88 protein-coding genes, 2 tRNA genes and 11 pseudogenes are annotated in these 95,531 nt (G+C 43.3%); 61 read left to right on the top strand and 40 right to left on the bottom strand.

The window, feature by feature from the left end; translation table 11 throughout:
• The coding region (locus AAC853_RS17285) for an amino acid permease (RefSeq protein ID WP_340615270.1) at positions 1–766 on the top strand (766 nt) is incomplete at its 5' end.
• A gap of 64 nt (positions 767–830) precedes the next feature.
• Here the strand turns inward: AAC853_RS17285 and pta are convergent.
• Both pta and ackA read right to left on the bottom strand, forming a co-directional pair.
• A complete protein-coding gene (pta, locus tag AAC853_RS17280) occupies positions 831–2,975 on the bottom strand; it encodes a phosphate acetyltransferase (protein WP_340615269.1) in 2,145 nt (714 codons plus the stop codon).
• Between the two features lie 101 nt (positions 2,976–3,076).
• Entirely contained in the window at positions 3,077–4,279 is a 1,203-nt protein-coding gene (gene ackA, locus AAC853_RS17275; protein WP_340615268.1) for an acetate kinase, read from the bottom strand.
• A gap of 263 nt (positions 4,280–4,542) precedes the next feature.
• Here ackA and yfbV point away from each other — a divergent pair, with 263 nt between their 5' ends.
• From yfbV to AAC853_RS17260, 3 genes are all read left to right on the top strand, one after another.
• Complete coding sequence (yfbV, locus tag AAC853_RS17270) at positions 4,543–4,998, top strand: terminus macrodomain insulation protein YfbV (RefSeq protein ID WP_338885544.1); 456 nt, start codon at positions 4,543–4,545, stop codon at positions 4,996–4,998.
• A gap of 136 nt (positions 4,999–5,134) precedes the next feature.
• A complete protein-coding gene (locus tag AAC853_RS17265) occupies positions 5,135–5,794 on the top strand; it encodes a sugar phosphatase (protein WP_338804915.1) in 660 nt (219 codons plus the stop codon).
• Between the two features lie 176 nt (positions 5,795–5,970).
• Complete coding sequence (locus AAC853_RS17260) at positions 5,971–7,800, top strand: SLC13 family permease (RefSeq protein WP_338885053.1); 1,830 nt, start codon at positions 5,971–5,973, stop codon at positions 7,798–7,800.
• A gap of 158 nt (positions 7,801–7,958) precedes the next feature.
• Here AAC853_RS17260 and yfbR read toward each other — a convergent pair whose 3' ends face one another.
• Positions 7,959–8,540 carry a 5'-deoxynucleotidase gene (gene yfbR, locus AAC853_RS17255; protein ID WP_338885054.1) on the bottom strand — a complete coding sequence of 194 codons (582 nt, stop codon included), beginning with the start codon at positions 8,538–8,540 and terminating at the stop codon, positions 7,959–7,961.
• Positions 8,541–8,768: 228 nt separating this feature from the next.
• Positions 8,769–9,983, bottom strand: a complete 1,215-nt coding sequence (locus AAC853_RS17250; RefSeq protein WP_338885055.1) for a pyridoxal phosphate-dependent aminotransferase — start codon at positions 9,981–9,983, stop codon at positions 8,769–8,771.
• Between the two features lie 802 nt (positions 9,984–10,785).
• Between AAC853_RS17250 and hexA the strand changes: the two genes are divergently transcribed.
• The 14 genes and pseudogenes from hexA (at position 10,786) to nuoN (ending at position 27,452) form a co-directional block, all read left to right on the top strand.
• On the top strand, positions 10,786–11,778 hold the full coding sequence (hexA, locus tag AAC853_RS17245) for a transcriptional regulator HexA (protein WP_338885056.1): 993 nt from the start codon (positions 10,786–10,788) through the stop codon (positions 11,776–11,778).
• Between the two features lie 708 nt (positions 11,779–12,486).
• A complete protein-coding gene (locus AAC853_RS17240) occupies positions 12,487–12,951 on the top strand; it encodes an NADH-quinone oxidoreductase subunit A (protein WP_047769421.1) in 465 nt (154 codons plus the stop codon).
• A 15-nt stretch (positions 12,952–12,966) separates the two neighbouring features.
• On the top strand, positions 12,967–13,641 hold the full coding sequence (locus tag AAC853_RS17235) for a NuoB/complex I 20 kDa subunit family protein (protein WP_047769419.1): 675 nt from the start codon (positions 12,967–12,969) through the stop codon (positions 13,639–13,641).
• Positions 13,642–13,716: 75 nt separating this feature from the next.
• Positions 13,717–15,515: pseudogene (gene nuoC, locus AAC853_RS17230) on the top strand (NADH-quinone oxidoreductase subunit C/D).
• Between the two features lie 2 nt (positions 15,516–15,517).
• Complete coding sequence (gene nuoE / locus AAC853_RS17225; protein WP_338885058.1) at positions 15,518–16,063, top strand: NADH-quinone oxidoreductase subunit NuoE; 546 nt, start codon at positions 15,518–15,520, stop codon at positions 16,061–16,063.
• A complete protein-coding gene (gene nuoF / locus AAC853_RS17220) occupies positions 16,060–17,424 on the top strand; it encodes an NADH-quinone oxidoreductase subunit NuoF (protein ID WP_340615267.1) in 1,365 nt (454 codons plus the stop codon). Before nuoE ends, nuoF begins: the two co-directional genes overlap by 4 nt.
• A 61-nt stretch (positions 17,425–17,485) precedes the next feature.
• Positions 17,486–20,209, top strand: coding sequence for an NADH-quinone oxidoreductase subunit NuoG (gene nuoG / locus AAC853_RS17215; RefSeq protein WP_340615266.1), 2,724 nt, complete (start codon positions 17,486–17,488; stop codon positions 20,207–20,209).
• Complete coding sequence (nuoH, locus tag AAC853_RS17210; protein WP_189759297.1) at positions 20,209–21,186, top strand: NADH-quinone oxidoreductase subunit NuoH; 978 nt, start codon at positions 20,209–20,211, stop codon at positions 21,184–21,186. The genes nuoG and nuoH overlap by 1 nt, the downstream gene beginning before the upstream one ends.
• A 16-nt stretch (positions 21,187–21,202) precedes the next feature.
• Complete coding sequence (nuoI, locus tag AAC853_RS17205) at positions 21,203–21,745, top strand: NADH-quinone oxidoreductase subunit NuoI (RefSeq protein WP_189759296.1); 543 nt, start codon at positions 21,203–21,205, stop codon at positions 21,743–21,745.
• Positions 21,746–21,757: 12 nt separating this feature from the next.
• Positions 21,758–22,288 carry an NADH-quinone oxidoreductase subunit J gene (nuoJ, locus tag AAC853_RS17200; RefSeq protein WP_189759295.1) on the top strand — a complete coding sequence of 177 codons (531 nt, stop codon included), beginning with the start codon at positions 21,758–21,760 and terminating at the stop codon, positions 22,286–22,288.
• Complete coding sequence (gene nuoK, locus AAC853_RS17195) at positions 22,288–22,590, top strand: NADH-quinone oxidoreductase subunit NuoK (protein WP_189759294.1); 303 nt, start codon at positions 22,288–22,290, stop codon at positions 22,588–22,590. Before nuoJ ends, nuoK begins: the two co-directional genes overlap by 1 nt.
• Positions 22,587–24,448, top strand: a pseudogene (gene nuoL / locus AAC853_RS17190) (NADH-quinone oxidoreductase subunit L). Before nuoK ends, nuoL begins: the two are co-directional and overlap by 4 nt.
• Before the next feature lie 19 nt (positions 24,449–24,467).
• Positions 24,468–25,988: an NADH-quinone oxidoreductase subunit M gene (gene nuoM, locus AAC853_RS17185; RefSeq protein ID WP_189759292.1), complete on the top strand. Its 1,521-nt coding sequence runs from the start codon at positions 24,468–24,470 to the stop codon at positions 25,986–25,988.
• A 6-nt stretch (positions 25,989–25,994) separates the two neighbouring features.
• Complete coding sequence (gene nuoN, locus AAC853_RS17180) at positions 25,995–27,452, top strand: NADH-quinone oxidoreductase subunit NuoN (RefSeq protein ID WP_340615265.1); 1,458 nt, start codon at positions 25,995–25,997, stop codon at positions 27,450–27,452.
• 236 nt (positions 27,453–27,688) lie between these two features.
• On the opposite strand, the gene AAC853_RS17175 is transcribed toward nuoN, so the two are convergent.
• From AAC853_RS17175 to AAC853_RS17165, 3 genes are read right to left on the bottom strand one after another with little or no spacing between them, the layout of a single operon-like run.
• Positions 27,689–28,120 carry a DUF6691 family protein gene (locus AAC853_RS17175; RefSeq protein ID WP_340615264.1) on the bottom strand — a complete coding sequence of 144 codons (432 nt, stop codon included), beginning with the start codon at positions 28,118–28,120 and terminating at the stop codon, positions 27,689–27,691.
• 8 nt (positions 28,121–28,128) lie between these two features.
• Positions 28,129–28,560, bottom strand: coding sequence for a YeeE/YedE family protein (locus AAC853_RS17170; RefSeq protein ID WP_340615263.1), 432 nt, complete (start codon positions 28,558–28,560; stop codon positions 28,129–28,131).
• A gap of 1 nt (position 28,561) precedes the next feature.
• A complete protein-coding gene (locus AAC853_RS17165) occupies positions 28,562–28,891 on the bottom strand; it encodes a metalloregulator ArsR/SmtB family transcription factor (RefSeq protein ID WP_338885063.1) in 330 nt (109 codons plus the stop codon).
• Positions 28,892–29,504: 613 nt separating this feature from the next.
• Here AAC853_RS17165 and AAC853_RS17160 point away from each other — a divergent pair.
• Entirely contained in the window at positions 29,505–30,254 is a 750-nt protein-coding gene (locus AAC853_RS17160; protein WP_340615262.1) for an SDR family NAD(P)-dependent oxidoreductase, read from the top strand.
• A 233-nt stretch (positions 30,255–30,487) separates the two neighbouring features.
• Here the strand turns inward: AAC853_RS17160 and AAC853_RS17155 are convergent, their stop codons facing one another.
• From AAC853_RS17155 to pgaA, 8 genes are all read right to left on the bottom strand, one after another.
• Positions 30,488–31,411, bottom strand: coding sequence for an EAL domain-containing protein (locus AAC853_RS17155; RefSeq protein ID WP_340615261.1), 924 nt, complete (start codon positions 31,409–31,411; stop codon positions 30,488–30,490).
• A gap of 388 nt (positions 31,412–31,799) precedes the next feature.
• Positions 31,800–32,285 carry an outer membrane lipoprotein YfiB gene (gene yfiB / locus AAC853_RS17150; RefSeq protein WP_340615260.1) on the bottom strand — a complete coding sequence of 162 codons (486 nt, stop codon included), beginning with the start codon at positions 32,283–32,285 and terminating at the stop codon, positions 31,800–31,802.
• The gene (gene dgcN / locus AAC853_RS17145) at positions 32,282–33,544 is read right to left on the bottom strand and encodes a diguanylate cyclase DgcN/YfiN (RefSeq protein WP_340615259.1); all 1,263 of its coding nucleotides are present in this window, start codon (positions 33,542–33,544) and stop codon (positions 32,282–32,284) included. Before dgcN ends, yfiB begins: the two co-directional genes overlap by 4 nt.
• 5 nt (positions 33,545–33,549) lie before the next feature.
• Positions 33,550–34,032, bottom strand: a complete 483-nt coding sequence (yfiR, locus tag AAC853_RS17140; protein WP_340615258.1) for a regulatory sequestration protein YfiR — start codon at positions 34,030–34,032, stop codon at positions 33,550–33,552.
• 368 nt (positions 34,033–34,400) lie between these two features.
• Positions 34,401–34,823 (bottom strand): poly-beta-1,6-N-acetyl-D-glucosamine biosynthesis protein PgaD, encoded by a 423-nt coding sequence (gene pgaD, locus AAC853_RS17135; protein ID WP_338885069.1) that lies wholly within the window; start codon positions 34,821–34,823, stop codon positions 34,401–34,403.
• Positions 34,820–36,151 carry a poly-beta-1,6-N-acetyl-D-glucosamine synthase gene (pgaC, locus tag AAC853_RS17130; RefSeq protein ID WP_340615257.1) on the bottom strand — a complete coding sequence of 444 codons (1,332 nt, stop codon included), beginning with the start codon at positions 36,149–36,151 and terminating at the stop codon, positions 34,820–34,822. The genes pgaD and pgaC overlap by 4 nt, the downstream gene beginning before the upstream one ends.
• Positions 36,144–38,180, bottom strand: a complete 2,037-nt coding sequence (gene pgaB, locus AAC853_RS17125; protein WP_340615256.1) for a poly-beta-1,6-N-acetyl-D-glucosamine N-deacetylase PgaB — start codon at positions 38,178–38,180, stop codon at positions 36,144–36,146. The genes pgaC and pgaB overlap by 8 nt, the downstream gene beginning before the upstream one ends.
• A 10-nt stretch (positions 38,181–38,190) precedes the next feature.
• Entirely contained in the window at positions 38,191–40,674 is a 2,484-nt protein-coding gene (gene pgaA, locus AAC853_RS17120; protein WP_340615255.1) for a poly-beta-1,6 N-acetyl-D-glucosamine export porin PgaA, read from the bottom strand.
• A gap of 879 nt (positions 40,675–41,553) precedes the next feature.
• Here pgaA and menD point away from each other — a divergent pair.
• The 6 genes from menD to AAC853_RS17090 all read left to right on the top strand — a co-directional run bounded on the left by menD (position 41,554) and on the right by AAC853_RS17090 (position 47,959).
• The gene (menD, locus tag AAC853_RS17115; RefSeq protein ID WP_338885073.1) at positions 41,554–43,227 is read left to right on the top strand and encodes a 2-succinyl-5-enolpyruvyl-6-hydroxy-3-cyclohexene-1-carboxylic-acid synthase; all 1,674 of its coding nucleotides are present in this window, start codon (positions 41,554–41,556) and stop codon (positions 43,225–43,227) included.
• Positions 43,188–43,994 (top strand): 2-succinyl-6-hydroxy-2,4-cyclohexadiene-1-carboxylate synthase, encoded by an 807-nt coding sequence (menH, locus tag AAC853_RS17110; protein WP_340615254.1) that lies wholly within the window; start codon positions 43,188–43,190, stop codon positions 43,992–43,994. The genes menD and menH overlap by 40 nt, the downstream gene beginning before the upstream one ends.
• Positions 43,995–44,006: 12 nt before the next feature.
• Positions 44,007–44,864, top strand: a complete 858-nt coding sequence (gene menB, locus AAC853_RS17105) for a 1,4-dihydroxy-2-naphthoyl-CoA synthase (RefSeq protein WP_338885075.1) — start codon at positions 44,007–44,009, stop codon at positions 44,862–44,864.
• 16 nt (positions 44,865–44,880) lie between these two features.
• Positions 44,881–45,861 carry an o-succinylbenzoate synthase gene (gene menC / locus AAC853_RS17100; RefSeq protein ID WP_340615271.1) on the top strand — a complete coding sequence of 327 codons (981 nt, stop codon included), beginning with the start codon at positions 44,881–44,883 and terminating at the stop codon, positions 45,859–45,861.
• Positions 45,852–47,291, top strand: coding sequence for an o-succinylbenzoate--CoA ligase (menE, locus tag AAC853_RS17095; protein ID WP_340615253.1), 1,440 nt, complete (start codon positions 45,852–45,854; stop codon positions 47,289–47,291). Before menC ends, menE begins: the two co-directional genes overlap by 10 nt.
• Positions 47,292–47,416: 125 nt before the next feature.
• Positions 47,417–47,959 (top strand): YfaZ family outer membrane protein, encoded by a 543-nt coding sequence (locus AAC853_RS17090; protein WP_340615252.1) that lies wholly within the window; start codon positions 47,417–47,419, stop codon positions 47,957–47,959.
• Positions 47,960–48,024: 65 nt separating this feature from the next.
• Here the strand turns inward: AAC853_RS17090 and tyrP are convergent, their stop codons facing one another.
• Complete coding sequence (tyrP, locus tag AAC853_RS17085) at positions 48,025–49,230, bottom strand: tyrosine transporter TyrP (RefSeq protein ID WP_338885078.1); 1,206 nt, start codon at positions 49,228–49,230, stop codon at positions 48,025–48,027.
• A 452-nt stretch (positions 49,231–49,682) separates the two neighbouring features.
• Between tyrP and AAC853_RS17080 the strand changes: the two genes are divergently transcribed.
• Entirely contained in the window at positions 49,683–50,780 is a 1,098-nt protein-coding gene (locus tag AAC853_RS17080) for an acyltransferase family protein (RefSeq protein WP_340615251.1), read from the top strand.
• Between the two features lie 179 nt (positions 50,781–50,959).
• On the opposite strand, the gene AAC853_RS17075 is transcribed toward AAC853_RS17080, so the two are convergent.
• Both AAC853_RS17075 and AAC853_RS17070 read right to left on the bottom strand, forming a co-directional pair.
• Positions 50,960–51,035, bottom strand: a tRNA-Thr gene (locus tag AAC853_RS17075).
• 6 nt (positions 51,036–51,041) lie between these two features.
• Positions 51,042–51,129 (bottom strand) — tRNA-Ser (locus AAC853_RS17070).
• A 212-nt stretch (positions 51,130–51,341) separates the two neighbouring features.
• Here AAC853_RS17070 and rcsD point away from each other — a divergent pair.
• On the top strand, positions 51,342–54,083 hold the full coding sequence (gene rcsD, locus AAC853_RS17065) for a phosphotransferase RcsD (protein ID WP_340615250.1): 2,742 nt from the start codon (positions 51,342–51,344) through the stop codon (positions 54,081–54,083).
• Between the two features lies 1 nt (position 54,084).
• Positions 54,085–54,735 carry a response regulator transcription factor RcsB gene (rcsB, locus tag AAC853_RS17060; RefSeq protein ID WP_338885081.1) on the top strand — a complete coding sequence of 217 codons (651 nt, stop codon included), beginning with the start codon at positions 54,085–54,087 and terminating at the stop codon, positions 54,733–54,735.
• Between the two features lie 87 nt (positions 54,736–54,822).
• On the opposite strand, the pseudogene rcsC reads toward rcsB, so the two are convergent.
• Together rcsC and gyrA are read right to left on the bottom strand one after the other, a co-directional pair.
• Positions 54,823–57,647 (bottom strand): annotated as a pseudogene (rcsC, locus tag AAC853_RS17055) (two-component system sensor histidine kinase RcsC).
• Positions 57,648–57,881: 234 nt separating this feature from the next.
• Positions 57,882–60,500, bottom strand: a complete 2,619-nt coding sequence (gene gyrA / locus AAC853_RS17050) for a DNA topoisomerase (ATP-hydrolyzing) subunit A (protein ID WP_340615249.1) — start codon at positions 60,498–60,500, stop codon at positions 57,882–57,884.
• Between the two features lie 208 nt (positions 60,501–60,708).
• Here gyrA and ubiG point away from each other — a divergent pair, with 208 nt between their 5' ends.
• From ubiG to AAC853_RS17025, 5 genes are all read left to right on the top strand, one after another.
• Positions 60,709–61,443: a bifunctional 2-polyprenyl-6-hydroxyphenol methylase/3-demethylubiquinol 3-O-methyltransferase UbiG gene (gene ubiG / locus AAC853_RS17045; RefSeq protein ID WP_189758196.1), complete on the top strand. Its 735-nt coding sequence runs from the start codon at positions 60,709–60,711 to the stop codon at positions 61,441–61,443.
• A gap of 428 nt (positions 61,444–61,871) precedes the next feature.
• On the top strand, positions 61,872–64,163 hold the full coding sequence (nrdA, locus tag AAC853_RS17040; RefSeq protein WP_273570366.1) for a class 1a ribonucleoside-diphosphate reductase subunit alpha: 2,292 nt from the start codon (positions 61,872–61,874) through the stop codon (positions 64,161–64,163).
• Positions 64,164–64,175: 12 nt separating this feature from the next.
• Entirely contained in the window at positions 64,176–65,306 is a 1,131-nt protein-coding gene (gene nrdB / locus AAC853_RS17035) for a class Ia ribonucleoside-diphosphate reductase subunit beta (protein WP_189758198.1), read from the top strand.
• Between the two features lies 1 nt (position 65,307).
• Positions 65,308–65,574: a class I ribonucleotide reductase maintenance protein YfaE gene (gene yfaE, locus AAC853_RS17030; protein ID WP_273570365.1), complete on the top strand. Its 267-nt coding sequence runs from the start codon at positions 65,308–65,310 to the stop codon at positions 65,572–65,574.
• A gap of 185 nt (positions 65,575–65,759) precedes the next feature.
• Entirely contained in the window at positions 65,760–66,533 is a 774-nt protein-coding gene (locus tag AAC853_RS17025; protein WP_340615248.1) for an N-acetylmuramoyl-L-alanine amidase, read from the top strand.
• 147 nt (positions 66,534–66,680) lie between these two features.
• Here AAC853_RS17025 and AAC853_RS17940 read toward each other — a convergent pair whose 3' ends face one another.
• Positions 66,681–67,031 carry a DUF6693 family protein gene (locus AAC853_RS17940; protein WP_422824238.1) on the bottom strand — a complete coding sequence of 117 codons (351 nt, stop codon included), beginning with the start codon at positions 67,029–67,031 and terminating at the stop codon, positions 66,681–66,683.
• A gap of 731 nt (positions 67,032–67,762) precedes the next feature.
• Between AAC853_RS17940 and AAC853_RS17020 the strand changes: the two genes are divergently transcribed.
• Positions 67,763–68,197: a lysozyme gene (locus AAC853_RS17020; protein ID WP_340615247.1), complete on the top strand. Its 435-nt coding sequence runs from the start codon at positions 67,763–67,765 to the stop codon at positions 68,195–68,197.
• Positions 68,198–68,418: 221 nt separating this feature from the next.
• On the opposite strand, the gene AAC853_RS17015 is transcribed toward AAC853_RS17020, so the two are convergent.
• The gene (locus tag AAC853_RS17015) at positions 68,419–68,814 is read right to left on the bottom strand and encodes a VOC family protein (RefSeq protein WP_340615246.1); all 396 of its coding nucleotides are present in this window, start codon (positions 68,812–68,814) and stop codon (positions 68,419–68,421) included.
• A 251-nt stretch (positions 68,815–69,065) separates the two neighbouring features.
• Complete coding sequence (locus tag AAC853_RS17010) at positions 69,066–69,659, bottom strand: lytic polysaccharide monooxygenase (RefSeq protein WP_338885088.1); 594 nt, start codon at positions 69,657–69,659, stop codon at positions 69,066–69,068.
• A 431-nt stretch (positions 69,660–70,090) separates the two neighbouring features.
• Between AAC853_RS17010 and aac(3) the strand changes: the two genes are divergently transcribed.
• The 6 genes and pseudogenes from aac(3) to AAC853_RS16980 all read left to right on the top strand — a co-directional run bounded on the left by aac(3) (position 70,091) and on the right by AAC853_RS16980 (position 72,973).
• Positions 70,091–70,912, top strand: coding sequence for an aminoglycoside 3-N-acetyltransferase (aac(3), locus tag AAC853_RS17005; protein ID WP_340615245.1), 822 nt, complete (start codon positions 70,091–70,093; stop codon positions 70,910–70,912).
• A 157-nt stretch (positions 70,913–71,069) separates the two neighbouring features.
• A pseudogene (locus AAC853_RS17000) lies at positions 71,070–71,291 on the top strand (Gp138 family membrane-puncturing spike protein); the annotation flags it as partial.
• Positions 71,292–71,352: 61 nt separating this feature from the next.
• On the top strand, positions 71,353–71,631 hold the full coding sequence (locus AAC853_RS16995) for a hypothetical protein (protein WP_340615244.1): 279 nt from the start codon (positions 71,353–71,355) through the stop codon (positions 71,629–71,631).
• Positions 71,624–72,031: a hypothetical protein gene (locus AAC853_RS16990; protein WP_340615243.1), complete on the top strand. Its 408-nt coding sequence runs from the start codon at positions 71,624–71,626 to the stop codon at positions 72,029–72,031. The genes AAC853_RS16995 and AAC853_RS16990 overlap by 8 nt, the downstream gene beginning before the upstream one ends.
• Positions 72,032–72,116: 85 nt before the next feature.
• Entirely contained in the window at positions 72,117–72,323 is a 207-nt protein-coding gene (locus AAC853_RS16985; protein ID WP_340615242.1) for a hypothetical protein, read from the top strand.
• Positions 72,320–72,973: pseudogene (locus AAC853_RS16980) on the top strand (DUF2612 domain-containing protein). The gene AAC853_RS16985 and the pseudogene AAC853_RS16980 overlap by 4 nt, the downstream one beginning before the upstream one ends.
• A gap of 131 nt (positions 72,974–73,104) precedes the next feature.
• On the opposite strand, the pseudogene AAC853_RS16975 reads toward AAC853_RS16980, so the two are convergent.
• Together AAC853_RS16975 and AAC853_RS16970 are read right to left on the bottom strand one after the other, a co-directional pair.
• Positions 73,105–73,647: pseudogene (locus AAC853_RS16975) on the bottom strand (IS982 family transposase); the annotation flags it as partial.
• 115 nt (positions 73,648–73,762) lie between these two features.
• Positions 73,763–74,725, bottom strand: coding sequence for an IS110 family RNA-guided transposase (locus tag AAC853_RS16970; protein ID WP_340614230.1), 963 nt, complete (start codon positions 74,723–74,725; stop codon positions 73,763–73,765).
• A 322-nt stretch (positions 74,726–75,047) separates the two neighbouring features.
• On the opposite strand from AAC853_RS16970, the pseudogene AAC853_RS16965 reads away from it, so the two are divergent.
• Positions 75,048–75,550 (top strand): annotated as a pseudogene (locus tag AAC853_RS16965) (YmfQ family protein).
• Positions 75,551–75,600: 50 nt separating this feature from the next.
• Positions 75,601–75,730 (top strand): annotated as a pseudogene (locus AAC853_RS17935) (pyocin knob domain-containing protein); the annotation flags it as partial.
• Positions 75,731–76,094: 364 nt separating this feature from the next.
• Here AAC853_RS17935 and AAC853_RS17930 read toward each other — a convergent pair.
• From AAC853_RS17930 to AAC853_RS16905, 12 genes and pseudogenes are all read right to left on the bottom strand, one after another.
• Positions 76,095–76,304: pseudogene (locus tag AAC853_RS17930) on the bottom strand (tail fiber protein); the annotation flags it as partial.
• A 934-nt stretch (positions 76,305–77,238) separates the two neighbouring features.
• Positions 77,239–78,418 (bottom strand): annotated as a pseudogene (locus AAC853_RS16955) (tyrosine-type recombinase/integrase).
• 1 nt (position 78,419) lies between these two features.
• Positions 78,420–78,656 carry a hypothetical protein gene (locus AAC853_RS16950; RefSeq protein WP_340615239.1) on the bottom strand — a complete coding sequence of 79 codons (237 nt, stop codon included), beginning with the start codon at positions 78,654–78,656 and terminating at the stop codon, positions 78,420–78,422.
• 232 nt (positions 78,657–78,888) lie between these two features.
• The gene (locus AAC853_RS16945) at positions 78,889–79,080 is read right to left on the bottom strand and encodes a hypothetical protein (RefSeq protein ID WP_340615238.1); all 192 of its coding nucleotides are present in this window, start codon (positions 79,078–79,080) and stop codon (positions 78,889–78,891) included.
• The gene (locus AAC853_RS16940; protein ID WP_340615237.1) at positions 79,073–79,663 is read right to left on the bottom strand and encodes an HNH endonuclease signature motif containing protein; all 591 of its coding nucleotides are present in this window, start codon (positions 79,661–79,663) and stop codon (positions 79,073–79,075) included. Before AAC853_RS16940 ends, AAC853_RS16945 begins: the two co-directional genes overlap by 8 nt.
• On the bottom strand, positions 79,663–79,890 hold the full coding sequence (locus tag AAC853_RS16935) for a hypothetical protein (protein WP_273571043.1): 228 nt from the start codon (positions 79,888–79,890) through the stop codon (positions 79,663–79,665). The genes AAC853_RS16940 and AAC853_RS16935 overlap by 1 nt, the downstream gene beginning before the upstream one ends.
• A 10-nt stretch (positions 79,891–79,900) precedes the next feature.
• Positions 79,901–80,080 (bottom strand): hypothetical protein, encoded by a 180-nt coding sequence (locus tag AAC853_RS16930; protein ID WP_273571042.1) that lies wholly within the window; start codon positions 80,078–80,080, stop codon positions 79,901–79,903.
• A gap of 43 nt (positions 80,081–80,123) precedes the next feature.
• Positions 80,124–80,618, bottom strand: a complete 495-nt coding sequence (locus tag AAC853_RS16925) for a siphovirus Gp157 family protein (RefSeq protein WP_340615236.1) — start codon at positions 80,616–80,618, stop codon at positions 80,124–80,126.
• Positions 80,615–82,423, bottom strand: a complete 1,809-nt coding sequence (locus AAC853_RS16920) for a hypothetical protein (protein ID WP_340615235.1) — start codon at positions 82,421–82,423, stop codon at positions 80,615–80,617. Before AAC853_RS16920 ends, AAC853_RS16925 begins: the two co-directional genes overlap by 4 nt.
• A 15-nt stretch (positions 82,424–82,438) precedes the next feature.
• The gene (locus AAC853_RS16915; protein WP_340615234.1) at positions 82,439–82,687 is read right to left on the bottom strand and encodes a hypothetical protein; all 249 of its coding nucleotides are present in this window, start codon (positions 82,685–82,687) and stop codon (positions 82,439–82,441) included.
• A gap of 13 nt (positions 82,688–82,700) precedes the next feature.
• The gene (locus AAC853_RS16910) at positions 82,701–83,033 is read right to left on the bottom strand and encodes a hypothetical protein (protein WP_340615180.1); all 333 of its coding nucleotides are present in this window, start codon (positions 83,031–83,033) and stop codon (positions 82,701–82,703) included.
• Between the two features lie 827 nt (positions 83,034–83,860).
• Complete coding sequence (locus AAC853_RS16905; protein WP_340615233.1) at positions 83,861–84,265, bottom strand: helix-turn-helix domain-containing protein; 405 nt, start codon at positions 84,263–84,265, stop codon at positions 83,861–83,863.
• A gap of 107 nt (positions 84,266–84,372) precedes the next feature.
• Between AAC853_RS16905 and AAC853_RS16900 the strand changes: the two genes are divergently transcribed.
• From AAC853_RS16900 to tnpA, 17 genes and pseudogenes are all read left to right on the top strand, one after another.
• Positions 84,373–84,594 carry a transcriptional regulator gene (locus AAC853_RS16900; protein WP_338885359.1) on the top strand — a complete coding sequence of 74 codons (222 nt, stop codon included), beginning with the start codon at positions 84,373–84,375 and terminating at the stop codon, positions 84,592–84,594.
• Positions 84,595–84,655: 61 nt separating this feature from the next.
• Complete coding sequence (locus AAC853_RS16895; protein ID WP_340615232.1) at positions 84,656–85,111, top strand: toxin YdaT family protein; 456 nt, start codon at positions 84,656–84,658, stop codon at positions 85,109–85,111.
• A gap of 19 nt (positions 85,112–85,130) precedes the next feature.
• A complete protein-coding gene (locus AAC853_RS16890) occupies positions 85,131–85,340 on the top strand; it encodes a hypothetical protein (RefSeq protein ID WP_338885290.1) in 210 nt (69 codons plus the stop codon).
• A 10-nt stretch (positions 85,341–85,350) separates the two neighbouring features.
• Positions 85,351–85,635 carry a hypothetical protein gene (locus AAC853_RS16885; RefSeq protein WP_074018647.1) on the top strand — a complete coding sequence of 95 codons (285 nt, stop codon included), beginning with the start codon at positions 85,351–85,353 and terminating at the stop codon, positions 85,633–85,635.
• Complete coding sequence (locus AAC853_RS16880; RefSeq protein WP_340615231.1) at positions 85,635–86,792, top strand: conserved phage C-terminal domain-containing protein; 1,158 nt, start codon at positions 85,635–85,637, stop codon at positions 86,790–86,792. Before AAC853_RS16885 ends, AAC853_RS16880 begins: the two co-directional genes overlap by 1 nt.
• A 51-nt stretch (positions 86,793–86,843) precedes the next feature.
• Complete coding sequence (locus AAC853_RS16875) at positions 86,844–87,281, top strand: hypothetical protein (RefSeq protein ID WP_340615230.1); 438 nt, start codon at positions 86,844–86,846, stop codon at positions 87,279–87,281.
• Positions 87,278–87,514, top strand: a complete 237-nt coding sequence (locus tag AAC853_RS16870) for a hypothetical protein (RefSeq protein WP_340615229.1) — start codon at positions 87,278–87,280, stop codon at positions 87,512–87,514. Before AAC853_RS16875 ends, AAC853_RS16870 begins: the two co-directional genes overlap by 4 nt.
• Positions 87,515–87,530: 16 nt before the next feature.
• Positions 87,531–88,328 carry a phage antirepressor KilAC domain-containing protein gene (locus AAC853_RS16865; RefSeq protein WP_340615228.1) on the top strand — a complete coding sequence of 266 codons (798 nt, stop codon included), beginning with the start codon at positions 87,531–87,533 and terminating at the stop codon, positions 88,326–88,328.
• A 14-nt stretch (positions 88,329–88,342) separates the two neighbouring features.
• A complete protein-coding gene (locus AAC853_RS16860; RefSeq protein ID WP_273571030.1) occupies positions 88,343–88,522 on the top strand; it encodes a hypothetical protein in 180 nt (59 codons plus the stop codon).
• Positions 88,523–88,524: 2 nt separating this feature from the next.
• Positions 88,525–88,770 carry a hypothetical protein gene (locus AAC853_RS16855; RefSeq protein ID WP_340615227.1) on the top strand — a complete coding sequence of 82 codons (246 nt, stop codon included), beginning with the start codon at positions 88,525–88,527 and terminating at the stop codon, positions 88,768–88,770.
• Positions 88,763–89,101, top strand: a complete 339-nt coding sequence (locus AAC853_RS16850; RefSeq protein WP_340615226.1) for a hypothetical protein — start codon at positions 88,763–88,765, stop codon at positions 89,099–89,101. The genes AAC853_RS16855 and AAC853_RS16850 overlap by 8 nt, the downstream gene beginning before the upstream one ends.
• Positions 89,102–89,201: 100 nt before the next feature.
• Positions 89,202–89,831: a hypothetical protein gene (locus AAC853_RS16845; protein WP_340615225.1), complete on the top strand. Its 630-nt coding sequence runs from the start codon at positions 89,202–89,204 to the stop codon at positions 89,829–89,831.
• Entirely contained in the window at positions 89,818–90,921 is a 1,104-nt protein-coding gene (locus AAC853_RS16840) for a helix-turn-helix domain-containing protein (protein WP_340615224.1), read from the top strand. Before AAC853_RS16845 ends, AAC853_RS16840 begins: the two co-directional genes overlap by 14 nt.
• Before the next feature lie 75 nt (positions 90,922–90,996).
• Entirely contained in the window at positions 90,997–91,590 is a 594-nt protein-coding gene (locus AAC853_RS16835) for a DUF1367 family protein (protein ID WP_340615223.1), read from the top strand.
• A gap of 16 nt (positions 91,591–91,606) precedes the next feature.
• Positions 91,607–91,906: a Ref family recombination enhancement nuclease gene (locus AAC853_RS16830; RefSeq protein WP_340615222.1), complete on the top strand. Its 300-nt coding sequence runs from the start codon at positions 91,607–91,609 to the stop codon at positions 91,904–91,906.
• Positions 91,907–91,940: 34 nt separating this feature from the next.
• Positions 91,941–92,543, top strand: coding sequence for a DUF1133 family protein (locus AAC853_RS16825; RefSeq protein ID WP_340615221.1), 603 nt, complete (start codon positions 91,941–91,943; stop codon positions 92,541–92,543).
• A 255-nt stretch (positions 92,544–92,798) separates the two neighbouring features.
• A pseudogene (gene tnpA / locus AAC853_RS16820) lies at positions 92,799–93,276 on the top strand (IS200/IS605 family transposase).
• A gap of 117 nt (positions 93,277–93,393) precedes the next feature.
• Here tnpA and AAC853_RS16815 read toward each other — a convergent pair.
• The 3 genes from AAC853_RS16815 to AAC853_RS16805 form a co-directional block, all read right to left on the bottom strand.
• Entirely contained in the window at positions 93,394–93,783 is a 390-nt protein-coding gene (locus tag AAC853_RS16815; RefSeq protein WP_340615220.1) for a hypothetical protein, read from the bottom strand.
• Positions 93,784–94,171: 388 nt separating this feature from the next.
• Complete coding sequence (locus AAC853_RS16810) at positions 94,172–94,609, bottom strand: type II toxin-antitoxin system HicB family antitoxin (protein WP_340615219.1); 438 nt, start codon at positions 94,607–94,609, stop codon at positions 94,172–94,174.
• Between the two features lie 23 nt (positions 94,610–94,632).
• Positions 94,633–94,815 carry a type II toxin-antitoxin system HicA family toxin gene (locus tag AAC853_RS16805; protein ID WP_099126171.1) on the bottom strand — a complete coding sequence of 61 codons (183 nt, stop codon included), beginning with the start codon at positions 94,813–94,815 and terminating at the stop codon, positions 94,633–94,635.
• 119 nt (positions 94,816–94,934) lie between these two features.
• Between AAC853_RS16805 and AAC853_RS16800 the strand changes: the two genes are divergently transcribed.
• Together AAC853_RS16800 and AAC853_RS16795 are read left to right on the top strand one after the other, a co-directional pair.
• Positions 94,935–95,255, top strand: a complete 321-nt coding sequence (locus tag AAC853_RS16800) for a phage holin, lambda family (RefSeq protein ID WP_422824237.1) — start codon at positions 94,935–94,937, stop codon at positions 95,253–95,255.
• Positions 95,255–95,531 (top strand): structural protein (locus AAC853_RS16795; protein ID WP_340615218.1); only part of this gene is annotated, 277 nt, incomplete at its 3' end. The genes AAC853_RS16800 and AAC853_RS16795, both read left to right, overlap by 1 nt.

The raw sequence follows: 95,531 nt of genomic DNA, 5'->3' as shown, positions 1-95,531 counted from the left end.
GCCATTTTCTCTTACCGGTATTGAACTGGTTGGCACCGTGACAGCTGAAACCAAAGAGCCAGAGAAAATCTTACCCAAAGCGATCAACAGTATTCCGATCAGGATCATTATCTTTTACGTGCTTTCCATGATGTGCATTATTGCTGTTACCTCATGGCCACAGATTTCACCGGAAGTAAGTCCCTTTGTGACGTTGTTTGCATTAGCAGGGTTGCCAGCAGCAGCAGCGGTGATTAATTTTGTTGCCCTGACTTCGGCGATGTCCTCGGCCAACAGTGGGTTATATGCCTGTACTCGTATGCTTTATGGTTTGTCCACGGAAAAGCTGGCGCACAGCAAATTTGGGCGACTTTCAATCAACAGTGCCGTTCCTATATTTAGCTTGATATTTTCGGTGCTTTGCATGGCAAGTGGCGTATTCTTGCTATTTATTATCCCCAATGTCATGAAATTATTTACTATTGTTACGACTGTGGCCGCCATTATGGTGATTTATAGCTGGTGCATGATACTGATTGCTTATCTGGCTTACCGCAAGAAACGTCCTGACCTGCATAAAAAATCTATCTATAAAATGCCAATGGGCATTCCTATGACATGGTGTACCTTGCTATTTTTTGTCTTTACGGTGGTGATCATGGTGTTTGATTATGACACCCGTATTGCACTATATGGTACGCCGGTGTGGTTTGTGATATTGGAAATTTTGTGGCGTCTGCGGAAAAATCGTGAACGGCAGGGCATTCAGGATGAAATGGTAAATTAGGCGTTATGAGAAATAGCCCCACGCTAACAGCATAGGGCTATGCCATGTTTATGCAGCCAAAAAATTATGCATTTTCTTGCTGGGTTGCCTGAATGGCAGTCAGTGCAACAGTGTAAACGATATCATCAACCAGTGCGCCACGGGACAGGTCGTTAACGGGTTTACGCATACCTTGCAGCATTGGTCCGATAGAAACCAGATCTGCTGAACGTTGTACCGCTTTGTAAGTGGTATTACCGGTGTTCAGATCCGGGAAGATGAACACGGTGGCCTGGCCTGCAACCGGCGAGTTTGGCGCCTTGGATTTCGCTACATCTGCCATGATAGCCGCGTCGTACTGCAATGGGCCGTCGATGATCAGATCTGGGCGTTTTCCCTGTGCCAAACGGGTGGCTTCACGCACTTTTTCAACGTCGCTGCCTGCACCAGAGTTACCGGTGGAGTAAGAGATCATCGCAACGCGAGGCTCAATACCAAATGCTTTCGCAGAATCCGCCGATTGGATTGCAATTTCGGACAGTTGTTCTGCGGTCGGATCTGGGTTAATCGCACAGTCTCCGTAAACCAGCACTTGTTCTGGCAGCAACATAAAGAAGACCGAAGAAACCAGAGAGCTGTTTGGTGCCGTTTTAATTAACTGCAATGGCGGGCGGATGGTGTTCGCTGTGGTATGTACTGCACCGGAAACCAGACCATCAACTTCGTTTTGTTCCAGCATCATGGTGCCCAGAACGACGTTGTCTTCCAGTTGTTCGCGGGCAACAACTTCGGTCATGCCTTTGTTCTTGCGCAGTTCAACCAGACGTGGTACATAGCGTTCACGTACGGATGCAGGGTTAACAAGTTCAATACCTGCGCCCAGTTCAACGCCTTGAGCCGCTGCTACACGACGAATTTCTTCTGGATCGCCCAGCAGGATACATTCTGCAATGCCACGCTCAGCACAGATAGCCGCTGCTTTGACGGTACGTGGTTCGTCGCCTTCCGGCAGAACGATACGCTTGCCAGCTTGACGAGCCAGTTCGGTTAACTGGTAACGGAATGCAGGTGGAGACAGCAGGTTTGGACGCTCTGATGCAGCTGCCAGAGAATCGATCCACTCGCTGCTGATGTGTTGTGCAACGTAGTTTTGTACTTTTTCGATGCGCTCATGGTCATCGGCCGGCACTTCCAGACTGAAACTTTGCAGGTTCAGTGAAGTCTGCCATGTGTTGGTCTTCACAGTGAAAACGGGCAGGCCGGTGTTGAATGCACGTTCGCACAGTTCACGGATAGAATCGTCAATTGAGTAACCACCGGTCAGCAATACGGCACCAATTTCAACACCATTCATGGCTGCCAGACATGCCGTGATCAGTACGTCAGGGCGGTCCGCCGAAGTCACCAGCAGAGAACCCGGGCGGAAGTATTCCAGCATATTAGGAATACTGCGAGCACAGAAAGTCACGGACTTGATGCGACGGCTTTCGATAGCACCTTCATTGATAATGCTAGCTTTCAGGTGCTTAGCCATATCAATTGCACGGGTAGCGATCAGGTCAAAACTCCACGGGATACAACCGAGAATAGGCAGTGGGCTGTTTTTGAAGATAGTTTTTGGATCGACGTTGGTGATCGTCGCTTTGGTTGATTCGTCAAAGATCTCGGATAAATCAGGGCGAGTACGGCCTTGGTCATCAACAGGGGCATTCAGTTTATTGACGATAACACCGATAATGTTTTGGTTCTTGCTGCCACCGTATTCAGCCCGGCTCAGTTCAATTCTTTCTTTCAGTTGCTCTGGAGTATTGGTACCCAGGGCTGTCACGAACACGATTTCAGCGTTCAGTGTCTTGGCGATTTCATAGTTCAGGGACTGAGCAAACGGATGCTTGCGAGTCGGAACCAAACCTTCGAGCAGAACCACTTCCGCATCTTTGGTGTTTTCGTGGTAACGCGCCACGATCTCTTCCATTAATACGTCTTTTTTGTTAGTACTTAACAGTGACTCCACATACGCCATATCCAGAGGTTCAGCAGCATGGATGCTGGAGTGTGAACGGATAATGGAAGTGATTTGATCCTGAGAACCAGTGTGACGTGGTTGTGCGATAGGTTTAAAAACGCTCAGGCGAACGCCTTTTTGCTCCATAGAGCGAATAACACCTAGGCTGACACTGGTTAAACCAACGCTAGTGTCAGTAGGGATTAACATAATTGTACGGGACACGGAAACCTCTTTAACGGTTGCTCGTCAGTCAATAAATGTGACTCAGTTCGATATCTTCGTGAAAACCGCCAGCATTGCTGGCGGTTATAAAATCATGCTGATTATGCGGTCAGACGTGCTGAATCCTGAGCAATAACCAATTCTTCATTGGTTGGAATAACCAGAGCTGGGCGGCTATTATCTGTCGTGATAACGCCTGATTTGCCGAAGCGAGCAGCAAGGTTACGCTCATGATCATATTCAAAGCCCAGCAGAGCCACTTTCTTCATGGTCAGTTCACGAACCAGGGCGGAATTTTCACCAATGCCACCAGTGAAAATAATGGCGTCCAGACGGCCTTCCATCAATGCGCTGTATGCGCCGATGTATTTAGCCAGACGGTGGCAGTAAACATCCATAGCCCGTTTAGCGTCAGCTTTAGTTTCGTAGTTGTCTTCTACATAACGGCAATCGCTGGTGACTTCGGTCAAACCTAAGAAACCAGACTCTTTAGTCAGCAGGGTGTTGATCTGAGCAATGCCCATACCCATTGCATCGTGCAGATGGAATACGATAGCGGGATCGATATCACCACTGCGGGTTCCCATGACCAGGCCTTCCAGTGGAGTCAGGCCCATGGAAGTATCAACACACTGACCGTTGACAATGGCAGAAACAGAACCACCGTTGCCCAGGTGGCAAGTGATGACATTCAGTTCTTCAACGGGTTTGTTCAGCATCTTGGCTGCTTCACGGGAAACATAGAAATGGCTGGTACCATGTGCACCATAACGACGGATGCCATGCTCTTTGTACAGGTTGTAAGGCAGTGCGTACAGGTATGCTTCTTCAGGCATAGTCTGGTGGAATGCGGTGTCAAATACGGCAATGTTTTTCTCAAGCAGATGAGGGAAGGCTTTTTTCGCTTCAGCAATACCGATCAGGTGAGCCGGGTTGTGCAGAGGGGCGAATGGAATAGCCGCTTCAATGCCTGCGATAACTTCATCGGTGATAACCACGGAAGAAGTGAACTCCTCACCACCATGAACAATGCGGTGACCGATGGCTGAGATTTGTGCAGAAAGTTCTGGCTTTTCAGCTAGGATAGTATTAACAATGAAGTTCAGTGCTTCGCTGTGTGCTGCGCCGGCACCTAAAGCAGCTTCGTTTTTCGCGCCATCCATTTTCCATTTAATACGGGCTTCTGGCAGGCCAAAGCACTCTGCTAAACCAGAAAGATATTCTTCACCATTGGCAGGATCGATGATAGCGAATTTCAGGGAGGAGCTACCGCAATTAAGAACCAGTACCAGCTTACTTGACATGGAAATACCTATTATCTTGTTGTGATCTAATCTTAAATAAGAATAATGTTAAAAATAAAACAATTTATTAACAAACCGAACCCAATTGTTGCGAAAAAGGGCAAAATTCCTGTTTTGCTACTGCAACAACATAAAAGTCTGTGTAGGATACCGTTTGCTAGCAATAAAGACAAAATATACTTAATAGCATTAATACTACAAAAAAGATTTTATCTTTTGTAGAGATTTTTTAAAAACTATACCTTTAATTGATTGAGGTCATGATGAACACGACACCGCCTGTTAGCCAAGGTTGGTTCAAGCGTATGCAATTAGGACAGCAATATTTGAAAACCTGGCCACTGGAGAAGCAACTTGCGCCTGTTTTTCCTGAAAATCGTGTAATTAAGGCGACTCGCTTTGGTATTCGGTTTATGCCGCCATTGGCCATTTTCACTTTGACATGGCAAATCGCGCTGGGTGGTCAATTGGGGCCATCGGTAGCAACAGCACTGTTTGCCTGTAGTTTGCCGTTGCAGGGATTATGGTGGTTGGGAAAACGTGCGGCGACGCCATTACCGGAAAAATTATTGCATTGGTTTTATGACATTCGGGAAAAATTTGCCCAGGCCGGCATTGCAATGGCACCAGTAGAAAATGTCCCGACCTACTTTTCATTGGCTGAATTGCTTAAACGGGCTTTTAAGCAATTAGACGATGCTTTTCTTGATGATATTTAATCCCAGGTGTTATACCAATCAACTTCAAGATGCGTCTCCCCACGAAGAGGGGGAGATAGAAGACGCATCTTGAAAGGCGATTGGTATAGGGAATAAGTATCTGATTAACACATAATGACATTTGAAGGAGTCGGGTTTGGTTTTGAAATGTAGAGGTTTTTTATTCGATTTGGATGGTACGCTAATTGATTCATTGCCTGCGGTTGAGCGAGCATGGATTCAATTTGCCGATAAGATGGGTATCGATAGGGATGAAGTTCTGAACTATGTTCATGGCACGCCGGCGATATTATCGCTCCGGCATTTTATGCCAGATGCGAGTGAAGAAGAGATCGCCGATACTTTCAAATGGATTGAAAAAATTGAAACAGAAGATACGGAAGGCATTACAGCTTTGCCTGGTGCCATCGCCTTGATTGATAAGTTGAATGCACTGGATATTCCGTGGGCCATTGTGACATCAGGAACGGTTCCTCTCGCTTCTGCACGTCATAAAGTGGCGGAATTACCGGAACCTGCTCATTGGGTGACGGCCGAGTCGGTAACAAATGGAAAACCAAACCCTGAACCCTATTTATTGGGGGCTAAAAAGCTGGGATTATTGCCGGAGGAGTGTGTCGTGTTTGAAGATGCTGCTGCGGGAATAAATGCTGGCTTGGATGCGGGTTGTCAGGTTGTTGTTGTCCACGATTCACCGGATATTCCACGCCGCAATGAGATTCATTTGACGATTAATAATCTGGAAGATATTGAGATTGTCAAATCTGGCAGTTACGTATCGATTTATACCGATTGACGCATCCCAAATCAGAAGGTTCCTTGATCATAACGAGGGATTTTCTCTAAGAAACATGGTCTACTGACTTTGTTAACGTATGTACCTGTAGGCTTTTGATATATAGCCAATCTGCTAATTGGCAGATTGGTCGTGCGGATAGTCATATTTGAAAGGTATCGTTGATAGAGGCCAAATTGAGTAGCGAACTGTTGTGGGTATTAACCCTGCTATTGATAGCCATTGTGCTTTTCACCACCAATAAAGTCAGAATGGATGTTGTGGCTTTATTGCTGATCATCGCATTTGTCTTGAGTGGCACACTGACGTTAAGTGAAGCCACTGTCGGTTTTAGTGATCCCAATGTGTTGTTGATTGCCGCCCTATTTGTCATTGGCGAAGGGTTGGTGAGAACTGGGGTTGCTTATCAGATGGGAGACTGGTTGGTCCGTGTCGCGGGTAACAATGAAACCAAGATGTTGGTTTGGTTAATGTTATCTGTTGCCGGATTGGGGGCTTTCATGAGTTCTACGGGAGTCGTGGCAATATTTATACCTGTTGTCCTGAGCGTGGCTGCCAGAATGAAAACCTCTCCGGGGCGATTGATGATGCCATTAGGATTTGCCGGTTTGATCAGCGGCATGATGACCTTGGTCGCAACGCCACCTAATATGGTCGTCAATAGTGAGCTGGTGCGCGAAGGTCTGCGGGGTTTTAATTTCTTCTCCATTACACCGATCGGCATATTAGTGTTGATGGCGGGCGTAATTTACATGCTCGTTGCTCGTCGTTGGCTAGGGGGAATAAACCATCAGACAGCGGACGAGCGTTATCATCGAACATTTCGTGGTTTGATACGCGATTATAAATTGTCGGGCCGTGCTCGCCGTCTGACTATCCGTCCAGGTTCACCTTTGGTTGGGCACACATTGGATGAATTAGGGCTGCGCGCCCGTTATGGTGCCAATGTTATTGGTATTGAACGTTGGCGTAAATTCCGTCGAGTGATGGTGGCTGCCACTGGGGATATGGAATTGCAGAGGCAGGATGTCTTGCTGGTGGATATGTCGGATAGTGATATTGATTTGCGGGAGTTTTGCCGTGAGCAGCAGCTAGAACCGATGGTATTGCGTGGGGAATATTTTTCCGATCACTCGCGTAATGTGGGTATGGCTGAGGTTTCGGTGCTCCCTGAATCTGAACTTTTGGGGCAATCATTACGTGATATGAAATTTCGTACACGCTATGGTCTCAATGTAGTGGGGATACGTCGCGGGGGAAAAGCGTTAGAAGGGAAGTTAGTGGATGAACCTGTGTTGCTTGGTGATACCCTGCTGTTGATTGGCGATTGGAAATTGATCCACGCGTTAAAAACAAAAACGCCGGATTTTATTGTACTAAATCTGCCTGTTGAGGTGGAAAGCGCGGCTCCTGCTGCCTCACAAGCTCCCCATGCCTTATTCTGCCTTGCCCTGATGGTTGCTATGATGCTGACCAATGAAATTCCCAATTTTATTGCCGCGTTAATCGCCTGCCTGTTAATGGGGAAGTTCCGCTGTATTGATATGGAAAGTGCTTATCGTTCCATTCACTGGCCAAGCATTATTTTGATTGTTGGTATGATGCCTTTTGCGCTGGCATTGCAGAAGACGGGAGGCATTGATCTCATTGTCAAGGGATTGATGGATATCGCAGGTAATATGGGGCCACGGGTGATGTTGGTGTGCCTGTTTGTGCTTTGCGCCATGATAGGATTGTTTATTTCCAACACGGCGACGGCTGTGCTAATGGCTCCGATTGCGATTGCGGCGGCGAATGAGATGGCTGTTTCTCCTTTGCCCTTTGCGATGATTATTGGTGTGGCGGCTTCGGCAGCATTTATGACACCCGTTTCATCTCCTGTTAATACATTAGTACTGGGGCCGGGGGGATATCAGTTTGCCGATTTCGTGAAACTTGGCGTACCTTTTACGTTAATTGTGATGGGGATTAGTGTCGCGGTGATCCCAATACTTTTCCCATTCTAATATTTTTATCAGGCAGCTCCGTATGAAAGGGAGCTGCGTTATGATTATAGTTTAATATTATTGAATAATTTTATAAAAAATAGTTACAAATCTTAATGATTATAACCGGATAATTGCGATCAGATATCAGTAATCGAATAGCTGTAGTAGTGCATTATCTATAAGCTGATTTCATCGAGCGAGAGATTGAAACTCGGTACAAATACATCCATAAAATACGCCATTTCTTCACTACGACGTTCTGCCAGTGTCTTATCCAATCGATTTTTAGCTTGATTGAATTCAGTATTGCCTGCTGAGAGTTCTTCCAGGCATTTCAAGTAAGCGCATAATGCATCAGCTTGCTTGATAATACTGATTTCTTCTTCACTATGGTGATGCTCATCCAGGATGGTGCGAAAATCATCCTGTAATTCAGTCGGCAACATAGCCAATAATTTTTGTTGGGCTATTTTTTCTATTTTCTTATATTCATGGGCAATTTGGGGATTGTAGTACTTAATGGGTGTTGGCAAATCACCGGTAATGACTTCGCTGGCATCGTGATACATTGCCAACAGGGCGATCCGTTCAGGATTGACATTGCCGTTAAATTTACGGTTTTTGATGATTGCCAAAGCGTGAGCGACAAAAGCAACCTGTAAACTGTGCTCTGAAACATTTTCTGTACGCACATTTCGCATAAGAGGCCAACGGCTAATTAATTTTAGGCGGGATAATTGGGCGAAAAAATGACTCATAATTTCCTCTGGTAGCCGATTAATTTGTAGCAAAATTGTAGCGGAATAACATGATTAATTGTGAGCGGGGTATCGATAACTTGAAAAATGGCGGGAATATTTACGTGCGGAAAATTCATTTATGGAAAAAATAGCGGTAAGTAAGAAACAAATATTTACCTCAGCGAAGAGCCATCCCATTAATTTATTAATATTTAATGGGATTGGCCTTAATGACAAAGATTATGGTTATTGGCGATAGTTACCGATAAACCGGGCAAATTTTTCAATTGCCATTTGTAAGTCAGTGACATGTGGCAATGTAACAATGCGGAAATGGTCAGGATCTGGCCAGTTAAATGCGGTGCCTTGAACCAGTAAGACTTTTTCCTGTAGTAAGAGATCGAGTACCATTTTTTGGTCATCGTAAACATTGAAACGTTTGGTGTCTATTTTCGGGAACATATAGAGGGCACCCATCGGTTTCACACAGGAAACTCCAGGGATCTGGTTAATCAGTTCCCATGCATGGTTGCGTTGTTCATAGAGCCTGCCACCTGGGAAAATAAATTCACTGATGCTTTGATAACCACCTAATGCTGTTTGGATTGCGTGTTGCATTGGCACATTGGCACAAAGGCGCATTGATGCCAGCATTTCTAATCCTTCAATATAATCCTTAGCCTGTTTTTTAGGGCCGTTGAGGACCATCCAGCCTTGACGGAAACCAGCAACGCGATAGGTTTTGGACAGCCCATTAAAAGTTATAGTAAAGAGATCAGGCGCTAATGCTGCAATGGAGTGGTGCTGGGCATCATCGTACAGGATCTTGTCATAGATTTCGTCAGCAAAGATAATTAGATTATGTTGGCGGGCGATTTCTACGATTTCCAGCAACAACTCTTTGCTATATACCGCGCCGGTTGGGTTATTCGGGTTGATAATAACGATACCACGGGTACGTGGGGTAATTTTACGGCGTATGTCATCTAAGTCAGGAAACCAACCTTGTTGCTCATCACATAGGTAGTGGACGGCATTGCCGCTGGAAAGTGATACTGCCGCAGTCCAAAGAGGATAATCAGGCGCAGGAACCAACATTTCGTCCCCGGTATTCAACAGAGCCTGCATGGATTGAACGATAAGTTCAGAAACACCATTCCCAATAAAGATATCTTCAACGGTAACATCCAGCATATTTCTGGCCTGATAATGCTGCATGATTGCCTTACGTGCTGAATACAACCCTTTTGAATCAGAGTAACCCTGGGCTGTTGGCAGATTTCGGATAACATCGACTAAAATTTCATCAGGCGCTTCAAATCCGAATGGTGCCGGATTACCAATGTTTAATTTCAGTATCTTATTACCTTCTTCTTCGAGTCGCTTGGCTTCTTTGAGGGTATTCCCTCGAATGTCATAGCAGACATTATCTAATTTACTGGATTTATTAATGGAAAACATAGGGTGCCTTGACCTCTTTGGCAAAATGGATACTACCCGGCATAAAAAGTGTGATGATCAATGTACTCTTCTCAATCTGTATTTTGAAGAGGCTTTGATATCTTTGGTTAAAATGGTTGTTTTAAGAATAAATGAACAAGGTTGCTCTCTGAATTATTGCCTTTTGTTGGCGTATTGTTTTGAATGTATTTGATAAATTGGAATTTAATTTTGCATAATGGCGGGTTTTTAGTTGGCAGGAGAGGCAGGAGATGAGATTTTGACGAGGTTTTTGGGTTCATTTGTCGTTTTTTTCAGGGATCCCAAATTGTCAATAAAAGTAAGAAGATTTGTATAATGTATTCTTATAATTTATCTTTACCGACCTAAAGTTAATTTAGGTTTTTATCACATATACTTTGACAATTTTTTTGAGTTTTTACCCATGATATTTTCAGGACTATTCAATAAGAAGGTTAATTTATTAAAAATGCTAATACTATCTGATAATGTTAAGTGTTCCTAATTCAGATTAGGTTATTCTTTGAAGCAAGTCAGAAAAAGGGTATTTGTACTGGAAATTGGCGATTATGTGATGTAAATAGGATTTTATCTCTGACTTATTTTGGGATTGCATAAATTTTGTTAAGAAAGGAGAAAATAAACCTCATGATGATTTAATTAGTAAAAAAATGCAGTAAACCTTTGCCCTATTTAATAGAGTAGAGTAATGTCACAATCGGTATTATTTTATTTGATACTGCTGAAGTAAAAACACCAGGTTAGTTAGTAATTAAAATCAAAAAAAAGTGATGAATAAACAATGATAAATGCAAATCGTCAGATAATAAACCTCGATCTCGATCTGCTAAGAACTTTTGTTGCTGTTGCTGACTTAAATACTTTTGCAGCAGCAGCGGCAGCTGTTTCTAGAACGCAGTCAGCTGTGAGTCAGCAAATGCAGCGGTTGGAACACCTCGTGGGGAGAGAGTTGTTTGCTCGTCACGGTCGCAATAAGCTTCTGACCGAACATGGGCTTCAACTTCTTGGTTATGCACGCCAAATTCTGCGTGCCAATGACGATGCAACAGCATCGTTAACCTACAATGATGCAGACGGTGAATTGAGAATAGGTGTATCAGACGACGCTGTTGATACACTGCTTCCTTTCTTATTGAACCGTATTGCCTCTGTCTATCCACGTGTGGCTGTTGATGTACGCATTAAGCGCGCTCAGTTTATCGAAAGCATGTTGGATAACCATGAGATTGATTTGGCCGTCACCACAGCGAAAATCAACCATCATCCTAAAACGCTCTTACGTTCTTCACCTGTTTTATGGCATTGTGCACCTGATTTCCAATTGCAGACAAATGAGCCTGTGCCGTTGGTTGTGATGGATGAAACTAATCCTTTTCGCCAGATAGCTCAGGAAACGCTGGATATGGCAGGCATTTCATGGCGTATTGCGTATGAAGCTGCCTCCTTGTCCGCCGTTCGTGCAGCGGTGAATGCGGAAGTTGGTATTACTGCTCGCCCTCTGGAAATGCAGAATGCGGATCTGAGAATTTTAGGTGAAATTGAAGGATTACCACGTCTGCCGGAAATCCAATTCTTCTTATATCGTAATAGTAACGAACAGAACGAATCTGTTTTGACTGTTTTTGATGCAATAGAAAATAAGAAAACACCTTATACTGTAACAACTGTTGAATCTGATGAATCCGATGAGATGGATGAATCTATCGACGTTATTGAACCCATCAAATCAACTGAAACAGTTGATGAAAATTACGTTGAAAATATAGACGAATAAGTATTATGTGTTTTATAGGCTAATATTTCCATTTTATTTATGGAAGTATTAGCCTGTTGTTAATTACTTATTAATAATCCTCCCAAGTTTTCATTTCCATTTCTGATATTTCTAATAAGAAATATACTCTACTAATTTTCCTATACCTTTCGAATTTTAGTTAAAAGAATGTTGCTTTGTTAACAAATTTCATTTTTCTAACTTGATAAAATAAAACCGTTTTCAGAAATAGTTCGCTTATCACACTTTAATCGTGCTTTTTAGAAACAATTTATTAAGAGTTGAATAAATTACATTCAAGTATTGAATGTTTTTCAATGAAACTGTGCACTTGATCATAAAAATACCCCAATCAGTGCAGTGGAAAGACAGGTTTTTCCTGCGATAATGATGTAGTAAAGTCGAGTTATCGGTTAAACTAGTCATGTTGAAGGATGCTTTTTTGTACGACTGACACGTTTTAGCGATATCGCAGCACAATCCGTTAATTAATGGTTTGTGATTTGTAAATAAATGTGCAGATGTTTTTGCCGTTAGGGCAAATTTTGTTGAGAGGAATAAAAACCAAGACGATTCAAGCTATAAGATACATTGATTAGCGTTGTTTCAGATTTGGTTGTTATCCCTTCCCGTGAATCGATGTGGTGCAACACTGCCGGCAAAAAGAGCAGACACTTTGACACCACTTTTGATGAGTAAGCAACGAGTATGTCTACATCCACTGGAATTTTAGCCCATCACTGGGCATTCGCGGTTTTTCTAATAGGTGCTCTTGGTTTGTGCGCATTCATGCTATTGGGTGGGTACTTCATGGGGGGCAGGGCGAAAGCCAGGGCAAAACACGTCCCTTATGAATCAGGTATCGATTCTGTTGGCAGTGCACGTTTGCGTCTGTCGGCGAAGTTTTATCTGGTTGCCATGTTCTTTGTTATCTTCGACATTGAAGTCCTTTACCTGTATGCATGGGCCGTCTCAATCAAAGAGAGCGGTTGGCTAGGCTTTGCCGAAGCAAGCATTTTCATTTTGGTGTTATTGGCAGGTTTGGTTTATCTGGCGCGTATTGGGGCATTGGATTGGACACCAGCGCGTTCAAAACGTCAGGTTAGTAAACCGAGTGCTGATACTTATATCAACACTACTGGCAATCATACCAACAACAGTCACATGCAGTAATAGCGAGGCATAAAGATGGATTATACGCTCACCCGCATAGATCCTAACGGTGAGAATGACCGTTATCCCCTGCAAAAACAGGAAACTGTCAGCGACCCCTTGGAGCAACATGTTCACCGAAGTGTCTATATGGGGAAACTGGAACATGCTCTGCATAATATGGTGAATTGGGGACGGAAAAACTCCCTGTGGCCTTATAACTTCGGGCTTTCTTGCTGCTACGTGGAAATGGTGACGTCATTTACCGCTGTCCACGATGTTGCACGTTTTGGTGCCGAAGTATTGCGAGCATCTCCCCGTCAGGCTGATTTCATGGTGATTTCCGGGACCTGTTTCGTCAAAATGGCACCCGTCATTCAACGCCTGTACGACCAATTACTGGAGCCGAAATGGGTTATCTCAATGGGAGCCTGCGCAAATTCTGGTGGTATGTACGACATTTACTCCGTAGTTCAAGGGGTTGATAAATTTATCCCTGTCGATGTTTATATTCCTGGCTGCCCTCCTCGCCCTGAAGCCTATATGCAGGCTCTGCTGCTGTTGCAAGAGTCCATAGGTAAAGAACGACGCCCACTGTCATGGGTGGTTGGCGATCAAGGGGTTTACCGCGCCAATATGCAATCAGAAAGAGAAAGGAAACGCGGTGAACGTATTGCAGTGAAAAATCTGCGTACGCCAGACGAAATTTAAGGCTTTTAGCCATATAGCGTAACCAGAGCAATGTGTTGCGATCACAAAAACCCTGATCAAGCGTTGTGGTGAAGAATGATGACAGATCAGATAGCGCAAGAAAGCGCCCGGCCTGCTTGGGCAACACGAGATCATCTTGATGATCCAGTTGTCAGCGAGCTTAATCGTCAATTTGGCCCGGATGCCTTTACCATCCAGCCGACCCGCACGGGTATGCCAGTTGTTTGGGTCAAGCGGGAACAGTTCCTGAAGGTAATAACGTTCCTGAAAAAATTGCCCAAACCTTATGTTATGTTGTTTGACTTGCATGGTGTCGATGAGCGTCAGCGTCTCACCGAGAAGGCTTGCCGGCAGCTGACTTTTCGGTGTTTTATCATCTCCTTTCTATTGAGCGTAATCGCGACATCATGCTGAAAGTCGCGCTCGCTGAACAAGACCTGAATATTCCGACTATCACGTCAATTTTTCCAAATGCCAACTGGTATGAACGTGAAACGTGGGAAATGTTTGGCATCACCTTCAATGGCCATCCCAATTTGCGTCGTATCTTGATGCCTCCGACATGGGAAGGTCACCCGTTGCGCAAGGAATATTCTGCCCGCGCCACGGAATTTGATCCTTTCGTCTTGACTAAGCAGAAAGAAGATCTGGAAATGGAAGCGCTGACTTTCAAACCCGAAGAATGGGGTATGAAGCGCGGTACAGATAATGAAGACTTCATGTTCCTTAATCTCGGTCCTAACCATCCTTCTGCCCACGGTGCATTCCGCATTATTCTGCAACTTGACGGCGAAGAAATCGTCGATTGTGTTCCTGATATCGGCTACCACCATCGGGGTGCCGAAAAAATGGGGGAACGTCAGTCATGGCACAGCTATATCCCTTATACCGATCGCATCGAATATTTGGGAGGATGCGTTAACGAAATGCCGTATGTGCTGGCGGTTGAAAAGCTGGCCGGTATTGAAGTTCCCGATCGGGTGAAAACAATTCGTGTCATGTTGTCCGAACTGTTCCGCATTAATAGCCATCTGCTTTATATCAGTACATTTATCCAGGACGTTGGTGCGATGACGCCCGTCTTCTTTGCCTTTACTGACCGACAGAAAGTTTACGATGTCGTCGAGGCGATTACGGGATTCCGTATGCATCCGGCATGGTTCCGCATCGGTGGTGTTGCGCATGATTTACCGCGTGGTTGGGACAAACTCTTACGTGAATTGCTGGACTGGCTACCGAAACGTTTGGATTCCTATGTCAAAGCCGCGTTGAAAAACAGTGTCCTGAAAGGGCGCTCTGTTGGGGTTGCGGCCTACAATGCCAAACAGGCTTTGGACTGGGGGGTTACCGGTGCAGGGCTGCGTGCCACTGGCATTGGTTTTGATGTACGTAAATGGCGCCCTTATTCTGGCTATGAAAATTTCGATTTTGAAGTACCAACAGGCTACAACGGTGATTGCTATGACCGGGTAATGCTGAAAGTGGAAGAAATCCGTCAGAGTATACGCATCCTTGAGCAGTGCCTGAAAAATATGCCGGAAGGACCATTCAAGGCTGATCATCCACTGACCACTCCGCCACCGAGAGAACGGACTTTGCAGCACATCGAAACCATGATTAACCACTTCCTACAAGTGTCATGGGGGCCGGTCATGCCTGCCAATGAATCATTCCAGATGATCGAAGCGACTAAAGGTATCAACAGTTATTACTTGACCAGCGATGGTAGCACCATGAGCTACCGTACCCGTATCCGTACACCAAGTTTTGCTCATTTGCAGCAAATTCCATCGGTGATCCGCGGTAGTCTGGTTTCTGACCTTATCGTCTATCTGGGCAGTATCGATTTTGTTATGTCTGATGTGGATCGCTAACGATGCAAAGTGAATTTAACGTAAACAAGCAAGCACGCCTTGATGTAGTTAACGTAACGGACGCTCAGACCCCGGATGAGTTTGTATTGAGTGCTGACGAACGTAATGCCATTGAGCAGGAAAAACACCACTACGAAGATCCGCGCGCTGCGTCAATCGAAGCACTGAAAATTGTGCAAAAAAAGCGTGGTTGGGTGCCGGATGGTGCCATTTATGCCATTGCTGAGGTATTAGGTATTCCGGCCAGTGACGTGGAAGGGGTGGCGACGTTTTACAGCCAGATTTACCGGCAACCAGTGGGGCGTCACATTATTCGTTACTGTGACAGTGTCGTATGTCACATCACGGGCTACCAGGGTGTTCAGGCAGCGATAGAATCGTGTCTGAACATTCGTCCGGGGCAAACCACGGCTGATGGACGTTTCACACTGTTACCAACCTGCTGCCTGGGTAACTGTGACAAGGGACCCACGATGATGATTGATGAGGACACCCACAGTTACGTAAAACCCGAAGAAATTGAAAAATTACTGGAGCAATATCCATGACAACGCATTCAGGAGTGAAAGAAATTATCCGCACAGCGGAAACTCATCCCCTGACATGGCGGTTGCGTGATGACCAACAACCTGTCTGGCTGGATGAATACCGAAGCCGAAATGGTTATAAAGGAGCCGAAAAAGCACTGAAGGGCATGGCTCCTGATGAAATTACCGCACTGGTTAAAGATGCTGGCTTAAAAGGTCGTGGCGGTGCAGGCTTCTCAACCGGCTTGAAATGGAGCCTGATGCCAAAAGACGAAAGCATGAATATCCGCTATTTATTGTGTAATGCGGATGAGATGGAGCCGGGTACTTATAAAGATCGCCTATTGATGGAGCAATTGCCTCATCTGTTGGTGGAAGGCATGTTAATCAGTGCCTTTGCATTGAAAGCCTATCGCGGTTACATCTTCCTGCGTGGTGAATATGTCGAAGCGGCTGTCCATTTACGCAAAGCCATAGAGGAAGCCAAAGCAGCTGGATTGCTTGGCAAAAACATTTTGGGCAGTGGTTTTGATTTTGAACTGTTTGTTCATACTGGCGCGGGGCGTTATATCTGTGGTGAAGAAACCGCTTTGATTAACTCCCTTGAAGGGCGCCGGGCAAACCCACGTTCAAAACCGCCATTTCCTGCGACGGCTGGTGTATGGGGTAAACCTACCTGCGTCAACAATGTCGAAACATTGTGTAACGTTCCTGCCATTCTTGAACATGGGAAAGAGTGGTATATCGGTTTGAGTGCCGGCAAAAGTAAAGATGCCGGTACTAAACTCATGGGCTTTTCTGGCCGAGTCAAAAATCCAGGTCTTTGGGAATTACCTTTTGGCACAACTGCCCGTGAAATTCTTGAAGATTATGCGGGCGGAATGCGTGATGGCTTGAAATTCAAGGCATGGCAACCCGGAGGGGCAGGAACTGATTTTCTGACCGCGGACCATTTAGATTTGCCGATGGATTTTGAGCATATCGCTAAAGCGGGTAGTCGATTGGGAACCGCACTGGCAATGGCGGTGGATCATGAGATCAATATGGTTTCCCTGACTCGCAATCTTGAAGAATTCTTCGCACGTGAATCTTGTGGTTGGTGCACACCATGCCGTGATGGCTTGCCGTGGAGTGTCAAAATCCTCCGGGCCATTGAGAGTGGCAAAGGCCAGCCAGGTGATATTGAAACTTTAGAACAACTCTGTCGTTTCCTTGGCCCAGGCAAAACGTTTTGCGCCCATGCACCAGGTGCTGTGGAACCTTTGCAGAGTGCCATCAAGTATTTCCGTGAAGAGTTTGAAGCGGGAATTGTCACCAAAGATTATGGCAATACCAATCTGATTGCGGGTATTCAACCAAACCTGCTCAACCAGCGTTGGTAACAAACAGTGCTAATTTTTGATTAACGCCTGCCACGGCAGGCCATTGGGAAGCATGCTGACTATGGCTACGATACATGTAGACGGCAAAGAATATGATGTAAACGGGGCTGATAACCTGTTACAAGCCTGCCTCTCATTGGGGCTTGATATACCTTATTTTTGCTGGCATCCAGCGCTGGGAAGCGTTGGCGCTTGCCGCCAGTGTGCGGTGAAGCAATATCAAAATGCGGAAGATACACGCGGTCGTTTGGTGATGTCTTGCATGACACCAGCGTCAGATGGCACGTATATCTCTATTGATGATGAAGAAGCTAAACAGTTCCGTGCCAGTGTTGTGGAATGGTTAATGACCAACCATCCCCACGACTGTCCAGTTTGTGAGGAAGGGGGTAACTGTCATTTACAGGATATGACAGTGATGACGGGGCATTCATTCCGAAAATACCGTTTTACCAAACGTACTCACAAAAATCAGGAATTGGGGCCATTCATTGCTCATGAAATGAACCGTTGCATCGCCTGTTACCGCTGTGTCCGTTACTACAAAGATTATGCGGATGGAACGGATTTTGGTGTTTATGGTGCCCATGACAACGTCTATTTTGGTCGTCCTGAAAGTGGCACATTGGAAAGTGAATTTTCCGGTAACCTGGTTGAAATTTGCCCAACCGGGGTATTTACCGACAAAACACATTCAGAACGCTACAACCGTAAATGGGACATGCAGTTTGCGCCAAGCATCTGCCAACAGTGCAGTATTGGTTGTAATACCAGCCCAGGGGAACGCTACGGTGAATTGCGCCGGATAGAAAATCGTTATAACGGCACAGTCAACCACTACTTTATGTGTGACCGCGGGCGTTTCGGTTATGGTTATGTTAACCGTGACGATCGTCCTCGCCAGCCACAACAATTGCGTGGCGATCAGTGGATTTCATTGAATGCTGAGCAAGTTATGCAAGGAGGCGCAGATATTTTGCGTCAGGCGAAAAATGCTATTGGCATCGGTTCACCACGTGCAAGCATTGAAAGTAACTTTGCCTTGCGTGAATTGGTTGGTGCGGAAAACTTTTACAGTGGTATTTCAGCGGAAGAACAGCATCGCCTTGATACGATGTTAGAAATTCTCCAGCAAGGTGGGGTTTATACGCCATCGCTGCGTGAAATTGAAGACTATGATGCGGTGCTGGTGTTAGGGGAAGACCTGACCCAAACAGCTGCCCGTATGGCGTTATCTGTGCGTCAGGCAGTGAAAGGCAAAGCGCGTGAAATGGCGGCTGCTCAGAAAGTGGCAGACTGGCAGATTGCAGCTGTGATGAATATTGGTCAACACGCCAAATATCCTCTTTTCTTGACCAGTGTCGATGAAACTCGACTGGATGATATTGCCGCATGGAGCTACCGTGCACCTACTGATGATCAGGCTCGCCTGGGTTTTGCCGTGGCACATGCCCTGAACAATATCGCTCCTGCCGTTAATGATCTGCCGGATGAGCTGAAATCGAAAGTGGAAATCATTGCACATGCATTGCGTGATGCGAAAAAACCCTTGATCATCAGTGGCAGTAATCCAGGCAGTGATGCCTTGATTCAGGCTGCGGCCAATATCGCATGGGCCTTGAAAGATAAAGGTGCGGATGTGGGGCTTTCCTATGTTGCCGCATATGCGAATAGCTTGGGATTGGCGATGATGGAGGCGCAGCCATTAGATGCTGCTTTACAGCGTATCGCTAAAGGGGATTCAGACACCGCTATCGTTATGGAAAACGATCTCTATCGTCATGCACCGGCGGATAAAATTGATCGGGCACTGGATAGTTTGAAAAATCTGATTGTCGTGGATCACCAACACACCGCCATTATGGATAAGGCGCATTTGATTCTGTCAGCTTCCAGTTTTGCTGAAAGCGATGGTACGTTGGTGAATCAAGAAGGCCGTGCTCAACGCTATTTCCAGGTTTACGAACCTGCATTTTATGATAAATCCATCGTTATGTTAGAAAGCTGGCGCTGGATGCATTCCCTGTATACCACCTATACACAGTGTCAAACCGACTGGACACAGCTTGATCACGTGATTGCAGCTTGTGTCAAAGTGATGCCGCAATTCAAAGGCATCGTAGATGCGGCACCAGATGCGACATTCCGTATTCGTGGGCAAAAATTGGCGCGTTCACCTCATCGTTATAGCGGCCGTACCGCGATGTTGGCTGATGTCAGTGTCCATGAGCAGCGCCAGCCACAGGATATCGATACTGCATTTGCTTTCTCAATGGAAGGGAACAACAGCCCATATGCACCACGTCAGCAAATTCCATTTGCATGGGCACCAGGCTGGAACTCACCGCAAGCGTGGAATAAATTCCAGGCTGAAGTGGGGGGCAAGCTGCGCTTTGGTGATCCAGGGGTTCGTTTGATTGAAACGGTTGATGGTGGGTTGAACTATTTTGACGCTATCCCGACCGCATTTACTGCGCAAAAAGATCAATGGCATGTTGCGCCCTATTTCCACTTGTTTGGCAGTGAAGAGCTGTCACAACGTTCTGATGTAGTACAGGAACGTATGCCTGAGCCGTATGTGATGATTAATCATAAAGATGCGGAGCATTTGAAGGTGAAAGAAGGCGCTGTGATGACATTTGATTGTGAAGGGCAGCAACTGCGTTTGGCCGTGCGCTTGAGTGGTAATCTGGCCCAAGGGCAAATTGGCTTGCCACTGGGAATGTCAGGTATACCGCCGGTTCTGGCAGGCAAATCAGTCCATAACTTACGGGAGGTTGCATAATGAGCTGGTTGACTCCCGATGTCATTGAAATCCTGATTACTGTACTGAAAGCGGTTGTCATTCTACTGGTCGTGGTGATCTGCGGGGCGTTCATGAGTTTCTTTGAACGCCGTATCCTTGGCCTGTTTCAAAACCGTTATGGGCCAAACCGAGTCGGTTGGGGCGGTTCATTGCAGCTTGTCGCAGACATGATCAAAATGTTCTTTAAAGAAGACTGGGCACCACGTTTTTCTGACAGAGCCATTTTCACTTTGGCTCCTGTCATTGCATTCAGCTCAATGCTTCTGGCCTTTGCGATCGTGCCAGTCAGCCCGACATGGATGGTCGCAGACCTGAATATTGGTATCTTATTCTTCATGATGATGGCGGGCTTGGCGGTTTATTCCGTGCTGTTTGCGGGGTGGGCGAGTAACAACAAATATGCCTTGCTGGGTGCGATGCGTGCATCAGCACAGACATTGAGTTATGAAGTTTTCCTCGGTATGTCCATGATGGGCGTTGTGGCACAAGCTGGCTCCTTTAACATGGTGGATATCGTCAACTCACAGCAACATGTATGGAATGTCATTCCTCAATTCTTTGGCTTCCTGACTTTTGCTATTGCGGGTGTCGCGGTATGCCACCGCCATCCCTTTGACCAACCGGAAGCCGAGCAAGAACTGGCCGATGGCTATCACATCGAATATTCCGGCATGAAATTCGGTCTGTTTTTTGTCGGAGAATATATCGCGATTGTGACGGTATCTGCTTTGATCGTCACGCTGTTCTTTGGTGGCTGGAATGGACCTCTCTTGCCTCCATTCGTCTGGTTTGCGCTGAAAACAGCATTTTTCATGATGATGTTCATTTTGATCCGCGCTGCCTTGCCACGTCCTCGTTATGACCAGGTGATGTCGTTTGGCTGGAAAGTTTGTCTGCCATTAACGTTACTGAATATGCTAGCGACAGCCGCAGTTATTTTATACAACGCTCAATAAAGGGGGTGATTGAACCATGACATTGAAAGAATTAGTGGTCGGTTTTGCCACCCAGGTACGCAGTATTTGGATGATAGGGCTTCATGCCTTCCATAAACGCGAAACAAAAATGTATCCGGAAGAGCCGGTTTATCTGCCACCCCGTTACCGTGGGCGCATCGTTCTGACGCGTGATCCTGACGGTGAAGAGCGTTGTGTTGCGTGTAACTTGTGTGCAGCGGTGTGTCCGGTGGGATGTATTTCACTGCAAAAAGCAGAGCATAAGGATGGGCGCTGGTATCCTGAATTTTTCCGCGTCAATTTTTCGCGTTGCATTTTCTGCGGCCTGTGTGAAGAAGCGTGCCCAACTACCGCTATTCAGTTGACACCGGATTTTGAACTGGGTGAATACAAGCGTCAGGATCTGGTATACGAGAAAGAAGATCTGCTGATTTCAGGGCCAGGTAAATATCCTGACTATAACTTTTACCGTAAGACAGGTATGGCAATTGACGGCAAGGATAAAGGTGAAGCCGACAATGAGGCTAAGCCTATCGACGTTAAAAGCCTGTTGCCGTAAGGAGCGATATTCATGGAATTTACATTTTATGTCGCAGGGCTGGTTGCGATTCTCGCAACACTCAGGGTAGTAACCCATACGCATCCGGTACATGCACTGTTGTATCTGATTATTTCCTTGTTAGCCCTGTCCGTTGTGTTTTTTTCAATGGGCGCCTATTTTGCTGGTGCTTTGGAGATCATCGTTTACGCGGGCGCAATTATGGTGTTGTTCGTCTTCGTCGTGATGATGCTGAATCTGGGAAAATCAGTTGTCGAGCAGGAACGGCGCTGGTTACAACCCCGTGCCTGGATTGGCCCGTCACTCCTGTCTATCGTGCTGTTGATTGTGTTGGTTTACGCCATCAGTACCCTGTCATCTGCTGAAATCAGTGGTGAAGTCGTCAGTGCCAAAGAAGTGGGGATTAGCTTGTTTGGCCCTTATGTATTGGTGGTCGAGCTGGCCTCTTTGCTGTTATTGGCAGGATTGGTAGTGGCTTACCACATCGGCCGTGAAAATCGGCAAGGGGAAGTGATCAGCAATCGTGCGGAGGACCAACAATAATGATAGCGTTACACCATGGCCTCATTTTGGCGGCTATTTTGTTTACATTAGGCTTTACCTGCCTGGTTATCCGCCGCAATCTGTTATTTATGCTGATCGGGTTGGAAATCATGATCAATGCTTCAGCGCTAGCGTTTGTCGTTGCTGGCAGCTATTGGCTCCAGCCTGATGGTCAGGTGATGTACATTCTGGCCATTACGCTGGCAGCCGCCGAGGCGAGTATCGGTTTGGCACTGTTACTACAGTTGCACCGTCGTCGCCAAAACCTGAATATTGATACAGTCAGTGAGATGCGCGGATGAACTTACTCTATTTAACAATTCTGCTGCCACTGCTGGGATTTTTGCTATTGGCATTTTCCCGTGGCCGCTGGTCTGAAAATTTGTCAGCTACCATTGGGAGTGGTTCTGTTGGGCTGGCAGCATTGGTTACCTTCTGGGTAGCGATTGATTTTCTTACTCAGAATGGGGCAGGGGGGCTGGTTTACAGCCAGACGCTGTGGAACTGGATGGCAGTGGATAATTTCAGCATCCCGATTAATCTGGTGCTGGATGGTCTGTCACTGACAATGCTGAGTGTTGTGACTGGCGTTGGTTTCCTGATCCACATTTACGCTTCCTGGTACATGCGCGGTGAAGAGGGATACTCCCGATTCTTCGCCTATACCAACCTGTTTATCGCCAGTATGGTGGTATTGGTACTGGCAGATAACATACTACTGATGTATCTCGGTTGGGAAGGCGTCGGCCTGTGCAGTTACCTGTTGATCGGCTTCTACTACAAAAACCCTGCCAATGGCGCGGCGGCAATGAAAGCCTTTATTGTGACCCGTGTTGGTGACGTATTCCTTGCCATAGGTATGTTTATCCTTTACGACCAGCTTGGTACGTTGAGTTTCCGCGAATTGGCGGTATTGGCGCCACAACATATTGAAGTAGGCTCTAGCGCGATCACCTGGGCAACCTTGATGATTCTGGGGGGGCTGTCGGTAAATCTGCTCAGTTACCATTGCAAACATGGTTAGCAGATGCGATGGCTGGTCCGACACCCGTTTCTGCGCTGATCCACGCCGCTACAATGGTTACTGCTGGGGTTTATCTGATTGCCCGTAGCCATGCATTGTTCTTGATGGCGCCTGATATCTTACATTTGGTCGGTGTTATTGGTGCGATCACCTTGCTGCTGGCAGGTTTCGCCGCATTGGTACAGACAGATATCAAACGGGTGCTGGCTTATTCCACCATGAGCCAGATTGGCTACATGTTTTTGGCATTGGGTGTACAGGCGTGGGATGCCGCGATTTTTCACCTGATGACCCATGCATTCTTCAAAGCATTACTGTTCCTGGCTTCTGGCTCGGTGATTCTGGCCTGCCATCATGAGCAAAATATCTTCAAAATGGGCGGGCTGAGCAAGCGTATCCCATTTGTTTATCTCTGCTTCTTGGTGGGTGGCTCTGCGTTGTCGGCACTGCCATTATTGACGGCCGGTTTCTATAGTAAGGATGAAATCCTGTGGGGTGCGTTGGCAAATGGTCATATGAACCTGATGCTGGCGGGGCTGATTGGCGCATTGATGACATCACTGTATACCTTCCGCATGATCTTTATCGTGTTCCACGGTGAAGAAAATACCCATGCTCATCCAGTCAAGGGCATTACCCACACTTTGCCATTGTCAATATTGCTGGTGTTGTCCACTTTTGTGGGCGCGCTAATTGTGCCACCGCTGGCGGGAGTCTTACCTGAGAGTGTTCTATCAGAAAACAGCGCGACAAGGCATGATGGCAAAATGACATTGGAAATTATTTCTGGTGTGGTTGCTATTGTCGGTATCTTGCTGGCGGCTGCGTTGTATCTGGGCAAACGTGGTGTGGTTAATGCCACGGCGAACAGCGCCCCAGGGCGTTTCTTCTCCACATGGTGGTTCCATGCCTGGGGATTTGACGCGCTATATGACTGGGTATTTGTGAAACCATTCAAGGGCATCACTCGCCTGTTGCAAAGTGATCCTTTGAACTCACTGATGAACATTCCAGCCATATTGTCACGTTGGGGCAATAAAGGGCTACGTTGGAGTGAGAACGGACAAGTCCGTTGGTATGCTACCTCTATGGGGTTGGGTGCAGTGCTGGTTTTAGCTCTGCTGCTTTTGGTTTAATTAAGGGACACATTGCGCCATGCTACTACCTTGGCTAATTCTTCTGCCCTTCATCGGAGGCCTGTTGTGTTGGCAGGCCGAGCGCTTCGGCACCCGTATGCCGCGTTGGATAGCGCTTCTGGCGATGGGACTGACGCTGTTACTCTCCCTGTACCTGTGGTTACAGGGCGGTTATACACTCACCAACCCACAGGGCATACCACAGTGGCAATCCGAATTCTTGCTTCAGTGGATCCCACGTTTCGGCATTAGCATTCATCTGGCACTGGATGGTTTATCCTTGCTGATGGTCGTGTTGACTGCATTACTGGGTTTGATGGCAATCCTCTGTTCGTGGAATGAAAACCAGCCATACCAGGGCTTCTTCCACCTGAACCTGCTGTGGATATTGGGTGGTGTGATGGGGGTTTTCCTTGCCATCGACCTGTTCTTGTTCTTTTTCTTCTGGGAAGTGATGTTAGTACCGATGTACTTCCTGATTGCCCTGTGGGGGCACAGAGGCTCAGAAGGTAAAACCCGTATCACTGCGGCAACGAAATTCTTCATCTATACCCAAGCCAGCGGTTTGGTGATGCTGATTTCGATTCTGGCACTGGCTTTCATTCACCATGATGCAACTGGCGAATGGACATTCAACTATGAAAAACTGTTGGATACGCCGATGTCGCACACCGTTCAATACCTGCTAATGCTGGGTTTCTTCATTGCATTCGCGGTGAAAATGCCGGTTGTTCCTTTACATGGCTGGTTGCCGGATGCTCATAGCCAGGCTCCAACAGCAGGTTCAGTTGACCTTGCAGGGATTTTGCTGAAGACGGCGGCTTATGGTTTGTTGCGTTTCAGTTTGCCTCTGTTCCCGCAAGCTTCTGCGGAATTTGCCCCGATTGCCATGTGGCTGGGCGTTATTGGTATTTTCTACGGTGCCTGGATGGCATTCAGTCAGACTGATATCAAACGTTTGATTGCCTATACCAGTGTTTCCCATATGGGTTTTGTGCTTATCGCCATTTACACAGGTAGCCAATTGGCTTATCAGGGAGCGGTGATCCAAATGATTGCACATGGCCTGTCAGCCGCGGGTTTGTTCATTCTGTGTGGTCAGCTTTATGAACGCCTGCATACCAGGGACATGCGCCAAATGGGCGGATTGTGGGGAAGAATTCAGCTTTTGCCGGCGATATCCCTATTTTTTGCCGTAGCCACATTAGGTATGCCAGGAACCGGTAACTTTGTTGGGGAATTTATGATCCTGTTCGGCAGCTTCAGTCAATTTACCCTGGTGACTACGGTATCCGTGTTCGGTTTAGTTTTTGCCTCCGTTTACGCACTGTACTTGATGCAGAAAGCTTATTACGGTACGGCAAAAACGGATAAACCCTTACAGAGAATGGATGTGCGTGAAATTTCCATTTTGCTGCTGTTGGTTGTCTTGCTGGTGATTTTAGGGGTTTACCCGCAGCCAATTCTTGATACCTCAGCCGCAGCAATGGGTAACATCCAGAATTGGTATTCAGCTTCACTTTTAACTACAAGGCCGTAATTCGCCATGACAATAACTTCTGAACAATTGATCGCACTGTTGCCGCTATTGATCGTCGGATTGACGGTAGTGGTTGTGATGTTGTCCATTGCGTGGCGACGCGATCATTTCACCAATGTCACCTTGACGGTGATTGGTCTAAACCTGGCCCTGTTCTCACTCTATTTTGTGGGGCAGCAGGAGCCAATGGATGTCACGCCATTGATTCATGTAGATCGTTTTGCAATGTTCTATACTGCGCTTGTGCTGATTGCGAGCCTTGCAACAACGACATTTGCCTACTCATGGTTGGAAAATTATCCCGATAATAAAGAAGAGTTTTATCTGTTGGTGTTGATTGCGGCGGCTGGGGGAATTCTGCTTTCTTCTGCCAACCATATGGCATCACTGTTTATCGGAATTGAATTGATCACCTTGCCGCTGTTTGGCTTAGTGGGTTATGCCTATCGCCAGAAACGTTCGTTGGAAGCGGGCATTAAATATATGCTGTTGTCTGCGGCCGCATCTTCATTCCTGCTGTTTGGTATTGCATTGCTGTATGCAGAATCCGGTGATTTGTCTTTCGCATCAATTGGAAAAAGTTTGAGCGATAGCAAACTGCATGAACCGTTAGTTCTGGCTGGCTTGGGGATGATGATCGTAGGGCTGGGCTTTAAACTTTCCCTTGTGCCTTTCCAACTGTGGACACCGGATGTTTATCAAGGCGCACCGGCACCGGTATCGACCTTTCTGGCAACGGCAAGTAAGGTTGCGATCTTCGCAGTGATCATGCGTTTATTCATTGAAGCACCCGTGGCTGAAAGCACAACCTTACGTATTCTGCTAACAGTGATTGCTATTGCATCTATCCTGTTTGGTAACTTATTGGCCTTGACACAAAGCAATATCAAACGACTGCTGGGTTACTCATCCATTGCTCATTTGGGATATTTGCTGGTGGTATTGGTTGCCATCAAAGATCATACGTTGGCAGAAGAGACGGCAGGTATTTATCTGGTCGGTTATTTGTTCGCCAGTATCGGGGCATTTGGTGTGGTCAGCTTGATGTCCAGCCCATACAGAGGGCCAGATGCGGATTCACTGTTCTCATATCGTGGCTTGTTCTGGCATAAACCGATCCTGTCAGCGGTAATGACAGTGATGATGCTGTCATTGGCGGGAATACCATTAACATTTGGCTTCATTGGCAAATTTTATGTCATCGCGACAGGTGTTGAAGCAAAATTGTGGTGGCTGACTGGTGCTGTTGTTGTGGGTAGTGCCATCGGTCTTTACTACTATCTACGCGTGATGGTGAGCCTGTACCTGCCAGCACCGAAAGCACTGAACCGTGATACACCACGCAATTGGGCGTTTACTTCTGGCGGGATTGTAGTGTTGCTCAGTGCATTACTGGTATTGATCCTTGGTGTTTGGCCACAACCGCTAATTGATATTGTCCAGTTGGCGAAAACTGCTCTATAAATAATAAGCTATACCAATCGCCTTTCAAGATGTGTCTTATATCTCCCCGCGTAGCGGGGAGATATAAATAATCACATTGATTTTCAAGCTGCAACTTGAAGTTAGATTGGTATAAAGAGATGATTTTAAAGACCCAGTCATTGTTGGTTGGGTCTTTCTTTATTGAATTGCGCTTTTTGTTTATCTATAAAAAACAATTTTCCTACGAATTAGTTAGTTCGCGCATATCTTTTCCTTTAAATTGGTACTCCTTTATCAGGAGTGTCATTTTTACGCTCCACTAACCACATTCCGACACTCATTGCCAGCATAAAGGCGAATCCTTTTGCATGGCCTGCACCCAGCAGGACTAACCCTGGTCCAGGACAAATTCCTGCAATTCCCCATCCTAGGCCAAAAAGTGCGCTTCCTCCTATCAAACGCCAGTCTATTTGACGCCGGTCAGGTAATATCATCGGTGCGCCACAAAGTGCATTCTGACGACGTTTAGCCAGCATGAAACCTATCAGACCGACAAGAATAGCTCCCATCATCACAAATGCCAGAGATGGATCCCACGGATGTGCCAGATCCAGAAAGCCCAAAACTTTAGCTGGGTTTGCCATGCCACTAATAATTAACCCTAGGCCAAAAATAACACCAGACAGAAAAGAAAATATTCCCATCATTTTTCACCTCACAAGAACCAGTAATTCAACACTGTCGTTGTCACAAATCCCACAACCATAAAGATCAGGGTGGCAACTAACGAACGTAAGGAGAGGCGAGAAAGCCCACATACGCCATGTCCGCTGGTACAACCGGAACCAATATGTGTCCCCATTCCTACCAAAAGGCCAGCGATAATGATGGCAGGCCAGGATGCTGTAACTGTGATTTCAGGTAATGGATGTAGTAAGTCATAGAGCACGGGAGCAATAATTATGCCTGCGAGAAATGCCACCCGCCATGAGCGATCATTTTTTTTACGTTGCAATAATCCGCCGAGAATACCGCTGATGCCAGCAATGCGACCACAAAACAACACCAGCATAATTGCCGCTAGGCCAATTAGTATTCCCCCACTAAAGCTCAGCCCTGGTGTAAACTGGGCAAAATTAAGGCTCATCCTAATCTCCTGTCATTTTCGGTTTCGGACAATACAAGGTATAGAGAGTATGAAGTAACGTCAGAATGCGTTCGTCTTCAATACGATAGAAGATCTGTTTTCCTTCCCGTCGCGTCTGCACCAGATTCAACCGCCGCATAACACCAAGCTGTTGAGACAGCGTTGGCTGGCGGATACCTACGGCTTCTTCAAGTTGTCCGACAGAAGTTTCTCCTTGACTGATTTGGCACATCAATAACAAGCGGTCATCGTTGGAAAGAACGCGTAACACATCTGCCGCTCCTGCGGCAGCTTCACGCATTGCTTGTTGTGAAGGGTAATTTGCTTTCATTATGACACTCACCTTAACATTTTATTTTTTTATATAATATAATTTTGTAAATTAAATGCAAGTCGGGTGGGGAATTTTCATTTCAAGGCTATCAGACATAATAGGCACTAGAGTGCAAGAGTGTATGTAACGGATCCACTGACTCACATCAATGGTGTAGGCAAGTTATACGCATTAAACTTCAAGTTGCCATTTACAACACGATATGAAACCTGATATCTCCCCGCTTCGCGGGGAGATATCACTCGCATCTTGAAGTTAGATTGGTATAAAATTTTAATTTAGCCTAATAGTTTTTAGGATTGCAGAATTGATTTTTATTTGTATTAAAATACGAAATTTAACCTGTTTAAGTAAAAATAAGTCACGAAAAAGATTAAAGAAATCATTGAAAATAATATTGATAGCATCTGTTTTTATGAATTAAATATATTTTTAGTTATTATTATTTTTAATATTTAAAATATATGCCTTTAGGCATAAAATCCAAAATGTTCATCATAAGATTAGACAAGAATTTTATTATTGGAAAGAGCATTATAGTTGTGGAGTATAGTAATTTGAAGAGACGAGGAGAAATTAATTATTTATTGACTTAAAGGAGATATATGTCATGGGCTCATTTGAGAATAAAGTAGTATTGATCACTGGGGGAACAGCGGGAATAGGATTGGCTACTGCTATTGAATTTGCGAAAAAGGATGCAAGTGTCCTTTTGGTGGGGCGAAATGTTGATAAAGGTAGTAAAGCAATAGCACAAATGCCACACAATTCTAATTGTGCGTTTTATTCTGCTGATATGAGTAAACGTTCAGACATTAAGCAGCTCTTCTCATATATTAAAGAGCATTATGGTTGTTTGGACATTGCTGTTAACAATGCTGGAATGTTCGGTGCTTCATTTACCAAAATAACCGAATATCCGGATGAAGTCTGGGATGACGTCATTGCGACGAATGTGACAGGCGTGTATCAATGTATGAAATATGAGATACCGTTAATGGAGCAATCAGGTGGAGCAATAGTAAATGTCGCATCAGTTTCAGGGTTAAAGGCAAATTATGCAGGAGGGTGTGCCTATACTGCCAGTAAACATGCGGTGGTTGGGTTGACAAAATCTGCTGCTTTAGAGATGGCAAAGTTAAATATTAGGGTTAATGCTGTGTGTCCAGGATTAATCAGGACAGATATGTCAGTCAGTGTGTTTGGTGATAATTTAGATGTATATAGTGACATCCACCCAATTGGAAGAATTGGGGAAGCAGAAGAAGTCGCGAATGCTATCGTGTGGTTATCGAGTAACAAAGCGGAATTCATTACAGGTTGTTGTTTGCCTGTTGATGGCGGTTTGATGGTAAAATAGACTTTAAATACCAATCTCTTGAATTGATGCATAATAAGATCCATGACGGACAGGTACATGGTTGTACTCAATCCGTCATTTTAGTTTCTGATATTTAAAAATCAGTATTGACTTTTAATGGAATGATATAATTAATGGAGATTCCTATATACCAATCTAATTTTAAGGTGAATGTGATTTCTTACCGCTTTGCGGGGATAAATCAGGTTTCATATTTGCAGGAAGAATACTTATCATAACCATTTCTTGACAAATTCTTCCAACGGTATTGGGCGGTCAAAGTAATATCCCTGCAAATAATCGACAGAATAGTTTGCTAACTGATTAGCTTGTTTTTGGTTTTCAATTCCTTCAGCCACAATTTCCAGATGTAACCGCAGGGCAAGGTCAATGATATTTTCCACAATATTTTTTGAAACCATATCGGTATTCATTTTGCTAATAAAGTTATGTCCAATTTTCACTAAGTTAACATTAATTTTTTGTAAGTAATTGTAATTAGAGAAACCGGTGCCAAAGTCGTCTAGTGCAATTAATACGCCTAATTCATCCAATTTATTGAATAAATGAATAGTATGATTATCGAGTTCCAATAATTCTCGTTCGGTAATCTCCAAAATCAATTTAATAGAATTTTCTGGAAATGATTTCAGAAAATAATCACAATCATCAATTAACCTGACGTCGTTATAATGTTTTGCACTAATATTGAAATTAAAATGGAAATTTGCGGGTAATTGATGAGCAATAGGTGCAAAATAGTCTCTCACTTGGGTGATTAGGTTATGCGTTAACGGAATAATCAAATCTGATTTTTCAATGTGTGCGATAAATTTATTTGGTGACAATAACCCATGGGTTGGGTTTTGCCAGCGAACAAGAATTTCACATCCAGCAATTTCATTGTTTTTACTAAAAATAATGGGTTGTATGTAGGGAATGAATTGCTTATTTCTAATCGCTTTTTTCAAACGATATTCTGGGATAATAATGGTTTTGGTATGCTTATAAAAAAACATCGCAGATATGAGCGTAAGCAGAGACAATAAAATAAATGTATATACTAACTCTACATCTGGTTGGATATTATCCTGATAATTGGAAAATAATCGCCAGAATATAAAACTTGTGCTGGCAGTGATGGTGATGAATAACATCACAAACATCCGATACAGGGATCGGTATGATTTCAGATCCAGCCCCATCATATCTCCTTTCTTGATAAAGCCCATTTCTTAACAGTAGGCTTGTTATCCAAACTATGCAAAATTTTATTAACTTACCGGTTACAAAAAAGAGTTTCTTTTTTTGCGAAAACAACGCCGGTTATACTACAGGAAGAATTTAAAGACAGGAAATAGCTATATGGCTATACGGTAAAATTGGGAGGAATTTTTTTCTCGTTGCTAAGGATGAGCAAGATAAACCAATATTGCTGCCATCCGTGGCTAAATTATTATTTGATTTATATCAATACATTATTAGGTTTTTCCTATTAAATAAGGCGGTTTTAAAACCCATATTGTCTGCTTTATGGTATGGCTATTACGGTGTTGTTATCACAATGGCAACCCGACGATTTTCTGCCCGACCTTTTGCGCTTCGGTTATCGGCGATAGGTTGGCTTGCCCCTAATCCACGGGTTGTCAGATTAGCACGCTGCATACCTCCCTGTGTTAGTGCATCTGCCACAGTGTTGGCGCGTTTCAACGATAATTGGTGGTTGTAACTCACTTCTCCGTAGTTGTCAGTGTGGCCATCAAGGCGTGCATGGTGGATACCCACTTTGGATAACACACTGGCGAGTTGTTTTAATTTTGCTTCGCCTTCTGGACGCAAGTGAAATTGGTTATTACCAAACAATACCTTTTCGGATATACCAAATAACCAGCCTTCATCAGTTTGTTGAAATCCTTGTTGTTTAAGTGCGGCGATTTGTGCGACTGTCAAAGCCCCTTTATTTTGGCAGGCACTGAGGAAAAGCGCGCTAATAAACATAAAGATAAATACACAATAACGATTTCTGTTCATAGAGGATCCCTTGATAGATAGTTTAGTTTTGTTGTATCAGCGGAATACCAGCCACCGCCTCGTTGTTTAATGTGATACATCGCCGCATCGGCTTCAGAAAGTAGTTGTTCTGCCGTTAGTTCTCCATTGGATAATGCGATACCGATGCTGAGTGTGATACGTAGATGTTGTCCGTTGGGAAGGAGAATGGGGGTATCCATGGCATGAATGATATTTTTAGCAACGCGTTCTGCATCTTCTGGATTGGCGGAAGGCAACAGGATAGCAAATTCGTCCCCGCCAAGTCGGGCAACAGTATCTGTTTTTCTTACTCTTCGTTTTAAGGTGGCGGCGATAGCGACAAGCACGTGATCACCGGCAGCATGTCCATAGACATCGTTGACATATTTCAGCCGGTTACCATCAATAAATAATATCGCGGCACTTTCACGCATAAATTTATCGCTCATGACGGTGGAAAGAACGCGCTCAAAAGTTGCCCGATTTGGTAAACCTGTCAGGGAATCATGTTGTGCTTGCCAGGTTAAAGCGGCTTTTTCTGTTTGCAGATGATGTTGCCACTCTTCCAGTTCTTCTAGCAGGTGATTGAAAACCTGGCTTAGCTCATGCAGCTCAGCAATATGGGCAGAGGGCACGCGCCGTGAAAATGTCCGCCGTTGCCGTACATCATGGGCAACCGCCGTAATGTTTTGCAGCGCCCTGACGATACCATCATGCATACGCAACGAGAGGTAGAGTGAAATGACGGCGCTGAACAGCAGGCAGGCAAATAGCACCAGTAGAGCCTGATAAATAAATTTGATGATGTGGCCGCTGTTGCCAATTAACCAGACTGAGCCCACTTTTTGCTGATGGTGGTAAATTGGCAGGGTAAAAGGTTCAGGAAAAAGCCAGTGCTCGATCAATTTCTTGAAATTGCCAGTATGAGTCTCCTGATTGGCTTGCCAACTGGCTAATACCTGTTGTTTAGCATCAAAAAGTTTGGCTTCTGTAAAACCATCGTGAATGGCAATCATTTCCAATATTTCTTTTGCTGCGGTTTTATCCTGAAAAACCACGGCGGCTTGTGCCGTATGGGCAATGGTTGTAGCAATCAGTTTTAAACTGTTTTCGGCATATTTCTGCATGGCAAGCAATGCCAGTAACGATAAAAACAAGCCAACTACGGATAATATGATAAATGTAATGACCAAATGGATCCGGTGGAAAGCATGACGTAAAGTAGGGCGCGATGGCATCAGTGAATAACGTTTTTTCATATAGATTATTCCACCTTACGAGCCAATTGCAGGACATTCGGCTGTACGCGCACACCGCTGCGCGTCAGAATATCAAGATTGAGGCTAAATGTTGCTGGCGTGCTGTTAATGTTGAGGCAAAATGCGCTGCCAATTTCACAGTTCGGATTATTTTCAGCAATGGTAAGCAATGGCTTGTCATTTTTCAGGTTGATTACCTGGTGTTGAAGTTGTGGATCGACTTGACCATAGTAAATGACATCACATCTTTCTATAAGTTGTTCTACGTTGAAATTGAGTGTTTCAACGTGCAGTTGTGTGTGATCAGAAACCATATCAATGTGGGTTAGAGCGCTAATGTAATTGGATGGAGGAACCAGACATAAACGCAGGATAGTAGGCGTAATAGGCCAGTGGGTATAACTAATAATTCCAGAAACAACCCGCGCCACATTTTCGTTGCGTGCTGTTTTTTCATTGCTTATTCGTTTTTCATTGGTGTCAGGCATAGCCATTACTGCTGAATTACATGTGACGGTGATTAAGCATAAGGTCATCAATATCCGTAGAAATAACCTAGAGACACAACGTTTAAAAATAGTGCGCTTACAAAGATGATGAATCCGTTCAATTACTTTCATATCGGGTTCCAGTATATATTTTTCATCCAGTATTTGTTTTTCATATTGTAAATGGTTGTGTTAATGATCGTGTTAACGTTATTGATAGAATCTGTTATTAGCCAGAACCTATCTCATTAAAGAAATGAAACTGAATGAGATAGGTTGAACAGTTATTACCTGCCAAATAAGAATATTAGCAATCTAATTGATACCTTTAAGGTATAATTGCATTTTTAGTGAATAAAGGGTTATTTCTATATTGATACATCTTCATCGACTCCTATTATATGTCCATGATTGTCATAAGTGATACTGGAAACTTTGCTTTGCCTTAAGGTATCAAACAATTTTTGTTCCAAAGTAAAACTTTGCGCCACCTCAGTATGGGTTAACGCAGGTCGGTGACGACGACGTTCGATCCTAAATCGACGTTGGTTGTATTTCGCCCAGCCAATGAGCAAAAATGCATTAAATATGGCAACGGCAATATAAAGGATGATGGTTCCCAATTCTGAAGTAAATAATGTCGCAGTAAAAGGCTTGGGATCATTATGGGAGACGTAAAATAATCCCACCATGAATAAATAGATAAACCCTACCCAAGCCAGGATGGTCAACAGAATATCAATTAAACGCGGCCATAACCTTTGTTCGGTAAAAATCAATGGTTCTTTCATGATTCGATTCTCTCTATCCCCCTGTCAGGGCTTTCCCAGCGAGCGCGTTTTCTGTGCACTTTCAGCATCACTTTGGGAAAAGATACCAGCGTCGTAAATAGGTTTAGCATCCAATAAACCATCGGGTACCAAATCACCCAGAACAGTGATGAGGCAACGTGTTTTTCATAGCGTCGTTCAATCACTAAACTGACGGTAAACTGGAGCAGGCAGGTAGCCGCCAGAACCAACCCCGTATACCCAGGTGGAAATAGCGTATAGACGCGAATGTTTTCCGGTAATGTGACGAACATGCCAAGTAAAAATAAAATGATGGAAAGGGCAAATGTAAATGACCAGATAACGGAGCAGCAAAATTCAGCAAATAACCCCCACATGCGGCGATATTGCCATGACCACAATTGACGCAGGTTTTTCAGGAAAACTTCGGCTCCACCTTGTGCCCAGCGTAATCGTTGCTTCCATAATCCCCGTAGGGTTTCAGGCATTAAGATCCAGCAGATAGCACGGGGTTCGAAAAAAATGGACCAATGGTGTAGTTGAAGTTTCCAACTCACATCAATATCTTCGGTGATCATGTCATTACTCCAATACCCTACGTCGGCCAGAGCCTGGCGATTAAAGGCTGCAACAACCCCTGAAACGGTAAAAACTTGGCCATAAACCCGCTGGGTACGTTTGATTAGACCAATGATGGAGGAAAACTCCCCAACCTGAATACGCCCAACTAAAGTGGATCGTGTACGAACGCGGGGATTGCCTGTAACAGCACCAACACGGGGATGATCAATCATGGGCTTGACCAGCCAAACAGCGGCATCGCGATCTAACAGAGCATCGCCATCAATGCAAACCAGATAATCGCTTTTCGCGGCAGCAGCACCCGCTTGAAGTGCGGTCGCTTTGCCTTGATTCTGTTTCAGGTGTATCACTCTTAAGGCTTGATGCTGTTTCGCCATCGCATTGAGTTCATCTGCGGTGCTGTCGGTTGAACCATCATTGATAGCGATCACTTCAATATTGGGATAGCGCTGGTTCAAGGCGGCCAGCAATGTCTCACGAACATTTGGCCCTTCGTTGTAGCAAGGGATCAAAATTGAAATCAGAGGAGTACCTTCAAGATGCGGGGCTTCTTCGCCAACAATTTTCCAATGCCTTTCCCGATAGAGCCAGAAATAGATCCCTCCTGAGATCCAGATGGCCGACATGAACAAAGGCCAGAAGAAGACAAAGTTCAGCATGACTTCCCCGGTAAAGGTGATAGCGATACCGAGAGGGATGCTCAATACCAAGCAGAGCACTGCAAAAGCAATAATACGATCAATCATTAAGCGGATACCATTCAGGAGAAAGAACGGGGCGGATCTCATTCATTTCTGGTTGATTGTTAAGAAAGTCATCAGGGTAGTAACCGAAGCTCTGAGCGCCATTGAGCTGCAATTGACGCATCCATTCTGCTAATTGGTGCCCTGAAATTGCGCTTTTATCCAGTGGATTGCGCCAATCTACGGATTGCAATTCGAAGACCGTTTTGTCCAGTGCTTGTGGGCGTTGGGCAATGGTTTTCACCAATTGGGATAACCACTGATTGCTTTTTGCTAGTGGCACATTTTCCATCAATGGCATTGCCATTGGGGCAACCCAATCGTAATGAGCGAGGAAATCATCCAGATTTTGGGCAAACCACTCTTCGCTGTCCGGTTCCAGAATGGGTAGGGCAAAAATATTGCGCGCCGTTTTGATCTGATAACCCCGTATTGACTTAAGTTCTCTGGTTAACTCATGAGTGAAATCAATCAGGTATTGGCTTTTAAAGCGTGTCCAACGAGCGAATTGTTCCGGATCTTGCCGAATTTCTGCAATAGAAGCAGATAAACCTGCTGCCTGATAAGCGTTGATGGCATCTGCGCCAGCATCTTCAAAATCGGACATAACGGCGTCATCGTGATACAGAATGCCCTGAAAAATGGCATGAGAGGCCAAATCTTGATAAATCTCTTTGATCCGTCGACGGTTTTCTGGGTTATAAGGCGATAAACGACGATATTGTGTCGGGTTGACAAACAGCTTGTTATGATTTGTGTCATAACTCATCACCCGCGGAAGTGAAGACTCCAGTTCAAAGGCCAGAACAGGCATCCACGCATAAACTTCAATGTTCAGGCGGCTGTGCAATTGCCAAGCGACACGGTTAAAGAGATCAGCTCGCATCGGTAGCCAGCGATTAGGAAAGTAGAGTTCACGTACATTGCCATCGCCTTTGGGATCAGCAAAGGCTTGCAGGAAAACGGTATTGACGCGCAGATCGGCAACGCGCTGGACCAGTTTATCGAGATTATCGGCTTGCTGAGCGGGATCTGGATCATAAACATAGTCCAGATCAATATGGGCAATCCGTAAGAACGGTTTATTCTGTACCTGAATGACTTGCTCGGCGAACTCTTTCAGGGAAGGATTATGTGTGAGCAAAATACGTGGAACATTATCAAGATTGTTGACGTTTGCCAGCCCATTATCCAGAGTCAATGCCATTTTGTAGCCGTAACGTTTGGCTATTTCCAGGGTAACACCGTTATCGATGCCATAAGGCCAAATCCAGACTCGTGGCTGCTTGCCTGTGGCTGCGATAATTCTTTGGGTGATCGTGGCGATATCCTTTTCCATCCGCTGACGAAACGCCTGCTCACTTTCATAGATTCCTGTTTTCTTATCGTAAATGCGAATGGCCGCGGCCGGCTCGGTATTGCCTTGTGGATTAGCGATGGCGCCGTAATGATGCTGATAAGTATGGGAACCTATTTCCACTAAACCAGAACGAGACATCTCAGCCACCTGTTCCCAGGTAGTGAATCGCTCCCGTGCTACCATCAACCCACCAAAATCAACGGGTTTTTTGGCTGGTGCATCAACCCAGATCCCAACAGGTGCCAGAATGGCTGGCCAGTTATAGGCTTTCAGCAGCGGAAAGACGCGATGGTAAAAGCTGCTATAGCCATCGTCGAAAGTCAGCAATACAGCTTTGGGCGGCAATGGCGTACCGCCTTGATTGGCAGTGAGAATTTGGTCGACTGTAATCGGTTGGTAGCCGTTTTCCCGCAGCCAGGCAAACTGATCGTTCAATGCACTGGTACGGACTGACATAAAACGCTGATCTGCACCATCATCTTCAACATCATGGTAAGCCAGAACGACAAAGCCATTTTTAGGCCAGGGGCGTTCATTCATGGGAAGCGGCCGTTGGGCTGGTGGAACGAAATCAGGTTTTTCTGCATATGCCAACATGCTAAGCTGGGGAACCAACAAGCTAACCAATAGTGCCGATATCATCAACCAATGACGAAAAACATTGTATGTCATAAAAAATCCTTTAGAACCGATAGATTAAATCAAAAGCCGCTTGCAAATTACTTTCGCGTTTACCGTCATAAGGACGTTTATCCAACGTGAGCCTTACCCCTGCGTCAATAACATCATTCCATTTGATACGTTGACCATATCCAATCCTTGTGATCAGGCCACTGCCGTACCCTTGCTGCCAATATTGCCCAATGCCAGCCACAACTTGCTGGCTCCAGACTGTTTGATAGTGCCGATATATGGTGTGGTCTGCTTCCAGTTCAGGCAGGAAGGTAAAGTCGCTTTTGGGATTGAAATAAGGGGCATTTTGCCGGGTATTGTGAGTTGTACTCAGTTCCAACTGCCCATCAAGCTTCAGGTAAGGGGCGGTATATAGGCGCTGAAGGCCATCAATGCCATATTCAAAGCGATGGTTGCCATCTGAAAAGAATGCAGGAGCAAAGCGAGCGCTCCATTGGCTGCGTTCGCTGTATCTCCAGCGAGCATAAATTTGTCCACCATTGGCGTGGATATTATTGCTCAACGCACGCAGGGGAGTATTACGGGCAAGACGTTCTGTGGAGCCACCCAGTCGCCATTGATCATTGAAGTCATACCAGGCTGCGATCCGTAATCCCACTTTACTGCCATGACGATAATGACGCGCAGAAACTTCACTTTCCAGCCAAAGATCCCGCGAACGCCACTCTACACCGCCGCGTAAATCACGGTTTAGCCCCCGGCCTTCTGAAAATTGGCCGCGATTGTAAGCACCACCGGCAAATAAGCGCCAATTATCCTCAAAGGGAGGGCTATAAAGTATTGCGTCAATATCTGAACTGTGTTTGCCACTTTCTGGATTATCTGAATTAATGCCTTGATTGACCCTAATTTGCAGTTCTGACATATGATGTACATTGCGTAGACGGTTAAGGCGTTTTGCGAGCATGTCTTCTGGTGCGCGGGTAATAACATCATCGGCCAGCAAATCCATCTGTTGCCATTCTTGCAAGGCAAGGGCGGTATAGCCTTGCTGGATTTCCAGTGCCAGATTACGGTGATCGAGTCCTTCAATTTGCTTTAACTCACTTTCAGCACGGTGTGGCCAACCACGATCCAGCCAGATAGCCGCCAGATCAATCCGCAATTTCTGGTTGCCAGGTGCTGTGCGCGCTAAATGGGTGAAGCGTTTTTCTGCTTCAGGAAGGTCTTCACGTAATTGTGCAGATTCTGCTAAAAACTGCTGCCCTTGTAGCCAGTCATCATTCGGAACGCGGATGGGAGAGCCAAAGACATTAAGCATATAAGGATTGCGTTGTTTGAGATCGGTGGCAAGCTGTTGGGCTGCATCCAGATGCTCACTTTCCACATTCGCATAAAAAAGGACGATATCGTCTTCAAGGGGAATATTAGACGATGATATTTTCCCTGATGGGGAGATATTTTCATCAGGGTAATTCAAAGCGTGCAAAATATTTCGTGCTTTTTCTGGCTGGCGCAGATTCAAGTAGGCTGCTGCTGCCCATTTCTGTGCATATCCTGGGATAGGTAGGCCTTGTTTTCGCAAGAGCAGATATTCATCAATGACTTCTTGCATCCGATGGCGGGAAAGAAGGGCACCAAGCCGATCAATGCGCGCCTGTTGGTAGTCTTGCTGTGCATCGGATAGATTGTGCCATTGGTTAAGCATATGCTCGTAGCGTGCAAGTGCTTTGTCAGCAATGTCAAAGCGCTCTGTTTCACTGCGGTTAGGAAGCATTGACAAGCGAACCAATTCTGCTGCGGCGTCAGCTTCCAGCCTGCGCAGTTGCGTCGTGGTGAATTGTGTGGCGTGTTGTTGTCCTAAACGCCATGCAGGATCACTGATCCGATGGTTTTTTAGGCTGAACAGATAGTCTTGGGTGACTTCTTTATTACCAGGAAACCGTTTATACGCGATAGAAAGCATTTGCAGGGCATCCCATGTACGGCCGGCAGCCTGATCAACATAGGCCAGTAAACGGTAATTAGCAGCATTAGGTTGATGAGCCAATAACTCTTTTGCCAAACGACGGGCTTCTGCGTCTTGTTTGGCATCGGCGAGTGTCATGATAAGACCCGCCTTGATATCGCTGCTCTGTTTATCCAGGGTCAAGGCTGTTCGCCACATCTGTATTGCCTGTGACCATTGGCGTTGGTTGCGATAGGCGCGGGCAATAGCCGCGATCCCTCTGGCGGGCATAGCCATTGAGCGATAGCGTTGCCAGAGAGAAATGACCTCATCATCATGCCCAGCCCAACTTGCAACTTGTAACCAATCAGCAACTTGTGAGGAAGAGAGACGATATCGTTTTTCTTCCTGACGAATATATTCGAGCATAGGGCGGGTATTCCCCTTTCTGGCTTGCTGAATTAATGCATCGTAATCTGCCTGAGCGGATTCCGTTGTTATTAAACAACCTAGTGATATAAATAATGATAACAGCTTATACCGATATCTATGAAAGCCCATCGGACGGAAATAAAGATATGACACGCTATCCCCTTTTTATACTGCCTATTGATTTTACAAATAGCAGAACCAGACGGAATTAAATTTAATTTAGATTAAGATGAGTTTTTACATTCTTCATTTTTGAAGAGGCAGAATAATACGTACTGCGTGAATTTATATCAATGGGAAAATTTCATGAAATAATTACGGGCGTTTGGTTTTTTATTGGTATTATATTTCATTGAAATAATACAAAAGAGTTATGTTTATGTTTTAATTTTATTTAATTTGTTTTAAATCAATAATTTGCGTATTTTACACCCTGTTGTAAAAATGCTTATTAGAAAATAAGGGATAATGTTGGAGTTGAATTCAATGAAAAAAATTTAAACTGAGCGTAAATATTTTTTATTACCAAAGAGTGAATATTATTGATTTTTGAGATTTTTATTTGAAATAAATTGGCTCAACTGAGGTTGATTTATTTTTTCAGTATAAAAATATGGTTTATTAATCGTAATATGACTATATTTCAAAATTAAATATTATTTTTAATTCACATGCCAAAAATTTTAGCGAAATTGGCATTCGATTATTCTCTTTTGTGTGTGAATTTCAAACAATATTGTACGAGTGATTTACATTGGTAATTATATGGATATTGTTATCACTTACAGATAACGTGAGATGATCATATTAAGATTTATCTGAAGAAATATTAGCTTAATCACTAATTAATTTTCAGTTTTGTTATCAATGGATTTTATATTTCTCATTTATCGCTGAAATATCACCCGTTAAATGGCAATTCCTTGAACTAAGATAAGGAAATCGTTTTTATCCGCATTAAGATCAAGGACGTCTTATATAATTATTTCTCATTCTTTGGCATCATTTTTTAAAGAATTTTTTGGGCATGATATGTCAAATAGCGCACTTAACCGCCGTTGGGCGGAACTTTTATTGGAAGCATTAACTCGCCACGGGTTGCGTCATATCTGTATTGCTCCCGGATCTCGTTCAACACCATTGACATTGGCTGCTGCAAAAAACCGCAAGTTGATCTGTCATACTCATTTTGATGAGCGCGGGTTAGGTTATTTGGCCTTAGGATTGGCAAAAGCGGGTAAAGAACCGATTGCGGTTATTGTGACGTCTGGAACGGCAGTTGCTAATTTGTATCCTTCTTTAATTGAAGCAGGCTTGACGGGAGAACGATTGGTCTTTCTCACCGCGGACAGACCGCCTGAGTTAATCGATTGTGGTGCCAATCAGGCCATTCGTCAGGTAGGTATTTTTGCTTCCCATCCCGCGCAAACTTTAGCACTGCCACGACCAACCACAGAGATCCCTGCCAGCTGGTTGGTTTCTTCCATCGATAATGCAATGTCAAACCTGAAACACGGTGCGCTACATATTAATTGCCCGTTTGCGGAGCCTTTGTATGGTAATGAAATGACAGGGCATCAAGATTGGTTGCAAACATTAGGAGCGTGGTGGCAAGGGCATGAGCCGTGGTTGGCCGAGCCAGAAGTGCATACCACCCTCAAGGCAGTCGATTGGGATATCTGGCAGAAAAAACGGGGAATTGTACTGGCAGGGAGAATGAGTGCAGAAGAGGGCAAATATGTTGCCCAATGGGCAAAAGAGATGGGATGGCCGCTTATTGGTGATGTGTTGTCCCAAACGGGGCAGCCTTTGCCATGTGCAGACTTATGGCTGACTCATTCCCGCACTCAGGATATTCTGGCACAAGGGCAATTGGTGATCCAATTTGGCGCGAGCCTAACAGGCAAGCGATTGTTGCAATGGCAGGATAAATGCCAGCCTGAGCAGTATTGGATTGTCGATCCCATTGCCGGCAGACTTGATCCTGCAAACCATAGAGGGCGCAAATTCACTTGCAGTGTAACTGATTGGTTACGGGAGCATCCCGCATATTCGCGAGTACCTTGGGCAGAGGAATTGAATTCATGGTCAAAAAGCGCGTTTAAGTGTGTTGAAACAAAGTTGACGGGAGAATTCAGCGAGGCCGCGGTTGCGCATCAATTGCACCAATTGTTGCCAGAGCAAGGGCAATTGTTTGTTGGCAATAGCTTGGTTGTGCGTTTGGTTGATGCGTTGGGGCGACTTCCCGTGGGTTATCCGGTTTACAGTAACCGAGGTGCCAGTGGTATAGACGGCTTGATCGCCACCGCCGCAGGCGTGCAGCGGGCAACCAATAAACCGACACTCACGATTATAGGTGATATCTCTGCCCTTTATGACCTGAATAGCCTGGCTTTATTACGCCATCTTTCCGCTCCCATGTTATTGATCATAGTGAATAATAATGGTGGGCAGGTTTTTTCTCTGTTACCAACGCCACAGGAAGAACGCCAGCGTTTTTACTGTATGCCGCAAGATGTCAATTTTGATCATGTTGCTGCCATGTTCGGCCTAAACTATGCAGCACCGCAAAATTGGCCGGAATTAAAACGCTGCGCCCAACAAGTATGGGATCGTAAGGAGACGACATTGATTGAGTTAAAGGTTTCAGGCAATGCAGGGGCGATATGCCTGCAAGAGTTACTGGAACAGGTGGCGGCGCTGTGAAACTAAACTGTCGGACATTTCATACCGATAACCAAGGGACATGGTTAGTCTGGTTGCATGGATTATTAGGAAGCGGTGACGATTGGTTTCCAGTCGTGGATGCTTGTGATCGATATCCTTCACTGGTTGTCGATTTACCGGGACACGGTGATTCCGTCAATGTGAATGTAACTGGCGGTTTTGCCGAGATGAGTGAATTGCTGACGGCAACCCTAATCGGGCATTCAATCAATGATTATTGTTTAATTGGCTATTCACTGGGTGGACGAATAGCTATGTACCATGCGCTCTATGGCAAACAAAATGGCCTGCGCGGGTTGCTAGTGGAAGGAGGTAATCCGGGGCTGTTTTCCCAGCAGGAACGTGATGTACGATTGCGCAATGATCAGCATTGGGCGCAACGTTTTCGCCAGGAGCCTATGGTGTCAGTCTTGCCTGATTGGTATCAACAACCGATATTTGCTGACTTAACTGCGGCACAACGTGAGCAAATTATTCATCTGCGCAGCCAAAACAAAGGAGATCGTATCGCAGATATGCTGGAAAATACCTCGTTAGGCCGCCAACCCTGGCTAGTTCCTGCTTTACAGCAAATATCTATTCCTTTCTCTTACTTATGTGGGGAAAATGATCGTAAATTCCAGAGCATAGCGCAGCAATATAGGTTGCCATTAACAACCATTCCCCAAGTTGGACATAATGCTCATTCTGGCAATCCTGTGGCTTTTTCCAGCACAGTGAACTGTTTTTTATCACTTTTTGGTTAAGGAAACACAATAATGCATTACCCAAGCGAAGAAAAATTATATGCCCCTATTGAGTGGCAAGATTGTTCCCAAGGGTTTGAAGATATTCTCTACCACAAGTCCACCGACGGCATTGCCAAAATTACGATTAATCGCCCACAGGTGCGTAATGCATTCCGCCCCCTGACCGTCAAAGAGATGATCCAGGCATTGGCAGATGCCCGTTATGACGAAGCAATTGGAACGATTATTCTGACAGGAATGGGGGAAAAAGCGTTTTGTGCTGGAGGCGACCAAAAAATCCGTGGCGATTATGGTGGTTATAAAGATGACAGCGGAATACATCATCTGAATGTATTAGATTTTCAGCGGCAGATCCGTACCTGTCCAAAACCTGTCGTTGCCATGGTTGCGGGGTATGCCATTGGCGGCGGGCATGTCCTGCATTTGATGTGTGATTTGACCATTGCGGCGGATAATGCCATTTTTGGTCAAACTGGCCCTAAAGTTGGTTCTTTTGATGGTGGCTGGGGGGCATCGTATATGGCGCGGATCGTAGGGCAGAAAAAGGCGCGCGAGATCTGGTTCCTGTGCCGCCAATACAATGCTAAAGAGGCACTGGATATGGGACTGGTCAACACCGTTGTACCTTATGCCGAATTGGAAAAAGAGACGGTGCGCTGGTGTCGTGAAATGCTGGAAAACAGCCCAATGGCGTTGCGTTGCCTGAAAGCGGCATTGAACGCAGATTGCGATGGTCAGGCGGGTTTACAGGAATTGGCGGGTAATGCCACTATGCTGTTCTACATGACCGAAGAAGGGCAGGAAGGGCGCAATGCGTTCAACGAAAAACGCCATCCTGATTTCAGTAAGTTTAAGCGTAATCCGTAATAAGTTGTCATCCATTATGCGTAAAGCAACTTTGTACCAATTCAGCCTGCCTATGGAGGCAGGTATTATTTTGCGTTATCAGCGCCTGAAAACCCGTGACGGGTTTTTGGTGCACTTGCAGGAAAATGGACAAGACGGTTGGGGAGAAATTTCCCCATTGCCTGAATTTAGCCATGAAAGGCCTGAACAAGCTAAAGCATCGGCGGTGGAATGGCTGCAACACTGGTGCCTGGGGACACAGCCAGAAGAGAGCGATCTGCCTTCCGTTGCGTTTGGCCTAAGCTGTGCACTGGCTGAATTACGGGGAGAGTTACCTGAAACAGCTAATTATTGCAAGGCGCCGTTATGTACCGGCGATCCTGATGATGTGATCCGGCGTTTGGGGAATATGGCAGGTCAGAAGATTGCTAAAGTGAAAGTGGGGCTGTATGAAGCTGTACGGGATGGCATGGTAGTCAATGTGATGCTTGAAGCGGTGCCTGATCTCCGATTGCGATTAGATGCTAACCGCAGTTGGACACGTACAAAAGCAGAAGGTTTCGCTAAGTATGTCAATCCAGATCATCGGCACCGAATTGCTTTTATCGAAGAACCCTGCAAAACCAAGGATGAATCTCTGGCGTTTGCTCGTGAAACGGGTATCGCTATTGCATGGGATGAAAGTGTCCGTGAAGCCGGTTTTACCGTAGAAGCTCAGGAGGGTGTTTCTGCCATTATCATCAAACCAACATTGACAGGCAGTATTGACCGTTGCCGTCAATTAATTACTGAAGCTCATCAGTTAGGGTTAGAGGCAGTTATTAGCTCCAGCATTGAAACTAGCTTTGGTTTGACACAATTGGCGCGTCTTGCGCAATGGCTCACACCTGATTCACTTCCGGGTTTGGATACTTTGGATCTTATCCAGTCACAACTTGTCCGTTGTTGGCCAGAAAGTCATATTCCGTGTGTCATGCTAGATAAGCTGGCTATGGTGTGGAGTCATGGATGCCAGTAATAGAGTGGACTCAATGGCCGTGGCAGCATTGGGCTGCATCCTTGCCTGAAAAACAGGCTATTCAGTTAGATGATGAGCAACTAACCTGGCATCAATTAACGCAACGTATCAATGCTATTGCTGTCCATTTCCACCAACAGGGTGTTGTGGAAGGTAGTGGTGTGATCCTGAGAGGTAAAAACAGTGCGGAACTTCTGTTATGTTACCTGGCTGCCCTGCGATGTGGTGCCAGGGCGTTACTTCTTAATCCTCAGCTACCTGATCGGTTGCTGGCGGAGCTAATGCCTCATCTTAATATGGATTATGGGATGGATTTCACGAACTCGCCTTCGCCTGTTATGCCAGTTAAGAGACTTGACTGGCAACAAAAGTTTCCGGTGAAATACGATGGGCACGCAAAAAACAACCTGTTGGTGACGTGGGAAAGTCAACGCCCTGCCAGCATGATCCTGACCTCTGGCTCTTCTGGGTTACCCAAGGCTGCGGTACACTCCATTGGTGCTCATCTTGCCAGCGCTCAAGGTATTCTTTCCTGCATGGATTTTCAGCCAGATGATAGTTGGTTATTGTCATTGCCCTTGTTTCATGTTTCAGGCCAGGGGATCCTTTGGCGTTGGTTACAAACAGGCGCAACATTAGTGCTGCGGGATTTACACCCGCTGGATCGTGCGTTGTCTGGTTGTACCCATGCATCACTTGTACCTACTCAACTGTGGCGTTTGCTGGAACAACCCCATAACTTTCCATTGACATTAAACTATCCATTGACATTAAAAGAAGTGTTATTGGGAGGCGCCATGATACCGACGTCACTGTCCCAACGGGCTGAAGAACTGGGTATTCGTTGTTGGTGTGGCTATGGGTTGACAGAAATGGCATCCACTGTTTGCGTAAAACGCGCTGATGGGTTGCCAGGGGTAGGCAATCCACTCCCCGGAAAATCCATTCGCTTAGTCAATGAGGAAATTCAGATCCGGGCTGATAGTATCGCGATGGGTTATTGGGTTAATGGAGAATTGCAGCCATTGGCAGATAACGAAGGATGGTTCTCGACCCGTGATCGAGGCGTATTTGAACAAGGAGAGTTGCGGATTTTAGGACGTCTCGACAACCAATTTTTTAGTGGTGGGGAAGGTATTCAGCCAGAAGATATTGAGCGGATCATTAACCAACATCCTCTAATTGAACAGAGTTTTGTTGTTCCCATTCCTGATATTGAATTCGGTCATCGGCCAGTAGCGGTAATTGAAACTCAGTATCCTGCGCTAGCAGAGACAATGATTGATTGGCTTGCGGATAAAACCGCAGCTTTCCAGCGGCCTGTTGCTTGCTATGTGTTACCTGCACAACTGAAAAATGGCGGAATAAAGGTTTCTCGCCAACACGTGAAGCAATGGATAACAGAGATAAATAGTAAATATAATAAATGATAACGTTATTTACGTATCTTTATAAATCTAAACATTTCCTTGCTTTTTTGTCGTCTATGTCTCCATGCCGGTTTAAGTACAATACGTTAGCCCATATAGGCATTGATTAATTAAAGGACAAGATTATGAAAGGCTTTATTGCTATTGGCGCCGCTAGTTTGCTCTTTATAGCTGGTTCAGCAAATGCTCTCTCTATAGATGCTCAAGTGGGAAAACATAGCACCAGCACCTCCGTGGGGATTGGTGATAAATATGCCGGTTTGTCTCTGACGGGTAACTGGACTCGTAGTGATCACAATGGCCAGATTGGTAGTTTAGGTTTAGGTTTCGGTCTGCCATTGGGGCCATTAGCTGCAAACGTTGGCGCGAAAGGGCTTTATTTGTCCCCCAAAGATGGGAAAGATGGTGCTGCATTGGCTATCGGTGCTGGCCTTAGTTGGGCTGTGACTTCTTCTTTATCCCTGTATGGTGAGGCCTATGGTTCACCATCAGGCTTAACGTCAGGAATGGATTCTTATACTGAAGCTACAGGGGGAGCACGTTATACGTTTTTCAAGCCCCTAAGCGTAGCTGTTGGCTACCGTGTCATTGACATACGGGGTAGTCATGGTAATCGTAGTAACAAGGTTTCCGATGGTTTTTATGTTGGGGCTGGTTTGAGTTTTTAATTAGGCGAAAATGCTGAAAGGTTATCCGCATTAACATTGATGCGAATAACCTCAGACAGATAAGCCTACCCTACGTTTGGCAATACACCTGTAACAATGCCAATCTGGATGGTAATAACGGCAAGCCCACACAGGAAAACAAAGAGTAATGCAATCTTTCCTCCTTTGACACGATAGCCTTCCTTGTTTTCTTCACGACTACGCCAAACCAGCAGGCAAGGCAGCAACAGCGCGAGAATAGAGAGGGCAACCGCTGCAAATGTTAATGCCATAACAAAATTGGGGTAATACAGTGCACAGAGCAATGGTGGAACAAAGGTCATTAACCCTGTTTGTAAACGCCCCTTGGCATGGTTGCGGCGTTTAAAAAGGTCAGCAAGGTAATCAAACAATCCTAAAGCAACACCGAGAAATGAGGTAGCTAGCGCAAGATCGGCAAACAGATGAACGGCAAACTCCACTTTAGGTGAAGCGACAACTTCTCTTACCGCTTTCAATAATCCATTCAGGCCAGACTCTTGTGCAAGAATGCCAACAAATGTATTTGAAGAAATCGCGCCGAGCGTCACCAATTGCCACAGAATATAGGCTAACAAGGGAATGGCACTACCGATAACAAAGATTTTTCGTAGCTTGTTGGTATCGCCTCCCATATAGGCAACAATGCTTGGCACACTCCCGTGAAACCCGAATGAAGTAAAAATGACCGGGATAGCAGAGAGTGCTAATCCTTGCTCAATGGGCATGGAGATCAGGTTGATTTTATCAACATGAGGCATCATGACGCCGAGTACGATCACCAGAAAAATAATTTTAGCAGTAAACAGCAGGCGGTTAATCAAATCGACAGATTGGGTGCCAATACAGACTACCCCACCACCAATAATAGTAAAAATGATGATCCCGGCAGAGACAGAAATGGGTTTATCCAACCAGGAAGAGAGGGAAGCCGCCAGTAACTCACCTGCGCCACTAATATAAGCTGTTGTCAGGGCATACATAAGGAAAAGCATACTAAAGCCAGTCAACACCTGCCCACCTAACCCAAGGTAGCGTTTCGCGATAGTTCCTAATCCAGTATTAAACTCATTATGTTGATACACTTCCACGAGCAAGAGTGCTGTATAGCTCATCAAAGCCCACAGGGCGACTAACATAGCGAATGTAGTTCCAAATCCCACACCCGCCGTTGCTAATGGCATTGCTAACATTCCTGCGCCAATCGTCGTTCCAGCAACGATAAAAATACTGCCAATAGTGCGATTTTTCACGCGATCCTCATTTCTGAATATGTTGAGAAATAGTTATAAGACTTGCAGGTTAAATGATTGATTTATGCCTGTCAAATCTATAGTACACAGTGTGTAAATAATTAATTACACTTTTGGCGGCATTAAATAATTCGTTACCAAGCTATGTGATTCGGAGAAAATCACTAAGAAAGCGGAAGTATATTAAGTTAAAAAATAACCAGAAACTTCTTAGTTGAGTAACATAATTTATTCGTGTTCTAAATGATGTTATAGCTTGGATGCGGGAATATAGCTAACAAGGACAATGAAGTAGCAAATTGAAAGAGTAAATTGATAGGATACCTGAGCTGGAATGATATCCTCCCGTTTGTTGATTATTTTGGTGAGATAAGGGACATAGCTGTGATGATTTGAGTGATACAATACTTTCCTTTGCATTTTTTAATGCATATTTTTCAAGAGGTTATAGCATGAAATTTAGGCCTGACATTAATGGGTTAAGAGCTATCGCGGTATTGTTGGTTGTTTTTTACCATGTACATTTCCCAGTCCCGGGAGGATTTGTAGGCGTAGATGTTTTTTTCGTTATATCTGGATTTTTGATAACTTCAATAATCGAGAAAGAAATAAGAACGGGTGTATTTTCTTTTGGTCATTTTTATAACAGAAGGGCAAAAAGATTATTACCAGCATTTATTTTTATGTTAATACCTTTATTTATATATTGTTGGTATAATTTATTAGCGGATGACCTGGTTTCATTTTCAAAAAGTGCATTATTTTCTATCATTGGAGCTAGCAATTTTTATTTCTACAGCATTCCTAACTATATTATCTTATCTGGCAGAGAGCCTCTTATTCACACGTGGTCATTATCAATAGAAGAACAATTTTACTTGATCTGGCCTGTCATGCTCTTTCTTCTTTATAAGAAAAAAGATCTCCGTATAAATTTTGTTATTTTATCGGTAGTTTTATTTTTATCCCTATTTTCAGCACAGTATTATGTCATTCATGATAAGCACTTGGCCTATATGATGTTGCCTTTTCGGTTTTTTGAGCTAATGTCAGGTGCAGTATTGGCCATTAACTATAGAAGAATCAAAGTAAAGGATGAATGGATTCATGTGACATCGGTTTTAGGATTTTTTCTGATATTATCAAGTGCTTTTCTTATTAATAAAAATAGTCAATTTCCCGGATTTTTATCTTTACCCGTTGTTATAGGGGCGACATTATTTATAGTATCATATAATGGAAATAAGTTTGGGATTTTCAACAGAATACTTTCAAACTCAATAATTTCATATATAGGGAAGGTATCATATTCTTTTTATCTTTGGCATTGGCCTATAATCATGTTTTCAAGATACAGAGGAATAGAGTTAAATAAAATAAATTCAAGTGTTATGATCGTTCTTTCATTTTCCGTAGCATGCTTAAGCTATCACTTTGTTGAAAAACCATTCAGAAGGTTTAATTATAGAAAATACACACTGCCATCTTTTTATCTCTTGTCAGTTTTATTATTAACTGTTATTTCCATTGCAATGACTAAAAATAATTGAGGCGAAAGTGCATAACGAGTCATGGTGAGCTGGGAGCCAATCGAGATGCTCAATTTGTCGTCAATAATTTCGCTGGGGACGCCAAAAAGAGCAACGCCCTGATAATCTATCATGACTCATTTCTGTCATAATCAACTATCAGGGCGTGCGCTTCAACATCATAGTATGTTGATTTTATATGGTGCCGGCTACCGGAGTCGAACTGGTGACCTACTGATTACAAGTCAGTTGCTCTACCAACTGAGCTAAGCCGGCGAAATTTGGCGGAAGGATAGAGATTCGAACTCTAGGATGGTTTCCCATCGGCGGTTTTCAAGACCGCTGCCTTCGACCGCTCGGCCATCCTTCCATGGCGCGAGATTATGCCTATATCATTTTGATGTGTCTAGCCCCTAAAGAAAAAAAATTGTGTTTTTTTTGCTGTTTGCTCAATCTTCGATCTGTAATGGCCTTTTCATTGGCTAACCTGCTAATATTAAGCACAGTACACCGGCTTATTTAGCGACGATTCGATATCGTATTGAACAAAATATATTCATACTAAAGGCAACCATCCAAAGAATGTATAAACAACCACCTATCAAGCCATCTGCTATTCCTCGTTTTTACGCGTTATTTGTTATCTTACTTTTTACGTCTCTATTTTTATTCGGGTATAACTATTTTGATATTTGGCTGATGGAGAAAAAATATGCTATCAGTAGTGTCACCGCTAAGATGAGATTGCAGATTAAAGATTATCGTTACCATGCCAGTCATATTTTTGAGCAGTCAAATACTCTGCCAATCTCCTCTCAGGAGAATACATCATTGTTTAGATTGCGTTCCGATGTCTATTGGTTAGAAAATCGTTATCAATCTGTTGATGCCATTATTTTTGGTCAATATAACGATTCGAGTGTCCAACTTGCTGAATATTTATCTGGCTATCTGGATATTCTCTGGGGGGCTCATAATGAATACTTATCTATGTACTATCTCAATGGACAGGATAATAATTTATTATTGGTAACAACCCATCCGATTCTAAAACCAGAAATCAGGTTCAAAGAGAGCTATCTGACGCTAAATCCTGAAACCAAACGCACAGGGATGTTGGATCAATCTTCCACATTAGAAGAAAAAGAGAGCATTTCTCCCATTAGTGTATTACGTGATGAAAATATTTATTTCTATACCTATAAAGCCGCATTTAATGCAACAGGGCAATTAACCACCATTATTGCTTTTGATTTACCCATTAACAATCTTTTGCCGGTTGATATGCCTCCAGCAAATTTCCGTTTGAATGCAGTCAACTTGCATGAACCGGAGGTTTCCGATCAAGTAGAGGTTTCATTGAACGGTTTTTGGCTAGAATTTTCCCAGCCTCTTAATGTCGTGCCGTATAAATTGATTTACCAAGTCCCATTGAAGGCATTAATTGTAGATTTATTATTCAGAAATGTTTGGCTTTTGCTTTCTATATTGCTTTTCTTTCTGTTTTCTTTAAGTGGGTTATTTTATGTCCGCAAGCGATATATTGCACCGAATGCTTTCATGGATCATGAATTGAAAATTAAGGATGCCTTAAATAGGGATATTATCTTCAATATTTCTATTGGAGTCATCGTTTATGATTTTGAATCAAATCAGGTAATAATGATTAATAAAATTGCGGAGCAGTTAATACCTCATTTGGATTTGAATAAAGTTAGGGCAATGGCACAACAACATCATGGTGTAATTCAGGCTTCTATTGATGAAGCGGTTTATGAAGTAAAGATGCTTAACAATAGCCTCTTACCAGAAACTTACCTGTTTTTACTGCAAGACAAAGATCAGGAAGTTATGGCAAATAAGCGATTGCAATTTGCCCATCAGGAATATGATAAAAGCATTCAGATCAGGCGATCCATGCTTTTAAATATTAATAATGAAATGAAATATCCTATTAATACTATTAATGATATTGCCAACCAATTGAAGCAATTATCTCAAGATAAAAATGAGAAAAAGTTATTAGATAAATTATTGGATAAATCAAAATATATCACTGAATGGATTGAAAATATTTCATTGCTCAATGAGTTGGAGTTAGGGGATTGGCAGCCGGATAATAAGATATTTTCCTTATCTTCACAGTTGGAAGATATTTTGAAATCTTATTTTCCGATATTAAATGCTAAAGGTTTGAGGGTTTATTATCATTTTAATATTTCTCGTGAATCTTTATTTATAGGGGATAGGATAGCATTAAGTAAAATTGTTACATTGTTATTTAATTATGCAATAACGACGACCAGCTATGGTAAAATATCATTGGTTGTTAATGGATCAGGCAAATATGATAACCAGATTCAGATTGAATTGATGGATAGTGGCGCTGGTTTAAGCGAAAGAGATCTAAGCAGCTTAAATTATCCTTTTCTAAACCAATCAGTGGAAGATAAGTACTCTATCAATTCTAGCATGACTTTTTATTTATGTAATCAATTAAGTAAAAGAGTGGGAGGAAGCCTTGATATTAAAAGTAAGTTGGGATTGGGAACACATTATATTATCAATCTGCCTTTATCACAATATGACGAAAATAGCGAGACTCCTCAGCTTTTGGAAGGGATCACGGTCTTAATTGATATCAACAACCCTGAGATCAGCAAAATCGTCCATACTTATCTCAATAATTATGGTGCAGCATACTTTGATAAAGGGAAAGAGGGCATTACGGAAGAGTACGATATTATCCTTACGGATAGGCTGTACAAAGAAGAAAAGCAGGTCAAACAGGAAAAACCAACTATATTATTAGTAGGGAATTTAGCAGGACTCAAGCAGTTGAAGCCAGGAGTGATTCAATGCAATTACAATCTTGCTGATGATATTATCAATGCAATATCGTTTCTGGTCGAAGAAAATTTCAGTTTAGATGAACCCAAAGAAATTTTTGAAATCTCTAAACCAGCAAGTGAGTTAGTTGAAGATATTGATTTAGTTGGGAATGTTGATAGCAGTATTTGCAATATCCTCAAAAGTTATCAAACTCAGTTAGCAGACAGTGATTACAGAAAATTGTTTATAGAGACAGTGCCTATGGACATTAGCAGACTGTATACTGATGTAGAACGACATGATTTGATATCACTTTCGCAAACGGTACACCGCCTTAAGGGTGCGTTTGCTATGTTGGATTTAAAATTTCTTAGGTCATCATGTGAGGCGTTGGAAAAACACATAGCAGACAATAATGAAGTAGAAATCAAAAATAGCATCAGCTTCATTGATTCCTTTGTCACAAAGCTGTTGCAGCAAGGTAACCAATAATATGAATAACCTTAATATCATTATTGCCGATGACCATCCCATTGTTCTGTTTGGCATCCGCAAGTCACTTGAACAAATTGAGTGGATTAATGTAGTTGGTGAATTTGAAAATTCAACGACGCTCATTAATAGCTTGCCACATATAGAAGCAGATGTGCTCATAACCGACTTGTCAATGCCTGGGGATAAATATGGTGATGGTATCACTCTGATAAAATATATTAAACGTCATTATCCAACATTGGCAATCATTGTTCTTACAATGAACAATAATCCGGCTATTTTAAGCGCTATACTTGAGCTTGATATTGAGGGAATTGTGTTAAAGCAAGGAGCACCAACAGATTTACCTAAAGCACTTTCTGCTTTGCAAAAAGGTAAGCAATTTACACCTGAAAGTGTTTCTAAGTTACTTGAAAAGGTTAATGCTAATGGCTATGGGGATAAACGTTTATCTCCTAAAGAGAGTGAAGTCCTGCGTTTATTTGCTGAAGGCTTTCTTGTTACTGATATTGCCAAAAAACTCAATCGCAGTATTAAGACAATAAGCAGCCAGAAGAAATCAGCCATGATAAAACTGGGAGTCGATAACGATATCGCATTGCTTAACTATTTATCTTCCGTCACTATCGACAAAGATATTGGTAACTAACCAATGTGTTATCTTTTTTAATGGAAAGTCGGTAGCAGTGAGTGGTTGCCGATTTTCCATCATTCATAGCTCAATATGTATTGAGTTTTAAATATCACTGTATTTTATTAATGTTTCTTTTAATATAGCTAGTGATACAGGTTTTGATAGGCAGTCATTCATGCCCATATTAACGCAACGCTGTTTTTCTTCTGCAAGTGCATTGGCTGTGATGCCGATAATCGGTTTAGTATAACCTTTGCCTCTCAAGTATTGGGCAAGTTCATATCCATCCATATTTGGCATGTTAACATCCGTTAGAATAATATCTGGGGAGTTGTTTTGCAGGTATTCAATGGCTTCAACACCATCATTAGCCATTGATGCGCTAAATCCTATTGAGTTCAATTGATTGACCAATAAATTCTGATTGATAGGATGGTCATCAACGACCAATACTTTAACCTTATTTAAGAAAATATCCGTTTGGATCGTTTTATTTGGAGCAGAGGTTGTTGATACAAAAATAGCTGGTAAGTCAGCATGCCCCACCAACAATTTATCCAGCATACTATCCAGCATACTATCCAGCATACTATCCAGCATACTATCCAGCATACTATCCAGCTCATTCAGTTCATAAGTATTATAGAGCCAATAATTTTCTCGGATTTGTTTTGGCGAGCCAATATGTTTTTCTGATATTTCTATAAAGTAACATATAGAAATGTTGGGATTATTAGCTCTATCGCTAATTAATATTTCTGTGCCATCTAGTTGGCTTTTGTCATAGAGGGCAACTTGGAAATGATTTTGTGTAAGAAAATTTTGCAAATATTTTTCCAGAAAATCATTATGAATATTTAACAAAATCCTCTTTTGTGCCCTTTGGTTGGATAGTTGTTTGGTATGATATTGCACCATATAAAGGAAGACGGATAGAAAAGATACTGCCAACATATTTTTGTGAGATACGAATTCAATATCACCATCCATCAAATTGATCAGTTTTTCACAAATAGCCAATCCCAATCCTGTACCTTGTGATGAATTTTCTTTATTGGCACTGATTGGAAAAAATGGTTCAAATAACTGAAATTGTAATTTATCCTCGATCCCAAGCCCGGTATCTTTAATGCTGACATACAAATAACCATGCTTGAACTCGCGATGGATATACACACATAGCCCGTTTCTGTAAATTTAATCGCATTATTTAACAAATTAGAGATAATTTGTTGTAGCCTTACCGGATCATTACGCATATATCAGGTACATCTGGTTCAATATAGCAATACAAGCTTAAGCCTTTTTTAGCAATTAGGGGAAGGTAGTTTGAAATCACATGTGACAATATTTCTTTGCAACTAAAATCTTTGGGTTCAATTTTTAATTGCTTAGATTCTATCTTCGAGAAAGTCGAGAATATCACTGATGATTTTCAACAATAGTGATGATGAATTATTCATTGTTGCCAGTAATCGGGTAGGTTCTGGTGGTAATGTATGGGATTGCATTAACTCTAGATTACCAATAATGCCATATAGCGGTGTCCTTAATTCATGGCTGACTGTGGCAAGGAACATCGATTTTGCTTGGTTGGCTTGTTCTGCTGCTGAGGCCATTTCTTGCAATGATTTTTCCATTTTTACACGGGCGCTGACATCGATCAGTACACAGATGGCAACTTCTTCATTACGATAACGTGAGTGTACGAAACTAATTTGTAGGTGATTATTATTACTGGTGACGACATCAATATAGCTGCTGGTTTTATCACAAATAATATCGACAATGTGTTTTTGATCCTCGTACGTTAACATTCGGGTATAATTATGAGCTAATTCATTACTTAAGATGCTAACGCCATCACTGATCCTTAAGATACTTATTCCCACAGGGGCAGAGGCGACAATTTTATGGTTAAACTGTTCATGCTCTTCAAGGCGAATAGCATTTTCCTCAGCTGGAGAAAACATTTTACGTTCAAACAGCCAAATGAAAAAGATAATCGCAATTGCAGAAATAATATTCAGGATGATACCATTAATTGCGCTGGCTTTTAGTTCGTCGTAAATATGTTTTAGTGGCAATGAGTAAACAATACGTAATGAAGAAGGCGATAAATTCCGCATTAATACCAGGCTAGTAAAATTTTCATCATAACCAAAATACATTGGCTGCGAGTTGGAGTTGGGGTTTATAACGAGGGGTTTATTATTAGTTTTTATAGAAAATTGCAATTCGGGCTGGCTTGATTCGTTTAGCATCATGACTGTAACAGGGCGTTCCCTTTTTTGTAAAAAAGATTCTAGCCTGATAAATTTTTCAATACCTATGATCCCTGTCATGTGCCCATTAATATAAATAGGTGTAAAAACATAAAGATTACCGCTATCCGCTTTGGGGCTAGGTTGGATCCAAAAGAGCGCTCTTTCATTGTTTTGTTCTCTCATGTTGATCAACCTGCGAGTATTCTCGTAGATCATTTTTTTTAATGCATCAGGTTCTGTGATATTGTTATGAGGGAAAAAATTCACCATGCATTTGCTTTTTACTCCAATGAAAAAAGTTTGATTTATACTGCGTATAGCAGCAATATTATCTTTCCAAAGTGCAATCAACTGCTCTAATGAATATAAATTATTATGAGTGGTTCTACGTAATAGTTCACAATCGGAATTCTCATCCAACGGAATATACGAAAGAATATCGTTATTATGCGGTACGATTGTTTGATTTTTATCATTATCTTGTGATAAATGCTTTTCCGCCATAAATTGAATATCTCGCAAGATATTGGCGATATGTCGTATATGAGAAAAAGCGATATCGTAGTTGGCATTATATTCTTGACGAATATCTGATTTGAGTGCATTAAAAAGACTTGTCAAATAAAAGCTGGTTAATAAGGCTCCAAGCGCCCATAGCATAAATCCAAGCACCCGAAAAAGATAACGTGATATCTTTAATGACGTCCGAAAAGAAGATAGATATCTCAAGAGATCGCCTGATGAAATATATGATTAATATTAACTGTTCACAGCATATACTAGTGTAGCAGGGAATACAAAGCAGCATTTACATCTTGCTCATTCTTCGTCAAAAAATTGAACAAAAAAAAGCAGGCACTTAAATGCCTGCTTCTCTTTTAACTCACGATCTTTTTATTCGCTATTTCCTTCATCAGAAGGCGCCGCTACATTTTCATCATCGTCATCTGGCTCAGCTACGCGCTGCAAGCCAACGACTTGTTCGTTTTCGGCTGTGCGGATCAGGGTGACACCTTGCGTATTGCGGCCAACAACACTGACCTCAGAAACACGGGTACGTACTAATGTGCCTCCATTAGTAATCATCATGATCTGATCCGTCGGTTCTACCTGAATTGCGCCGATCACATTGCCATTACGTTCGCTGACTTTGATGGAAATAACCCCTTGGGTAGCCCTCGATTTCGTCGGATATTCGCCTTCGGCAGTGCGCTTGCCATAACCATTTTCAGTGACGGTCAGGATTTCTCCTTGCCCACGAGGAATGATCAGGGAAACAACTTTATCGCCTTCACTGAGTTTGATACCGCGAACCCCAGTTGCAGTGCGTCCCATTGCACGTACACCTTTTACGCGAACAGTACCATCTTCCAGTGTTTCTTCCTCTTCTTCCAGAAAACGAACAACTTTACCTTGTGCAGAGAACAGCATGACCTCATTGCTGCCGTCTGTCAGGTCAACGCCGATTAGCTCATCTCCTTCGTTCAGATTCACGGCAATGATACCGGCACTGCGTGGACGGCTGAATTCGCTAAGCTTGGTTTTCTTAACAATACCACTGGCTGTTGCCATGAAGATATTTAGCCCATCTTCATATTCACGCACCGGTAAAATAGCGGTAATACGTTCGTTCTGATCCAATGGCAGAAGGTTGACAATTGGGCGACCGCGAGCACCACGGCTCGCTTCCGGTAATTGATAGACCTTCATCCAGTACATTTTGCCCTTGTTTGAGAAACAAAGGATAGTGTCGTGGGTATTGGCTACCAGTAAGCGCTCAATGAAATCTTCTTCTTTGGTACGTGCGGCTGATTTGCCTTTGCCGCCACGACGCTGAGCTTCATAATCGGACAGTGGCTGATATTTGACATACCCTTGATGGGACAAGGTAACGACAACATCTTCCTGATTGATCAGGTCTTCAATGTTAATATCGGCTGAATTCTCAGTCAGCTCAGTCCGGCGGGCATCGTTATATTGCCCTTTGATAAGTAGCAATTCTTCACGAATGACTTCCATCAAACGTTCTGGGCTTTCCAAAATGAACAACAGTTCTGCAATGGCTTTCAGCAGATCACGGTATTCATCTAACAGTTTTTCATGCTCAAGACCGGTCAGTTTTTGTAGACGCAAATCCAAAATAGCCTGTGCTTGCTGTTCGGTCAGGTAATATTTACCGTCATGGATACCGTATTCGGGTTCCAGCCATTCCGGGCGAGCCGCATCATCACCCGCTTGTTCCAGCATCGAGGCAACATTACCCAATTCCCACGCCTGGGAAACCAAGCTGGCTTTTGCTTCAGCAGGCGTGGAGGCTCTGCGGATTAATTCGATAACAGGATCGATATTCGCCAGGGCAACAGCCAATGCTTCAAGGATATGGGCGCGTTCGCGCGCTTTGCGCAGTTCGAAAATTGTCCGGCGTGTAACGACTTCACGGCGGTGGCAAACAAAAGCAGAAAGAATATCTTTCAGGTTAAGTAACTTGGGCTGTCCTTGATGCAGGGCAACCATATTGATACCAAATGAAACCTGTAATTGCGTCAGTGAATACAGGTTATTCAGGACAACTTCACCAACAGCATCACGTTTTACTTCGATAACAATGCGCATGCCATCTTTATCGGACTCGTCACGCAGTGCACTGATCCCCTCAATGCGCTTCTCTTTGACCAGTTCAGCTATCTTTTCGATCAGGCGGGCTTTGTTGACCTGATAAGGGATTTCATTGACGATGATGGTTTCGCGGCCATTTTTCTCATCAGTTTCAATTTCTGCGTGGGCGCGGATATAAATTTTACCACGGCCAGTACGGTAGGCTTCCTGAATACCACGGCGCCCGTTGATAATAGCAGCCGTTGGGAAGTCCGGGCCTGGGATATGCTCCATCAAGCCTTCGATGCTGATATTTTCATCATCAATATAAGCCAGGCACCCGTCGATCACCTCAGATAAGTTATGAGGTGGAATGTTGGTTGCCATACCGACTGCAATTCCTGATGAACCATTCACCAATAAATTGGGGATACGGGTTGGCATTACCTCGGGAATGTGCTCTGTACCATCATAGTTGGGCACAAAGTCGACAGTTTCTTTCTCCAAGTCTGCCAGCAATTCATGGGCAATTTTTGCCATGCGTACTTCGGTATAACGCATCGCTGCTGCAGAATCACCATCTACTGATCCAAAGTTCCCCTGACCGTCAACCAGCATATAGCGCATGGAGAATGGTTGTGCCAGACGAACAATCGTGTCATAAACAGCGTTGTCACCATGTGGATGGTATTTACCGATAACATCCCCAACAACGCGGGCAGATTTTTTATAAGGTTTATTCCAATCATTTCCCAATACATTCATTGCGAAAAGTACGCGGCGGTGTACTGGCTTCAGTCCATCACGAACATCTGGTAGTGCGCGTCCAACAATAACGGACATCGCATAATCCAGATACGAGCTCTTTAGCTCTTCTTCGATATTGACCGGTGTGATTTCTCTGGCAATGTCGCTCATGGAGCCACTGTCCCTCATACTCCGAATTCAAAGGCTTAAATTATACCATAAAATGGCAGTTTTATAAAAACCTGACACGGGTATTTCAAGGTTAAGGTATGTATAATAGTTTCCTATCACACATCCCCATAATACTGTTACATTTTCTGTGAATCAGTTTGCTGTGAACCAGTTTGCTGTGAAGCAGTGCCTAGGAGCAATATTGCTGATGAACGTCAAAACTCCCGATTCACACATTCAATCCCATGCCAATGTGGATCAGCAGGAAATCGAAAAATTTGAAGCCGTTGCCTCTCGTTGGTGGGATCTTGAAGGCGAATTTAAGCCATTGCACCGTATCAATCCACTGCGATTGAACTACATTTTGCAACATGCTGATGGCCTTTTTGGTAAAAAAGTGCTGGATGTTGGATGTGGTGGCGGTATCTTGTCGGAAAGCATGGCGCGTGAAGGTGCGACAGTGACAGGGTTGGATATGGGGTTTGAACCCCTGCAAGTTGCCCGTTTGCATGCATTGGAGTCCGGTGTTTCCGTTGCTTATGTTCAGGAAACGGTAGAAAGTCACGCAGAACAACACCAACATGCTTATGATGTCGTGACTTGCCTGGAAATGCTTGAACATGTGCCAGATCCAGAGTCTGTAGTCCATGCCTGTGCCAAATTAGTCAAACCTGGTGGTCATGTGTTCTTTTCAACGATTAACCGCAACCGCAAAGCCTGGTTGATGGCAGTTGTTGGCGCTGAATATATATTGAACATGGTGCCAAAAGGAACACATGATGCGAAAAAATTTATTCGACCTTCTGAACTGATCAGTTGGATTGATAAGACTACTCTGAAAGAGCAACATATTATTGGTTTACATTACAATCCGTTAACAGACAAATTTCGGCTTGGACATAATGTAGACGTGAATTATATGCTACATACTCGATCTGTCTGACAAAGACAGTTAAGGGATTAATAAAACAGCAACTAAATATTATTTTTAAGATTTTATTTTCCCTGTTTCGCCGATAGCCTTATGAAAGTAACATCAAGTAACTACGCAGGTTATCGGCTTTTTACCAAAATTAATCCTCAAGTTATCCACAAAACTTCTCGATTTTGTACACTTGATAAAACCCGAAAATAACATTATCTTGTTATTACCGTTTTAATTACCCCCTATATATTGTGTTTCTTGTCATCTTGTTGTAGCAACTTGTGATGTAGTCAGTATGTAGTAGCAAGTCGCAATAAGCAGTAGCAAAACAATAGTGAATTGTAGCTAAGCCCCAACTGGCCTTCAGCCATCTTGGGGGCATCGTGCTGTCAAGAGGTCAAGGAACAATATAGGTGGATACGAAAAGAGAGAAGGTGTATTTCCCCATGAACCAGAGTCTGCTAGTTACCAAACGTGATGGACATAAAGAACAAATTGATCTTGATAAAATTCACCGGGTTGTTGCCTGGGCTGCTGAAGGTCTGAAAAATGTCTCAGTGTCACAAGTAGAACTGCGTTCCCAGATTCAATTTTACGATGGCATCAAAACATCGGATATCCATGAAACTATGATCAAAGCTGCGGCTGACTTGATCTCCGGTGATGCTCCAGATTATCAGTATCTAGCGGCACGCCTGGCTATTTTTCACCTGCGTAAAAAAGCCTATGGTCAATTTGAGCCTCCTGCACTGTATGATCATGTCGTAAAAATGGTCAACCTGGGTAAATATGACAAACATTTGCTGGAAGACTATTCCAAAGAAGAGTTTGAGCAAATGGACAGTTTTATTGATCATTTGCGTGATATGGATTTCTCTTATGCAGCGGTCAAGCAACTGGAAGGGAAGTATTTAGTACAAAACCGTGTGACTGGCGAAATTTACGAAAGTGCCCAGTTCCTCTATATGCTGGTTGCTGCGTGCCTGTTTTCCACTTATCCGAAAGAAACGCGTTTGGATTATATCCGGCGCTTCTATGATGCAGTGTCTACTTTTAAAATTTCACTGCCAACGCCAATCATGGCGGGGGTTCGCACACCTACTCGCCAATTTAGCTCTTGTGTCCTGATTGAGTGTGGTGACAGCCTGGATTCTATCAATGCGACATCCAGCGCGATTGTTAAATATGTTTCCCAGCGTGCCGGCATTGGCGTAAATGCCGGTCGCATCCGTGCATTGGGTAGCCCAATTCGTGGTGGTGAAGCATTCCACACGGGGTGTATCCCATTCTACAAACATTTCCAGACCGCGGTGAAATCTTGTTCCCAGGGTGGTGTGCGTGGCGGTGCTGCAACACTGTTTTATCCACTTTGGCACCTAGAAGTTGAAAGCTTGCTGGTACTGAAGAACAACCGTGGTGTTGAAGGTAACCGTGTTCGTCATATGGACTACGGTGTACAAGTTAACAAACTGATGTATGAGCGCCTGATTAAAGGCGGAGATATTTCTCTGTTCAGCCCGTCTGATGTTCCGGGATTGTACGATGCATTCTTTGAAGATCAGGACGAATTTGAGCGTCTGTACACTCAATATGAAAATGACAGCAGTATCCGTAAAGAGAGCATTAAAGCGGTTGAATTGTTCTCTTTGATGATGCAAGAGCGCGCTTCAACAGGCCGTATTTACATCCAGAACGTTGACCACTGCAATACCCATAGCCCGTTTAATCCGGCTATTGCACCTGTACGTCAATCGAATCTGTGCTTGGAAATTGCACTGCCAACTAAGCCGTTGAACAATATTAACGATGAAAATGGCGAAATTGCGCTGTGTACGCTGTCTGCTTTCAATTTGGGCGCCATCGAAAATCTGAGTGAATTGGAAGAGTTGTCGGAGTTGGCCGTTCGTGCACTGGATGCCTTACTGGATTATCAAGATTATCCCATTATCGCCGCAAAACAAGGTTCAATGGGGCGTCGAACTCTGGGTATTGGCGTAATTAACTTCGCTTATTATCTGGCAAAACACGGTGTACGTTATTCCGATGGCAGTGCTAACAATCTGACTCACAAAACGTTTGAAGCGATTCAATATTACCTGCTAAGAGCCTCAAATGAATTGGCGAAAGAGAAAGGGGCTTGTCCGTGGTTTGGTGAAACCACTTATGCACAAGGTATTTTGCCGATTGATACTTATAAAAAGACACTGGATACCCTGACCAGCGAGCCTTTGCACATGGATTGGGAAGCTCTGCGCCGTGACATTCAACAATACGGCCTGCGTAACTCAACATTGTCTGCGTTGATGCCATCAGAGACTTCTTCGCAGATTTCTAATGCGACCAATGGCATTGAACCACCGCGTGGTTATATCAGTGTGAAAGCATCCAAAGACGGCATTTTGCGTCAGGTTGTACCAGATTACGAGCTTCTGAAAGGTGCTTACGAGCTGCTGTGGCAAATGCCGAGCAACGATGGTTACCTTCAGTTGGTAGGGATCATGCAGAAATTTATCGATCAGTCGATTTCGTCCAATACCAATTATGATCCGGCGCGTTTCCCTAATGGCAAGGTTCCGATGAACCAATTGCTGAAAGATTTGCTGCTTGCTTACAAATATGGCGTGAAAACGTTGTATTACCACAACACCCGTGATGGGGCTGAAGACGTTCAAGGTGATCTGGAAGAAGTTGTTGAGTCAGCAGATTCCGATTGTGAAGGCGGCGCGTGTAAGATTTAATTTGAGGAAACTATGTCCTATACCACTTTTTCACAAGTAAAAAATGATCAGCTACAAGAACCGATGTTTTTCGGTCAGTCTGTTAATGTGGCGCGTTTTGATCAGCAAAAATATCCTATTTTTGAGAAGTTGATTGAAAAACAACTTTCCTTCTTCTGGCGTCCAGAAGAAGTGGATGTTTCCCGTGATCGCATTGACTATAACGCGCTGCCAGATCATGAAAAGCATATTTTTATTAGCAACCTAAAATACCAAACGCTATTGGATTCCATTCAAGGCCGTAGCCCGAATGTGGCTTTTCTGCCATTGATTTCCATTCCTGAATTGGAAACATGGGTTGAAACATGGTCGTTTTCAGAAACGATCCACTCGCGTTCTTACACGCATATTATCCGTAATATCGTGAACGATCCTGCTATCGTATTTGATGATATTGTGGAGAACGAACAGATTTTAAAACGCGCCAAAGACATTTCTGCGTATTACGATGATCTGATCGAAATGACTAACTATTACCATCTGTTTGGTGAAGGAACGCATGATGTTTCAGGTAAAACAATTACCGTTAATCTGCGTGAATTGAAAAAGCAACTTTACTTATGTTTGATGAGCGTTAACGCCCTGGAGGCCATCCGCTTCTATGTTAGTTTTGCTTGCTCGTTTGCTTTTGCCGAACGTGAATTGATGGAAGGTAATGCCAAAATTATCAAATTGATTGCTCGTGATGAAGCCTTGCATTTAACGGGAACACAACACATGTTGAACCTGTTGCGCTCTGGTCAGGATGATCCTGAAATGGCGGAAATTGCCAAAGAGTGTGAACAAGAGTGCTACGATCTGTTTGTACAGGCAGCAGAGCAGGAAAAAGAGTGGGCCGATTATTTGTTTAAAGATGGCTCTATGATCGGCCTGAACAAAGATATTCTGTGTCAGTATGTTGAATATATTACTAATATTCGTATGCAGGCGGTTGGCTTGAAGTTACCATTTGAAACCCGTTCTAACCCGATCCCTTGGATCAATTCATGGCTGGTTTCTGATAATGTTCAAGTGGCTCCACAGGAAGTTGAAGTCAGCTCTTACCTGGTTGGTCAGATTGATTCGGAAGTCAATACTGAGGATCTCAGCGGTTTCGAACTCTGATATGGCTGATTACAAAGTTACCCTGCCGTCACGGCAGGGTTTATATATCCATTACTCTTCAGGTTTGCACGACAATTTGTTGGAAGCATTGGAACACGGCAAAATTCAGCTTGAATACCAATGTCGGCAAGGATATTGCGGTTCTTGTCGTGTTCGTCTGGTGAAAGGGAAGGTTGGATATCCTTGTAAGCCGCTGGCGTTTGTTAATGAAGGTGAGATTTTACCCTGTAGCTGTTATCCACTGACAGATATTGAAATTGAACCATAATTTTCTTTAATACTCCTGATTGTGGACATATCGCTCATCGCGACGGTATGTCCATATCCCCACTTGCCTTCTTCACGATATTCCGAAAATAAATAAACAAAACCTTTATTGCCATGTTTGTTCCTTTTATGCTGTTGGTAACAGCGGATTAGAACACACATCAAAACAAATGAAGGAGAACAATGATGTATAAAATTGATTATAATTCATATCGTTCAACCAAAAGTTTTAACAGACGCTCCCGCTTTTTAGTTATGCACTATACTGCTTTGAACTTTGAGAAATCTATTCAGGCATTGACTGGGGATCTTGTCAGTGCTCACTATCTCATCCCAAATCCAGATGATCCGACTTACCAGGCTGCTGGATTTGATAAAGTTCGCATATTCAATTTGGTTGATGAACTTGAAAGGGCCTGGCATGCAGGAATAAGTCGTTGGGATGGGCGAGAAGGGCTGAATGACACATCCATAGGTATTGAGATTGTGAATGAGGCGAGTGATGATGGCGGTGTTTTTACTTTCCCTCCTTATCATCCTGATCAAATTACTGCAATCAAAGAACTAGCCACCAATATTTTACAACGTTACCCGGATATTAAACCGACTCATGTTGTAGGGCATTCAGATATTGCATGGCAAAGAAAGACCGATCCAGGCCCATATTTCCCGTGGAAAGAATTATATGATGCGGGGATTGGGGCATGGTATGACGAAGGAACTAAGCAAAAATATATTGAACAATTCGGGCATTGTCTGCCTGATGTTGCCAAGATTTTAGAAAAGTTCAAGCGTTATGGGTATGACATCACTGGGGCAGAAAAAGAAGAAAATTTTCAATCTTTAATTAAAGCATTTCAAATGCACTTCCGTTCGTCATATTATGACGGTGTACCGGATATAGAAACCATCGCCATTTTATATGCCTTGGTTGAAAAATACGTTGATAATAAATCCTGATTTCTGATGGATATCAAATTGCAGCTCATTAATTGGGTTGCAATTTGGGAGATAAAGAAAATATAACTTAATTTAAAGCATATTTAGGGTTTTTTATAATCACAGGCATAATTTTCTTATGCCTGTGATTATATCATCTGTCAGCGTTTATGCAGAGATCACACGTGTATGATTAATGCAATGCGCTATAATTTTATAAAGATAGACAAAATATAAAAGACCAAATGTAATAAAAGAGAGAATAGCCCAAATCACAACATATCCAATTATTTGGACTAAATTGATATCACAATTTAATTTGCCTATAATTTGTCCGCTATCTCGATCGATAACATGTGTCTTACTAATGATAAATCGAGTCATATAGTAAGGAAACACGAAGGCACCTAACCCTAATGTAAATAAAATAATCAGGAACCAGATGACGAGATGTAAAATAATCTCAAGTATCCCTAATTCTGATTTTAACTTCAGACTACGAAAGTCTATCGAATTCATCGTATTCTCCTGATGTTTAAATAAATACGGCAAGCTAGTCAACATAGACATTTCATGAACACTATACCTTCATTTTGCCTTTACAAGTTGCTGCTTTGTTGGCTGTTCTTGCGCCTGATAACATATTCAATAAGTTGGCTATTATCTCAGCTGCTTAGGAATATTGTCTTGCCGCAGTACTACGACTTGAAATTTATTAGGCATATAAGACAAATTTTTCAGAACAGAAGTTCAATGAACAGTGTGTAAATAATGAAATAGGCAAGAAAGCATTTATCTTAGGGCTATAGTGACGATAAAAAAGCCAGTTTTCGGCTGGCTTGTTTTTTTATATTTTAGCAGCTCTTACATAAAACGAGTTGCTGATAACCGGATAACAACGCAGTGTACGTTTGAGAGGAAAGATTTTACAGATTTCATGATGATTTCCTTTGAGGAATTGAGGGTTATAAATTGTGATTTACTTCACGAAAATCTAAATTCTGAGGAGGATTTTATGCTCAAAAGCGAAAGAGTCAAGATATTTATTAAAATATTTTTTTAAAAATTAAAAAAATTTTGTAAAAAATAATAATTTGTTGATATTTAAAGTATTATTTTTTATTTTGTAGAGATTTCATCACTCAGTGTAATTGTAGCTTTTCTGATTGTTTTTTCATCTACACTTGATCTCAGGATTGTTTTTTAGACCAAAATAACTTTGGTGCTCAATCTGGTAGTGGGAAAAATGAATGAAAATCAGTGAAGACGGCATTAATAAACTTAAAAGTTACGAAGGTTTGAAATTGAAAGCGTATCCAGATCCTGCCACTGGAGCAGAACCGTGGACAATTGGATATGGTCATACAAAAGGAGTAAAGCCTGGACAAGTGATAACTATGCAACAGGCTGAGGAATATTTGCATCAAGATCTTACCTCGGTTTATGCAGCCATTCAGCGATTAGTTAAGGTGCCTCTAACACAAGGACAATTTGATGCGTTATGCTCGTTTATTTTTAATTTAGGGATCGGTAATTTTGCTCATTCAACATTATTGAAAAAATTGAATACAGGTGATTACCAAAGTGCAGCAAAGGAATTTGTGAAATGGGATCGTGCCGATGGGAAAGCGTTGGCAGCTTTGCGTATGCGAAGGGAATCTGAGCAGAAAACATTCTTATCGTAACATGATCAAATAAACATGATGGTTATGGTGATTCTTTTAGGCTATCAGAAATAAAAAATATACTAATCTAAAAGATGCGTATGATTTCTCCCCGTTAAGCGGGGAGAAACCACGTTTCATATCGTGTAGTAAATTGCAACTTGAAGTTTAATGCGTATAGAAGTCTAATTAGATTATTACTAATAGCCTAATGAATAAATAATCAACCGTAAAATAAATAACTAAATCTCTGAAGTACCATGTTGTAATACAACACAATAACCATCGATATCTTCGAACGTTTTTCCGTTCTTATCCCAATAAGGATTATAAGAAGGAACGAGAATAAATCCGGCATTTTGCATTGATTTTACATGCTCTTGCCATTCAAATTCATCTTCTATATAAAATACTAATAAATTATCTTTAGTTGGGGCCTTACCAACATGTGTATTGTGGTGATGAGTGAATTCAAGATGCCAAGAATGGTTGGGATGTCCTAACATAATACCATCAAAACCATCGTGATCTTTAAATTCTCCTAGAGTGATAAAATCTAAGCCATGACAATACATTTCTGCAATTTTAGTAAGATTATCTGTTGGTCTGGCAATTCTAAGAATAGTTGATTTTTTCATATTTTCCTATTGAATAGCGCTGTGTTAGGTGAATATATCTTACCTGAAGAGTGTTTTAATTTTTTAGAAAAAAAGTGCTGGTCACTTTCCAGCATTTTTTGTGTTCATATAATATTTTATATACCAATCCAACTTCAAATTGCAGCTTGCAAATCAATGTGATTGTTTATATCTCCCCTTATAGCGGGGAGATATAAGACGAATCTTGAAAGACGATTGGTATAAATAAAATGTCAGTTTAATTAAAAATATTATTTAATATCAACATCAATAACTTGATAGAAAGCATTGGTGGTATCAGCAATTGTCCATACACCGAGAATAACATGATAGCCTGAGCGATCAGGAATATCACAGTTCAATGAGACAGTTTGGCCTGGCCTTTTTCCATTATCAAAGCGCTCACAGAAGGGTTTTAGATCAAATTGAGCACGTGTTAGAGATTTGTTTGGATCCCAGTCAGGCTTGGTAATATAGAATTGCCATGAAGTGGTGCTATGCCGGGCTGTTATTGTCCATTTAAATTGGTTAATTCCTTTATTGATAGTGACGTGATGCCAGCGATCTGTACTTTGCTCATTGAGTTGTTTGAACTGACCAACACCAGCACTAGCGATTTGTCCGTCCGGTGGCCCTCCTTGAGGGAAGCCTTTGGGGCCTTCAACCGATTGTGGTTCATACGTAACAGGCCCACAGTTTTTATTGATGCTTTTTTTGCATAAAAGTGCCCTGCTTGGTGGTGTGTCGATATATCCATGATTGTAATCTGGGTCAGCAATACTAGAGAATGGGATAGCACCAAAGGCTGTCAATCCCACTAAAAGTAGAGACTTTTTAATATTCATAATGAATTTCCTATTTTTTCCTTACTTAACTGTAAAATAAGTGAATTTACTTTCTTATTATTATATTAATCATTAATGAAATTTAAATTTCTTATAAAGGAAGCGAACAGAAGTATTTATAACAAAATTAGTTAATTATAAATACTTAATTTATGATAGAGGTATTCCAGAAAGATATTGTTGAGAGATATCATTGCCGTTAACCCTGATACGATTACAGATAGTAGGAAAATATTTTTTTATAAAATTTTCAACGACAAAAATCCCTCCCTGAATCCAGGGAGGGGAAGAGCGAAATAAGAAGCAAATGAGGGTGTACTAAATAAGTAGGATTTTAGTACACCTAAATAAGGTAGCCCTAAATGGAAGAATATGCAATAAACCAAACTTAAACAAAGAGTGAGGCAATAAATCAACATAGGATTAGATATATGATTAAAGTGGGCGAAGATCATTATTGGGTAAAATCGATGTTAGTTCAGCAGCTACAGAAGATAGGCATAAAACAAGGTGATGTGGTTATGGTCCATGTTGCTATGCGATCTGTTGGCAATTGTTTGAATGGTGCAGATGATCTTATCCAAGCTATTTTAACGGTCTTGGGCGTTGAAGGCGTATTATTGTGTTATATGAATTGGGAACAAAATTATGAAGATAGTTTGGACGTAAATGGTGATATCCCATCAGAATTAAAATCTGAAATCATGCCATATGATCGATCATGTTCACGAGCAAGCAAAGATCATGGTGTATTCGCTGAGTGTGTCAGGACAACCAAAGGAGCTATTAGAAGCCAAAACCCTGGTGCTTCCGTCGTCGCTATTGGAAATAATGCTGAGTATTTCGTAGAGAATCATTCATTAGATTATGGTTATGGTAATGATTCACCATTTGCAAAATTGGTAGAGCGTCAGGGAAAAATTCTTATGATTGGCGCTCCATATGAAACCATGAGCCTTTTGCATCATGCTGAACATTTGGTAAATATTCCCAACAAGCGTATTAGAAAAATGGAGATCCCATTATTGCAAAATGACCAAGTAGAATGGGTGGTATTAGAGGAGTTTGATACTGTAGATCCTGTTTGTGAACGATTTCATCAAGGTTATTTTAAAGATATTGTTGAACATTTTTGCCATGAGTATTCAGACGTTGTGATTGAAGGCACCATTGGATCTGCTAATACACTGCTTGTGCCTGCTAGAGAGATATTGGATTATGCAGTACATTGGATGGAGAATTATCGGTTGTGAAATCAATTCAAAAAAATATATCAATGCCTACAAACTCACCTGAAAACATCTTTTTTTGATCAAAAGCAGCGTCTTTTTGTTCTGAAAATGTATAGAAAAGAATAAATAAGCATTATTTTAATAAATTTTAATTTGAAATTTCCATCGACCATTTTTTTCGCTGCACAGCGATAAAGCGGTGCTGGACATGCCGAAATTGGAAGTGAACGCCCCAGAAACGATTTTCACCGGTAATGTCACCATCAATGGCAATCACTCCGTCAAGGGTAACAGAGAGTCGTCCAGTGGCACATTGCGCCATAATGGGCGTAATATCGGTGATACCCATCAGCACAGCGGCGTACAGACTGGCGAGGGTCACACAGGAGCGCCGTTATGATCACCTTTTCCGTGGATGCCAATAATGACCTGATGCTGGGCGATGATGGCAATTTGTCGCTATGCAAAAACGCCCAAGCGGTCAAAAATCTCTGTATTCACACGCCCGTGCCCTGCGCAGGGAAATGCTGCACAACGTGGATAAAGGGCTACCGTACTGGAAAACCGTTTTCGGGCGACAGACCGATATTCCGCTGTTTGAAGCGGCGTTTCGCGAGCGGATGCAGGAAGTCAATGGTGTTGAGGAAGTGGTGTCGTTTCAGGCGGAACTTCGGGATAACGAACTGCGTTATCTTGCGACGATCCGCTCCGTTTACGGGAGTTTTACGTTCAATGGCTGATTATCACTACATTACCCGACAGGGTGTGATTGTACCGGACACGGCAGATTTGCGTCAGGGGGTGGAAAAGGACTTTTACGCCGCCTTCGGGCAGGACATCGATCTGTCACCAGAAACCCCACAAGGGGCGCTAGTGACGATGGAAATTGAAAACCGAGATGCGATGGTACGTAACAATGCGGAACTGGCGAACCAGATTAATCCTGATATTGCGGGCGGTATTTTTTTGGATGCAACCTGGGCGTTGATGGGGGCAGTTGTTTTGCGGCGATTCGCTCGATGCTTAGCAATGTGGAATTCGGCGGTGTGCCTGATACCGTTATTCCAAAAGGGTCACAGGCGTCCGGTTTTAAACGCTCAGCACGTTGATTATTGGCAAAGACGGCAAAACCACTGGTGATATGCAGGCGATTGAACCGGGTCACGTGGAATGCAAAACCGAACACTTTGAACGGATCGTCAGTTCGGTGTTGGGTTAGGAAACGATGCGAAATCCTACTCATGCCGTGGTCGGGCGGGAAGTGTCACCGTTTGAAATTTCCGCCGCCATTAATCGCATTGAACCGCGATTATTTATCACTAAAGTCGAGTTATCGACGGATGGCCAGCACTGGCTAATGGGCACAATCCCCTTCAAACTGAACGAAGTCGCCCGACTGCATCGAGGCTCAGTACAAGTGGTGATCACATGAAAATACAACGATTGGATTTTCATTCTGATCTGTTACGCACCATCCTCTGGCAATACGAAAATGCCCCGAAGCTGAAGACACTGGCGCATCGTAAAACAGCTTATTTTGAACAAAGCAATGTTACCTTCTAGCAAAACTGGACTCGCGATGTGTTCAATATCGATACCGCTAACGATTTCGGGCTGGCGGTCTGGGCGCGCATTCTGGATGTTTCGCTGGGGATTGATGTTGCGCCCAGCGACAAAATCAAGATTGGCCTCGGCTTTGGAAAAAAACGCAATTTTAAAGGCAATTTCCGGCGAAACAGCGATTACACCCTGCACCTGACTACCGACCAGAAACGGCTGATTATTCGCATGCGTTACTTCAACTTGACGCAAAGCCCGACAGTCACGAATATTAACCACTTTTTACAACGTTTCTTCTGGCGTGACGACAGCAAAGTGTTTGTGCTCGATCCGCTCGACATGACCTTTATGTATTATGTCTTCAATTTCAAACCCGGCGAACAGTTACGGGTCTTACTCGAAAAATTCGATCTGATGCCACGCCCATCCGGAGTCGGCGTTAAATACCGCATCGTCACCAAAAAAGCCTTCGGTTTTGGCAGAAAACATACCAACTATTTACGCGGTAATTTTGGCACTTAAGTCAATGCGTCTGTGTTTCATTATGACCTGCTGCCAGAATAAATTTTGTTACTGCAAGACAGTCTGTTAAGTGCCATTCTCAGAGAACAAAAATGCAACAAGATGAATTAACCTCAACTTTGTTTAAGCATCACTATTTTCTTTACCGGCTGACGATCGTCAACATTTCCCGGTGTTAATTTAACGGATAAAATCTCACCGCAATCATCAATAATCAGATGGAGTTTAAAGCTATAGAACCACCCTGTGCTGGTTTTTCCTCGCTGCGCGACACCCTCAAAAACTTTATGACGAGAAATACGTAGGTTATGGCAAACCACGATTTTAGTGGAATCGATAAAGGCAATGCCGTGTGATTTTTGTTGGCGTGAAGAAAGGAAAGCGCATAACGGAATAAGGGCTCTTTTCTTCAATGTTATTATTCGATTGTAGCCCACTAGACTGGGGAAACCTGCTTTGAGGTATTGCTGCACATACTCAGTATAAAACGCGTTAAAATGACGATAATGGCTCATGTGAAATAAAATGAGGAGAGTCATTATTTCGCTGAGAGACAGGGAAGTGGCGCGATGACGCTTGAGCTGATTATTCTCAATGAGCTGTTGTTCCCAAAGGGGAATAAATTTTTGGCAAAAGTCATCGACGCAACAGAAAAGTTCTTCTAAAGTAGTCATAGCCTGAGGATCCCCACGATTTTGTTTTCTAAGCGAAAACTTTGATCGTGCCTCAGGCACTTAGTTCCCTTTTGCCTTTCCTTTCTTAAGCGAAGTTCAGATACCGTCTCCGTCATTAAGCTGCAAGTGGTATTTCTGCGTTAAATAATGTGCCTGATTTCATCACGCCATAGGCCAATCGTAAGAGTTTACGCATCACTGCACAAACACCGACTTTCCCCCCTTTATGGCGTGCTGTCAGCTGTTCCCACTGCTTTTTCACTACTTTATTGCAACTGATCGCTGCCAGTGCAGGCATATAAAGTGCTTTTCGCAGCTCGGCACTTCCCTGCTTCGAGAGATGAGCCCGCCCTTTTAGTTGTCCTGATTCATGTAATTTAGGATTAAGCCCAGCGTAAGCCACCACTTGCCCACTATGATGAAACCGTGAACCATCACCAATATAAGCCAGCAGTGTTGCGCTCAACCGTTCGCCAATACCGGGAATACTTTCCAGTAATCCCTTATTTTTCTTCAGCGAAGGCGAGTCATCAATGTGCTTTTTTATTTTCAATTCGGTGTCTTTGAGCTCTTGCTTTAGCAGGGTGATTATCTTTGCATGAGAATCACAAACAACTTCATCCGCCACGGAGAGGCGATTCTTTTCCGTCAAAAGCATTTCATTCAGCTTATTGCGATGGCGGACTAAAGCCAGTAATTGGCGTTCACAAAGCGGCGCGGGCTGCCATGCCGGTGGATGCTGACTGGCGCAATAACGTGCTATTAGTTTGGCGTCAATTTTATCGGTTTTATTGCGGAGTAATTCCGCTTTACCAAAGGCATGGATTTGTACCGGATTGACAACACTGATAAGAAGCCCCTTATCCGAAAGATAAAGTGCGAGCGGATCCCCATAAATCCCGGTTGCTTCCATGCAAAAATGGTAATTTGAGGCGGGTTTAAGCCAATTAATGAAGGCATCGAATCCCTTAAGGTCATTTGGAAAATGCTTCATTTTGTAATGCTTTTTGCTTGCCCAAACGGCGACATCAAATTTGTGTTTGGCGATATCAATACCGACTACGATGTTATCAGACATAAGGTTATCCTCTTTGTCAGAGACACAGGAGATATCGCCATGATTAGACTTATAAAATAGATGCTCGAGGCACAAGATACCGTTCAATCTTAAAGGCGATAAAGAAGAGGCTGTTGTGGTTTACTCTGAGTTACGAACTCCATTGAATGACCCATTTCAGGTTCAGGTTAATAATAACAAACTCACAACAGCATCCCTGATGATCAGTCAGGGGATTATCGCTCTGTAAAAGTGATAATCAAGATATAAGGTTAATTATACTGTTGCGTTGAACGGGTTATTACCAACAGGTAGGGCATGGACACGACAGCCAAAATCGATAATGAGTGCAGTTATTCGTGCTATAGCACGGAGTTACCATCGGAGTGATCAGGATGGTCATCTGCTGTTGGAGGGAGGTTTCCCTGCGACGGCGACCATTATGTTACCGGAATGGGAAAAATCGTTGGGATTGCCTGATGATTGTGCGATTGGAGAGATAGACAGTATTTCATTACGACAGAAATCAGTCGTATCTAAATTACTGAGAACAGGGGGCAGTCCAATGAATATTTTATCGGTCTGGCGGCTGAGCTGGGATTTAAAATAACGATCACCGAATTTAGGCAGGCGCGCGTGGGCATGTCCGCATGTGGGGCTGCGATTAATGGCGATGACTGGCCGTTTGTCTGGCGTATTAATGCGCCAACAACAATTAATTACGCCGTTGCAGGTGGGAGTTATTGCGGCGACCCATTGCGCTCGTGGGGAAATAAAAAGTTGGAATGCCAATTTCGAAAATTGAGTCCCTCTCACACAATCCTGCAATTTGGTTATAACCAGTAATCAATAATTAATTCAATTTATTAATCACCTTAACTGAGTGAGAATTTTCTATGCAAAAAATAGGTGACGTGACAAACACCGCTGACAGCAATGGTGAATTCACGAATGGGAATGTGGCCGCAGGTGTACCACCGACGTTGTTAGAGGCACCGTGGTTTAATAGCGTCCAGCGAGAAATCATTAATGCATTGGCAGCGGCTGGAATACAACCAAATAAAAATAACGATGCGCAATTATCCGAGGCGATTAGGAAATTAATTTCCAGTGGAGCGCTCGAAAAATTCCGTAACGGCGCAGATATTCCGAACCCAGCAGCGTTTGTGAAAAACCTCGGTTTAGTAGAAACAGTAACATTAGCAAAAAACTCTGTACCCAATAGCCGGAAAATTAATAGAAAACCTTTATCTGGTGATATTAATTTAAGTGCGAGGGATATAGGAAGATTCTTAACAAATTCTTCCTTATTGGAGATATCAGCTCCGTTCTGGTCTTTTGCCAAGCGAGTATTGGCATTGTCATTTGCTGCCTTCACTGCTCTAGAGGTTGCGGCAGTTATTTCACTGTCACTATCTGTCTCATTACTCAGCGTGACAAATCCCGGTTCTGTCTGGGTTGCGTATGGGTGATTACGACTCTGGGCGTGTTCTTCAATCGCTTCTTTGATTGAATTTTTGACATATTCCGGAGTTGGAACGACAACAAGGCCATCATCTTCTAAGACTTGTGTTTCAGGCTTTTTATCTTGAATACTCATGTTTATTCCCTCATTTAATCAACAATACATTGCTAAATAACATGAAGGCGGTGGGATACTACTCCGCCTGTGAACATCAATAAAATCAGTTCATCAATACTGGAGAGCACCTCTTGATTTAACTTCAATGGGTGAGATGCATGTTTTGATGGCAGGATGACATAAAATAACAGGTGTGGAATTAATCAAATTTATCAGGTGGCTGATGAAATTTAGTTCAGTAAAAGTGGAATTTTCTGTCTTTAATTCAGTACGTTTCCATTTCAAACGGAGGCGTGAAAGTTCCTTTAGTTTAAGAAATCCTCAATCTTACAGATTTAACTACAAAATTTTCGTAGTTTATATTTTCATCAATAGGGCAATCTCAGAAGGCAACCCTCTTTAAGAGGGGAGGTTAAAAACGGGTAACTGACCGCTGAATGCGTTGAAATTCAACAAATTATCAGTTCAATAAATGTGCAAAATGTGAGTTTGGAGGGATATGGGGATGGATGGGGGAAATTTGGTCGGTTATTGGGTGGGATTTGAGATGGAAGGGATAGAAAAATTGAACTGATGAACGTTCATCTAATCTTAAAATTCATAGGATAAAATGATGAGTAGGTGAGATAATTTTGGATACGAAGATAATCATATTTTGATTGTCTATGACCCAGAAAAGCTGTCTTTTTTGGGTGGGGTTTTACACCCATTTTACACCAAGCAGATTCCAGGCATAAAAAAACCAACCCTAACAGGTTGGTTTTTCTAGGGAAATTTGGTCGGCATGATAGGATTTGAACCTACGACCCCCGACACCCCATGAAGGCGATTATTTCACTCTCAAAGCCTTATGTAGCAAGGGATTAAGGTGTTTTCACTGGTTTTGCAAACAGTGCATAATCTGCAAAATTCGTGCTTTATACATCAATGAGTTAGACTCTATTTTACCATGCTAAATGGCTATCTCTCCGTGAGGAACTTCTACCCATTCAACATGGTTCTGAGTATAGACTTTTGTCGATTTTGCATCACTGTGTGCCATACGTGCTTGTGGGTCTAATCCATTAGTTTTAAACATGTGTGCAGCCAATGCCCGGATTTCGTGAAATGTCGGTCTTTCTGCAATCGGCAAGTGTGCAGCAACGCCCATTTTATCTCTCAATGCTGAAAATGCCCGGCTCAGATAATCTGGTGCAACTTGCGTAGGATGATGGACTTCTGAAACTAATCTTGTTCGGACGCTTGATTGGCAAGCGATGGACAACATACGGGCTGGCAATAGAATCCCGGCTATCATCAATAATCTGTTTTAATTTCTCTCCAATAGGAATAGCAACGTGAGACGCTTCTTTATCCTGAATTTTTTGCCTGTGAATATAAAGCATCCCATAAATGCCATTTTTCGGTTCTGGATACCACATACAACCACAAACACCTTCTTGCGGGGATTTGATGTTGTATCTGATACGCGAAACCTCTAATCTGGCCTGAGTGGTTTGTAGTGCCAGATCCATTGCTGTTCGTAACCACGGTTCTGCAGCGATACGTATCTTTTTAAAGTCTTCCAGTGATAATCGGCGGCGTATTTTCTTATCTGTCCGTTTACGTTTCTTGCGTTCTGCTGGATTATCAAACATTAGAGATTCATCAACGGCATAGCTAAAGAGTTTCTTTAAAAAGGAGACCTTTCTGTTTTGGACATTAGCAGATGCCTCTGCATGGTATTTATTGAGATATTCGTTAACATGCTCAAGAGATATTTCCATACACGGAATATCAGCAAAAAACGCTTTAACTCTTTCAATATTGTTATTCCAGTCAGCAAGAGTATTTGCTGCGGGGTTTTCATCCGAAATAATTCTGTCGAAGAGTTTATCAACATGATCAGAGAAAGGTAATGATTCACCAAATTTACCACCTGACTCCTTCAGCAAGGAAGAAATACAGACGAATTGTTCCGGTCTCATCACATTATTGTATTCTCTGGCAATAGCGATAGCGACTGCTTTGTCGCCACCAATAAACTTACGTTTTCCATTAACAAGAGTTAACCGATATTCATTTTTGGATTTATCAAAATAAAGATAGTCAGGTAGATGTCTGAATTCTTTTTTTCTTGGACGTCCGGCCATTTTATGAATCTTTTATTAACTTGTTTACTTGTGATGAAATAAGAGAATCAACGCCCCATCTTTCTGATGAATAAACCCATGCCGAACCATCAACAATTTTCCCTCTTAATTGACCTATTTCTATCCATCGTTTAATGGTTCGGTTATCAGGTATTGATCCTATTTCAAATTCTCTGTTACCCCATGCGCTGGCTTTCATTAATTTATCATGTGTAATAGTTCCGCGATTTGTTTTCATGGTCTTGGTCTTGCCTTATTATCGATACAATAATCTGGTCAGCAGTATCGCAAGCGCGAGCAATGTCGACCTGATTGCAGGGCGTGTTTTTGACACTGGCCGCTAATCGTCCCAGTTTGATATCGAAGTCAGTTAATAGTTGTTGTCCCGGTTGCCAAAGTTGCATGATGGTGCTCCGTTCGGTGGATGTACCATCATGCTAGTGATTACGTGGCTAAATTTCTGATTACGCTTAATCAGGTTTACGGGTGAGGGATGAATTGCCGTTCTCCGCCTTCTGATGGTTATCAACCTGCTCGATTTTTACTTCGGGCGGGAAGTCGTAGAAAATGGCACAGCGGCGGTCAGCAATAATCTGGCCACTTGTGCCATCGGGCAAAGTGATCGTGACAGGTTGGTAACGTTTATGTTGATGTTTAAGCATGGATCTTGCCTCTTGTTTTCTCTCTAATGGCCATCTTTATCCGTGCGAGCTGAACAGTGGTCGGTTTGTATTCAGCGGGGGCATTTGCATAGTATCGGTTAATGACTGCGTTCTCTTGTTGCGATATCAGCATCAGGTTTTCAATCGCACAATTTTGTTTATCGTCATCGATAAATTTAATCACGCCGCCTTTGGGGATCTGGCCATGATGTTGTTCCCAAACTACCCGATGTTTCAGTTTCCATTTGTTGGGTTCAGCCACTTTTATTTTGATATAACCGTCCTTGGTCACGGCTTCACTGCCAATAGCCAGAGAGTTATGGGGACGGTTATTTTTCTTAAATGATCCTGAATTTGAACCGGTTAACCCTTTTGCACCTTTGTTGGCCGGAGTGTGACCTTTCACAAAACAACCGCTGCGGCCTGTTTTTAATCCCAATCGCTTTCGCAGTGCATTAATGGCATCAGAGGAGCGGGTAGCATTAAATTGCCGGTTAAAGGCGACGGTGAGATTACCCAGCCGCAATAAATAATGTTGCCGCATCCAGGCTTCCATTTCAGGGGAATAGACAAAATTCGCCATTATTTCACCTCCAGATATTTGGGCGCGGACTGAATTTCGTTGTCACCCAACATCTTTTGCACTGTAAGTGCCAGTTTGCCGTTTTCCACAATTTGGTTGGCGACCGCCGAAACCGCCTTTGAACGGGCAATTTCGCTTTCGAGTTCTTCACCTTTCAGCGCTTCATCAGAAAGGCGTTCTAACTGTGCAAACAGATGATTATGCAGATCTTCCAGATTATTTTTCATACTGCCACTCTCAATGTAATTGACCGTGACGGTGGACGGAATTCAGTTGGCCTACCAAGGCCGTTTTCAGTTGTTCCAGGGCGGCCTTTTCCATGGGGGCAAAATCTTCGGTTCTGTCCGCCGACCAGGTTACTTCGCACTGCCCGATTTCTTCGTTATAAAAGATACTGACTTCAAGTCTTGCTGCCATTATGTGCTCCTCAATGCCCGAATCATCGGGCATAAATTGATGGTTAACGAACCTGCAAACTTCTTTCCCCGATTTCGAGATGTGCGCCCGGTACGGTTTCACCGCGTTCGATAGCCGCCTTAATCGCTTTCTTGTCCGGTGCGGTGATGGTCTGCACATCCACTAATTCATCGGGCAATAACATCTCATTATCGATAATGACTCTGGCGATACCCTGACGCGCACTGAAGGTATTTTTCGTGGTTCTCAGACTGTTCAGTTCGGCTTTGAGCAAGCAATCCAGCACATATTTCTTGAGGTGTTTGACCTGACTTTCAAAGGATTTTTTGCGCTCAGTGAGTCGCCTGGCCTCATCGTCCAGCGTTCGGGTCTGCCCTTCAAGATTGCGGACATGGATCATGATGGTATCCAGTTTGTCACCTAACTCACCCTCAAGACCTTCAAGGGTATCGGCGATGGCTTCCGGTGAAAATTCACCGGCTGCTATCAATTTTTGCAACTGATCATAGTCGGTGGCTAATGCAATCGCAGTGGTCATGAGTTTGCCTCTTCCAGTTTAGATAAACAGTCTTTTTCGATTTCAGTTAAACGGCGTAAGCGGCCTGATAGATAGCGTTCATACTCTTTGTCACCAAGTGACTTCGCGTTCTTGAGATGCACGTCGATTTCACGGGTCAGCGTGGATGCAATGCCCCTCAGCTCATTTTTAGTGATCGCCGTTTTCATGGTCTCGGTGTTACGTGCAAACTTCTCGTCCAGTTCCTTACGCAGACGGGTGAGATCTTCGGCTTTGTCACTGGCGGCCTTGATACCAAATTCAATCTTGTTTTCAGCCTGGTATTCTGGGTTATCGTACATACCCATAAAGACATCGGCACTGAATCCCAGCATGGATAAGGCTTTTTTAATGGCATCTGTCAGGCTCTTTTTAATCACTTCGCCATCTGTTTTGATGCCATTTTTAGTCTTATAGCGGTAAGGTGTTGCACCGTAACTTTCGATCTCACCACGGGTGCCGTCCCCAAGCGGATACCACAATAAGATCTTGATAGAGTGGTTTTGTTCATATATTAAAGTGCCATCTCCATCACGCAGTAAACGAAAACCCGTTTGCTTGTTATTGGCGTCATAAACAGGTTCAGTCATTGGAGCACCGTCCAGCATCTTGTCTTCCAGAACCTGATATCCCCAACTACCACCTGCTGGGCCAAATTGCTCAGTTGCTCGCATCAGCATATAGTTACTATTGATACTGGTGCCGGTATAGCCTACGCCTTCCAATGGTTTGGTAAAGCGGGGATCGGTACGTTGAACCGCTTTCCAGATGCGAAGGTTGGCCTGTTGTTCATTACCCTGCGCCTTAATGGTTTCTTCCAACAGATCAGCACGGTGCTGGAAATTATCATTACTGGCGTTCTGTCCACTGACTGACGGTAATGGGGTGATTTCATCATTTGCCGCCGTTTTTGGTGCGGTATTCTTAGTTTTCGGTACGGTTTTCTCTATTTCTGGTTCGTTTTCATTAGTTTCTGGCGCTATTTCTTCGGTTTGCGGTACGGTTTCCTTTTTGGCGGGTTTGGTCTTTCTGGTTTTACGGGGTTTAGTTTCGCTTTTTTCCGCTTTCACTTCGGGTACTGTCTGGGTTTCAACTTCATCGGCCGTGATGTTTTCTGCTGAGGTTTCTGGTATTGATGCAGGTTCGTTAGGCTTATCCTGTAATTCAGCGATGCTAGTGTCACTTAAGACATGGTTTAAAAATGCTTTCATCGCGTTAGCATCGTCCAAAAATTCAGGATGCTGTTTACCTTCGCGCACGACCTTGAAAATCGTTTCGCGTGGGATAGACAAAGCATCGGTTCTGATACGAAATGCCGTAGACCAACGACGCCATACCTCATCGTTATCGGCCATCAGCTTTTTCGCGGCACTCATTTCCCTTGAGCGGATCTCCCAGCAATAAAAATCCCCATCCACTAATGCCAGCGCAATTTCTAAATCCAGAGTGGTATAAGTGTGGGTAAACCCACGCTCATGAATTTCAGGGTTTTGGGCAGATTTGGGGCTTCTGGCCTGCCATGTTGTGCCATTGAATTCATATTCAGCAGCAAACTTCTCATCAAATTTACCCACGGGTGGGCGAGGAGAACCGACCCGGTCTTCACAAATAATCGGGGTATCGGTGTTAAATTTATCCATATTCTCCGGGTACTCATCACCCAGATGAACGATGGCTAATGCTTTAGCCATTTTGATGGAGTTGGCTTCAAGGGCGATGGCTAAAGATACCGCACCGTCCTGTTGAGCCTCTTGGATCGGCTCAAATACACAAACATAAGTTGTCATGGGTCTTGCCTCTTGTTAATTGCCTGTTTTAGCCAGTCTGATGGCTCTTCGAATGCCGGCTTTGGGCAGTCGGAAAGTAGAATAAAGATCCTTGACGGGATTGGCGTAAACCATCCCCGTAGTCGGGTAATATTCCACCCGTCGCTTTCCGCCAAGAATGGAGATATGTGTTACCCCTTTCACGAAATCACTGTTATTTTCGTGCTCAACAGCAGCTAAGCCTGCATCCAGAATCATTTCAATCACGTCATTGATGTCTTGCATACTTCACCCAGGTTTAATAAGGAAGCTCCATATCGGAAGCGGAAACAGGTTTACCTTCAATGCATAAGAGCGACTGGATGTGGTCTTCAATCCGGTTCACTTCTACCTGCGCATGGGACAGTACTTTTTCTTTTTCAGCCTTAAGTGCGTCGATCTGCGCCTGGATGAGATCAGGCTTATTAACTGACGGGAGCGTGATTTCCACGTCATGCTGAGAAACTAATGCCCCCCAAAAGGTAGTGTTCACAGGTTCATTGGTGAACGTGGTGAACTCAATCTGTCGGTCAAAACCTTCTTTGGCATACACATAGAGGGTAATTTTGAGAGTCTTGGGTTGTGCTTTCATAGCAACTCCTATATATTGTCGTGGATCGATGAGTTATCATTGGTCTTGCCTCTTTGAGCGGATTGGTCTCCGCTCTAAGAAACCCGGTAGCTTTGGTCGGCGACCCGGGGTAAAAGAACCCACTTCGGTGGGTTTTTTTACGTCTGTAATAAGTTGCCCGTCTTTCCGGGCTGTCAGGTTATTGATTGCCTCTTACGTATCATCATGTAGATGACGATGGTCTCCGAACTAAAAGGTGCTGGTTACGCTATCCAGCGTCGCTTTACCCTGGTCAAGGCTGACGACCGGTTTAGTTGCCTCTTTGGTGCATCACGCTAATGGTGATTGGTCTCTTTCTGACTGTATCCCCTGGTGTTGAGATAAAAGTCAGTTGTCATCGAGTGGTAATCATGGCAGGTCGCGATGAGTGCTGCGGTTCTCCTCCTCCATGACAACTGAAACTGCAAATTTGGTCTTGAACACTTAACCTAAACGGCTGCTGTGCCGTATTGTTTGAGCAAATCATCTACCTCTTCATATGCCGGTAGCGGCTACTTCGTGGGCGTCCTGCCTGTTTGCTGTTGATGGTTTGAATTAAACAATAAGTTGATGATTGTGTCAACATAATTATCAACTAAAAGTTTATGTGTCGGTTTTTTAGGTTTTCTAATAGGAAAAATTTAAAGCGGTTATTTGCTAAAAAGGCAGGCAACAAGGCCACTAATTAGGAGGCCTTGTTAATACGAGAATATTTTGTGGAACGATTAATAATTTTGGTGAGGTGATGATATCAACTATCTGAAAGGCAATTTTTTAGGAAAGTAAAAAATATTATTAAATACAATAAATTATGCTTTTTTATTTTGCCTTTTATGTAATAATTCATCTAGTAAGGTATCATAATACCGTTTTTTCTCTTCAAGAGTTTTTAGGAGTTGATCGGCTTCACTATCAGGTAACTCATTAAAGAGTTCTAATAGAATTTTTTCTCGTGGAGAAAGTGGTCGATCTGGTGTGTCATTTGGTCCGTCTACATCGCTATCCCCTAATATCCAATCTACTGAAACCCCAGCGTGTTGAGCTAATTTTTGAGCTGAACGTTTACCTATATCACCTCTGTTGAACCAATTATTAACCGCTTGTGGGCTAACACCAGCGATACGGGCCATATCTGCTTTAGATATACCCTGTTGATCCATAAGTTCGTTAAGTCTCGCCAGTACGGCAGCATTGTTTTTTAAATTGTCTTTCATCTTGACATTATAAACATAATGTTTATATATATAAATAAACAAACAGTTGACAATTGGTATCAACTAATTGTTTAATAAATGCACGTAAGCAGATTAGGAGAAAAATAGTGACTGCATTAAAACGTGCAATTGAAATTGCTGGTTCAGCGAAAGCTTTAGCTGAAAAGCTAAATGTTTCTCAAATGACTATTAGTTACTGGATACATCGTTCACATGGGATTGTTCCTCCACAAAGAGTTATACCCATTTATAAAGTAACTGGAGTAACACCACATGAGTTACGTCCAGATTTATACCCTAATCCTAAAGATGGATTACTTGAAGTGTAGCTGATAACAAAGATCAAAAACTGATTTTCAATAATCAACATTGCGACAGGAGACGCAAACCGTGGAGCAAGATATCAATACGCTCAGAGCCGAAGTTGAGGCTTGGGCCATGGAGAGAGGTCAGGAGCATGTAGCCATTGAAGTCAGTCGTATGTATTTCCTGCTGTATCGCGGTGGTTCTCAATCCCGGTTACACCGGATTGAAGACGCATTAGGGAATGCGGACTGGAAAGCCATCAATAATAACCGCCAACAGATCTTCCGGTGGTTACGCAGTGATACGACTGCGGCACAATGTAAGATCACGGAACTGTTGCCAGCGATAGAAGCAGCATTGCCGGTAGAGCGACGAGCGAGGTTGACTAATGAAGATAATTTGAATTATCTTGCATCAATTGCGATCAAAGAATTTGCTGCGGCAATGAGTGAAACGCTTTTAGGAGGCCGTGACATGTCACGACAAATAATGAATGCGATAACAGCATTAAATGCAATACCGCGTCTGACCAACGTTTAAAACATAAGAGGCAAGACCAATGATAATCGATACGATTACCTATCGTGACGGCTTTCGTCTGAACGGTAACCCCGCCACACGTGAAGAAATTTTACCCATCTATGAAAGCCGTAAGGAAGCGGCTCTCGCGATGCGAGTCAATGATGAAAAAAATAAATCAACACTGAGCACTGACAATCTGTCATCTGATGAAGATCAGAAGGCATGCTGTGCTATCGCTAAAAAATGAGGAGGCTGAGATGAGTATATTGGAAAAAATTAATCAGCTTTCATTTGAAAATCCTATTCATCGTTTGATATTGCTGAAAATTCTCAATAGCGGAAATATGGACGGTATTGGAGAAAGGATCATTTCTCATGAAGACATGGCACATTTTTGTTGTTGTCATTCCATGGTTATTTTTAGAGAAACTAAAAACCTTGAAAATCATGGTATTATAAAGGTAAGAAAAATATTTACCATCACTGATGGAAAAGTAAAAACAGAGCCTTTTCGTGCCTATGAATTACAGGAATTAGTGTAATGGATAAGCAGAACATTACTCCTGTAGTGAGTGAAATAGGTAAAATAAATATCACTGGTAACGTTATTCCGGCTGTTTGGTGGCAATTTATAAAATTCCCATCAGGAAAACCGGATAGCACAGCAATTATTTTGTTGTCTGAAATTGTGTATTGGTATCGACCAACCGAAATCAGAGATGAACTCACTGGTGAGCTTAAGGGATTTAGAAAGCGTTTTCATAGCGATAAATTACAGCGTTCTTATCAATCATTTTCGGATCAATTCGGTTTTACAAAGCGAGAAGTTACGGATGCACTAAAACGCCTTCGCGATCATGGATTCATTACACTGGAACTCAGAAAGATTAATACTGCTAATGGAATTGTTAACAATGTATTATTCATCGAACCGGTGGTGGATACACTAATAAATATAACCAACCCTAATGATTTGGGTGATTATCAAACAAAAGATGAGCCTGTTTCTTCCCCCCCTGTTACGTTGAAACGTAATAGGGGTTACGTTGAAACGGAAGAGGGGTTACGTCAAGACGTAATAGCCCCTACGTTGAAACGTAAGACAAATACAGAGATTACTACAGAGATTACTACAGAGACTAACTCTCTCTGTCAGGTTCCCACGGAACCCGACCACAACCCAGTTCAACAAGTCTTGGTTTATTTCAATCAGGTGACCGGTTCTAACTACCGTGATGGCAAAACCACGATGGGGTATATCCGTGCCCGACTGGGCGATGGTTATACGGTGGACGACCTGAAGCTCATCACTGACTACCTGACGACCAAATGGCGGGATGATGGCAAGATGCGGGATTACTTACGCCCGAAGACCCTGTTTGGCCCGGAGAACTGTACGGAGTATTTCGATAAAGCATGCAAGTGGGACAAAGCGGGGCGTCCTGCCTGTGTCAATGGCCGCTGGCTGAAAGCCGGAGAAACCGCCATCACCATCGATACTGTGGAGCGCGATGCCACGTTCCGACAACTGTTTTCAACCGGCTGGACACCGACGAACCGTATTCAGGAACTGGCAGCGCAACTTGCGCGTAAAGCGGGTTTAGGACGGATGAGTGAGGTACCGGCCTTGGCTGCCTGGCGTGGGATCTGGAAACAGGCCGCGGAACAGGTGGCGAAAGAGCCGTATTCTGACCAGTAACTAAAACACTTTCTGACCAAAAGCGGATAAACAAAAACGAGGCAAGACCCCATGAACAACGAAAACGATGTCAACAAGCTGATCCTTGATCGGCGTGATATTACGGATGATGGCTGCGACCACTCAGCCAATATTATCGATAATCTGAATCAGGCTGCACGGGCACGCAGTCGTCAGCCCTTCCAACCCAAACCGGAGTTACATCAGGTTTCCCAGCCTGTAATGATATCTGAACCCAGTATCAGTATCGGTAAGCGTATCCACTATGGTCAGGCTATTGTCAGGGGAATTTATGAGTTATCCCGGCTTGGCAGAACGCCGGAAAGTATTGCTGTTTTGCTGAGAATGCCCCTCGATGCTGTCCAGCGTACTTTGGTATGCGATACGCCGAAGAAAAAGCGGATCTACAAACAGGTCATGGCTGCACCGAGAACGACTGAAAAAGTGATCATTAAACGTCTTTCGGCAGAGTCTAAGGAGCAGCCATGAGCAGGCAGTCTGATTATTTGCCTGCGGAATTACCCCATAACCGGGGATTATGGCCCCCAGAATATGGTGAGTTGGAACATCTGGATTTAAGGGTCAGTCGGTTAATCAAACAGCTCAAACTGAGGAAGATAAATCGGACCATCATTTTTAGGGAAATTGAACGAATTTCCAACGAATACCAAGCATTTTTTAAAACCCGCCTGAATTACTGGCGTGATGTAATGAAACTCTAAACAAAGGAATAACGTGATGTTAAATGTGATAAACGAAAAGAATCAGCCTGTTATCGCAGGCGTTGAAATTACCACCGATGCAGAAGGATGCTTCAATTTGAATGCGTTGCATAGGGCAAGTGGTGGCGATGCTCATAAAAAACCCAGCCAATGGCTGCGCCGTAATGAAACACAAGCTCTTATCACTGAACTTGAGTCTAACTCATTGAAAAATATCCAGAGTGTAAATTTACACCCTGCTCATAAATCAATCAATATTGTTAACGGTGGTAATAATCGAGGCACTTTCGCCCACGAACTCCTAGCCATTGAGTATGCTGGCTGGATTTCTCCAAAATTCCGTCTGCAGGTTAACCAGACTTTTATCGACTACCGTTCTGGCAAGTTGACAACACCACAACCAGCACTACCCAACGCCAAGCAATTGGCCATGATGGTATTGCAAGCTGAGGAAGAAAAAGAGCGGTTATCATTAGCAGTGAATCAGTTAGAACACCAGATCTTCGAAGATGCGCCGAAGGTTGAATTTCATAACCAAGTCTCTGCGTCACATGGTGCGCTCAGTATCGCTCAGGCGGCTAAGGTTTTAGGTACAGGCAGAACCCGGTTGTTCGCGTTCCTGCGACAAATCGGCTGGATCACTCGCCGCAATGAACCGTATCAGGAAAAAATACAAGCAGGCTTGATGGATGTGAAATTAGGTCGTTGGGAACACCCGGAACGCGGCATTCAGGAATGTATCACGTCACTGGTGACGGGCAAGGGATTAATTAAATTACAAAAACTTTGGACATTGAGAAATCAGACTCACTGAGAGAGGCAAGACCAATGAAAACATCAAACAACTTTTTGCATTACCTAAAAGACGAAGTGATCGGTTACTGGGAAATTCTGACCGATGAAGAATTCTGGCTCCATATGCTCGCCTTGTTCCTGCTGCTGACCTTTCCGGTTTCACTGCCGGTGATGGCGTTGATCCGGTTTGTTTACGACTGGCTGGGAGAATAACGATGGATAAGCAATTAAACACGGAAAGCAAGGTATACACGGCGGAAATCGAGCTGACAGGGTTTATTCTCTATGGTAACGCTGATTTTCGGGCAAGTGGGCGCATTTACCATGATGTTAATCAACGCTGGTCTGATGGCGCTGAAATCATTACGTCACCTGTTCAGAATATTCGTTCCTTTAATTCTGATGGATTTATCCGAACCCACAATTCGGTTTACAAGCTCAGGACACCCAACCATGGCTAAATCCCCCGGAGAACGTAAAGCCGCCCAACGTCAACGCCAGCAGGAGGCTGGCGTGACCAAAGTAGAGTTGCTGGTGGATACCCAAGAATTGGAGATGCTTAAACGCAATTGTGTATTGCGTAGGCCGGGCAGGGAGCCTTATGAGATCAATGAATATCTCACCATGCTAATTCGAATGGATGACCGTTCATTAAAAAAGCAAATGGCTGAGTTACAGCAACAATGTTGTGAAAAGTGCGGTGAATCGTTACCAGTAACGAAATGCTGCTTTTCAGGTGAGGCAGCGTGTTGGAATACTTTAGGCTGGCATACGCTGAAATTGGTGTTATAAATTAAGTTGACGAAAAATAAAATGTCCGAACTTTTTAGGTTGACAGATTTCAAAAAATGCGAAAATATACGCGAACGCATTTCACTATGAAGGTTTTAATATGGACAATAGAAACTTGATGCCTTGCTGGGAAGTACAACCAGAATTAGACGAAAAGTCGGTTATGTGTTTGCTTAAATCTATTGCAGGGGTCTTAACGGATGTACCTAAACATGAGCATCACTTAGATAGTAATTGGTCTACTGGTGTTCGTGCTTACGATTGGGTTAGAAATCACTTGAGCTTTGCTGAAGAAGAAGGAACTATACCCGGGCTAAAAATGGTATCTAAGAAATTGGATTTCGTTTTGGCCATTAATGAGGTTCCTATACAGTTTTCTAAAGACTGTATCAGTGCACCTAAAAAGACACATCGCTTAGTAAGGAATCATGCTGAGTTTCAGCAGATGACATTATTTGGTGATAGCGAGCCAGAAATTGACGTAATTTGGCGTATTATTGCAGAACCTTATTATATTGAAGATACTGATGATTTCCCACAATGGGATATCGCACTTATCGGTATAAATAAATATGGTTCTATCATAAGTGAAATTAGATATCACGAAACGGTATCTGTGCCATTAACTGATGATTCAAATTTACGCCCTGAAGCTGCTACCATCGAAGAAACTCCACTAAGACGTCGTAATGCAACCGATGAAACTGTGAAAAAAGATGGAACTGTTTGATTTTAAATCAGGCTACAGAGGGGATAAGTTGAGACTTGCTAGGATGGCAAGGGGGTTGTCGTGTGAAGATTTAGCGACAGCCTTAGGAAAAAGTAAGCAATATATTAGTAAATTAGAAAAAGGATTTAAACCGTCAGAATCTTTAATTGATGAGTTAGCGGGATATCTCGATATTCTCCCTGACTTTCTTTTTACAGAGCGTAGTTATCCTATAGAAGATGAGCTATGCCACTTTAGGAGCAAAAAATCCAGAACAAAAACACTCACTAATTGCATATTAGCGAGAGCTGAAATTTTAAGCTCACTTATTTCAGTATTAGAGACAGAAATAGAATATCCAGAACTGAATATTCCTGATGTATCAGACAGACCGCTTAACACGTTAGATGATATAGAAAGAATTGCTGAAAATTGTCGTCGTTATTGGGGCTTAGGCTTAGGCCCTATATCATCTATGGTGAAGTTTGTTGAAAATTTGGGCGTTATTATTGCGCATGTTTCTGATGTTGATGATAGAGTTGATGCTTTTACGGTAAATAGCAAACGCCCAATTATTATCCGTAATGATGCCAAGCCAAGCATTTGCCGTTTTCGCTCAGATATTGGGCATGAGCTGGGTCATATAATATTACATGATGGTATTGTGACAGGTGATAATCTCACTGAAAGCCAAGCAGATCAATTTTCAAGTGCTTTTCTGGTTCCAAGAGTTTCATTTATGAAAGAGTTTCCAAAAATGAGAGGGAGATATCTCGATTGGAATGCGCTTATAGAGTTCAAATTACGTTGGAAAATTAGCCTTAAAATGATTATTTATCGCGCGTCTACTTTAGGTTTGTTGACAAAAGAACAAGCTAGAAGCGGTTATATTCATCTTAATACAAAAGGTCACACAAAGACTGAACCAGGAGATGATGTAATTCCAGTAGAAGAGCCTTCTTTATTAAAAAGAAGCATCGAGTTATTAGACGATCTCTCTTGGCACAATATATTGATGAAAACAGGAGTCACAAAGGAACTAGTGAGGGAGCTGTTTTCTGTTAACAAACCAATTAGTAATAAAACATCTTTTATTCAATTGGTTAATTGATATAAAATATTCACATCGGCCTGAACATCCGAACCTAAACTTACGCTGCTGTGCCATTACCTTAAGGGAACCAGAATGGCACAGCATAGTTTTATCAAAATTTCCGACGACATCCTACGGCCTGCTACTCCAGCGGCCAGAGAATACCTGCATTCGAAAATCAAATGCGGCGATGTGCTGTATGCTGATTTTAAGAAAGCCCGCAACCCCCGTTTCCACCGCAAATACTTTGCCCTGCTGAATCTCGGTTTTGAATACTGGGAACCTACCGGTGGCACGATCTCCCCCGAAGAAAAAGCGATTGTGCGAGGCTACGTACAATTTCTGGCTCACTTCGCTGGCAGTGAAGATGCCTTACAATCTGCCGCTGATGAATACCTTGCTGGTTTATCCAAAAATCGTGCTCACAATATTACGGCCACTAAATCCTTTGATGCTTTCAGACGCTGGGTGACGGTGGAATCCGGTCACTATGATACCTATGAAATGCCGGATGGCAGCCTGTACCGCGAACCTCGTTCCGTCAGCTTCGCCAAAATGGATGAGCTGGAATTTCAGGCACTCTATCAATCCACACTGAACGTGCTGTGGAACTTCATCTTGTATCGCAACTTTCCGACGAGAGACGCTGCTGAAAATGCGGCGGCTCAGTTGTTTGATTTTGCGTAAAGGAGAGGCAAGACCAATGAGCAACAGTGAAAAACAATGGCTGTCAGGTGTCGCCTCACTCGGCTGTATTGCCTGCCGAAATCTGGGACTGGGTGCATCACCTGCGGAAATTCATCATGTACGAACCGGGCAGGGAATGGCACAACGTGCCGAGCATTTCTCCGTTCTGCCGTTATGTCCTCGCCATCATCGGGCGTGTTACCCAACCGGATTTTATGCTGCACCGAAAACATGGCAGGCGTTCCACGGGACAGAAATTGAGTTATTAGAACAGGTTAAAACGGAAGTGAAAGAGGTACAGTTATGTCGGGTGTAAAGGTTTCAGTTAATATAAAAATAAGGGGCGCAAAATGATTTATCCGGCAACATGTGGAAAAGGTGAAGAACATTTGAGGCTGCGTACCCTTGAAAGTGTATGGATACGAGGGCAGTTAAGTGTATGGGGAAATTGGTCTGCTATTCGTAACGTACCGCAGGCAGCAGGTATTTTTTCCCGATTATTGGCTGAGCCGGTGATAAGTAAAAAAGCCTTGCGCATGGCGATGAAAAGAATGAAACAGGCCGGTCTGACAGAAGAAGAACTGCTGCGGATTTTTGGCCGGATGAAAGACAAAAAATCGGTCAGTAGCTTATGGTTCTGTACGGATGCGGAAGGACTAAGAATAGATGCGGTGATCGCCAGAGTCATGGAGGATGATCCCGGTTTACTGAATGTCCTTAAAGAACATTATGTGTATAAAAAATCTTATTATTGCATTGCCTCTGAAATGCATGAACGTCATCCTGAAACTTCGTTGTCAACCTGTCGCCGTCGGGTTGAAAACTGGTTAAGGGTGGCGGAATTTATGTTATATCGGCCTGTATGTGATGAATTAACAAAATCCGCCGTAAACCCTCGACAGGGCGGGGAGCAGTCACAAAGACAAGAGGTTATGTCGATTAAAAAAGTTTGACTTTTTGAGCAATCGGGTTAATATTTTCATATAGGCTTCGCGATGTTTTATCCACAAGAAGCGAAAGACTGGAATTCAAGAAAAACCCGCTCAGTGCGGGTTTTTTTGTTGTATATAGAAAACCCCCAGCTAGGCTGGGGGTTCCGTAGAGCTTACAGCTCTAAGTCGGCTATAAAAACCCCTTTTGATTTGTTAAAACACCTTGCGGTCTGGTAACTGCAAAAGTGAATGAAAAAATCGAAAGGGGATCCCACAATGAGGGATGAAAAGAGCTTAGCGCATACCCGATGGAACTGTAAATACCACATAGTCTTTGCCCCAAAATACCGAAGGCAGGTGTTCTACGGAGAAAAACGGAGAGCGATAGGCAGCATATTAAGAAAATTCTGTGAATGGAAAAACGTGAACATATTGGAGGCAGAATGTTGTGCGGATCACATCCACATGCTTCTGGAAATTCCGCCCAAGATGAGTTTCTTTAAACGGTAAAACAGTGTCGAGCTTTATGGGGTATCTGAAGGGGAAAAGTAGCCTGATGCTTTATGAGCAATTTGGTGATCTCAAATTCAAATATCGCAATCGTGAGTTTTGGTGTCGGGGGTATTACGTTGATACAGTGGGAAAAAATGCAGTAAGGATACAGGAATACATAAGGCATCAACTGGAGACGGATAAATTGGGAGAACAATTATCAATCCCGTATCCCGGTAGCCCGTTTACGGGCCGTAAGTAATCAATAGAATGCAAATGTCAGATCGCCATGCGCCTGTTAGGGCGCGGCTGGTAAGAAAGCCTTATAGGCGCATATGAAAAACCCCCGGCTATGCCGGGGGATACTTATTACATATGCTCAGTCATGGCAACCAAAACTTAGTAAAAATCGGCCTGATTTACCGTCAATCACGAAATCATCCCAGCCACAGGCATACCAAACCGGTGGAGTAATATCCATTTTGTAAATGGATGCTGTAGTGATAAGAGGATTCAGCAAATTTAGAAGCCCATCAATGGTATCGCTAGCCGTTTCCTCAGGAAGGTGTTTGAAAAAATCTGCTTCAAAGAACCAGTTACGAATTGCACGTATAAGTTCGTCTTTTCCTGCGACCTCAAGCTCAGGATTCCAATGTTCCGCGGGGTATTTATCACTGATAGAAAGAAAATACGCATACAGGGAATCAATTAACTGAGGTTTGTTCGGCAATGGCATGAAGTGGTAATCTGAACTTCTATCACAAGCCATGTTTAAAATGCCAAAGGCCTCCAAATAGCCGTTTATTTTCTCGATAATGAGTTCTGGTTTCATTTCAACCTTAGGTATTAAATGTAAGCGTTCAAATTAAGTCAGCCATCAGAATATCAAGGCCATACGTGTTGTATAGCTTTTTTATTCCCAAAATAAACATAAGACTTGCTGTTGTCATGGGTCAGAGTTACATGTGTGTTCATGCCGACTAATTGACCAAAAGGTTAAATTTATCATGCTAAAACATGAAGATATGACAACAACAGCCGCCTGTGTTTTAGATGCCCTTCCCCATGATATTTGGGTGACTGTTTCTGATGTTTACAAATTAACGGGGCTGCCTGAACCCCGCTGCCAATTATTATTAACGCAATTTCGCCTGGATTTAATCAGGCTGAAGCTCATGACGAGCCGCTTCAGCAATAAAATGACTGCGATCCCGGTATCGTGTCGGATCTTGTTTTACTCTGGTATCGATGCGTTTTATCAGGGTATCAGGCAAAGCGACATTAATACGTTGTTGTTTGCCTTCAAATTCAGATAAATCAATATCAATCACAAACCAGCTATCAAAATCCGCATATTCAGGATTAGCGGCGTAAACCAGATGCCCGGCATCGTGGAGTTGATCAACAGTGAAATTTCCGCTGTAAATCATTTCCTCAATGGTGAGTAAAATGGCTTCACGCGCCATCGCAGGAATGTCTTTTTGATTATCAGCAGCAGAAAAACATGCGCAGTCATGAGTAGAAAATGCCGGGACAACCATCCCGTATGCCGTATTTTCATCTTTGGGTGTTTCAACACCGACTGAGAAAAACATAATTACCTCCAAGAGGGCGGGGATTAGATCCCCGCCGATTTTTTAATGGATTTAACAGTACCTAGTGGTAAATCTTTTTTCGGATGCGGAACAGGAAAGGTTTTCCCTGTTATCGGAGACCACCATATTTGATGGCTGGTCCCTTTGTGCCGCCGCAATTCACACCCTGCTGCTGTTAGCTCCTTTATCAGGTCAGTTGATTTCATATTTCCTCCTAACCTGAAAACAACTATACACACATATACACACTAATCAACATTTATTAATCAATAGGGGCGAACCTATTTTCACCCCACGGACGCCCATTATCTCAATGGGGTGGAATATGAAGATGAAAGAAAATCCTGATTTATGGGCTGACATGTTAAATGGCCTAAAAAACTCGTGGCCGCAAATATCCGGCTCAGTGTTGGCAATAGCCATTTGTTACGGCCGACTGATTTACGACGGCGTGGAACGGAAGAACCGCTGGGTAGAAGCGTTGCTCTGTGGTGCCTTGTCATGGAGTGTATCCAGTGGTCTGGAGATGTTTGGCATTCCTATCAATTTTGCACCGGCTATCGGGGGCGCCGTTGGTTTTATCGGCGTTGAGAAAATACGCGAGTTTGCTGTCCGTGCGATTAACAAACGGTTGGGGGATAAATGATGCCCAGAGGCATTGGCAATAACAATCCGGGCAATATTCGTCACGGTGATAAATGGCGAGGGTTACGTGATATCCAGACCGATAAATCATTCTGCCAATTTGTTTCGCCGGAATATGGCATACGGGCGATGCTCAAAATCCTGCGCAATTATGTGAAACTCTACGGTGATAATACTATCCGCCAGTTTATTACCCGCTGGGCACCACCGAGTGAGAATGATACCGAGAGTTACATCACCTATGTGAGTAGAACAGTGGGCATCGATAGTCGTGCAG

It is taken from the genome of Xenorhabdus thailandensis, from assembly GCF_037996785.1.
GTDB classification, from domain to species: Bacteria; Pseudomonadota; Gammaproteobacteria; order Enterobacterales; family Enterobacteriaceae; genus Xenorhabdus; species Xenorhabdus griffiniae.
Note: the sequence above shows the minus strand (reverse complement) of the source record. Positions and strands in the feature narration are given on the sequence as shown.

Coding starts and splice junctions, on each gene's coding strand:
- ackA (WP_340615268.1), bottom strand. CDS start 4,279: ATGTCAAGTAAGCTGGTACTGGTTCTTAATTGCGGTAGCTCCTCCCTG.
- yfbV (WP_338885544.1), top strand. CDS start 4,543: ATGAACACGACACCGCCTGTTAGCCAAGGTTGGTTCAAGCGTATGCAA.
- yfbR (WP_338885054.1), bottom strand. CDS start 8,540: ATGAGTCATTTTTTCGCCCAATTATCCCGCCTAAAATTAATTAGCCGT.
- AAC853_RS17250 (WP_338885055.1), bottom strand. CDS start 9,983: ATGTTTTCCATTAATAAATCCAGTAAATTAGATAATGTCTGCTATGAC.
- hexA (WP_338885056.1), top strand. CDS start 10,786: ATGATAAATGCAAATCGTCAGATAATAAACCTCGATCTCGATCTGCTA.
- AAC853_RS17240 (WP_047769421.1), top strand. CDS start 12,487: ATGTCTACATCCACTGGAATTTTAGCCCATCACTGGGCATTCGCGGTT.
- AAC853_RS17235 (WP_047769419.1), top strand. CDS start 12,967: ATGGATTATACGCTCACCCGCATAGATCCTAACGGTGAGAATGACCGT.
- nuoE (WP_338885058.1), top strand. CDS start 15,518: ATGCAAAGTGAATTTAACGTAAACAAGCAAGCACGCCTTGATGTAGTT.
- nuoF (WP_340615267.1), top strand. CDS start 16,060: ATGACAACGCATTCAGGAGTGAAAGAAATTATCCGCACAGCGGAAACT.
- nuoG (WP_340615266.1), top strand. CDS start 17,486: ATGGCTACGATACATGTAGACGGCAAAGAATATGATGTAAACGGGGCT.
- nuoH (WP_189759297.1), top strand. CDS start 20,209: ATGAGCTGGTTGACTCCCGATGTCATTGAAATCCTGATTACTGTACTG.
- nuoI (WP_189759296.1), top strand. CDS start 21,203: ATGACATTGAAAGAATTAGTGGTCGGTTTTGCCACCCAGGTACGCAGT.
- nuoJ (WP_189759295.1), top strand. CDS start 21,758: ATGGAATTTACATTTTATGTCGCAGGGCTGGTTGCGATTCTCGCAACA.
- nuoK (WP_189759294.1), top strand. CDS start 22,288: ATGATAGCGTTACACCATGGCCTCATTTTGGCGGCTATTTTGTTTACA.
- nuoM (WP_189759292.1), top strand. CDS start 24,468: ATGCTACTACCTTGGCTAATTCTTCTGCCCTTCATCGGAGGCCTGTTG.
- nuoN (WP_340615265.1), top strand. CDS start 25,995: ATGACAATAACTTCTGAACAATTGATCGCACTGTTGCCGCTATTGATC.
- AAC853_RS17175 (WP_340615264.1), bottom strand. CDS start 28,120: ATGATGGGAATATTTTCTTTTCTGTCTGGTGTTATTTTTGGCCTAGGG.
- AAC853_RS17170 (WP_340615263.1), bottom strand. CDS start 28,560: ATGAGCCTTAATTTTGCCCAGTTTACACCAGGGCTGAGCTTTAGTGGG.
- AAC853_RS17165 (WP_338885063.1), bottom strand. CDS start 28,891: ATGAAAGCAAATTACCCTTCACAACAAGCAATGCGTGAAGCTGCCGCA.
- AAC853_RS17160 (WP_340615262.1), top strand. CDS start 29,505: ATGGGCTCATTTGAGAATAAAGTAGTATTGATCACTGGGGGAACAGCG.
- AAC853_RS17155 (WP_340615261.1), bottom strand. CDS start 31,411: ATGTTATTCATCACCATCACTGCCAGCACAAGTTTTATATTCTGGCGA.
- yfiB (WP_340615260.1), bottom strand. CDS start 32,285: ATGAACAGAAATCGTTATTGTGTATTTATCTTTATGTTTATTAGCGCG.
- dgcN (WP_340615259.1), bottom strand. CDS start 33,544: ATGAAAAAACGTTATTCACTGATGCCATCGCGCCCTACTTTACGTCAT.
- yfiR (WP_340615258.1), bottom strand. CDS start 34,032: ATGCCTGACACCAATGAAAAACGAATAAGCAATGAAAAAACAGCACGC.
- pgaD (WP_338885069.1), bottom strand. CDS start 34,823: ATGAAAGAACCATTGATTTTTACCGAACAAAGGTTATGGCCGCGTTTA.
- pgaC (WP_340615257.1), bottom strand. CDS start 36,151: ATGATTGATCGTATTATTGCTTTTGCAGTGCTCTGCTTGGTATTGAGC.
- pgaB (WP_340615256.1), bottom strand. CDS start 38,180: ATGACATACAATGTTTTTCGTCATTGGTTGATGATATCGGCACTATTG.
- menD (WP_338885073.1), top strand. CDS start 41,554: ATGTCAAATAGCGCACTTAACCGCCGTTGGGCGGAACTTTTATTGGAA.
- menH (WP_340615254.1), top strand. CDS start 43,188: ATGCCTGCAAGAGTTACTGGAACAGGTGGCGGCGCTGTGAAACTAAAC.
- menB (WP_338885075.1), top strand. CDS start 44,007: ATGCATTACCCAAGCGAAGAAAAATTATATGCCCCTATTGAGTGGCAA.
- menC (WP_340615271.1), top strand. CDS start 44,881: ATGCGTAAAGCAACTTTGTACCAATTCAGCCTGCCTATGGAGGCAGGT.
- menE (WP_340615253.1), top strand. CDS start 45,852: ATGCCAGTAATAGAGTGGACTCAATGGCCGTGGCAGCATTGGGCTGCA.
- AAC853_RS17090 (WP_340615252.1), top strand. CDS start 47,417: ATGAAAGGCTTTATTGCTATTGGCGCCGCTAGTTTGCTCTTTATAGCT.
- AAC853_RS17080 (WP_340615251.1), top strand. CDS start 49,683: ATGAAATTTAGGCCTGACATTAATGGGTTAAGAGCTATCGCGGTATTG.
- rcsD (WP_340615250.1), top strand. CDS start 51,342: ATGTATAAACAACCACCTATCAAGCCATCTGCTATTCCTCGTTTTTAC.
- rcsB (WP_338885081.1), top strand. CDS start 54,085: ATGAATAACCTTAATATCATTATTGCCGATGACCATCCCATTGTTCTG.
- gyrA (WP_340615249.1), bottom strand. CDS start 60,500: ATGAGCGACATTGCCAGAGAAATCACACCGGTCAATATCGAAGAAGAG.
- ubiG (WP_189758196.1), top strand. CDS start 60,709: ATGAACGTCAAAACTCCCGATTCACACATTCAATCCCATGCCAATGTG.
- nrdA (WP_273570366.1), top strand. CDS start 61,872: ATGAACCAGAGTCTGCTAGTTACCAAACGTGATGGACATAAAGAACAA.
- nrdB (WP_189758198.1), top strand. CDS start 64,176: ATGTCCTATACCACTTTTTCACAAGTAAAAAATGATCAGCTACAAGAA.
- yfaE (WP_273570365.1), top strand. CDS start 65,308: ATGGCTGATTACAAAGTTACCCTGCCGTCACGGCAGGGTTTATATATC.
- AAC853_RS17025 (WP_340615248.1), top strand. CDS start 65,760: ATGTATAAAATTGATTATAATTCATATCGTTCAACCAAAAGTTTTAAC.
- AAC853_RS17940 (WP_422824238.1), bottom strand. CDS start 67,031: ATGAATTCGATAGACTTTCGTAGTCTGAAGTTAAAATCAGAATTAGGG.
- AAC853_RS17020 (WP_340615247.1), top strand. CDS start 67,763: ATGAAAATCAGTGAAGACGGCATTAATAAACTTAAAAGTTACGAAGGT.
- AAC853_RS17015 (WP_340615246.1), bottom strand. CDS start 68,814: ATGAAAAAATCAACTATTCTTAGAATTGCCAGACCAACAGATAATCTT.
- AAC853_RS17010 (WP_338885088.1), bottom strand. CDS start 69,659: ATGAATATTAAAAAGTCTCTACTTTTAGTGGGATTGACAGCCTTTGGT.
- AAC853_RS16995 (WP_340615244.1), top strand. CDS start 71,353: ATGCAAAAACGCCCAAGCGGTCAAAAATCTCTGTATTCACACGCCCGT.
- AAC853_RS16990 (WP_340615243.1), top strand. CDS start 71,624: ATGGCTGATTATCACTACATTACCCGACAGGGTGTGATTGTACCGGAC.
- AAC853_RS16985 (WP_340615242.1), top strand. CDS start 72,117: ATGCGAAATCCTACTCATGCCGTGGTCGGGCGGGAAGTGTCACCGTTT.
- AAC853_RS16970 (WP_340614230.1), bottom strand. CDS start 74,725: ATGTCTGATAACATCGTAGTCGGTATTGATATCGCCAAACACAAATTT.
- AAC853_RS16950 (WP_340615239.1), bottom strand. CDS start 78,656: ATGAAAACAAATCGCGGAACTATTACACATGATAAATTAATGAAAGCC.
- AAC853_RS16945 (WP_340615238.1), bottom strand. CDS start 79,080: ATGCTTAAACATCAACATAAACGTTACCAACCTGTCACGATCACTTTG.
- AAC853_RS16940 (WP_340615237.1), bottom strand. CDS start 79,663: ATGGCGAATTTTGTCTATTCCCCTGAAATGGAAGCCTGGATGCGGCAA.
- AAC853_RS16935 (WP_273571043.1), bottom strand. CDS start 79,890: ATGAAAAATAATCTGGAAGATCTGCATAATCATCTGTTTGCACAGTTA.
- AAC853_RS16930 (WP_273571042.1), bottom strand. CDS start 80,080: ATGGCAGCAAGACTTGAAGTCAGTATCTTTTATAACGAAGAAATCGGG.
- AAC853_RS16925 (WP_340615236.1), bottom strand. CDS start 80,618: ATGACCACTGCGATTGCATTAGCCACCGACTATGATCAGTTGCAAAAA.
- AAC853_RS16920 (WP_340615235.1), bottom strand. CDS start 82,423: ATGACAACTTATGTTTGTGTATTTGAGCCGATCCAAGAGGCTCAACAG.
- AAC853_RS16915 (WP_340615234.1), bottom strand. CDS start 82,687: ATGCAAGACATCAATGACGTGATTGAAATGATTCTGGATGCAGGCTTA.
- AAC853_RS16910 (WP_340615180.1), bottom strand. CDS start 83,033: ATGAAAGCACAACCCAAGACTCTCAAAATTACCCTCTATGTGTATGCC.
- AAC853_RS16905 (WP_340615233.1), bottom strand. CDS start 84,265: ATGAAAGACAATTTAAAAAACAATGCTGCCGTACTGGCGAGACTTAAC.
- AAC853_RS16890 (WP_338885290.1), top strand. CDS start 85,131: ATGATAATCGATACGATTACCTATCGTGACGGCTTTCGTCTGAACGGT.
- AAC853_RS16885 (WP_074018647.1), top strand. CDS start 85,351: ATGAGTATATTGGAAAAAATTAATCAGCTTTCATTTGAAAATCCTATT.
- AAC853_RS16880 (WP_340615231.1), top strand. CDS start 85,635: ATGGATAAGCAGAACATTACTCCTGTAGTGAGTGAAATAGGTAAAATA.
- AAC853_RS16875 (WP_340615230.1), top strand. CDS start 86,844: ATGAACAACGAAAACGATGTCAACAAGCTGATCCTTGATCGGCGTGAT.
- AAC853_RS16870 (WP_340615229.1), top strand. CDS start 87,278: ATGAGCAGGCAGTCTGATTATTTGCCTGCGGAATTACCCCATAACCGG.
- AAC853_RS16865 (WP_340615228.1), top strand. CDS start 87,531: ATGTTAAATGTGATAAACGAAAAGAATCAGCCTGTTATCGCAGGCGTT.
- AAC853_RS16860 (WP_273571030.1), top strand. CDS start 88,343: ATGAAAACATCAAACAACTTTTTGCATTACCTAAAAGACGAAGTGATC.
- AAC853_RS16855 (WP_340615227.1), top strand. CDS start 88,525: ATGGATAAGCAATTAAACACGGAAAGCAAGGTATACACGGCGGAAATC.
- AAC853_RS16850 (WP_340615226.1), top strand. CDS start 88,763: ATGGCTAAATCCCCCGGAGAACGTAAAGCCGCCCAACGTCAACGCCAG.
- AAC853_RS16845 (WP_340615225.1), top strand. CDS start 89,202: ATGGACAATAGAAACTTGATGCCTTGCTGGGAAGTACAACCAGAATTA.
- AAC853_RS16840 (WP_340615224.1), top strand. CDS start 89,818: ATGGAACTGTTTGATTTTAAATCAGGCTACAGAGGGGATAAGTTGAGA.
- AAC853_RS16835 (WP_340615223.1), top strand. CDS start 90,997: ATGGCACAGCATAGTTTTATCAAAATTTCCGACGACATCCTACGGCCT.
- AAC853_RS16830 (WP_340615222.1), top strand. CDS start 91,607: ATGAGCAACAGTGAAAAACAATGGCTGTCAGGTGTCGCCTCACTCGGC.
- AAC853_RS16825 (WP_340615221.1), top strand. CDS start 91,941: ATGATTTATCCGGCAACATGTGGAAAAGGTGAAGAACATTTGAGGCTG.
- AAC853_RS16815 (WP_340615220.1), bottom strand. CDS start 93,783: ATGGCTTGTGATAGAAGTTCAGATTACCACTTCATGCCATTGCCGAAC.
- AAC853_RS16810 (WP_340615219.1), bottom strand. CDS start 94,609: ATGTTTTTCTCAGTCGGTGTTGAAACACCCAAAGATGAAAATACGGCA.
- AAC853_RS16805 (WP_099126171.1), bottom strand. CDS start 94,815: ATGAAATCAACTGACCTGATAAAGGAGCTAACAGCAGCAGGGTGTGAA.
- AAC853_RS16800 (WP_422824237.1), top strand. CDS start 94,935: ATGAAGATGAAAGAAAATCCTGATTTATGGGCTGACATGTTAAATGGC.